This is a genomic window from Psychroserpens sp. (assembly GCF_036960315.1).
In the GTDB taxonomy this organism is placed as follows: Bacteria; Bacteroidota; Bacteroidia; order Flavobacteriales; family Flavobacteriaceae; genus Psychroserpens.
The window spans coordinates 1-115,343 of the sequence record NZ_JBALVR010000009.1 but is presented as its reverse complement, the minus strand read 5'-3'; the positions used below and the strand labels follow the sequence as shown (position 1 = coordinate 115,343).

102 protein-coding genes (1 of these 102 running past the window's edge) are annotated in these 115,343 nt (G+C 34.0%); 46 read left to right on the top strand and 56 right to left on the bottom strand.

Going from position 1 to position 115,343, the window contains the following annotated elements; genetic code table 11:
• Positions 1-907 carry the 3' portion of an aldo/keto reductase gene (locus tag V7719_RS14770; RefSeq protein WP_335730705.1) on the top strand. Its footprint begins 32 nt before the window's first position, so the window shows 907 of its 939 coding nt (coding positions 33-939); the start codon falls outside the window, past its left edge; it ends in the stop codon at positions 905-907.
• Here the strand turns inward: V7719_RS14770 and V7719_RS14765 are convergent, their stop codons facing one another.
• The 5 genes from V7719_RS14765 to V7719_RS14745 all read right to left on the bottom strand — a co-directional run bounded on the left by V7719_RS14765 (position 908) and on the right by V7719_RS14745 (position 5,575).
• A complete protein-coding gene (locus V7719_RS14765; protein ID WP_335730704.1) occupies positions 908-3,304 on the bottom strand; it encodes a protein-disulfide reductase DsbD family protein in 2,397 nt (798 codons plus the stop codon).
• Between the two features lie 202 nt (positions 3,305-3,506).
• A complete protein-coding gene (locus tag V7719_RS14760) occupies positions 3,507-3,905 on the bottom strand; it encodes a rhodanese-like domain-containing protein (RefSeq protein ID WP_335730703.1) in 399 nt (132 codons plus the stop codon).
• Between the two features lie 12 nt (positions 3,906-3,917).
• On the bottom strand, positions 3,918-4,232 hold the full coding sequence (locus tag V7719_RS14755) for a rhodanese-like domain-containing protein (protein WP_335730702.1): 315 nt from the start codon (positions 4,230-4,232) through the stop codon (positions 3,918-3,920).
• 119 nt (positions 4,233-4,351) lie between these two features.
• The gene (locus V7719_RS14750; RefSeq protein ID WP_335730701.1) at positions 4,352-4,960 is read right to left on the bottom strand and encodes a thioredoxin family protein; all 609 of its coding nucleotides are present in this window, start codon (positions 4,958-4,960) and stop codon (positions 4,352-4,354) included.
• 81 nt (positions 4,961-5,041) lie between these two features.
• Entirely contained in the window at positions 5,042-5,575 is a 534-nt protein-coding gene (locus V7719_RS14745) for a TlpA disulfide reductase family protein (RefSeq protein WP_335730700.1), read from the bottom strand.
• Between the two features lie 102 nt (positions 5,576-5,677).
• Between V7719_RS14745 and V7719_RS14740 the strand changes: the two genes are divergently transcribed.
• The 15 genes from V7719_RS14740 to V7719_RS14670 all read left to right on the top strand — a co-directional run bounded on the left by V7719_RS14740 (position 5,678) and on the right by V7719_RS14670 (position 17,417).
• Complete coding sequence (locus V7719_RS14740; RefSeq protein WP_335730699.1) at positions 5,678-6,130, top strand: MarR family winged helix-turn-helix transcriptional regulator; 453 nt, start codon at positions 5,678-5,680, stop codon at positions 6,128-6,130.
• Positions 6,131-6,158: 28 nt separating this feature from the next.
• The gene (locus V7719_RS14735; protein WP_335730698.1) at positions 6,159-6,731 is read left to right on the top strand and encodes a YceI family protein; all 573 of its coding nucleotides are present in this window, start codon (positions 6,159-6,161) and stop codon (positions 6,729-6,731) included.
• A gap of 262 nt (positions 6,732-6,993) precedes the next feature.
• Positions 6,994-8,394, top strand: coding sequence for an anthranilate synthase component I family protein (locus V7719_RS14730; RefSeq protein WP_335730697.1), 1,401 nt, complete (start codon positions 6,994-6,996; stop codon positions 8,392-8,394).
• A gap of 242 nt (positions 8,395-8,636) precedes the next feature.
• The gene (locus V7719_RS14725) at positions 8,637-9,200 is read left to right on the top strand and encodes an anthranilate synthase component II (protein WP_335730696.1); all 564 of its coding nucleotides are present in this window, start codon (positions 8,637-8,639) and stop codon (positions 9,198-9,200) included.
• Between the two features lie 105 nt (positions 9,201-9,305).
• Positions 9,306-10,298, top strand: coding sequence for an anthranilate phosphoribosyltransferase (gene trpD, locus V7719_RS14720; RefSeq protein ID WP_335730746.1), 993 nt, complete (start codon positions 9,306-9,308; stop codon positions 10,296-10,298).
• A complete protein-coding gene (gene trpC / locus V7719_RS14715) occupies positions 10,298-11,080 on the top strand; it encodes an indole-3-glycerol phosphate synthase TrpC (RefSeq protein WP_335730695.1) in 783 nt (260 codons plus the stop codon). Before trpD ends, trpC begins: the two co-directional genes overlap by 1 nt.
• Positions 11,080-11,760 carry a phosphoribosylanthranilate isomerase gene (locus V7719_RS14710; RefSeq protein ID WP_335730694.1) on the top strand — a complete coding sequence of 227 codons (681 nt, stop codon included), beginning with the start codon at positions 11,080-11,082 and terminating at the stop codon, positions 11,758-11,760. Before trpC ends, V7719_RS14710 begins: the two co-directional genes overlap by 1 nt.
• A complete protein-coding gene (trpB, locus tag V7719_RS14705) occupies positions 11,744-12,925 on the top strand; it encodes a tryptophan synthase subunit beta (RefSeq protein ID WP_335730693.1) in 1,182 nt (393 codons plus the stop codon). The genes V7719_RS14710 and trpB overlap by 17 nt, the downstream gene beginning before the upstream one ends.
• Complete coding sequence (locus tag V7719_RS14700) at positions 12,926-14,026, top strand: carbohydrate-binding family 9-like protein (protein WP_335730692.1); 1,101 nt, start codon at positions 12,926-12,928, stop codon at positions 14,024-14,026. It abuts the gene before it with no gap.
• Positions 14,023-15,111 carry a family 10 glycosylhydrolase gene (locus tag V7719_RS14695; RefSeq protein WP_335730691.1) on the top strand — a complete coding sequence of 363 codons (1,089 nt, stop codon included), beginning with the start codon at positions 14,023-14,025 and terminating at the stop codon, positions 15,109-15,111. The genes V7719_RS14700 and V7719_RS14695 overlap by 4 nt, the downstream gene beginning before the upstream one ends.
• Complete coding sequence (trpA, locus tag V7719_RS14690; RefSeq protein WP_335730690.1) at positions 15,104-15,868, top strand: tryptophan synthase subunit alpha; 765 nt, start codon at positions 15,104-15,106, stop codon at positions 15,866-15,868. Before V7719_RS14695 ends, trpA begins: the two co-directional genes overlap by 8 nt.
• 6 nt (positions 15,869-15,874) lie before the next feature.
• Positions 15,875-16,282: a DUF805 domain-containing protein gene (locus V7719_RS14685; RefSeq protein ID WP_335730689.1), complete on the top strand. Its 408-nt coding sequence runs from the start codon at positions 15,875-15,877 to the stop codon at positions 16,280-16,282.
• Between the two features lie 16 nt (positions 16,283-16,298).
• Positions 16,299-16,757 carry a tRNA (cytidine(34)-2'-O)-methyltransferase gene (locus V7719_RS14680; protein WP_335730688.1) on the top strand — a complete coding sequence of 153 codons (459 nt, stop codon included), beginning with the start codon at positions 16,299-16,301 and terminating at the stop codon, positions 16,755-16,757.
• A gap of 25 nt (positions 16,758-16,782) precedes the next feature.
• On the top strand, positions 16,783-17,157 hold the full coding sequence (locus V7719_RS14675; RefSeq protein WP_335730687.1) for a hypothetical protein: 375 nt from the start codon (positions 16,783-16,785) through the stop codon (positions 17,155-17,157).
• 83 nt (positions 17,158-17,240) lie between these two features.
• On the top strand, positions 17,241-17,417 hold the full coding sequence (locus tag V7719_RS14670; RefSeq protein ID WP_335730686.1) for a hypothetical protein: 177 nt from the start codon (positions 17,241-17,243) through the stop codon (positions 17,415-17,417).
• On the opposite strand, the gene V7719_RS14665 is transcribed toward V7719_RS14670, so the two are convergent.
• From V7719_RS14665 to V7719_RS14630, 8 genes are all read right to left on the bottom strand, one after another.
• Positions 17,407-17,640 (bottom strand): VF530 family protein, encoded by a 234-nt coding sequence (locus V7719_RS14665; protein ID WP_335730685.1) that lies wholly within the window; start codon positions 17,638-17,640, stop codon positions 17,407-17,409. The two genes, V7719_RS14670 and V7719_RS14665, sit on opposite strands and share 11 nt — an antisense overlap.
• Positions 17,640-17,855 carry a DUF6500 family protein gene (locus tag V7719_RS14660; protein WP_335730684.1) on the bottom strand — a complete coding sequence of 72 codons (216 nt, stop codon included), beginning with the start codon at positions 17,853-17,855 and terminating at the stop codon, positions 17,640-17,642. The genes V7719_RS14665 and V7719_RS14660 overlap by 1 nt, the downstream gene beginning before the upstream one ends.
• 58 nt (positions 17,856-17,913) lie before the next feature.
• Positions 17,914-19,206: a DEAD/DEAH box helicase gene (locus tag V7719_RS14655; protein ID WP_335730683.1), complete on the bottom strand. Its 1,293-nt coding sequence runs from the start codon at positions 19,204-19,206 to the stop codon at positions 17,914-17,916.
• A gap of 115 nt (positions 19,207-19,321) precedes the next feature.
• Positions 19,322-19,975, bottom strand: coding sequence for a uracil-DNA glycosylase family protein (locus tag V7719_RS14650; protein ID WP_335730682.1), 654 nt, complete (start codon positions 19,973-19,975; stop codon positions 19,322-19,324).
• The gene (locus V7719_RS14645; protein WP_335730681.1) at positions 19,976-20,602 is read right to left on the bottom strand and encodes a tetratricopeptide repeat protein; all 627 of its coding nucleotides are present in this window, start codon (positions 20,600-20,602) and stop codon (positions 19,976-19,978) included. It lies immediately after the preceding gene.
• Between the two features lie 227 nt (positions 20,603-20,829).
• Positions 20,830-21,588, bottom strand: coding sequence for a peroxide stress protein YaaA (yaaA, locus tag V7719_RS14640; RefSeq protein ID WP_335730680.1), 759 nt, complete (start codon positions 21,586-21,588; stop codon positions 20,830-20,832).
• A gap of 211 nt (positions 21,589-21,799) precedes the next feature.
• Complete coding sequence (locus V7719_RS14635) at positions 21,800-22,834, bottom strand: RluA family pseudouridine synthase (protein ID WP_335730679.1); 1,035 nt, start codon at positions 22,832-22,834, stop codon at positions 21,800-21,802.
• 3 nt (positions 22,835-22,837) lie between these two features.
• Positions 22,838-23,398, bottom strand: a complete 561-nt coding sequence (locus V7719_RS14630; RefSeq protein WP_335730678.1) for a PASTA domain-containing protein — start codon at positions 23,396-23,398, stop codon at positions 22,838-22,840.
• A gap of 197 nt (positions 23,399-23,595) precedes the next feature.
• Between V7719_RS14630 and V7719_RS14625 the strand changes: the two genes are divergently transcribed.
• Both V7719_RS14625 and coaD read left to right on the top strand, forming a co-directional pair.
• The gene (locus V7719_RS14625; protein ID WP_335730677.1) at positions 23,596-24,570 is read left to right on the top strand and encodes a D-alanine--D-alanine ligase; all 975 of its coding nucleotides are present in this window, start codon (positions 23,596-23,598) and stop codon (positions 24,568-24,570) included.
• A gap of 45 nt (positions 24,571-24,615) precedes the next feature.
• The gene (gene coaD, locus V7719_RS14620; RefSeq protein ID WP_335730676.1) at positions 24,616-25,071 is read left to right on the top strand and encodes a pantetheine-phosphate adenylyltransferase; all 456 of its coding nucleotides are present in this window, start codon (positions 24,616-24,618) and stop codon (positions 25,069-25,071) included.
• A gap of 410 nt (positions 25,072-25,481) precedes the next feature.
• Here the strand turns inward: coaD and V7719_RS14615 are convergent, their stop codons facing one another.
• Together V7719_RS14615 and alaS are read right to left on the bottom strand one after the other, a co-directional pair.
• On the bottom strand, positions 25,482-26,432 hold the full coding sequence (locus V7719_RS14615) for a GSCFA domain-containing protein (RefSeq protein WP_335730675.1): 951 nt from the start codon (positions 26,430-26,432) through the stop codon (positions 25,482-25,484).
• 85 nt (positions 26,433-26,517) lie between these two features.
• Positions 26,518-29,133, bottom strand: coding sequence for an alanine--tRNA ligase (gene alaS, locus V7719_RS14610; RefSeq protein WP_335730674.1), 2,616 nt, complete (start codon positions 29,131-29,133; stop codon positions 26,518-26,520).
• Positions 29,134-29,327: 194 nt separating this feature from the next.
• On the opposite strand from alaS, the gene V7719_RS14605 reads away from it, so the two are divergent.
• From V7719_RS14605 to V7719_RS14585, 5 genes are read left to right on the top strand one after another with little or no spacing between them, the layout of a single operon-like run.
• Positions 29,328-30,299, top strand: coding sequence for a M23 family metallopeptidase (locus V7719_RS14605; protein WP_335730673.1), 972 nt, complete (start codon positions 29,328-29,330; stop codon positions 30,297-30,299).
• Positions 30,300-30,303: 4 nt separating this feature from the next.
• The gene (locus tag V7719_RS14600) at positions 30,304-30,633 is read left to right on the top strand and encodes a MerR family transcriptional regulator (RefSeq protein WP_335730672.1); all 330 of its coding nucleotides are present in this window, start codon (positions 30,304-30,306) and stop codon (positions 30,631-30,633) included.
• 12 nt (positions 30,634-30,645) lie between these two features.
• Complete coding sequence (locus V7719_RS14595) at positions 30,646-31,245, top strand: LemA family protein (RefSeq protein ID WP_335730671.1); 600 nt, start codon at positions 30,646-30,648, stop codon at positions 31,243-31,245.
• 3 nt (positions 31,246-31,248) lie between these two features.
• Positions 31,249-31,686 (top strand): TPM domain-containing protein, encoded by a 438-nt coding sequence (locus V7719_RS14590; protein WP_335730670.1) that lies wholly within the window; start codon positions 31,249-31,251, stop codon positions 31,684-31,686.
• Complete coding sequence (locus tag V7719_RS14585; RefSeq protein ID WP_335730669.1) at positions 31,687-32,514, top strand: TPM domain-containing protein; 828 nt, start codon at positions 31,687-31,689, stop codon at positions 32,512-32,514.
• A 124-nt stretch (positions 32,515-32,638) separates the two neighbouring features.
• Here V7719_RS14585 and V7719_RS14580 read toward each other — a convergent pair whose 3' ends face one another.
• The 4 genes from V7719_RS14580 to der all read right to left on the bottom strand — a co-directional run bounded on the left by V7719_RS14580 (position 32,639) and on the right by der (position 37,179).
• On the bottom strand, positions 32,639-32,839 hold the full coding sequence (locus V7719_RS14580; protein ID WP_335730668.1) for a helix-turn-helix transcriptional regulator: 201 nt from the start codon (positions 32,837-32,839) through the stop codon (positions 32,639-32,641).
• 2 nt (positions 32,840-32,841) lie between these two features.
• Positions 32,842-33,306 carry a hypothetical protein gene (locus V7719_RS14575; protein ID WP_335730667.1) on the bottom strand — a complete coding sequence of 155 codons (465 nt, stop codon included), beginning with the start codon at positions 33,304-33,306 and terminating at the stop codon, positions 32,842-32,844.
• Between the two features lie 137 nt (positions 33,307-33,443).
• Entirely contained in the window at positions 33,444-35,858 is a 2,415-nt protein-coding gene (locus V7719_RS14570) for a T9SS type B sorting domain-containing protein (RefSeq protein WP_335730666.1), read from the bottom strand.
• Between the two features lie 13 nt (positions 35,859-35,871).
• Positions 35,872-37,179 carry a ribosome biogenesis GTPase Der gene (gene der, locus V7719_RS14565; protein ID WP_335730665.1) on the bottom strand — a complete coding sequence of 436 codons (1,308 nt, stop codon included), beginning with the start codon at positions 37,177-37,179 and terminating at the stop codon, positions 35,872-35,874.
• Between the two features lie 150 nt (positions 37,180-37,329).
• On the opposite strand from der, the gene V7719_RS14560 reads away from it, so the two are divergent.
• Positions 37,330-37,851: a GTP-binding protein gene (locus V7719_RS14560; RefSeq protein WP_335730664.1), complete on the top strand. Its 522-nt coding sequence runs from the start codon at positions 37,330-37,332 to the stop codon at positions 37,849-37,851.
• A 1-nt stretch (position 37,852) separates the two neighbouring features.
• Here V7719_RS14560 and era read toward each other — a convergent pair whose 3' ends face one another.
• Complete coding sequence (era, locus tag V7719_RS14555) at positions 37,853-38,731, bottom strand: GTPase Era (RefSeq protein ID WP_335730663.1); 879 nt, start codon at positions 38,729-38,731, stop codon at positions 37,853-37,855.
• Between the two features lie 121 nt (positions 38,732-38,852).
• Between era and V7719_RS14550 the strand changes: the two genes are divergently transcribed.
• From V7719_RS14550 to V7719_RS14530, 5 genes are all read left to right on the top strand, one after another.
• Positions 38,853-42,119 (top strand): S41 family peptidase, encoded by a 3,267-nt coding sequence (locus V7719_RS14550; protein ID WP_335730662.1) that lies wholly within the window; start codon positions 38,853-38,855, stop codon positions 42,117-42,119.
• Between the two features lie 254 nt (positions 42,120-42,373).
• The gene (locus V7719_RS14545; protein WP_335730661.1) at positions 42,374-44,101 is read left to right on the top strand and encodes an amidohydrolase; all 1,728 of its coding nucleotides are present in this window, start codon (positions 42,374-42,376) and stop codon (positions 44,099-44,101) included.
• 835 nt (positions 44,102-44,936) lie between these two features.
• Positions 44,937-45,791, top strand: a complete 855-nt coding sequence (locus tag V7719_RS14540; RefSeq protein ID WP_335730660.1) for a CPBP family intramembrane glutamic endopeptidase — start codon at positions 44,937-44,939, stop codon at positions 45,789-45,791.
• An 18-nt stretch (positions 45,792-45,809) separates the two neighbouring features.
• Positions 45,810-46,541 (top strand): NAD(P)-dependent oxidoreductase, encoded by a 732-nt coding sequence (locus V7719_RS14535; protein ID WP_335730659.1) that lies wholly within the window; start codon positions 45,810-45,812, stop codon positions 46,539-46,541.
• A 196-nt stretch (positions 46,542-46,737) separates the two neighbouring features.
• A complete protein-coding gene (locus V7719_RS14530) occupies positions 46,738-47,946 on the top strand; it encodes a DUF3500 domain-containing protein (protein WP_335730658.1) in 1,209 nt (402 codons plus the stop codon).
• Positions 47,947-48,124: 178 nt separating this feature from the next.
• On the opposite strand, the gene V7719_RS14525 is transcribed toward V7719_RS14530, so the two are convergent.
• Positions 48,125-48,862: a LytR/AlgR family response regulator transcription factor gene (locus tag V7719_RS14525; RefSeq protein ID WP_335730657.1), complete on the bottom strand. Its 738-nt coding sequence runs from the start codon at positions 48,860-48,862 to the stop codon at positions 48,125-48,127.
• 7 nt (positions 48,863-48,869) lie between these two features.
• Positions 48,870-49,901, bottom strand: a complete 1,032-nt coding sequence (locus V7719_RS14520) for a sensor histidine kinase (RefSeq protein ID WP_335730656.1) — start codon at positions 49,899-49,901, stop codon at positions 48,870-48,872.
• A gap of 225 nt (positions 49,902-50,126) precedes the next feature.
• On the opposite strand from V7719_RS14520, the gene V7719_RS14515 reads away from it, so the two are divergent.
• Entirely contained in the window at positions 50,127-51,938 is a 1,812-nt protein-coding gene (locus V7719_RS14515) for a serine hydrolase (RefSeq protein ID WP_335730655.1), read from the top strand.
• Positions 51,939-52,429: 491 nt separating this feature from the next.
• Here V7719_RS14515 and V7719_RS14510 read toward each other — a convergent pair whose 3' ends face one another.
• The 3 genes from V7719_RS14510 to V7719_RS14500 are packed head-to-tail and all read right to left on the bottom strand — an operon-like array spanning position 52,430 to position 56,816.
• Positions 52,430-54,835 carry an FtsX-like permease family protein gene (locus tag V7719_RS14510; protein ID WP_335730654.1) on the bottom strand — a complete coding sequence of 802 codons (2,406 nt, stop codon included), beginning with the start codon at positions 54,833-54,835 and terminating at the stop codon, positions 52,430-52,432.
• Between the two features lie 19 nt (positions 54,836-54,854).
• The gene (locus V7719_RS14505; RefSeq protein ID WP_335730653.1) at positions 54,855-55,550 is read right to left on the bottom strand and encodes an ABC transporter ATP-binding protein; all 696 of its coding nucleotides are present in this window, start codon (positions 55,548-55,550) and stop codon (positions 54,855-54,857) included.
• A gap of 6 nt (positions 55,551-55,556) precedes the next feature.
• Positions 55,557-56,816: an efflux RND transporter periplasmic adaptor subunit gene (locus V7719_RS14500; protein WP_335730652.1), complete on the bottom strand. Its 1,260-nt coding sequence runs from the start codon at positions 56,814-56,816 to the stop codon at positions 55,557-55,559.
• 548 nt (positions 56,817-57,364) lie between these two features.
• Here V7719_RS14500 and V7719_RS14495 point away from each other — a divergent pair.
• The 3 genes from V7719_RS14495 (at position 57,365) to V7719_RS14485 (ending at position 61,013) form a co-directional block, all read left to right on the top strand.
• The gene (locus tag V7719_RS14495) at positions 57,365-58,747 is read left to right on the top strand and encodes a sigma-54-dependent transcriptional regulator (protein ID WP_335730651.1); all 1,383 of its coding nucleotides are present in this window, start codon (positions 57,365-57,367) and stop codon (positions 58,745-58,747) included.
• Between the two features lie 11 nt (positions 58,748-58,758).
• On the top strand, positions 58,759-60,135 hold the full coding sequence (locus V7719_RS14490; RefSeq protein ID WP_335730650.1) for a sensor histidine kinase: 1,377 nt from the start codon (positions 58,759-58,761) through the stop codon (positions 60,133-60,135).
• A gap of 209 nt (positions 60,136-60,344) precedes the next feature.
• Positions 60,345-61,013: an RluA family pseudouridine synthase gene (locus V7719_RS14485; protein ID WP_335730649.1), complete on the top strand. Its 669-nt coding sequence runs from the start codon at positions 60,345-60,347 to the stop codon at positions 61,011-61,013.
• Between the two features lie 60 nt (positions 61,014-61,073).
• Here V7719_RS14485 and V7719_RS14480 read toward each other — a convergent pair whose 3' ends face one another.
• From V7719_RS14480 to V7719_RS14470, 3 genes are read right to left on the bottom strand one after another with little or no spacing between them, the layout of a single operon-like run.
• Entirely contained in the window at positions 61,074-61,811 is a 738-nt protein-coding gene (locus V7719_RS14480) for an SOS response-associated peptidase (RefSeq protein WP_335730648.1), read from the bottom strand.
• Positions 61,812-61,842: 31 nt separating this feature from the next.
• Positions 61,843-64,800, bottom strand: coding sequence for a DNA polymerase III subunit alpha (locus V7719_RS14475; protein ID WP_335730647.1), 2,958 nt, complete (start codon positions 64,798-64,800; stop codon positions 61,843-61,845).
• Positions 64,800-66,014 (bottom strand): DNA polymerase Y family protein, encoded by a 1,215-nt coding sequence (locus tag V7719_RS14470; protein WP_335730646.1) that lies wholly within the window; start codon positions 66,012-66,014, stop codon positions 64,800-64,802. The genes V7719_RS14475 and V7719_RS14470 overlap by 1 nt, the downstream gene beginning before the upstream one ends.
• A gap of 52 nt (positions 66,015-66,066) precedes the next feature.
• Between V7719_RS14470 and V7719_RS14465 the strand changes: the two genes are divergently transcribed.
• From V7719_RS14465 to V7719_RS14455, 3 genes are all read left to right on the top strand, one after another.
• Positions 66,067-66,840, top strand: coding sequence for an XRE family transcriptional regulator (locus V7719_RS14465; RefSeq protein WP_335730645.1), 774 nt, complete (start codon positions 66,067-66,069; stop codon positions 66,838-66,840).
• On the top strand, positions 66,837-68,165 hold the full coding sequence (locus V7719_RS14460) for an exonuclease domain-containing protein (protein ID WP_335730644.1): 1,329 nt from the start codon (positions 66,837-66,839) through the stop codon (positions 68,163-68,165). Before V7719_RS14465 ends, V7719_RS14460 begins: the two co-directional genes overlap by 4 nt.
• A gap of 342 nt (positions 68,166-68,507) precedes the next feature.
• Positions 68,508-69,503: a nucleoside hydrolase gene (locus tag V7719_RS14455; RefSeq protein ID WP_335730643.1), complete on the top strand. Its 996-nt coding sequence runs from the start codon at positions 68,508-68,510 to the stop codon at positions 69,501-69,503.
• Positions 69,504-69,610: 107 nt separating this feature from the next.
• Here the strand turns inward: V7719_RS14455 and V7719_RS14450 are convergent, their stop codons facing one another.
• Entirely contained in the window at positions 69,611-70,654 is a 1,044-nt protein-coding gene (locus V7719_RS14450; protein WP_335730642.1) for a flavin-containing monooxygenase, read from the bottom strand.
• Between the two features lie 583 nt (positions 70,655-71,237).
• Here V7719_RS14450 and V7719_RS14445 point away from each other — a divergent pair.
• Positions 71,238-73,502, top strand: coding sequence for a CocE/NonD family hydrolase (locus V7719_RS14445; protein ID WP_335730641.1), 2,265 nt, complete (start codon positions 71,238-71,240; stop codon positions 73,500-73,502).
• A 199-nt stretch (positions 73,503-73,701) separates the two neighbouring features.
• Here the strand turns inward: V7719_RS14445 and V7719_RS14440 are convergent, their stop codons facing one another.
• Positions 73,702-74,460 carry a DUF481 domain-containing protein gene (locus tag V7719_RS14440; protein WP_335730640.1) on the bottom strand — a complete coding sequence of 253 codons (759 nt, stop codon included), beginning with the start codon at positions 74,458-74,460 and terminating at the stop codon, positions 73,702-73,704.
• Between the two features lie 380 nt (positions 74,461-74,840).
• On the opposite strand from V7719_RS14440, the gene V7719_RS14435 reads away from it, so the two are divergent.
• The 7 genes from V7719_RS14435 (at position 74,841) to V7719_RS14405 (ending at position 83,813) form a co-directional block, all read left to right on the top strand.
• Complete coding sequence (locus V7719_RS14435; protein ID WP_335730639.1) at positions 74,841-75,572, top strand: DUF6090 family protein; 732 nt, start codon at positions 74,841-74,843, stop codon at positions 75,570-75,572.
• An 821-nt stretch (positions 75,573-76,393) separates the two neighbouring features.
• Entirely contained in the window at positions 76,394-76,816 is a 423-nt protein-coding gene (locus V7719_RS14430) for a helix-turn-helix domain-containing protein (protein ID WP_335730638.1), read from the top strand.
• Between the two features lie 118 nt (positions 76,817-76,934).
• A complete protein-coding gene (locus V7719_RS14425) occupies positions 76,935-78,512 on the top strand; it encodes an amidohydrolase family protein (RefSeq protein WP_335730637.1) in 1,578 nt (525 codons plus the stop codon).
• Positions 78,513-78,751: 239 nt separating this feature from the next.
• Positions 78,752-79,381 carry a hypothetical protein gene (locus V7719_RS14420; RefSeq protein ID WP_335730636.1) on the top strand — a complete coding sequence of 210 codons (630 nt, stop codon included), beginning with the start codon at positions 78,752-78,754 and terminating at the stop codon, positions 79,379-79,381.
• 141 nt (positions 79,382-79,522) lie between these two features.
• Positions 79,523-81,883 (top strand): adenylate/guanylate cyclase domain-containing protein, encoded by a 2,361-nt coding sequence (locus V7719_RS14415; RefSeq protein WP_335730635.1) that lies wholly within the window; start codon positions 79,523-79,525, stop codon positions 81,881-81,883.
• Between the two features lie 129 nt (positions 81,884-82,012).
• Positions 82,013-82,720, top strand: a complete 708-nt coding sequence (locus V7719_RS14410) for a DUF4386 domain-containing protein (RefSeq protein ID WP_335730634.1) — start codon at positions 82,013-82,015, stop codon at positions 82,718-82,720.
• Between the two features lie 97 nt (positions 82,721-82,817).
• On the top strand, positions 82,818-83,813 hold the full coding sequence (locus V7719_RS14405) for a hypothetical protein (protein ID WP_335730633.1): 996 nt from the start codon (positions 82,818-82,820) through the stop codon (positions 83,811-83,813).
• A gap of 46 nt (positions 83,814-83,859) precedes the next feature.
• Here the strand turns inward: V7719_RS14405 and V7719_RS14400 are convergent, their stop codons facing one another.
• The 26 genes from V7719_RS14400 to V7719_RS14275 form a co-directional block, all read right to left on the bottom strand.
• Entirely contained in the window at positions 83,860-84,213 is a 354-nt protein-coding gene (locus V7719_RS14400; RefSeq protein ID WP_335730632.1) for a YqhA family protein, read from the bottom strand.
• 18 nt (positions 84,214-84,231) lie between these two features.
• On the bottom strand, positions 84,232-85,242 hold the full coding sequence (locus V7719_RS14395) for a DUF481 domain-containing protein (protein ID WP_335730631.1): 1,011 nt from the start codon (positions 85,240-85,242) through the stop codon (positions 84,232-84,234).
• 23 nt (positions 85,243-85,265) lie between these two features.
• Positions 85,266-85,997, bottom strand: a complete 732-nt coding sequence (locus tag V7719_RS14390; protein WP_335730630.1) for a DUF3575 domain-containing protein — start codon at positions 85,995-85,997, stop codon at positions 85,266-85,268.
• 92 nt (positions 85,998-86,089) lie between these two features.
• Positions 86,090-88,198, bottom strand: a complete 2,109-nt coding sequence (locus V7719_RS14385) for a hypothetical protein (protein ID WP_335730629.1) — start codon at positions 88,196-88,198, stop codon at positions 86,090-86,092.
• 43 nt (positions 88,199-88,241) lie between these two features.
• Positions 88,242-89,180 carry a transporter gene (locus V7719_RS14380; RefSeq protein ID WP_335730628.1) on the bottom strand — a complete coding sequence of 313 codons (939 nt, stop codon included), beginning with the start codon at positions 89,178-89,180 and terminating at the stop codon, positions 88,242-88,244.
• An 11-nt stretch (positions 89,181-89,191) separates the two neighbouring features.
• On the bottom strand, positions 89,192-90,253 hold the full coding sequence (locus tag V7719_RS14375; RefSeq protein WP_335730627.1) for an AI-2E family transporter: 1,062 nt from the start codon (positions 90,251-90,253) through the stop codon (positions 89,192-89,194).
• 8 nt (positions 90,254-90,261) lie between these two features.
• A complete protein-coding gene (locus V7719_RS14370; RefSeq protein ID WP_335730626.1) occupies positions 90,262-90,966 on the bottom strand; it encodes a hypothetical protein in 705 nt (234 codons plus the stop codon).
• A 21-nt stretch (positions 90,967-90,987) separates the two neighbouring features.
• Positions 90,988-92,097, bottom strand: coding sequence for a BamA/TamA family outer membrane protein (locus V7719_RS14365; RefSeq protein WP_335730625.1), 1,110 nt, complete (start codon positions 92,095-92,097; stop codon positions 90,988-90,990).
• Between the two features lie 64 nt (positions 92,098-92,161).
• Positions 92,162-92,965 (bottom strand): hypothetical protein, encoded by an 804-nt coding sequence (locus tag V7719_RS14360; protein WP_335730624.1) that lies wholly within the window; start codon positions 92,963-92,965, stop codon positions 92,162-92,164.
• Between the two features lie 2 nt (positions 92,966-92,967).
• A complete protein-coding gene (locus V7719_RS14355) occupies positions 92,968-93,495 on the bottom strand; it encodes a lipid-binding SYLF domain-containing protein (protein ID WP_335730623.1) in 528 nt (175 codons plus the stop codon).
• Positions 93,496-93,549: 54 nt separating this feature from the next.
• The gene (locus tag V7719_RS14350) at positions 93,550-94,395 is read right to left on the bottom strand and encodes a phosphatase PAP2 family protein (protein ID WP_335730622.1); all 846 of its coding nucleotides are present in this window, start codon (positions 94,393-94,395) and stop codon (positions 93,550-93,552) included.
• 24 nt (positions 94,396-94,419) lie between these two features.
• Entirely contained in the window at positions 94,420-95,481 is a 1,062-nt protein-coding gene (locus V7719_RS14345) for a formylglycine-generating enzyme family protein (RefSeq protein WP_335730621.1), read from the bottom strand.
• 108 nt (positions 95,482-95,589) lie between these two features.
• On the bottom strand, positions 95,590-97,092 hold the full coding sequence (locus V7719_RS14340) for an arylsulfatase (protein ID WP_335730620.1): 1,503 nt from the start codon (positions 97,090-97,092) through the stop codon (positions 95,590-95,592).
• Between the two features lie 116 nt (positions 97,093-97,208).
• Complete coding sequence (locus V7719_RS14335; protein WP_335730619.1) at positions 97,209-98,189, bottom strand: HupE/UreJ family protein; 981 nt, start codon at positions 98,187-98,189, stop codon at positions 97,209-97,211.
• Positions 98,176-99,015, bottom strand: a complete 840-nt coding sequence (locus V7719_RS14330) for a peptidyl-prolyl cis-trans isomerase (RefSeq protein ID WP_335730618.1) — start codon at positions 99,013-99,015, stop codon at positions 98,176-98,178. The genes V7719_RS14335 and V7719_RS14330 overlap by 14 nt, the downstream gene beginning before the upstream one ends.
• A 6-nt stretch (positions 99,016-99,021) precedes the next feature.
• Entirely contained in the window at positions 99,022-99,675 is a 654-nt protein-coding gene (locus V7719_RS14325) for a hypothetical protein (protein ID WP_335730617.1), read from the bottom strand.
• An 8-nt stretch (positions 99,676-99,683) separates the two neighbouring features.
• Positions 99,684-101,567, bottom strand: a complete 1,884-nt coding sequence (locus V7719_RS14320) for a DUF3604 domain-containing protein (RefSeq protein WP_335730616.1) — start codon at positions 101,565-101,567, stop codon at positions 99,684-99,686.
• Between the two features lie 18 nt (positions 101,568-101,585).
• A complete protein-coding gene (locus V7719_RS14315) occupies positions 101,586-103,487 on the bottom strand; it encodes a DUF3604 domain-containing protein (RefSeq protein WP_335730615.1) in 1,902 nt (633 codons plus the stop codon).
• A 138-nt stretch (positions 103,488-103,625) separates the two neighbouring features.
• The gene (locus V7719_RS14310) at positions 103,626-105,161 is read right to left on the bottom strand and encodes an arylsulfatase (protein WP_335730614.1); all 1,536 of its coding nucleotides are present in this window, start codon (positions 105,159-105,161) and stop codon (positions 103,626-103,628) included.
• Positions 105,162-105,211: 50 nt separating this feature from the next.
• Positions 105,212-107,083 (bottom strand): DUF3604 domain-containing protein, encoded by a 1,872-nt coding sequence (locus V7719_RS14305; protein ID WP_335730613.1) that lies wholly within the window; start codon positions 107,081-107,083, stop codon positions 105,212-105,214.
• Between the two features lie 41 nt (positions 107,084-107,124).
• On the bottom strand, positions 107,125-108,252 hold the full coding sequence (locus tag V7719_RS14300; RefSeq protein ID WP_335730612.1) for a DUF1214 domain-containing protein: 1,128 nt from the start codon (positions 108,250-108,252) through the stop codon (positions 107,125-107,127).
• A gap of 18 nt (positions 108,253-108,270) precedes the next feature.
• A complete protein-coding gene (locus V7719_RS14295) occupies positions 108,271-110,208 on the bottom strand; it encodes a DUF3604 domain-containing protein (RefSeq protein WP_335730611.1) in 1,938 nt (645 codons plus the stop codon).
• Positions 110,209-110,245: 37 nt separating this feature from the next.
• Positions 110,246-110,833, bottom strand: coding sequence for a hypothetical protein (locus tag V7719_RS14290; RefSeq protein ID WP_335730610.1), 588 nt, complete (start codon positions 110,831-110,833; stop codon positions 110,246-110,248).
• Between the two features lie 42 nt (positions 110,834-110,875).
• A complete protein-coding gene (locus V7719_RS14285; RefSeq protein WP_335730609.1) occupies positions 110,876-111,547 on the bottom strand; it encodes a hypothetical protein in 672 nt (223 codons plus the stop codon).
• Positions 111,548-111,622: 75 nt separating this feature from the next.
• Positions 111,623-112,369 carry a hypothetical protein gene (locus V7719_RS14280; RefSeq protein ID WP_335730608.1) on the bottom strand — a complete coding sequence of 249 codons (747 nt, stop codon included), beginning with the start codon at positions 112,367-112,369 and terminating at the stop codon, positions 111,623-111,625.
• Positions 112,370-113,030: 661 nt separating this feature from the next.
• Positions 113,031-113,426, bottom strand: a complete 396-nt coding sequence (locus V7719_RS14275) for a hypothetical protein (protein ID WP_335730607.1) — start codon at positions 113,424-113,426, stop codon at positions 113,031-113,033.
• A gap of 88 nt (positions 113,427-113,514) precedes the next feature.
• On the opposite strand from V7719_RS14275, the gene xerA reads away from it, so the two are divergent.
• Positions 113,515-114,642, top strand: coding sequence for a site-specific tyrosine recombinase/integron integrase (gene xerA / locus V7719_RS14270; RefSeq protein ID WP_335730606.1), 1,128 nt, complete (start codon positions 113,515-113,517; stop codon positions 114,640-114,642).
• 55 nt (positions 114,643-114,697) lie between these two features.
• Positions 114,698-115,285 carry a hypothetical protein gene (locus V7719_RS14265; protein ID WP_335730605.1) on the top strand — a complete coding sequence of 196 codons (588 nt, stop codon included), beginning with the start codon at positions 114,698-114,700 and terminating at the stop codon, positions 115,283-115,285.
• Positions 115,286-115,343 lie beyond the last annotated feature (58 nt).

Below are 115,343 nucleotides of genomic sequence, written 5' to 3'. Positions count from 1 at the left end.
TGCATTAGGAAGACCTGACTACATCAATGTTAGACAAAATTCCAATATTGACAAATCGAAAATTGCGTTTAAAAACAATGCGTTTGACGTGATGGATTTTGCCTATAAAAATGGTGTGCGTTATTTTGACACAGCTCCTTCTTATGGTTTAGGAGAACAGTTTTTATTAGACTGGAAAAATACCAGACAACACAAAGACATTCAATTGTCTACAAAATGGGGTTACACTTATGTTGCCAACTGGGAAATAGGTTTTGATGGAAAACATGAAATTAAAGAGCATTCCTTATCAAAACTTAACGAACAATGGAAAATCTCCAAACAACTACTTCCTCAATTAAAAATCTATCAAGTACATTCTGCAACATTAGACAGTGGCATATTAAACGATGGAACCATCCACGAACGTCTATTTCAGTTAAAAAAAGAACACGGATTACAAATTGGGATTACAACGAGTGGTTCTAACCAATCAGACATCATCAATATCGCCAAAACGATTGCTGTAAATGGTGAAGGGCTTTTTGACAGTTATCAAGTCACCTATAATATTTTTGAGCAATCCACTTTTGAAACATTACAAGAACTTAAGACTTTAGGAAAAACAATAATCATCAAAGAAGCTTTAGCCAACGGAAGAGTATTTGCTAACAAAAACGTAAAAAAACATTTAGAAACACTTTCAAAAATCTACAATACTGGTATTGATGCTATTGCAATGAGATATGTGATAGACACGATAGACCCAACTATTGTATTGAGCGGCGCTTCAACTACAAATCATCTCGCTCAAAATTTAAAAGCACTTGAATTCGAATTGTCGACAGAAGACCTTAATCTTTTGACGTCTTTAAAAATGGATTCTAAGGCGTATTGGAATGAGAGAAATGATCTTACTTGGAACTAGCTATTTTTTAAAATTATTGATTCCTTTAGTTAGCCAATCATGATATTCAACAGCATCTGGTGTATAGCTAACTGGCTTTATGAGATTGTTCTCATCATGATCCATTAAGACATAAAACGGCTGTGTATTCGTCTTGTATTTTATCGTTTGTAGTTCACTCCATTTCTGACCGATATACTTGAGTTTTTTACCAGGTCTTAGTTTTGAATCTACAACTTCGCCTTCAGGTAGTTTTCTCTTATCATCAACATAGAGAGAGATTAGCACTACGTCATTTTTAAGTTTAGCTAAAACATCTGGTTTCACCCAAACATTCTGTTCCATCTTACGACAATTCACACAAGCCCAACCCGTAAAATCAATCATCACAGGTTTTCCAACTTGTTTAGCATAAGCCAATCCTTTATCATAATCATTAAAAGCCAAAATATCGTGAGGCGCCAATAAATGCGCTCCTTCAGGCAAATCTGAATGACTAGCAGAACCGCCTCCTCCTTTTGAGTTTCCAACACCATAAGGCGACTCACTATAATCTAATGGTGGCGGAAACGCACTAATTAAATTTAATGGTGCTCCCCAAAGCCCAGGAATCATATAAACGGTAAACGACAAAGTCAAAAGACCTAACATGAGTCTTCCTACGGAAATGTGCTTTAATGGCGAATCGTGAGGCAATTGGATTTTTCCAAGGAGATATAATGACAAGGCTCCAAAAATGGCAATCCAAATTGAGATAAATACTTCACGTTCTAATATGTGCCATTGTGATACTAAATCTGCATTAGATAAGAATTTAAATGCTAAAGCAAGCTCTAAAAATCCTAAGACTACTTTTACAGTATTTAACCATCCACCAGATTTCGGTAACGAATTTAACCATCCTGGAAATGCTGCGAATAAAGCAAATGGTAAAGCAATAGCCAATGAAAATCCTAACATTCCAACTATTGGACCTATTTGGCTTCCACCTGCTGCAGCTTCTACTAGTAATGTTCCAACAATGGGACCTGTACATGAAAAGGACACAATTGCTAATGCTAAGGCCATAAAAAAGATGCCAATGAATCCTCCTCTGTCTGCTTGAGAATCGACTTTATTAGCCCATGAATTAGGTAACATGATTTCAAATGCTCCTAAGAATGATATTGCAAAAATTAATAGTAATGCAAAGAATATCAAATTAAACCAAACATTAGTTGATAAGGCATTTAGAGCTGCTGGTCCAAAAACAAGACTTACAACAACGCCCAACAAAACATAGATAACAATTATTGACAATCCGTAAATAATGGCATTTTTAATTCCTGCTGCTTTTGATTTACTTTGCTTCGTAAAAAAGCTCACTGTCATAGGAATCATTGGGAACACACATGGTGTCAATAATGCGGCAAAACCTGAGAAAAAAGCAATTATAAAGATAGACCACAAACTTTTACCATCGTCTTCATCGTCAGTAGTGCCTTTATCTGTTGCTTTTACTGCTTTAGTGACATCATAATCCAAATCTAAAAAGGTAGGAGCTGTACATTTCGAATCATCACAAGCCATAAAAAGGACTTCTGCTTTAATAACTTTTAAGTCTTTATTTAAAAGGTTTATACGTTGTCTAAATTCGGCTTCACCTTCAAAATATTTAATTTTCATATCAAAAACTAAATCTTGAATCTCGACACCTTCTTCTTCTGAAGTAATGCCTAATACTTCATAATCACTAGTTGTAGTATATGTGAATTCCGTTGGGATTGGGGTAATCTCTTGCTCATCTGAAATATTTTGAGAATACAAATGCCAACCTTTATCAATAGAAGCTTTAGACACCAATATATATTCGGTATCAGATATTTTTTCTACAGAAGTTGCCCATTTTACAGGTTCAAATATTTGTGAGTTATCATTAGTTGCACCAAAAGGTGATGCCTCTGAGCTTCCCTCGGAAGCACTATTTTTTTTTAAATTGAATTTTAAATCAATATAGTCTGGTGGCAAGCATTTTTCGTCATCACAAGCCATGTATTCGACTTCGCCTTCAACGATGGATAGTTCCTGATTTAAAACTTTAATACGTTGTCTAAATTCGGCTTTATCTTCGAAAAACTTAATTCTCATTTGAAAAACAGGATCATCAACTGTATGTCCTTCTTCTTCAGAAGTTGTTCCGCTTAACTCATAATCTCCATTAGCACTATATAAAAATGTAGTTGGAATTGGACCATCTTCGGGTACATTCTGTGAATACAAATGCCAACCACTATCTATAGTCGCTGTTGAAATTAAATCGTATTCAGTATCTGAAATTTTCTCGACAGAAGTCTCCCATTTTACAGGTTCAAATACTTGAGCTTTAACAGTGATTGAAAACACCAACAAGCTACTTAGCGTAATAATTAAATTCTTCATTAGAAATAATTAGGTTAGTTATGCACCTATTGTACTTAAACGTAAAAACTACGTATTACTTACAATATCACATAAAATAATTTGGCTATTGAAAGATGTAAAATTAAAAAAAACAATCAGATTAAACGAGAGCATTGGGACTTGATTGACAAATATCAATTTAAGACATAAAAAAACCGAACTAAAGTTCGGCTTATATTTATTATTCGAAGGTTTTAATTTGGTTGCCCTTAAACTTCCATTGGGTTATACCTCCTTTTAAATCGTAAATTTTTATAAAACCTGCAGCTTTAAGTTTTTTTGTACACTTACCACTCCTTACTCCAGATTTACAATACACAATTACAGGCTTTGTTTTATCTAGTTTTGTGATATCCTCTTCAAAAGTTGATGATCTAAAATCTATGTTTTGAGAATTCTCAATGTATCCATTTTTATATTCACCTTCTGTTCTTACATCGACTAATTGAATATCGTCTTGTTCAATAAGTGATTTCACTTCTTCTGGCGAAACCATTATTACCTCACTTTGCGGTTCTTGTTTACAACTAAATGCCAGAGCAAAAAGCGCAAAACAATAAATTAATACTTTGTTTTTCATTTGGATTGATTTTTAGATTGAAGCGACTTCACCTGACCATTCGTTGAAGCCTCCAATAAGATTATATGCGTTTTCGAAACCTAACTGATTCATCACACTACAGGCTTGAGCACTTCGTGCACCCGATCGACAATACACATAATAGGTTTTGGATGTATCAAGTTCTTCTATCTCATCGAGGAATCCTTGACCCTTATAAATGTCAATAACCATAGCATTGGGGATAATCCCAAGTGCTACTTCTTCTTGTGTTCTCACATCTAAAACCACTGCATTTTCGTCTGCAGATAATTGCGATGTCCATTCTTCTTGTGTTAAATCAGCCATAGTTTTTTTATACATCAATAATCATGCAAATTTAACGTTTCGTTAGGATATTTTATGTAAAGACGAAAAAAAATCCGAAGTGTTACACTTCGGATCCTTAAATTTTTAAAAAAATGTTACTACACTTTGATAGAACAACCAATCGCTCTTGTTTTTGTTTCTGGAACATCTTTACCCTCTAGCAAGGCATTTACAGCATCTTCAACATACGTTTTTGTTACTGCACTTGCATCTTGATAGTTATTATCAATAGCTCCAATATATTTCACTTGAGGTCCTTTTTTAGTTTTTTCTAACACATAAACATGAGGTGTTTTTGTTGCACCATATTGCGGATAAATTTTTTGACCTTTATCCATTAAATACGGAAATGTAAACCCTTTGGCCTTTGCTCTCGCTTCCATAGCCTTCAAATTATCACCAGGTTTAACATCTGTATTATTTGGCATAATGGCAATTACGGGATACCCTTTATCTGCATATTTCTTGTTTAAGGCCTCTACTCTATCCTCATATGCAACTGCATAAGGACATGTATTACAGGTAAAAACGACGATAAACCCTTTAGCATCCTTAAAATCTGCCATAGAGACCATCTTGCCATCTATATTTTCTAATTTGAAATCGGTGGCGATATCTCCAATATCATAACCTGTTCCAATTGTTGTAAAACCTGTTGTTGCTACAAATACAACTAATGCCAAAAGTGTTTTGATTGTATGCTTCATCTGTTTATTGTTTTAATATTAATATTCTGTTTTGTCTATGGTTTGAAATGATCATCATGTTTAAAATGCTCATTATAGATTTCATGATTTATACTTAATAAATTGTTTTAACTCAGTTTCTAGTTCTTTATAAGTAAAGGAGCGTTCGTAAAACGTGGTCTTGTCTTTATTGTATATTATTGTTGCAGGAATAGCGCCAGACCAATCTTTATTCACTTTAGGGATCCATGCATTAGAATCAACATCATCTAGAAGTAGTACTTCGCTTTGTAAGCCTTTCTTTTTAAGAAATGGTTTGAGCTTTGTTTCTATGTGCTTCGGAAAATCTAGACTGACTAAAATAACTTCAACCTTTTTGTTAGAATAATTAGCATTCAATTGTTCAAAATAGGGTAACTCTTTAACGCAAGGCGCACACCAAGTTGCCCAGAAATTGACGACATAAGTTTTGTTGTTATCTTTTGATGCAAGATATGCCTGAAGTTCTTCAAAGTTGAACACTTTTAGATCATCATCAATGGTATCGATGTTATTTTGTTGAGATGAATTAAGCTGTTCGGTTACATTTCCGAAGAGAAAAAGAATAAAAAATAGAATAGCTGCTGCAAATTTCATGATATAAATCTATGAATCAAAAAACGGGCAATGATAAATTTAACAAAATATTAAAATAAACATTAAATATTAATACTACATTTGTATATACAATAGTTGTATATGGAAGAATTAAATTTCAAATTAAAAACTAAGACTAAACTACCTATTTCTAGGCAAACAGTAATTACTATTTTCTTGACGAATAATGCAATTAAAACTGAATTATTAAATGTTTTAAAGCCTCACGGATTATCAATTGAGCAATTTAATGTACTGCGAATTTTACGTGGCCAAAATGGAAACCCGCTCAATTTACAAGACATCCAAGAGCGTATGGTTAATAAAATGAGTAATACAACACGATTAGTAGATAAACTTATTTTGAAAGATTTTGTAAATCGAACAGAATGCAAAAAAAACAGACGAAAAATAGAGATTTACATCACTAGAACGGGATTAGAAAAACTACAGGAGATTGATGATATCGTAACTAAAACCGAAGAAAAAATAACCTCCAACCTTACACATACAGAATTAATAGAATTAAATAGACTTATAAATAAAATACAATAACCAAAACACAAACACTAAATTAAAAACAATGAAAACAAACATTTTGAAATCAGCAGCAATCGTAGTCTTAGCAATATCATTTGCCTCTTTTACTACCATATTTAAGAAAGATGTAAAAGTTAAAGAATCAACAATCACATGGGTAGGTCATAAAGTAACAGGATCTCATGAAGGCATCATTAACTTAAATGATGGAACCCTTATGTTTGAAGACAAACAACTTGTTGGAGGAAACTTCTCCATTGATATGACAAGTATTACTGTAACCGATTTGAAAGCAGGAAAAGGAAAAGAAAAATTAGAAGGTCATTTAAAATCTGATGATTTCTTCGGAATAGACAACCATAAAACAGCAAGTTTCAAAATCACAAGTGTTGATGGCAAAGGCGGAAACTTTAAAGTGACTGGTGATTTAACGATCAAAGGCAAGACCCATCCAACAACATTTAATATGTCCGTAACAGATGATACAGCAACAGCTAACTTAAAAGTAGACAGAACAAAATATGATATTAAGTATGGTTCTGCTAGCTTCTTTGATGGTTTAAAAGACAAAGCGATTTACGATGAATTTGACCTAAATGTAACATTGAAGTTTTAAATAAGTTTTTTGATTAATAGCAAGCATTTAGTAATTAAGATTCCCATTAACGTGGGAATCTTTTCTTTTTTATGAAATTAAGTTTGAAAACTAAGATTTGATTTCTATATTTGAACTTTACAAAAACAATGAACACAAAATTAAATCATACTTGGTGGTGGCTATCTGAAACTCAAATTTCGTGAACTAACCCCTATCATATATTTAAACAAAATATCAAAAAGGCTTGTCATTCACGACAAGCCTTTTTTAATAACATCAAATGAAAACTTTTAGCTTATACACGCATTACAAGAAAATATTAGCTGATACCATTACACCTGTTAGTATTTATTTAAAAATTAGAGACAAATTCCCTAATAGTATCCTATTAGAGAGTAGTGATTATCATGCTAATGACAACAGCTTCTCTTATATCTGCTTTAATCCTATTGCTTCAATAAAAGTTGATAACGGTGTTATTAAGCAAACCTATCCTGATGGAAGTTCAAAAACTAGCAACTCAAAAAACATTTCAGTAACAGAAGAAATTCACAAGTTCACAAAGCGATTTAAAGTAAATTCTGAAGAAGATTTCAAATTCATCAATAATGGCATTTTTGGTTATACGGCTTATGATGCCGTTAAATATTTTGAAGACATCGAAATTAGCGAAAAACCAGATTCACTGGATATTCCAGATATTTATTATGCAGTATATCAAAATATTATTGCTATTAATCACTTTAAAAATGAAGCCTATATTTTTGCACATTGTTTTGAAGCCGAAAACAATATAGATGAAGTTTTGCAACTCATAAGCTCTAAAAATTTCACCTCTTATAACTTTAAAACAGATTCTGATATTTCATCAAATCTAACCGATGACGAATATAAAGATCATGTTGAATTAGCAAAAAAACACTGTGCTCGTGGTGATGTATTTCAATTGGTGTTATCAAAAAAATTCTCACAAGCGTTTAAAGGCGATGAGTTCAATGTGTATAGAGCATTGCGCAGTATCAATCCGTCACCTTACCTATTCTATTTTGACTACGGAGATTTTAAAATCTTCGGAAGTTCCCCTGAAGCACAATTAGTGGTCAACAATGGGCAAGCCGAAATACATCCAATTGCAGGAACATTTAAAAGAACAGGAAACGATGAAGAAGACCAAAAATTAGCGAAGCAACTCGCTACAGACGTTAAAGAAAATGCAGAACACGTGATGTTGGTTGACTTAGCCAGAAATGACTTAAGCAGACATGGAAGTCAGGTAAAAGTCGAAACCTATAGAGAAGCACAATTCTTTTCTCATGTCATTCACTTGGTAAGTAAAGTTACAGGAAAAGTGCATGATAACACGGCTACTATGCAAGTTGTTGCCGACACCTTTCCGGCAGGAACCCTAAGTGGTGCGCCAAAACACAGAGCTATGCAGCTCATTGAGAAATATGAAAAAACCAGCAGAGCTTTTTATGGTGGAGCGATTGGTTTTATGGATTTTAATGGTAATTATAATCATGCCATTATGATTAGAACGTTTATGAGTAAAAATCACAAACTGCATTGGCAAGCTGGAGCAGGATTAGTGTCAAAATCAAATCCAGAAAATGAATTACAAGAGGTATATAATAAACTAGGTGCTTTAACAAATGCGATTGAAATGGCTGAGGATATTTAAAATAATGGCGTTACAACCAGAGTCAGGCTTTCGGCAGTCGGCTCTCTGCGAGGAGCTTCAACAAATGCCTCAAATACGAAGTATTCACGAATACTTATATTTAAAATAGCAATAAATGAGTAATCCTTAACGCAAATAAAAATAAAGTAAAAACTAATTGTCATTCCGCTCGCGATGCGGCATCCATTAGAAATTGAAATAACATAAAAAAAGATTCCTGTCTTCGCAGGAATGACAGAGATATGAAAGTATTAGTAATCGATAACTACGACAGTTTTACATATAACTTAGTTCACTATTTAGAAGATTTAAATTGTGAAGTCACAGTAAAACGAAACGACAAACTCTCGCTTGAAGAGGTCGATGCGTTTCAAAAAATTGTACTGTCACCTGGCCCCGGAATTCCAGACGAAGCCGGATTATTAAAGGCTATCATTAAAACCTATGCACCAACAAAAAGCATTTTAGGTGTTTGTCTAGGGCAACAAGCGATTGGTGAAGTTTTTGGTGGCTCTCTTATTAATTTAGACGAAGTATATCATGGTGTAGCAACTCAAGTTGAAATCACTGTCGATGATGAAACTTTGTTTAATAACATGGATAAAACCATCGAAGTTGGTCGATACCATTCATGGGTTGTAAACGCCAACTTACCTGAAGAATTAGAAGCGACTTCTTTTGATGAAAACGGACAAGTGATGTCATTAAGGCATAGAGTTTATGATGTAAAAGGCGTGCAATACCATCCCGAATCGGTATTAACTCCTAACGGAAAACAGATATTGGAGAACTGGGTGAATGCTTAGCCCTGTCATTCCGAACTTGATACGGAATCCATTATAAATTGAAGTTGAATTAAAATGATTCCTGCCTTCGCAGGAAATCAAAGATTCGAAGAAGACAATGACAATATGAAACATATTTTAAACAGATTAATCAACCACGAAAGCATCTCAACTAAAGAAGCAAAAAATGTATTGGTTAATATTTCCGAAGGCAAATACAACCAAAGTCAAATTGCATCCTTTCTCACCATCTATATGATGCGTAGTATTACATTAGGAGAATTGCAAGGTTTTCGAGATGCCTTATTAGAGCTATGTATTCCTGTAGATTTATCAGATTTTAATGCGATTGATCTATGCGGAACAGGTGGTGACGGAAAAGACACATTTAACATCTCAACCTTATCCTCTTTTGTTACAGCAGGTGCCGGCGTAAAAGTTGCTAAGCATGGGAATTATGGCGTCTCATCGGCTTCCGGATCATCTAATGTCCTAGAAGCTTTAGGTGTCAAATTCACTAATAACGTCGATAAATTAAAACATGCTATTGATGAAGCAGGCATTTGTGTGATGCATGCGCCATTATTTCATCCAGCGATGAAAAACGTTGCGCCAATTCGTAGAGAATTGGGTGTTAAAACCTTTTTTAACATGTTAGGACCAATGGTAAATCCATCATTTCCTAAAAATCAAATGGTCGGTGTTTTTAACCTAGAGTTACAGCGTATCTATAGCTACCTCTATCAAAGTACAGATAAAAATTATAGCATTGTACATGCCTTGGATGGTTATGATGAAATTTCTTTAACCGGAAACACTAAAATCATTTCTAATACGTCTGAGACGATATTATGTCCCTCAGATTTGAGGGTAAAACAAATAGAGCAATCTGAAATATTTGGAGGCGCAACAGTAAAAGCTGCTGCCAAAATTTTCAAAAAAATCATAAACGGAATAGGGACAGAAGCTCAAAATAATGTGGTTTGTGCCAATGCTGGATTAGCCATTGCAACTGTAAATGGAATTTCACATCTAAACGGGTTTCAATTGGCAAAAGAGAGCCTGGAAAGCGGAAAAGCAAAAGCAAGTTTAGAGCGATTAATAGAATTGAGTAAGTAATGGATATTTTAACCAAAATAGTAAACGACAAACGCATAGAAGTTAATCTTCGAAAGCAACTCATTCCAACTAAACAATTAGAACAATCGGTTTTGTTTGAACGTGATACGATTTCATTAGCCAAAAGACTACGTGAAAGCCATACAGGGATTATCGCTGAACACAAACGTCGTTCTCCTTCAAAGCAAGTCATCAATCACGCCTTAAATGTTTTTGATGTCGCCAAAGGTTATGAAAATGCAGGTGTTTGCGGAATGTCTGTCTTAACCGATGGAAAATATTTTGGAGGTAGTCTAGACGATTTATTGACAGCTCGCTCTAGTTGTAATTTACCATTGCTTCGCAAAGAATTCATTATTGATGACTATCAAATATTAGAAGCTAAAGCCTATGGAGCTGATGTGATTTTATTGATAGCAGCTATTTTAACTAAAGTAGAAATCAAGCAATTTTCAGAATTAGCAAAACAATTGAATTTAGATGTATTACTTGAAGTACATAATGAAGAAGAATTACATAAGTCAATTATGCCAAGTTTAGATATGTTAGGCGTCAACAATAGAAATCTAAAAACTTTTAAAGTCAGTTTAGATACCAGTAAACAACTTAGTGAATTGATTCCAAACGATTTCGTCAAAGTCTCAGAAAGTGGTATTAGCAGTATTGATGCCATCAAAACATTACAACCTTACGGCTACAGAGGATTTTTAATTGGAGAGAATTTTATGAAAACGGATAATGCAGGAGAGAGTGCTAAACTATTTATTGAAGACTTGAAATAATGAAACTGAAAATCTGCGGAATGAAATATAAAGACAATATAAGCGAGGTAGCAGAATTGCAACCCGATTATTTAGGCTTTATATTCTATGAAAAATCAAGTCGGTTTTTCGAAGGAAACATTCCAGATTTACCAGAATCTATCAAGAAAGTTGGTGTGTTCGTAGACGCCTCTTTAGAATTTGTAACAGAAAAAATTCAAGCTCACAATTTGCAAGCTGTTCAGTTACATGGGAAAGAATCTCCTGAGTTTTGTGAAACATTGCGTCAAGTTTATCATTCCGCACTCGATGCGGAATCCATAAAAAACAATGAGGTATCTGCCTCCGCAGGAGTGACAGATATCATCAAAGTATTCAGCATCAAAGATGATTTTGATTTTTCAGTAATAAAACCATTTGAAAATGTTTGTGACTACTTTCTATTTGACACCAAAGGAAAATTATCTGGCGGAAATGGATACACCTTCAATTGGGATGTACTGAAAAATTACACATCCACCAAGCCTTTCTTTTTGAGTGGAGGCATAGGATTAGATGAAGTTGAAAAGTTGAAGGCATTTAAAAATACCAATGCTTCAAAATATTGCTACGTGATTGATGTGAATAGCAAATTTGAAATTAAACCTGGATTGAAAAACAGTATAGAATTAGAAACATTTAAAAATGAGCTACAACATTAACAACAAAGGCTACTACGGAGAATTTGGAGGCGCATACATTCCAGAAATGCTTTATCCAAACGTGGAAGAGTTACGACAAAATTATCTCAAAATAATGGCAGAACCTTCTTTTAAAAAGGAATTTGACGAATTATTAAAAAATTATGTGGGACGCCCTTCACCACTCTATTTTGCTAAGCGACTGAGTGAAAAATACAACACTAAAATCTATCTGAAACGAGAAGATTTAAACCACACTGGCGCACACAAAGTCAACAATACTGTTGGGCAAATCTTAATAGCACAGCGTTTAGGCAAAACCAGAATTATTGCCGAAACTGGAGCTGGACAACATGGTGTAGCCACTGCAACTGTTTGTGCACTTATGGGAATGGAGTGTATCGTCTACATGGGAGAAATTGATATTGCGCGTCAAGCACCAAATGTAGCTCGTATGAAAATGCTAGGCGCCAAAGTAAGACCAGCACTTTCTGGAAGTAGAACCTTAAAAGATGCTACGAACGAAGCTATTCGTGATTGGATTAACAATCCGGTAGACACACATTACATTATTGGAAGTGTTGTCGGACCGCATCCTTATCCAGATATGGTAGCCCGTTTTCAAGCGATCGTTTCCGAAGAAATACAATGGCAACTCAAAGACAAAGAAGGCACAACAAAACCTGATTATGTTGTCGCTTGCGTTGGAGGCGGAAGTAACGCAGCAGGTGCTTTTTACCATTATCTAGATGATACAGATATTAAACTCATTGCAGTTGAAGCCGCTGGAAAAGGAATTCATAGTGGCGAGAGTGCTGCGACTTCAGTTTTAGGTCGTGAAGGTATTATTCATGGGAGTAAGACCTTGTTAATGCAAACTGACGACGGACAAATAACCGAGCCATACTCTATTTCGGCAGGACTAGACTATCCAGGTGTCGGACCAATGCATGCCCATTTATATACATCTGGTCGTGCAGAATTTATTTCGATTACAGATGACGAAGCCATGATAGCTGGCTTACAATTAAGTCAGCTGGAAGGTATTATTCCGGCCATAGAAAGCTCACATGCATTGGCTATTCTTAATCAAAAGACATTTAAAACAGATGACATTGTAGTTATCAACCTTTCCGGCCGTGGCGATAAAGATTTACAAAATTATATTGATTATTTTAAACTTTAAATGAAACAACTCTGGGTATTCGTACTATTTGTAATTATAATTTCTTGTGAAACAAATAAGAAAGAGTATACAGTGATCGATACTGTTGACGTTACGCAAAATATTGTAGAACCACAGTATTACATTGTCACAAAAACAAATTCCAAATTGACAATAGACGGTATTGCTGATGAAAGCGAATGGAAGAATGCCTCATTTACTAGTAATTTCATTGATATCGAAGGTGTTATAAGTCCGAAATTCAATACGACAGTTAAAATGCTTTGGGATAGGGACTATTTATATGTTTATGCGTTAATGGAAGAGCCTCATATTTGGGGAAATATTACAGAAAGAGATGCAATCATTTATCTAAATAATGACTTTGAAGTATTTCTAGACCCAACACAAACTGGTTTTGGTTACGGTGAAATTGAGATTAATGCTTTAAATACGGTTTGGGATTTATATTTAGATAAACCGTATCGTGTTGGAGGAAAAGCCAATTTTCAATGGGATCTAAAAAATTTAAAATCAGCAGTATTCATAAATGGTTCTCTCAATAAACATGATGATATAGACAAGTACTGGTCTTTAGAAATAGCCATTCCTTTACAACCTTTTGTCAGTTTAAAAAACAAGCCAAAAACACGACCAAAAGAAGGCGAACAATGGAAGTTAAATTTCTCTAGAGTTGAATGGGATTTTGATATTGTAGATGGCGAATACCAACGTAAAAGAGAAAATGATACGTATTTAAAAGAATATAACTGGGTATGGAGTAATCAGAAGGTCATTAACATGCATGAACCTGAAAAATGGGGAGTTCTCCAATTTACAGAACAAGAAACAACAGAAGGATTAATATTTAAGGAAGATCCTGATATAGCTGTAAAACAAGTTGCCTATGCCCTCTTCAGAAATACGAGATATAAGAATTTAAAAGAATTATTAAAAACCAAACTAGGAACGACAAAAGAACTGAACGTCAAATATTCAGAAAGTGACTCTTTAGTTGCCACATTTTTTAAAACCCATTTTGGTTTTGAATATCAAATAAAGAGTCCTATTTCAAAAAATACATACATCATTAATGAACAAGGTCTATTAAAAAAAATATGAAAAACATCTCTTTTTATATAACCGCACTACTTCTATTTTCTTGTCAAAACAAAACGACGACGGAGGATGCGTTGTCAATCACAAATGAGCCGTTTGTTTTTGCGACTTGGACTAATGCTGGTAATACATTTGATAAATCTCAATGGGAAGCTAAAATTACATATTATGATTCTCTAGGAATTTCAGAAGCATTAGTTGGAGGTAGCCCAAAGGTTTTAGAGCAACTCATACCACTTGCTGCTAAGAAAAACATTAAAATTCATGCTTGGATATGGACACTTAACAGACCTGGAGATACAATTGCTAATAAACATCCTGAGTGGTACGCCGTTAATAGAGCAGGCAAAAATTCTCTAGAATATAGAGCCTATGTAGATTATTACCAATGGCTCAGCCCATTTCATCCCGAAGCTCGAGAGCATATTAAAAACAACGTAAGAAAGCTCACAAAAATTGAAGGCCTAGCCTCTATTCACTTAGATTATATACGTTATGTAGATGTTATATTAGGTAAGGATTTACAACCTAAATATAATTTGGTACAAACTACAGAAATGCCAGAGTATGATTATGGTTATCACCCAATAGCTAGAGAAGGATTCAAAAATATTTTTGGTAAAGACCCTATAGACATGGAACATCCAGAATTAAGCACAGAATGGCGCCAATATCGGTTAAACGCAGTTACCTCATTAGTGAATGAACTCGTAGAAATAGCACATAACAGCAATAACAAAATGACAGCAGCAGTCTTTCCTTTTCCAGAAATGTCGCGACAAATGGTAAGACAAGCTTGGGATGATTGGAATTTAGATGCAGCTTATCCTATGGTTTATAATAATTTTTATCGTGAAAACATCAATTGGATTGGCTTTGCTACAGAACAAGGTGTTAATGATGTTGATTTCCCTATATTTTCAGGATTATATAGTCCTGCTCTACAAGATCCTCAGGATTTAGAAAAAGCTATCCGTCTAGTTAAAGAAAAAGGAGCTAAAGGTTTTTCAATATTTACAGCAGACAATCTTAATGAAGAGCAAAAAGAAGTGTTTATCAAATTGAAAGAAGAATATCAAAATGAATAGAATAAATCAAAAACTAAAAGAAGACAAAAAACTGCTTTCTATATATTTTTCAGCAGGCTATCCTCGACTAGAAGACACAAAAACCATCATTCAAAACCTTGAAGAAAGTGGTGTAGATATGATAGAAATCGGATTGCCTTTTAGCGACCCTTTAGCCGATGGACCTACCATACAAGCGAGTTCCACGCAAGCTTTGAAAAATGGAATAACCACAGAAGTGCTATTTAATCAATTAAAAGACATCCGTCAAACTGTATCTATCCCGTTGATTATCATGGGTTATTTTAATCCAATACTCCAGTATGGGGTGGAAGCATTTTGTAAAAATTGTCAAGAGATTGGAATTGACGGACTCATCATTCCAGATTTACCTGTTGATGTTTACAATGAACAGTACAAAGCGACTTTTGAGCAGTATGGTTTAATCAATGTGTTTTTAATTACACCTCAAACGTCTATTGAACGCATCAATTTTATTGATTCAATTTCCAACGGATTTATTTATATGGTAAGTAGCGCTAGTGTCACAGGAAGTAGTTCTTGTTTTGGTGATGAGCAAACCGCTTACTTTAAACGCATCGCCGATATGAATCTTAAAAATCCGCAAATTGTAGGTTTTGGGATTTCAAATAACGAAACGTTCACCCAAGCTACGCAATATGCAAAAGGTGCTATTATTGGTAGCGCGTTTATTAAGTTTTTATCTAGCAATGCTGTTGATGAGATTAAAAATTTCACAAATTCAATCTTAAACTAGAAATTAATGTATTGGTACTTACAAGTCATCAAACACAATTACGCGAATTTCTCAGGTAGAGCAAGACGCAAAGAATATTGGATGTTTGTATTAGTTCAATTAGTCATTCTAGGATTAGTATTGTCATATGCTTCTCTTGTGGATGATGTATTTGGTTCACCGGTAGTTGGTTCTATTTTAGGGATCTATTGTCTAGGAACTTTAATCCCTTGGTTAGCACTTAATGTTAGAAGACTTCACGATACTGGAAAAAGTGGAGGGTATATATTTATTAATATGATTCCATTAATTGGTCGTATTTGGTATATTATACTTGTTGCTACCGAAGGAGAATATGGACAAAATCAATATGGACCAGATCCAAAAGGAGAGGATTTTAACGAAATAGAAGAAATAGGTAGCTTAAATGAATAATAAAAACCCTTTATAAATGTCAATTAACATCGTTTTATTCGAACCCGAAATCCCAAACAATACAGGAAATATTGGCCGATTAGCTTTAGCTACTGGATCTAAGCTCCATTTAGTAAAACCATTTGGTTTTGAGCTAAGTGATAAGAGATTAAAGCGTGCTGGATTGGATTATTGGCAACATTTGGATGTGGTCATCTATGAGTCTATTGCCGATTTTTTCAAAACTAATAAAGAAGCAAAATTCGCTTTTTTATCCAGTCATGCACATAAATCACATTGGGATATTCCGTTTGAGGATAACCTTTTTCTTGTCTTCGGAAAAGAATCGGTTGGTCTACCAAAATCTTTAATAGAAAAGTATAAAGAACAACTTTATAAAATTCCGCTATTCAGCGAACATATTAGAAGCCTAAATCTAGCCAATGCAGTTGCCATTGCAGTTTATGAAGGATTAAAACAAATAGATCACAGCTAAGGTTTAAAACGATATATTTTTATCTATGAGTATCAGACCTTTGAAAAACATTAACATCTTGTTTTACGGACTAACACTTATATTAAGTTTAGTCTCCTTCTCTGTGCTTACAAATCCTACACCTAACGAAGCCGTTAAAACAGTTTTACTTGTTGATGAATACCACCCAGAAACTAGGTTTTCAATTCGTTTTCTGAAGGTTGAAAACATAGTATTTGTTGCGTTTTCCAACTATTTCAATCATTCATTCCTTACATTTAAAAATATACAGGATTTAAAAGACAATACGTCATTCGAATTTTATTCAAACAAAACGATTTGTATTGAAACGAAAAAACTTCAAACAAAGCTCTACACTTCTTTTAATACCAAAATTCTTTACGAAGATTTCATAGCGTAATTATCTGCATAGTCTTTTCTGGCTATACCATTACCTATTATTAATAGCATCACATTCCAGTAGATGCCATACTTAATTATACTATGAAGATTAAAAAAACGTTGAGGTTACTCGCCTTAATTTTTATGATTTTTTTGGCTTGTATTGTACCTTTTCCGATGAAATTCACCAAAAAGGACAACTTACCAAAAGACTTAATTGAACACTTAGAAATAAAAGAGGAAGATAGCAATGAAGACGAGCTAGAAGTTATTTTTTAGACGCATTATTTTGGAGCATCTTTAAATACATTTCCTCAACTTTAGTGCGAGCCCAAGGTGTACGTCTTAAAAATCTTAAACTGGATTTCACTGATGGATTATCAGTAAAACATCTAATCTTGATTTGGTAACCCATATATTCCCATCCATAATGCGCTTGTAAATCGGTAACGATTTGCTCAAGTTTTATACCATGTAAAGGATTGTTCTTTTGGGTTTCCATTAAAGTTGCTGAGCTAATTTTTTGATTTTTACTGCTTTTTCAAAGTGATCTAATGTATTAGTCTTAATCCACCAAGTAGCAGCTTCCATAAGCAACTCTGGATTATCATTTTTGTTTTTAAAAAAAGCATAAAAAGAAACACCAACACCATCTCCTTTTTGTGCAATCTTTTTATCGCAAACTTCCAATACTTTATGCTTTAAAGCTTCTGTCATAATGATATAAACTTAGACCTTGCTACGTCGCAAAAATCGACTCGCAATGACAACTACATTAGTTCCTCCTATCGTTACGTCGTCTAGAGTTGTTGCTTTTACTTCTATTCCCACTAGTTCTGTTTCCTCCAGAACTATTAGAATTTCTAGAGCCGGAATTACGAGAATTTCGTGGTTGTCTATTTTGACCCTGTTTGATAGGCTCAGTAGACGCATTTGGATCTGGTTCAAAACCTTGAACAATTTCTACCTCTATTTTCTGTCTGATTAACTTTTCAATATCTTTTAAATAGGTGGTTTCATCTGCACTAACTAAAGATACAGCTTGACCATTAGCTCCTGCTCTACCTGTTCTCCCTATTCGGTGTACATAATCTTCAGAAATATTAGGCAATTCAAAATTGACTACATGCGGCAATAACGGAATATCTAATCCACGAGCTGCAATATCAGTAGCAACCATCACACGAACACTTCCATTTTTAAAACCTGATAAAGCTTTCGTTCTTGCGCCTTGACTCTTATTCCCATGAATTGCTGCAGCACTAATGCCAGCTGAAATCAGTTTTTTAGTCAATTTGTTCGCACCATGCTTTGTGCGATTAAACACAAGTACTTGCTTCCAGTTTCCTTCGGAAATGAGCTTAATAAGTAAATCTGGCTTTTTGCCTTTTGCAACACGATATACTTTTTGAGAAATGGCATCTACAGTTGTGTTTTCTGGAGTCGCTTCAACCTGAACAGGGTTATTTAAAATACTGTTCGCTAGCTTTCTAATTTCTTTTGAAAACGTTGCCGAAAACATCAAATTTTGACGTTTGTCTGGCATGGATTGCATTACACGTTCTATATCTCTAAGAAATCCCATATCGAGCATTCGATCGGCTTCATCTAATACAAATACCTCTACACGCTTTAAGGACAAGTGGTTTTGATTTTGTAAATCTAATAATCGTCCTGGAGTCGCCACCAACACATCAATACCACGTCTTATTGTGGCAACTTGTGGTTTTTGATTTACACCTCCAAAAATGACTGCACTTTTAATATTTGTAAACTCACTATATTCTCTAACACTCTCATAAACTTGAGCTGCAAGTTCACGAGTTGGCGTTAAAATTAAAGCGCGAATAGGTCTGAATTTCTCCTTAGGGTTTTCAGATAAATAATGCAAAAGTGGCAAGGTGAAACCTGCTGTTTTTCCAGTTCCAGTTTGTGCAGATGCTAATACATCTCTACCTGCTAATACAGGTGGAATGGCTTTTTCTTGAATTGGACTGGGAGTTTCGTATCCTTTTTTGCTAATTGCTTTTAACAAGGCATCAGATAAGCCTAAAGATTGAAATGACATAAATTTTTTTTGGTCAAATGACCTTCTAATTTTTAGCGTCATTTTTTTATTAGTGGCAAAGATACTGCTAATTTATTCGTTAGCTCTTATCAAATTGAGCTAATTGAAAAATGACTTAAAAAAACTCCCGATACTGCATAACCCGAAAATCGAAGGTATTGAATTTAGGGTTCTTAGCTTTAAACTGCTTATATAAAGGAAGTCTGCTTATTGAGATATTTGCAGCGCCAGACCCAGAAGTCAGTGACACGGTTTTAATTAAGCGCTCATCTAAATCAAATTGATGTATTCTTGGAACTTCATTATATACTAACTCCAGTTTTTTACTATAATCCTTTAAATGCCTTCGGAAGAAATATTCTGGTCCGTTTTTACTGTTTCCGCCAGTAAATAAAAGCGTATCTATTTTAGGAGACTGTTTTAGATAGCCAATAACATCTCGCAATTTAATGTTCTTCATACCTAAATCTGAAGCATCAATTTTCTCACGCTCTGCGCTTTCAACAATATCACAAACGCCAATTTTCTGTTTGATTAAAAACTGTTTGCGCTCATTAATCGCTTCACGACTATTATCATACCGCAAACCCAATTGATGAATCTCATCAATAAACAACCAGAGGGAGTTATAATAGCTTCCGTAGCAAAAATCAACATCCTTTTCGAGTAATTCTCCAGTACTAAATCTTGGAGGCGGCAAGGTTCCTACGATAAGTTTGGTGGTACCGTCTTTAATAAAAGGCGCGTAAGGATGTTTATGAAAAAACAATTAGGTCGTGCTTAAAAGTTGTTCGACTTGCCTAATTGTTGATCTGTATTTTCGTTTATTAGGTGGTGTCATATTCTGAGATTCAGTATAAATTTCGTCTAGGAGCTCCTTAGCTTCTGATGTTTTATTTTGATCCAATAAAAACTGAGCTAAAATCAAACGCTCTTCATAATTCGAATACCGCTGATCAATTGCTCTTAAGTGGGTTTCAGCCAAATCTATTTGCCCAAGTTTAGCCAATGACATCCCGTAAAAAAATTGAGCTTGTGACCCTTTAAAATCTGTTTCGCTTTTAATCGTTTCCGCATAAAAAACAACCTTATCATAATCCTCAATATGGTAATAACATTCTATCAATTGAAATAGGGCATGCTTGTCATTATGGAAATCTTTAGCGATAGCTTCTTCATAGTGCTTGATAGCATTATTATAGTCTTTTATCCCAAGATAAGCATCGGCAAGATTAATTCGATTTTGAAAGGTTTCTGAAAACTCCAAAATCCTTTCAAGGTCTCTTACCTTTTTTGTAGGATTTATAATCGTCGTTAACTCTTCTTGAATCTTATTGACATCACGCTTATTATATACTTGGGTAATAAGATAAATAACGCATCCTAGAATTGGCAAAAAAATAATTAAGAACACCCAGTAATAGTTGTTTTTGTTCTTAAACCAATGATAAATACAAAATGCCTGGAGGGCAATTACCAAATAATAATGCATATGTTAAATATAAGATTAAAGCTTAAAAATACTAAAGTATAGTTTCTAATTTCAATTAACTTAAAGGATATTCTATTAAACCGAAACGAATTTAGAACAAGGCGATAAGAAATCTAAATAAAAAGGCCTAATTACCTTGTGAATACTAATTCTGTATCACTAGACAAATTCTCAGTGTAACGATAATTATCATGATCAAACCCCTTCACATCAGCAATTGTTTTGGCATTGGTATCAATGATATATCTTGTCATTAAACCTCTGGCTAATTTCGAGAAAATAGCAATAGTCTTGTACTTACCTTCTTTAAGTTCTTGAAATTTAATATCAATAACTGGCACTTTTAAGGCTTTGGTGTCAATTGCTTTAAAATACTCATTACTTGCTAGGTTTAGAAATAATTCATCGTCTTGCAACTCATCATTTAAAGCTTGTGTGACTTGCTTTTTCCAGAACTCATATAAATTTTTGTTCTTTCCCACAGGAAATTTAGTTCCCATTTCTAATCGGTAAGCTTGCATGAGATCTAATGGTTTTAGTAATCCGTATAATCCAGAAATAATACGAACCGTATCTTGAAGCTTGTCTAGTTTTTTAGTATCAATAGTGTAAGCATCAAGACCTCTGTACACATCACCATTAAACGCATAAACGGCTGGTCTTGCATTATCTTTAGTAAACGGCAAACTCCACTCCTGATTACGCTCATAGTTTAATCGTCCTAAATTATCAGAAATATGCATGAGCTTAGATAAGCTTCTAGCTGATTTCTTTTTAAGGAGTTTATTTAAGCGTTCCGATTCATTTAAAAAACAAGCTTCTGTAGTTTTAGTGGTCGGAAGTTTACTATCGTAGTCTAAAGATTTTGCTGGAGATAATACGAGTTTCATAGATTGCAATTTTACAGTCAAATTTACAACTCTATTGAAGATTTTTCAACTCAATTATTTAAAATATTTCTATACAACGATAACCAAAATTAATTTTGAAGCAATGCGTTCGCGTTAAGGATGGAGCACTTGTTGGAGCTCCTCACAGAGAGCGACTTGCGAGAGCCTGACCTTTTAATACCATGAAGTATTAAAAGGTAACGCCCAACTGCTACTGCATATGCGTCGCGTAATGTCTCCACTTATCGATACACTGTTGCATATCTTCTGGAACAGGTGAATCGAAACTTAATTGCTCTCCTGTTTTGGGATGTATAAATCCTAAAGTCTTGGCATGAAGCGCTTGTCTTGGTAAGATCTTAAAACAGTTATCTACAAACTGCTTATATTTTGTGAACGTTGTTCCTTTTAAAATGCGTTCGCCTCCATAGCGCTCATCGTTAAAAAGCGTATGACCAATATACTTCATATGCACACGAATTTGGTGTGTACGACCTGTCTCTAGTTTACAAGACACTAAAGTCACATAACCTAATCGTTCAATAACTTTGTAATGTGTTACGGCAGCTTTCCCTTTCTCTTCATCATCGCCTTCAAAAACGGTGTTTTGTAATCTGTTTTTTGGATGACGACCAATATGACCTTCGATAGTCCCCTCGTCATCTTCCATATTTCCCCAAACAATTGCTACATATTCACGTTGACTCGTTTTATTAAAAAACTGTTTCGACAAATGTGTCATTGCCTGTTCGGTTTTTGCGACCACAAGTAATCCGCTAGTATCCTTATCGATGCGATGTACCAATCCTGGACGATCACTCGAATTGTTTGGTAGATTTTCAAAATGAAATATTAGAGCGTTGATTAATGTTCCCGAATAGTTACCATGTCCTGGATGGACAACCATTCCTGGTGGTTTATTAATCACCAACAACTCATCATCCTCATAAACGATATCCAACGGAATATCCTCAGGAGTTAACAAATACTCATATGGAGGATGCTCAAACAACACTCTGATTTTATCAAATGGCTTGACCTTATAATTTTGCTTGACCTGAACATCGTTGACATAAATACTGCCTTCTTTAGCAGCTGTTTGAATCTTATTTCGAGTGGCATTTTCAATACGATTCATTAAATATTTATCGATACGAAGTGGTGCCTGACCTTTATCTGCTGTAAAAGCATGATGCTCGAATAACTCGTCGTTGTTCTGTTCTGCTGCTGTATGTTCTGTAGTCATGTTTTAGTTAGATCCTCGTTTTCCGTTTCCTAAAACGACATCGATTTTTGAAGTTAGTGGCAGTAATTCTCCTGCCTTTATGGTTTCGCCTTTATATTTTATTGCAATAACTTCGTCCTTACCAATATCATCTACGTAACTTACATTTCCGACTTCAAAACCTAAAGTTTCTAAAGTAGGTTTTGCTTGACGAAACGTACGACGAACAATATTAGGAACGGGAACTTTACGATATCCGGACGGATTTAAAGTGAGATATATTTTTCTGTCTTCTTTTACCTGAGCTCCAGCCTTTGGGTATTGCTCAATAACAGAAAACTTAGGGTACTTAGGATTATAATTCGCAGAATCTTGAATCTCCATGACTAAGTCCTTATCATCGAGTTCAATTTTCACGGTCTCCAAGGTTTTCCCTTTTAAATTTGGCACTTTAATAAACTCTCCATGATTAGTTGTACTCTTTAACCATTGCATGGTTAAAAATAAAACCACCAACAAAGCTATGATAGCCAATCCTAAATGCTTAAAAAACGTCTTACTCTTAAGAAACTGTATTAGACTCATGAACTTAATTTAGATGTTGACAAATATATAAAAACGAAAGCGTTTTTATTATGGGTTTATTTGGTATTTTAGCTTAACTAATAATAGATACGTTTTATTGTTAGTTTAAGATTACGAATACATGAGATTCTTAAAAAGTTTTGGTTTCTCATCTAATAGATACTGAAATAAATACAGCACAAGTAAGTTCAGCATACATGAAAAAAAATATTGCCATTATCATGGGAGGTTTTTCTAGTGAATATGACATCTCTCTTAAAAGCGGGCAAGTCGTCTATGACACGCTCGATACCTCTAAATACAATGCTTATCGCATTCATATTTTTAAAGACAAATGGGTGTTTGTAAATGATTTAAACGAAGAATTCCCAATGGACAGAAATGATTTCTCGGTCTTGGTCAATGAGACAAAAATCAACTTTGATTGTGTATTTAATGCTATTCACGGCTCTCCTGGAGAAGATGGCTATATGCAAGGCTATTTTGAATTACTAGATATTCCGCATACAAGTTGTAATATGTATCAAGCAGCTTTAACATTCAATAAGCGTGATTGCTTAAGTGCTTTAAAACCTTACGGAATTAAAACTGCAGAATCTTATTTTGTCAACTTAGGTGATGTTATAAATGAAAATGCTATCGTAAATAAAGTGGGTTTACCGTGTTTTGTAAAGGCAAATAAAGCAGGAAGCAGTTTTGGTATTTCAAAAGTCTACAAAAAAGAGCAGCTTAAAACCGCAATTAATGATTCTTTCAAAGAAGATGACGAAGTGATTATAGAATCGTTTTTAGATGGAACCGAAGTTTCTGCTGGTGTTATTACCTACAAAGGACGTCTCACGGTATTACCTCTGACTGAAATCGTCTCAGATAACGACTTCTTTGATTACAAAGCAAAGTATTTAGGTGAATCTCAAGAAATTACTCCTGCTCGTATTGATGATGATCTTGCCGAAAAGGTAAGAGTTGTTGCAAAAAAAGTATATGAAGTTTTGAAACTTAAAGGGTTTAGTAGAAGCGAGTATATTTTCAAGGATGGTGAACCTCATCTTTTAGAAGTAAATACAGTTCCTGGTTTAACAGCAGCGAGCATTTTACCTCAGCAAGCTGCCGAAGCTGGCATAAGCATGAGCGAATTGTTTGAGAATGCTATTGAAGAAGCTCTCAATTAATTATTAAGTATCTTTGAATGTGTAATTAGCAACATTGTTTTAACTATGAAACGAGCCATCTTTCCTGGGTCTTTTGATCCATTAACTCTAGGTCACTACGATATTATCCAACGTAGTGTTAAACTTTTTGATGAAGTCATTGTCGCTATTGGTATCAATGCCGAAAAAAAATACATGTTTTCGCTTGAAGAACGTCAACAATTTATTGAAGATGCCTTTAAAGACGAACCTAAAGTTTCTGTGGTCACTTACAAAGGTTTAACCGTAGATTTCTGCGAGAAAAATGATGTAGAATTTATTTTAAGAGGCTTACGTAATCCAGCCGATTTTGAATTTGAAAAAGCCATAGCGCATACCAATAGAGATCTTGCGCCTATTGAAACTGTTTTCTTACTAACTGCAGCTAGCACTTCTTACATTTCGTCTTCAATTGTGAGAGATGTGATTAGAAACGATGGAGACTATACTAAACTCGTTCCAAATAGTGTTCGGGTTAAATAAGATTGTTTCGTTTTGCTTTTTGAACAGCTTCCGGTTTATTATGCACTTATAATTTACGGTAGATTTTTTCAATGTACTTTCTTAATACTCCTCTTGATAAAATCAAATTAAGACACAAAAAAAAGCATCAGAATTAATAGGTCTTTTGGGACAACTAAAATAACTGACGCTCTTTTAAAAATTGATTAATAGCAAGGCGAATATATAACTTATTCAAAGTTGGGTGTGATTTTTTCGATGAGAAGCAATTAAAAAAGATTAAGCGTAATCCTACAAAAAAGCATACCCAATCACAATCTCAACATCCAGATTTAATTAATTAAATCTTTTAGAACAATAGCTATACTATTCACTTTATAATGGGCCAAAGTTGCAATATAATGCAAGACAAGACTATAAATGTCGTGTTTTTAGAAAGTCATATGCGGAAACTTAGATTGCATAAAGATCTCTTTAGTTTTTAATTGCTGAAGAAAGGTTTGATGTGCATCCGATTCTGAATTAAAAGGCCGATGCGCTAATCCCTTTTGGATATCATCAACAGTTTTCATTGTACTTTGAGTGTTTTCTGAAATCCAAACCTCTAGAAAGCGTTCCCAAATGTAATTTATGGCCGTTGCATTAGGATGCAACATATCATCAGTATAGAATCTGTAGTCGCGAAGCTCATCCATCATAATTTCATACGACGGAAAATAATAACTGTGATATCTAGGCTCTACTATTTCATGAATGGCGGAAATTAAATGTGATTTACTCTGTGTGTTTTCAATAAAACCATCTTTAATATGTCGAACAGGTGAGACTGTAAACATGAATGACATTTTAGGGTTTATCGTTTTAATCAAACTCATTATGGCATCCAGTGATTCGGAAATTTGCGATACGGAAAGTAATTCTTTCAAAAACTTTTTCTGCGGAAGCTTATGGCAGTTTGCTACAAGATTATCTGTTTCAATACATCGGTATGCCCAGGCCGTTCCTAAGGTGACAATCACATGAGAGGCTTCTTTTAAAAATTGATGAGTTCGAGTAATACTATCATTTAAAACATGAAGTAATTGATCTTCGGAAGGATGACTTAACCGAGAATGTGCATCAAAACAATGCCATTGTTCGTTATGAAAAAAGATATCGTCCTTGGTGTATTCTTTTTCATTCACAGCATTAGTAATTGCCCTTTCAATAGCTAAGGGATGAAATAAAATACCAATCGGATTTTGAAGTTGCTGAAACTTAAAATACTCAAACTTCTCGCCTATGTTCTCAGAAAAACAAGACCCCAATAACAGCACTTTTGAGTTGTAATCGACTTGATTAAACTGTTGTGTTTGTAAGGGTATTTTGGTTTGAAGGTTCATTTTTCATGAGATTTTGAAATCGAAGATTAATGAATACCTATTTTTAAAATAAATATCTATGAATAATCAAGTTCAGGATGACAGATTATTTTAAATAGTTTTCAGCAGCTTTCAAAGCCTCCTCAATCCCTTGAGGGTTCTTTCCACCTGCAGTTGCAAAAAATGGTTGTCCGCCACCGCCACCTTGGATGTGCTTTCCTAATTCTCTAACTATGGTTCCTGCATTTAAGTCTTTACTTGCCACCAATTCTTTTGAAATGTAACAAGACAAGATCGCTTTTCCATCATTCTCAGCTCCAAACAACAAGAACAAGTTATCAAACTGACTTCCCAATTCGAAACATACATCTTTTATTCCAGCTGCATCTAAATCTAGTTTTTTGGCTAAGAACTTTATGTCGTTTACATCTGTCAATTCGTTTTTAAGATCCCCTTTAATTGACTTCGCCTTTTCTTTGAGTAAGGTATCTATTTGCTTTTTAAGATTCGTGGTTTCATCTTGAAGATTTTGTAATGCTTTTACAGGCTCTTTAGCATTATTAAGTAAATTCTTCATCTCATAATAGGCTCTGTTATTATCAAAATAAAAATCTTTAACAGCATCGCTTGTTATCCCTTCAATACGACGAATACCAGAAGCAACCGCACCTTCGGAAACAATTTTAAAATGCCAGATATCTCCAGTATTTTTCACATGTGTTCCACCACATAATTCTATAGATTGCCCAAAACGAACGGCACGAACAGTATCACCATACTTTTCACCAAACAGTGCCATTGCGCCATCATCTATAGCTTGTTGCATTGGGATATTTCGTTTTTCTTGTAATGGTAATTTTCCTTCGATACGGCTATTCACAAAATTTTCAACATCACGTAATTCGTCAACAGTTAGCTTTGAAAAATGCGAAAAATCGAAGCGCAAATATTTTGAGTGTACTGCAGATCCTTTTTGCTCAACATGTATTCCTAAAACCTCTCGAAGTGCTTGATGTAATAAATGGGTAGCGGTATGGTTACATTCTGTTCTAGTACGCTGTTTAGCATCTACCGATGCTTTAAATGTTTCATCTATATGTTTAGGTAAACTTTTTGCAAAATGAATCACTACATTATTTTCCCTTTTGGTATCAATGATATAAACGACATCACCATGTGCATCTTCCAAATACCCTTTATCACCAACTTGTCCTCCACCTTCAGCATAGAAAGGTGTCATATTAAATACTAATTGGTAAAGCTCACCATCTTTTTTAGAAATGACTTTTCTGTATTTTGTGATTTTAACCTGTGCTTCTAAGGCATCATAACCTATAAACTCTTGTTCATCATCTTCAATAAGAACTGTCCAATCATCAGATTTTAATTCTGAAGCTTGCTTCCCTCTTTCTTGCTGTTCTTTAAGTTTCTTTTCAAAATCTTCAGCATTGTAAGTGAAGCCTTTTTCGCGAAGAATTAAATCGGTTAAATCTTCTGGGAAACCATAAGTGTCTTTAAGTTCAAAAACCTTAGCCCCAGAAATTTCTTTAGTATTAGCATTTTCAACAATACGATCTAGGAGTATTAAGCCTTGATCTAAGGTTCTTAAAAATGAGGTTTCTTCCTCTCTAATTACATTTTCTATAAGCTGTCGTTCGACCTTAAGCTCTGGGAAAGCTTTACCCATTTTTTTAACCAACACATCAACCAATCTATAAATGAAGGGTTCTTTCTTATCTAAGAATGTAAATCCGTAACGTACAGCACGACGTAAAATTCTACGAATCACATAACCTGCACCTGTGTTACTTGGTAATTGCCCATCAGCAATGGAAAAAGCTACAGCGCGTACATGATCTGAAATTACACGAATTGCAACATCAACCTTTTCATTTTCTCCATAGTTTTTATCCGTTATCGTTTCAATCTCCCGAATGATTGGTGTAAACACATCAGTATCATAATTGGATTGCACACCCTGTAATACCATACACAAACGTTCAAATCCCATTCCCGTATCAATGTGTTTATTTGGAAGGTTCTCTAACGAACCATTTGCTTTACGGTTGTATTGCATAAATACAAGGTTCCAAATTTCAACCACTTGAGGATGATCCATATTGACCAAAGTTTTTCCATCAACTTTAGCTTTGTCATCAGCTGAACGAATATCTACATGAATTTCACTACAAGGCCCGCAAGGTCCTTGATCTCCCATTTCCCAGAAGTTATCATCTTTGTTTCCCATGAGGATACGGTCTTCAGAAATATAGTTTTTCCATATATCATAAGCCTCTTCATCCATTTTTAAATTATCAGCATCATCACTACCTTCAAAAACAGTAATATAAAGCATGTCTTTATCGATTCCGAATCTATCAGTCAACAACTCCCAAGCCCAAGCAATCGCTTCTTTTTTAAAGTAATCTCCAAAACTCCAGTTGCCGAGCATTTCGAAAAGCGTGTGGTGATAGGTATCAATCCCAACTTCTTCTAAATCATTTTGTTTACCAGAAACACGAAGACATTTTTGTGAATCTGCAAGACGATTGTTCTTAGGCTTCGCATTTCCGAGGAAAAACTCTTTAAAAGGTGCCATCCCAGAATTGACAAACATCAAAGTAGGATCATCTTTTAAAACCATTGGAGCCGATGGCACAATGCTATGCTTTTTTTCTTCAAAGAAGTTTAAAAAGGTATTTCGAATGTCTGGAGACTTCATTTGCTGGGTGTTATTTTTTTATTGGTCTTACAAAACATCCAATAATGTAACAAAACTATGACTTTAAATCATTGCTTGATGTTTCATAATCAGTTATTAAAAACCTTGTTTCTATTTAATTCCTTTAAATAAGAAACAATTTATATATTTGTGTTACGTTCTATTATTCTTGCAAAAATAGAACTTTTTAAGATATGTCTAAAGTAAAATATCATTACGATCCCGAAACACTTTCTTACCGCAAAATAGTGCGTAAGAAAGGTAAGACTATTAAGTACGGATTCATATTCTTACTAGCTTCAGCCCTATTTGGGTTTTTATTTATCTTTATTGCAAGCCAATTTATCGAATCTCCTAGAGAACGTGCATTAAAACATGAATTGACCAATTTGCAATTACAATTCGATTTATTTAACAAAAATATTGATAATGCCTTTGCTGCTCTTGAAAGCGTAGAAGAACGTGATAATTCTATTTACAGATTATATTTCGAGGCCAACCCAATTCCAGAAGAACAGCGACGTGCTGGTTTTGGAGGAGTGAATCGTTATAAAAAATATGAAGGCTACGATAATTCTAAACTTATAATAGAGAGCAAAAAACGTCTAGAACTCTTACAAAAAGCAATTGATGTTCAATCTCGATCTTTAGATGAAATTGCTGTTTTGGCAGAGGACAAAGAAAATTTTTTATTGTCTATTCCTGCAATACAACCTGTAAGAAATAAAGATTTGAAACACATGGCTTCAGGTTATGGTTATAGAACCGATCCATTTACTAAAGTGCGAAAATTTCATTTTGGAATGGATTTCACTGCACCAAGAGGCACACCTATTTACGCCTCAGGCGATGGTGTTATTAAGCGTGCAGACAGTAATTCATCTGGGTATGGAAAACACATTAGAATAGATCATGGCTATGGCTATGTATCGCTTTATGCTCATCTTTACAAATACAATGTAAAAGCCAACCAAAAGGTAAAGCGTGGTGATTTAATAGGCTATGTAGGGAGTACAGGACGATCTGAAGCACCTCATTTACATTACGAAGTCTTTAAGGATGGCAAACGTATCAACCCGATTAATTTTTACTACGGAAATTTATCTGCGGAAGAATATGCGCGATTACTTGAAAAAGCATCATTAGAAAATCAATCTTTAGACTAAGACTATGCATATTGAACTTCCTGAAAAACGTTACTATGGAATTGGCGAAGTCGCCAAGGCTTTCAATGTTAATACCTCATTAATACGATTTTGGGAAAAAGAATTTGATGTCTTAAAACCAAAAAAAAATGCCAAAGGTAACCGTAAGTTTACACCAGAAGACATTAAGAATCTTAAGTTTATCTATCATTTGGTAAAAGAGCGTGGTTTCACTCTTGAAGGTGCAAAAACACATCTTAAGGAAGGCAAAAAACAATCGCTCGACAAATTTGATATTATCGAAAAACTCGAAGGTGTTAAAGCACAACTTATCAAAATAAAATCACAACTTTAAAACTATATCATTATGAAAAAATGGCTACCATGGATTATTATAGCAATTCTAGCAGTAGGATTATATTCTTGGGGAAAAGGATTTAACAATACCGCTGTTAAACTTAACGAAAAAGTAGAAAAAGCTTGGGGTAACGTAGAAACCTCATATCAACGTCGTTATGATTTGATAGACAACCTAGTAAGTACAGTACAAGGCGCAGCCGATTTTGAGAAATCAACTCTTGAGTCTGTAATTAATGCAAGAGCAAAAGCAACATCTATTAATATAGACCCATCAAATGTCACTCCTGAACAATTGGCTAAGTTTAATGAAGTTCAAGGTGGTTTAAGTGGTGCACTGAAAAGCCTTTTAGTAACTGTTGAGCGTTATCCAGATTTAAAAGCAAATCAAAACTTCTTGAAGCTTATAGATGAATTGACAAGTACTGAAAATGAAGTGAGAACTGCTCGAGTTCGTTTTAATGAAGCTATTGAACCCTATAACAACCATGTCAAGATTTTTCCAAATACACTCTTAGCTGGTTTATTAGATTTTGATTCCAAACCATATTTTGATTCAGAAGTAGGTGCAGAAAAACCTGTAGATGTAGAATTTGACTTCAATAAATAAGACATGTCCAAAGTTGAAGCCTTTCTAAGCAAATCTGAAGAGCAAGAAATTATCGATGCCATTCGTGATGCCGAAAAAAACACCTCTGGTGAAATAAGAGTTCATATCGAACGTGATTCTAATAGTGATGCTTTTGAGCGTGCTATGGAAGTATTTCATTATTTAAAAATGGACAACACTAAACTTCAAAATGGGGTGCTCATTTATGTTGCTATTGATGCTAAAACCTTTGTGATTTATGGCGATAAAGGTATTAATGATGTCGTGCCAACTAATTTTTGGGATAGCACTAAGAATATCATGCAATCTCATTTTAAAGCTAACCGATATAAACAAGGACTTATTGAAGGTGTTTTGATAGCTGGCGAACAATTAGAAAAACACTTTCCATGGATTCATGGTGACGCTAACGAATTACCTAACGAAATATCAAAAGGATAAATGTCAAAGCTAAAACACATCATTTTATTTGTACTCATTAGCTTTATAAGTAGTTTTATAATTACGGCAAATGCGCAATTTGAAATTCCTCCAATTCCCGAAAAACAGACAAGTGTTTATGATTATGTCGGACTCCTATCTTCTTCAGAAAAAAGTAGTTTAGAACAAAAATTGATTCGCTATTCTGATACAACTTCAACCCAAATTGTAGTCGCTATAATAGCAACTACGAAAGGAGAAAACATTGGACTTTTAACTCCAAAATGGGCTCATGAATGGGGAATTGGTCAAGCTGAAGAAGATAATGGTGTTTTCATTCTTTTAGCTCGAGACGATCGGAAAATATGGATTTCACCAGGTTATGGCGTTGACGATAGACTTACGGCAGGAATTACTGGAGAACTCACTAGGAATGTAATTATCCCTGAGTTTAAACGTGGTGATTACTATGAAGGGCTTAATAAAGGTTGCGATGCAATCTTTGAGGTGCTTAGTGGAAAATACCAGGGGACCAGACAAGCAGACGGTAATTCTGACGATTTGTTTCCAGTATTGTTTGTTCTCTTTATGATCGTATTTTTTATCATTTTTGTTATTGCCATTACCAAAAACAGAAAAGGCGGAGGCAATGGAAGTGGTGGAACACGAACCAACGGTACAAGTATTCTAGATGCTATCATCTTGAGCAATATGGGTCGTGGTAGTTATCGCGGCGGACGTAGTTCTAGTGGCGGCATTTTTGGTGGTGGAAGTAGTTCTGGTGGTGGCTTTGGTGGCGGCTTTGGTGGCGGAGGCTTCTCGGGAGGAGGCGCAGGCGGTAGCTGGTAATTACCACAAAACAATCAAGATAAGGTTGTACTTGACTTATCACACGTTCTTAGTAAATCACAATTTGGAGAAAACGAATATAACACCGTTTTCGTATAAATTTTCTTGATATTATTATAAAAAATTATTCTCCTTCTTCCAAAAAGAAGAGTTCTTCAACAGGAAGTTTAAATAGTTGAGCAATCTTGATGGCCAATAATGCTGATGGCACATACTTCCCTTTCTCTATAGCATTAATAGATTGTCTGCTTACTCCTATTTTTTCAGCTAAATCGCCCTGAGTCAAATCGTATCTTGCGCGTTCTATTTTGATGTTATTCTTCATAGTTAGGCTTTGACTTTTAAGAAATTAAATCTAATGATAAAAAACAGCAATGGTGTAAACATATTGTAGACTAACACATTAAAAAATGTAAAGTCATAGATAAACACAATTGCAAACATCAAAACGATATAGTTGAAAATGATGGCCCAAACCAAAGAATCTTTTCTAAGCTTATAAATAAACTCATCCTCAACTTTTTCTTTAGAAAAACCAACCAAAAGGCCACCAATTATGATGGCTAAGGCAATGATTTCATCTAAGATGTTATTTTCGATAATTTTAAAAAAACCTACATCTTCTTCATTTGAGATTATAGAATCACCATTATATATGGCTAAAACTTTGATTTCTAACAGATCTGATTCAAATTCAGAAAGCATTAAAAACACACCAGCAATGAGACCTAAGATTAATAATATCCATCCTGGAATTTTGTATTTGTTCGATAATAAATAGTTTGATTTCATAAGACTGAAATTTTATAATTACAATTCAAAAGTAAACAAAAATTTACAAAAAGTAAACTTTACTTTACTTTTTGTATAAAATAATTGCTTTTACTTCTATAAAGCATTGAAAACAAACGCCTTATAAATCCTAAAAATTATCGTTTTAACGTGAAATGATTTCTAAAGGTTCTACCGTCTTCTAGTGTCGCAGAAAACCAGTAATCACTTGTTGGTAGAGGTTTTCCATTAAAGGTTCCGTTCCAAGAATCAGAATGCGAGTTGAGTGTATATAGCAATTTTCCGAAGCGATCAAAAATATAAACTTTACTATTCGGTTGAAATTGCTCTGAAATTCCTTTTAGTTGCCATGTATCGTTAAATCCGTCACTATTTGGTGTGAAAAATTTAGAATACCCAATAACTGAAACATCTTCGGAAACAATACCACAATCGTTTTTTATATCTCTTATAAAAACAGTGTAGATTCCTGGTTGTAAATTATTGAATGTATTAGATTCTTGATAAGGTCCATTACTGCCAATAATAGAATAGTCATAATCGCCTTCACCAGACACTAAGATTGTAATCGAATTACTAGATGATATATCTTCAACCACAACAGTCTCTATGGTTGCAATATTAGAAGGCAATACATTTATAGTCTTGGTCTTTGAACAACCATCAACAAATGACACTTCTACTGTATAGGTTCCTATTTCATTAACTTCAATGTCAATAGTCGTTTCTCCTGTAGACCAGTTATAATAATAATTATTTGGAATATCCCCGATAACACCTCCACTTAAAGTAATCGTTTCAAGAGATGAATTCAAGCAATAGAATAGGGTTTCTTCGGTTAAAATATTTGGAATCAGATTTACTACCAAATTCAATTGACCAATACCATAACACGCATTTTCTACTTCAACTCTGGTATAAATAGTATGGTTATAAGGCTCTAGATTAAAAAAGTTATTTGGTAATTCATTAATTTCTAACAAAGCATCGTTATAAGTTTCGTAGTAAAAAACCTCAGAATCTATAGGTAATCCTAGTAATACCAATTCATCTGCCATTGATAAATCCCATGTAACCTGTCCAGTTGATTCTATACTATCACAGGCTTCAAGTGTCACTGTAAGAATAGCTTGAGTACTAACTTGTAATTCAATTTCTGAAACCATGGCGCAACCTGAACTTGTATCTGTCACCTCAGCATAAATGACTTGTGGATTGGATATATTATTATATGTATCGTCAACAATCTCAATAGTTAAACTAACATCTTCAAAAAACCGAACGTCTCGATTTTGGGTAACGCCATTGGTTATATCTAGTAAATAAACCTCAAAATCAAAGACTGTAAGGCCATCTAACATCTCATCATCGCATTGACTTATGGTGATATCTTCTGCATCTGGACTTGCTTGAAAGTCAACTGTAAATGGAATTCGATTTCCTTCTGTACAACCATTAAATAAAGGTAAGATCCAAAATGTAGTAGCTTGCATCAAAGACACGTCATATGTGAATCCTGAATTTAGAACACCTGTTGATGTTGGTGAATCAAACCATAATACGGTTGGTGTATTAGACGTCAAACTCAAGGCAGATAATCCGTCTCCACAAGCAATATCAGATTCGAAAGTAAGCTTTGGTGTTACGATTATTGTACTTGCCGACAAATTAAGAACGGGATCATTGGGCATTCCGCCAAATTCAACCAAATACCCTTTAGGATGATATGGACTTGTAGGATTAAGATCTCCTGTATTAGCCAAATCATTCCATGAGCCAAGAATACCAATGGACGGGTCTGTAATGTGTGCATAATCTTCGCCATTAACATCATTGGGCTCACCAGAATTCCAATAAGAAAATTGATTATTTACTGGAGCTCCATTCCAAAATGCAGTACCATTCTCGGGACCAGTTACCCACTGCCAAACGCCTTCGGTTTGTTCATCACTAGCACCAATCCATCCAACACCCGGACTTTGCTCTCCAGCAAATTGTGCCTCTTCTAACGACGTTAATGTTGCAAGATAACCTTGCAATCCAAAATAATCAAGACCTTCGGAAGCTGTTCTAGCATCTGTCCAAGTTATTCCAAGGTTAGAAACATATATATAGTAATGATCCGTTGATGGCAAATAATTGGCATCACCTAAATTGATTGAGAACGATTTATTTTCGATAAAATTAGCTTGAACTGTACTAAATACCACATTGCTTATAGCGTCTTCAAACTCCGTAAAAGTAGCTGGTCCAATTAGTGTCAATTTACCTTCTGCAAGTGACCAAGTTGACGTTATATTAGGATAGGTTCCATTCAAAACCAAGACATCTTGACCAAGAGTATAGCCTTCGGAAATTTGAACAAATACGTTAACTAATGTGTCATCACCAGCATCAGGATCGGTTATATCGACGTTGGTAACTATATTCATTGGAGCACTTCCGCAGAATTCTTGATTACCTTCAACTGAAATTGATGGAGGAGATTGTGCGTAGCCATATTCAGTAATTCCGAATATAAAAGCAAGCACAAAAACACTCTTCAATTTCATAGGCTAAGTAATTTTACTTTTTACGCATATACACACTTACTGGAACACCATTAAAATTGAAATGTTCACGTAAACTATTTTCCAGAAAACGTTTATAAGGTTCTCTTACATACTGAGGTAAATTACAGAAAAACGCAAACTGTGGTTGTGGTGTAGGCAATTGCATGATGTATTTAATTTTCACGAATTTACCTTTATAAGCTGGAGGCGGATAGTTTTCAATGATAGGTAACATCACTTCATTAAGCTTACTCGTCTTTATTTTTTTTGTTCTGTTTTGATAGACCTCAACAGCTGTTTCTATTGCCTTATAAATACGTTGTTTATTCAATACTGAAATAAACACAATTGGCACATCTGTAAAAGGTGCGATTTCTTTTCTAATGACCTTTTCAAACTCCTTCATCGTCTTAGTTTCTTTTTCAACTAAGTCCCATTTATTCACAAGAATAACAACTCCTTTACGGTTACGTTCTGCCAACCAGAATATGTTTTGAACTTGTCCGTCAAAGCCTCGAGTTGCATCTAAAACCACTAGACATACATCGCAATGCTCGATAGCTCTTACACTTCGCATTACAGAATAAAATTCTAGATCTTCTTTAACTTTTGATTTTCGTCTAATTCCGGCCGTATCAACTAAGTTGAATTCAAATCCGAAACGATTATATTTTGTATCTATGGAGTCTCTTGTTGTTCCCGCGACATCAGTAACGATATAACGATCTTCGCCGATAAGTGTATTAATAAAAGAGGACTTTCCTGCATTAGGACGACCAACTACAGCGAATCTTGGCAGTTCATCTTCTTCAACTGCTTCTTCTATTTCTGGTAATGCTTTAACTAAAGCATCTAACAAATCACCTGTTCCGCTACCATTAATACTTGCAATGGTGAAATATTCACCTAATCCAAGTGAGTAGAAGTCAACGGCATCTTCTGAACGTTTGTTATTATCAACTTTATTAACCGCTAAAAACACGGGTTTATTAACTTTACGAAGTAATCTTGCTACATCTTCATCCATTCCAGTCACGCCAGATTCGACATCGACCATAAAAATGATGGCATCTGCTTCATCGATAGCCAATTCTACTTGTTTATCAATTTCCGCTTCAAAAACATCATCACTTCCTTTTACATAACCACCTGTATCAATTAAAGAAAATTCTTTCCCGTTCCAATCACTTTTCCCGTAATGTCTATCACGTGTTACGCCACTCACGGCATCAACAATAGCTTCTCGACGCTGTATCAAGCGATTAAAAAAGGTAGACTTCCCTACATTTGGTCTTCCAACAATAGCAACTATATTACTCATAATTCAAATTTTTATCTGCATTACATATCCTGTAAGCGGCTGCAAAGATACTAAATAAGTAATGATGCATAGTTAAATTAACATTAAACATTATCTACCTCTTCTAGTTTGAATAAAAAATAGTAATTTGAAGCACTATTTTAAAATAAAATGTCTGCAACAGCCAATAATATCATTTTAAGACCTCGGTTTAAATTCCATATCAAGCATGATAATGAAATGCTATTAAAACTATTTGAAGACACTAAAGAGATCCAATCGGATTTTATCGTATCACGAATTGACGATCATGTGTTTGTAAAAATCCCTAAAGCTAAACAACATTTTTGGTCACCTCAATTACACTTAGAAATCAATAAAGACGATACTGATAACCAAAGTATTATTTATGGTTTATTTGGACCAAACCCAACTGTCTGGACGATGTTTATGTTTTTCCATTTTGTAGCCGCTGCATTGCTTATTGGTTTTGGTATTTGGGCTTATGTGAATTGGTCGTTAGACAACGACTACGCCATACAATTATTTATCACCTTATTAATGATGGTGATATGGTTTGCACTTTATTTTGGTGGTCGTTTAGGTAAAAGAACCGGAATGGATCAAATGTATGAACTGCATCATTTTATGAGAGATACGTTGAGAAATGAGGGAATACATGCAGAAGAATAAATTAATTATTATACCCAAAACGTTTCAATTGGCGTTGGTTACTTCTCCAATTTTTATTCACTTTTACATATAATTCTAGATGCACTTGCTTTCCAAAGAATTTTTCTAAATCCTTTCTAGACTCGATTCCAACACGTTTTAGTGCGCTTCCTTTATGACCAATAATAATGCCTTTTTGAGTCTCGCGCTCTACCATAATTACAGATCGCATCCTTATGATTGTGTCTTCTTCAAAAAACTCTTCCGTATCAATTTCTACAGCATAAGGAATTTCCTTTTTGTAGTGCATTAAGATTTTTTCACGGATGGTTTCATTAACAAAAAATCGTTCTGGTTTATCTGTTAATTGATCTTTAGGATAGAATGCTGGAGACATTGGGAGTAATTCAATAATTCTACTGAATACTTCTTTAACGTTAAATCCTTCTAATGCGGAAATTGGAAAAATCTCGGCATTTGGCACTTTACTGGACCAAAGCGCTACTTGAGATTCTAATTGTGCTTGATCTGATTTATCTATTTTATTTAAAAGAAGTAATACCGGGATTTTAGAGCTTGTGATTTTCTTAAAAAAAGCTTCATCCTTTAATTCCTGCTCACCAATTTCTACCATATAAATGAGAACATCTGCATCATCAAAAGCCGATTTAACAAAATCCATCATAGATTCTTGTAACTCATAAGCTGGTTTGATGATTCCTGGAGTATCACTTAAAATAACTTGAAAATCCTCGCCATTTACAATGCCTAGAATCCGATGCCTTGTCGTCTGTGCTTTAGATGTTATAATTGATAATTTCTCACCAATAAAGGCATTCATTAAGGTAGACTTTCCAACGTTAGGATTACCAATAATATTTACAAAACCTGCTTTATGCATAGCTATACTTTTTTGCAAAGTTAAGATTAATAATGATGAGATTACCAAATGGGATATTAAAAATATAAGCTCAAAGAAATTTAGTATCTTCAATCCTTCTAATCAATCAAAATTATTTACAATGAAAAAAACAATTAGTTTATTGGTCTGCATTATATGTGTTTTTGCAGCTTCTGCTCAGGTTAGCGGAAAATTAATGCAATATCCAGACGTTTCCGACACACATATTACATTCACCTATGGAGATGATGTTTGGATAGCTTCTAAAACAGGTGGTGTCGCAAACCGTTTGAGTTCGCCTATTGGCGCTGAAAGTTTCCCAAGATTCTCTCCAGACGGGACAATGATTGCTTATACAGCAAACTACAATGGAAATAATGATGTCTATATCATTAACAGCAGTGGGGGCATTCCGAAACGATTAACCTTTCACGGTATGAATGATAGAGTTCTTGGCTGGACACCTGATGGTAATTCGGTATTATTTGCCTCGTCAAGAGAAAGTGGCAGACAACGTTATAACCAGTTTTATACGGTATCTATAACAGGAGGACCACCAGTTAAGCTTGACGTTCCTTATGGGGAATATGCTTCATTCTCTAAGAATGGTAAAAAAATAGCTTACACCGATCGCTCTAGAGTACAACGTAATTGGAAACGTTATCGTGGAGGAACAGCGCCAGACATTCATATTTTTGATTTGAATTCTTATCAAACCGAAAATATAACGACTAATTCTGCAAATGATGAACTTCCAATGTGGATTGGAGAATCTATCTATTATATGTCTGACAATGGTCCTAATAAAAGGAATAACCTATGGACTTATGACATGGCTTCAAAACAGAATTCGCAGTTGACTAATTTTAAAGATTACGATATTACATTTCCTGAGAGCAGTTCAAGTGACATTATATTTGAAGCTGGAGGCAAACTATATCTCTATAATATAGCGTCTAAATCAACTAAAGAAGTTGATATTCAAATTATTTCAGATCAAAAGGAATTAATTCCAGAGATAAAAAATGTATCGGATTACCTGCAAGATGGTACCCTAAGTCCAGATGGCAAACGTGTTATCGTTCAAGCTAGAGGAGAATTATTCAACCTACCGGCTACAGAAGGCTATGTTACAAATATATCGAATACTTCAGGGGCAGCAGAACGGAGTCCTGCATGGTCTCCAGACGGAAAACAGTTAGCGTGTTGGAGTGATGTAGATGGTGAATATCAATTACTGGTTTACGACTTGGAAAATAACAACAAGCCAAAAACCATCACAAAAAACAAAAGTGGTTTTTTCTACTCTATTCATTGGTCACCAGACAGTAAAAAAATCGCCTATATTGATCAAGCAATGAAAATAAAGTGCTTAGATATTGCTACTGGTAAAGATACCACTGCTGATCAAGGAAAATATATGTTTCATGGCGACTTAAATAATTTTTCGGTCACTTGGTCTCCAGATAGTAATTGGTTTGCCTATTCTAAAGGATCTGAAACTACTGCTACCAATGCCCTTTTTGTTTATAATGTAAGTCAGAATAAAACATCACAGCTCACATCTGGTTATTATTCGGATAACTCGCCTACATTTAGTAAAGATGGAAAACATCTTTTCTTTACAACTAATAGAACATTTCAACCTGTCTATTCAGATGTAGATAATACATTTGTTTATCCAAACTCTACGAATATTGCAGTAGCAACTCTGGACAAATCAGAAAAATCATTGATAAGTGTTAAAAATGATGCTTCCGAAATAAAAAAGGATGATACTGACGATGAAAAAGATAACAAAAAAGGTGATGATGATGATGATGATGATGACGCTTCTAAAGAAAAGGATGAAGCTACAGCTATAGATATTAATGGATTTGAAAGTCGTATTGAATTGCTAGACATTCCTTCTGGAAATTATGGAAACTTGACTGCGGTTAAAGGAAAATTGTTATTTGTAAAGTTTCCTAATTCGGGTGCTGGCCAAGACAGTTCAGTAGCACTGAATTATTATGATTTTGAAGGTAGAGAGGTCAAGAAGGTCATCTCAAAAGTCGCTAACTATCAGGTCTCGGCTAATGGAGAAAAATTATTAGTGATGCAAGGTTCAAAATTAGCTGTCATTGATATTAAAGAAAATCAAAAAATTGATAAAACGGTTCCTACGAAAGATATGATGATGACTGTTGTTCCAGTTGAAGAGTGGAAACAAATATTTAGCGATGTATGGCGACTTGAACGCGATTTTTTCTACGATCCAAATATGCATGGTGTGAATTGGAATCTAATGAGAGAACGTTATGGTAAATTAATAGCACAATCCAACACTCGAAACGACGTGAACATCATTATAGGTGATTTGATAGCCGAACTGAATGCTTCTCACACGTATACTGGCGGTGGTGACATTGATAGATCACAACGAATGAATGTTGGATATCTTGGTGCAGATATTGAACTTAATAATGGCGCCTACCAAATCAAAACGATTCTAAAAGGCGCCGCTTGGGATGCAGAAGTGAGATCTCCATTAGCTAAGCCAGGAATTGAAGTCAATGAAGGCGACTATATTTTGGCGGTTAATGGTACTCCAGTAGACACAAACAAACCTATTTCTGCTGCTTTTCAAGGATTGGCGAATACACCTGTCCAATTAATGATAAGCAGTTCCAAAGACATGAAGGATACGAAACAGGCAACAGTCAAACCTATGCGTTCTGAAACACGTTTAAGACATTTAGCTTGGATTGAAAGTAACCGAAAACGAGTTGATGAAGCAACTAATGGGAAAGTAGGTTATATATATGTTAGAAGTACAGGTGTTGATGGACAAAATGAATTAGTAAGACAATTCTATGCCCAAATGAATAAGGAAGGCATGATCATAGACGAGCGTTTTAATAGTGGTGGACAAATTCCAGATCGATTCATCGAATTACTAGACAGAAAACCATTAGCGTTTTGGGCTGTAAGAGATGGTAAAGATTGGGCTTGGCCTCCATCTGGAAACTTTGGCGTTAAAGTGATGCTAATAAACGGATTTAGTGGTTCTGGTGGAGATGCATTTCCTGATTTTTTTAGAAAAAGAGGACTTGGACCACTTATTGGAACACGGACTTGGGGTGGATTAATAGGAATATCCGGAGCGCCTAACTTACTTGATAATGGCAGAGTTACGGTTCCAACCTTTAGAATGTATGATCCTAATGGAGATTGGTTTAAAGAAGGACATGGTGTAGATCCAGATATTGAAGTCATTGAAAATTTTGAAAGCCTAGCAAAAGGTATAGATGCGCAACTGGAAGCAGGAATAAAGGAAGCATTAAAACTTTTAAATTCCAATTCATTTAAAGCACCTAATAGACCAGCATACGAAGATAGAAATTAGAGCTATTCACATATAAATTTGTAAAGGAGGATGTTTCTAAACATCCTCCTTTTTACACATAGATAATCTAAAGTCTATGTTACTTTAATTGATCCCTTGTGTTGTGAGTCCGTGATCTTAGGCTCCCAATAAATACACACACCGTCTTGGATAATGAAAAGGTTCCAAAGTTGTCTATCATACTGCAAAATTAAAAATTCAAACTTATTGAATTTATTTAATTATTGTAACTTGAAAGTCTAAATCCTTCCACAATGAAGTCACAATTTTCCTTCTTATTTAGCATATCATTGGCCTTATTTTTATTAATGTCTTGTACTAATCCTGAAAAGGACTTTGCTACTATGATTATTCATGGTGGAACAATTTATACTGTAGACTCAACTCATACAACTGTAGAAGCCTTAGCTACAAAAAACAACATTATCCTTTTTGCTGGAAGCTTTGCAGCAGCACAAGAATTTAAAAATGACCAGACTCAGCTTATTGATTTAATAGGCAAGACAATGACTCCTGGTTTAATTGAAGGACATGGTCATTTTATGGGATTAGGCTACAATGAATTAAGACTTGATCTTATGAATACAAACAGTTACCAAGATATTGTGGATGCTGTGGCTGAACGGGTTAAAACAGCTAAGCCAGGAGAATGGATACTAGGTAGAGGATGGCACCAAAGTAAATGGGACAGTATGCCAGCCGAAATAGTTAAGGGGTTTCAAACCCATCACATGCTAAGTGAAGTATCACCTGATAATCCAGTCTATTTAAGCCATGCCAGTGGTCATGCAGGATTTGCCAATGCCAAAGCAATGGACATTGCAGGTTTACAAGGATTAAGTAAAGAAGGGGTTAAAACGTTTGAAATTGAAGGTGGAGAAGTTATTGTGGATGAATTTGGTAGACCGACAGGAATTTTCAACGAACGCGCCCAATCCTTAATTAGAAGGCATATTCCTAAAAACACCCCTGAGACAAATGCCCAGGCTTTTAACCTTGCCATTGAAGCATGTTATAAAAATGGTATTACGAGTTTTCATGACGCTGGAATTTCAAGAGAAACGATAGCGTTTTATGATAAAATGAAAGCGGAAGATAAAATGACTATTAGAATATATGCAATGCTTACTGGATGGGATGAAGAATTATTAAATGAATGGTACGAAAAAGGACCTTCGGTAGATCCAGATCATCTTTTTACTATACGCTCAGTAAAATTAAATTGCGATGGTGCATTAGGATCGCGAGGCGCTTGGCTTTTAGAATCCTACTCAGATCGACCAGACCACTTTGGGCATGAAACACTTCCAATGAATTTTGTAAAAGAAACAGCCTTAAATGGACTTAAAAATGGTTTCCAAGTATGCTCACATGCTATTGGTGATCGCGCGAATAGAGAAATTCTAGATCGGTATGAGTCTGCATTTAAAGAATTACCAGAATTAAGTACTAACCACAGATTCCGTATAGAACATGCTCAACATTTACATCCAGATGATATTCCTCGATTTGCAGAACTAAATGTGATTCCAGCAATGCAAGCGGTACACATGTCTTCAGATAGACCATGGGCAATTGATCGTTTAGGGGAAAAACGAATTAAGGAAGGAGCATATATGTGGCAAGACTTATTGCAAAGTGGCGTTCCTATTGTTAATGGGACTGATGTCCCTGTTGAACCTTTAAACCCAATAGCCAGTTTCTATGCTAGCGTAAGTCGTAAAACCCTAAAAGGCACTCCAGAAGAAGGATATGAACCAGACCAAAAAATGACCAGAGCGCAAGCTTTAAAATCATATACATTAGATGCTGCTTATGGCGCCTTTGAAGAAGACATTAAAGGGTCTATCAGCATAGGTAAACTAGCTGATTTCACAATTTACAATCAAGATTTAATGACGGTAGCCGAAGATGAAATTTTAAATACCGAAATAGTTATGACTATTTTTAATGGTAAGATAGTTTATGACATAAATGAATGAGTCCATATAAAATTTGGATAAGAAAAAGCTATTAATATGGATCAAAAAAACCTCATTGCTAAAATGAAGCTTCTTGTTTAGTAGCAGAAACTGGATTAACTCGCTTTGCTTGTTCTGTGTGTACTCATAAATTTCTAAGGATTTCCTCTGGTTCGTTTTCTTTTGCAAAATTAGTTTCTAAACCAAAACAATCTGTCATAAACAAGCACGTTAGGAGCAAATCAACCACAAAAAAAAACGGAATGATGACTGCTATGAAATTATTAAATAAGATAACATTAATGGTATTGCCTATACTTTTTTTGGATTGCACCGATAAAATTAAAAAAAGAGCAACAAACTCAAGAACAGCAGAATGTAATGAAAGGCTTATTTGGTCAACTTAATAGTCAAAAATAAGTCAGTCTTCTTGTAACAAAGTATAAAAACAATAGCGGAATTATTGCTGAAACTAAGGCAATAGAATATAAAAGGACTTGTGTTTTAGCCGAAAGTTAGCATTTTAAAATTCGCTATTATCTCATCCTAAACCTTGTACACAAGCTGAAAGAAATCACGAACGGAATGGTCAAATCAATTATGTAATCCTTGTTGGTTGTGAAGGAAATATAAATAATATTGATTTCACTAGTTTATAGAAGAGTATTAAGGTGAGTCCAGCGACAGAATTCAATATTCCTATGAAAACTGTAGTAACAATTCCTATTAGCAAAAACTAATGCCAACGACAAAAATAGCCAGACACGAACACGTTGTAAGCAATTAACATTGTTAGGTTCTATGTAACATAACCTATATCTTGTCGTCTTCCAGAAAACCAATCTAAAAGAATGAAATGCTGAAAAATAAATCTGAACGTAGAGAAGCTTGGAAGGTGATTTTTATTTTTTTGACTATTGTTACAATTACAAGTACCCTATTTCATTATGCAATAGTTAATTTATATCCTTCAAGAATATACATTGGCGGACTTATGTGGTGTCCAGCAGTAGCCGCAATAATCACACTAAAATTGAAAGGACGGTCTATTTCTTCTCTAAATTGGAACTGGGGAAATTGGAAATATATTCGGTTGTCATATTTTATTCCTGCTTTATATGTCTTAATCACCTATATACTCATCTGGCTTTTTGGATTAGGTGGCTTACCCAATGAAGAAATAGTTTTAAATTGGGCTACAGAAATCGGATTAGTTGGAATAGGAACATTAAATCCAACATTTGCAGTAATTGTAGCCATTACTTTGTTAGGAACAGTAGGAGTTATAAGAGCAATGGCAACGACTTTAGGAGAAGAAATCGGATGGCGAGGGTTTTTTATCTATGAATTAAGAAAGGTTCTTTCGTTTACAGGTGTTTCTCTTTTTAGTGGAATTATTTGGGCTTCATGGCATTGGCCATTAATAGTGTACTATGGTGGAAATGTCTCTTTGGAATTGATGACTTTTTTCATCGTTATCATTTCGATGTCATTTATTATGACCTACTACACCTTTAAGTCAAAAAGTTTATGGCCAGCAGTAATCTTTCATGCTGTAAGTAATGTATATATTCAGAAAATATTTCCCCCATTAACATCAAAAGTTAAAGGAACCGAACATTGGCTTGGTGAAAATGGAATTATGTTTGCCATAGTCACCTTTTTATTTGGAATATATTTTTGGAGAAAAGCTGTGAAAGAAAATTTATAAAATAAAAATTCAATAAGTATGACAACTCTAGTAGTAGGCGCAAGTGGCGCGACAGGAATAAATTTAGTAGAGCAACTTCTTAATCGAGGACAAAAAGTTAAAGTGATTGTAAGATCCCCTGAAAAGCTGCCAAAATCATGGATAAATAATGACCTTTTACAAATTATTTCAGCAAGCGTTTTAGAGTTAAGTGACAAAGAAATGAGTGAACATGTCTTTGATTGCCATTCAATTGCATCATGCCTTGGTCATAATATGAATTGGAAAGGTATCTATGGACAACCAAGAAAACTTGTGACAGATACTACGCGAAGACTATGCAATGCGATAAAAACTAATAATCCAGAAAGTCCAGTTAGATATGTTTTAATGAATACTACTGGAAATCGAAATCGTGACTTAAACGAACCGATTTCCTTTGGTCAAAAAATCATTATTGGGCTTCTTCGTTTGCTATTACCACCACACGTGGATAACGAAAAAGCCGCAGACTATTTACGAACTCAAATCGGTCAAAACAATGATTTCATTGAGTGGGTTGCTGTTCGACCAGACGGTTTAACTATTGAGGAAGAAGTAACCGATTATGAAATACATCCTTCACCAACCAGAAGCGCTATTTTTAATGCTGGTAAAACCAGTCGTATAAATGTTGGTCACTTCATGACTAATTTAATAAGTGATGATGATTTATGGAATAAGTGGAAAGGCCAAATGCCTGTAATCTATAATAAATCGTCTCTAGATTAAATCTAATAGGTTCGAACATTGAATTAACACTAGTAACGTATTCACTCAACTACTTATAACAAGGGATATCGGTAATAGTGTCTAAGAACTATATCGGTAATCCTGTCTAATTCCCTAAACGTCTGTCTCTTTTTGTTATCTTAGTAATCACACTACAAACCAGACACAAACCGTTGGCTGCATTTAAATTAGAATTATGAAAAGAATTGTATTAATAATCTTACTAACCCTTTTTATAGGGTGTAAACAAAAGACTAACAAAGAAGTAAATGCTGGTGATGGTGATGATCTTAAAATTAATAAAGTAAAAAAGCGCTTTGCAGATATGGAAAGTAATGCATTAAAAGAGCCGTACAAAGGTGTTTTTACTGAAGAAGGAAATTATGACAATTTATTTCCCATTAGTTCTACGGGTGTTTCGACAAAACCTATAGTTAATTCTGCCAAGTTATTCTTAAACAGTTTAGAAACTAATCAATATAACCGAACCACTTTTGATATTAATGATAAAGAATGGCGAAAATGGTGTAACGTAGATAACGGCATATATGACCGTCAAGGAGTTAGTTTAAAGGAAATGAATAAGGCTCAAAAAGAAGCTGCATTCAGTCTGATGCAAGTATCTTTAAGTGCCAAAGGCTTGCAGTTGAGCAAAGACATAATGAAGACAGACCAAACTCTAAAGGAACTCAACAATGAATCTACTGACTATGATGAAGAACTTTATTTCTTTACCGTAATGGGAGAACCATCTGAAAAAGAGCCTTGGGGTTGGCAAATAGATGGACATCATTTAATAATCAATTATTTTGTCCTTGGTGACCAGGTGGTAATGTCTCCTGTTTTTATGGGAGCAGAACCAATAATAACAACTACTGGTAAGTATAAAGGGAATACATTATTTCAGGATGAACAGAACTCGGGATTAGCTTTTATGAAATCTTTATCTATTGATCAACAAAATCAGGCAACAATTTTAAAATCAAAAACTAAAAACAGTAACGTAGCTAGTGCTAATAAGGACAATTTAACGCTAAATTATGAAGGCCTTAATGTCTCCAATCTTTCAGATTCACAAAAGAAGAATGTATTGGATTTAATGTACAAATATATCAGTAATATGAGAGATGGCCATCAACAAATTAAGATGGAGGAAGTGACACGTCAAATAAATGACACCTATTTTGCATGGATAGGTGATACATCCGATGAAGCTGTGTTTTACTATCGGATTCATAGCCCGGTTGTTTTAATTGAATTTGATCACCAAAGAGTAGTTGGAGTTCCAAATACAGATGATGGCAAACCTTCAAGAAATCACATCCATACTGTAGTAAGAACACCAAATGGCAATGATTATGGTAAAGATTTATTGAGACAACATTTAGAAAAACAGCAGCATTAAAAAACAGCAGATAACAACGTATATAAAGAATAGCGGAGGATATTTATGAGAATTAAACTCCTACAAAAAAACCGCAATTTGTCCATCCAAATAATACATAGCGCAAAAACCACTACATTTCATATACAAACACCTTAGTGGTTAGCGTCAACAAACTATCTCATAAATTTAGTTGTCTTTAGGTTTCATTATTAATCTTCTTACTTAAATCATCTATAATGCTTAAAAAGCTTTCTCTATAAATTTTGCTTATAGGAATCTCATTGCCATCTATGACCACGTAATGCTTTTTGACCGTTTCTATATGTTTTATTGCAACAATGAAGGAGCGATGTATTCTTATAAAGAACTGCTGAGGCAGTAATTCTTTTACTTCTGATATTTTATAACGCGCTAGAATAGAACGTTTGGCAGTATGGAACGTCACATAATTACCATCACTTTCTATATATTTTATATTTTGAATAGGTAATTGGTGAAATTCCGAACCGCTTTTAATAAAAACGGTTTGTTCAGATACATCATGAGAAGCTTCAGGCTTTGTTGTTACACCTCCTTTATTTTGATTCAATACTTGTTTTGCTTTCATTACTGCTTGAAGTAATCGATCAAATTCAATAGGTTTTAATAGATAGTCCACCGCTTTAAGTTCATAACTTTCTAAAGCATATTCTGAATAAGCTGTTGTAAAAATAATAAGTGGCGGTTTTTGTAAAAACTTCGGAAAGCTAATTCCAGATAATTTAGGCATATTGATATCTAAGAAAAGAAGGTCAACCGTATGCTTTTGAAGATATTCAAGAGCGTCCAAGGGATCTCTAAATGTCGCTTTTAATTCCATAAAAGGAATATTATTTAAATGAAATTTAAGGACATCAATAGCATCTGGTTCATCATCAATTATTATATAATCCATAAAGCATTTAATCAATTTGCAGTTTAAGTAAAGATATAAAATATCCTTTTTCCACTTTTGTTTCTAATGTATATGAGTTGGGATACAGAATAGACAGTCTTTTTTTCAAATTATCAAGACCAAAGCCAGAGGCACTATCCTTCAAACCATAAACGGCTTGATGCATGGTATTGGTTACTTTATAGGATAATTCATTTTGAGTTACCTCCAAAGATATATCTATGATGGATTTAGCCTTGGTATCTATTCCATGTTTAATGGCATTTTCAACAAATGGAATAAGTAGCATAGGACTTATTTTCACGTTTTCAACAGCTCCTTTTATAGCGAAATTTATAAACACGTCATCATCTTCAGCAATGCGTAACTGATATACCTGAATAAATTTCTTAAGATGATGAATTTCTTTTTCCAATGCCACTTTCTCTTCATTAGTTTCATACACCATATAGCGCATCAATTCTGCTAATTTCGCAATGCCATCGGCCAATTCGGGGACGTCGTTCTTTAATGCCTTAGCATAAAAACTATTGAGCACATTAAACAAAAAGTGAGGGTTTATCTGGGCCTTCAGAAAAGCCATTTCTGTCGTTAGTTTCTCTTCATATAAAACTCGCTTGAGTTTTTCACTTTGAATCCAATATTTAATTAAGGCATATGATAAACCAAGTAAGAGTATAAAAAAACTACTTATGGAGTTATAGCTAAAATAGCTCAGATATGACTCACTTTCACTAGAGAAAAAACCAACCAGCCAATAATAATCAATAACGCTTTCAAACAAATTAATGAGAACAAAAGCACTTATTAGGGTAATGATTAAAAGTGGTATCTTTTTTAGGCGTAAAAATCCTGGAACGATAAAAAAAGCGGTCGCATAAAATATAATCTGGTTCATTAGCATTCCAAAGAATATAGCAAGCCAAAACGGACCTTCATCTTTCCTGAAATCAGATATCGTATTTACATAATTTAAAATCAAAAAATAGGCAAATCCCCAAATCAAAACATGTATTATCGCTTCTAAATACTTTTTCATTCTAACTGTTTATATATCAAAAATAGGCTTTTAATCGCTTTCCAAACCAGTAAAGGGATAAAGCAAGTCCCTAAAGTGACCAAATTCAATATTCATGTGAAGTTTGCATTATTTCACATAGTTATAAGTGTCTGTCACATTAAAGGGGCAAACAATCACATTCATTTTATTTTATAATATGAACGCATTACTATTGCTTCATATTAATCATAAAACATTCAAAAAATGAAGAAATCAATAGTAGTCGTAATTGTATTAATCTTTGGGTTTAATTCATTTGGACAGACAAGTTCTAATAAAAAATTAGAAGAAAACATCAACGAAGTATTTGAAAGTTATGCGCATTATAACCGTTTTATAGGTAGGGTATTAATAAGCCAAAACGATAAAATTATTTATGAAAAAAGCTTTGGCTATGCCGATATAGATAATCACAGAAAGAATACTGAAAATTCCATATTTAGTATTGCTTCTGTTACTAAACCATTGACCGCTGTAGGAATAATGAAATTAGTTGACGAGGGCAAGCTTACATTAGAAACGCCAATTAGCACTTATTTCCCCAATTTTATACCTGATTTTTCAAAAAAAATTACAATTCGTCATTTGTTAAACCACAGTTCTGGTATGCAAGCTAATATAGGTAGAATAGACGACCAAGGTAATGGTTTAATGCCCGGAAAAAATCCGATTACATTAAATGAGCTTTTTGAAAAATTTAAAGAATCAAAACTGAATTTTGAACCAGGTACAAGCTATGAATATAATAATTTTGGATATTCCCTTTTAGCATATATTATTGAAAAGGTAACTAAACAGTCTTATGCGGACTATATGGAAGATGCTGTTTTTAAACCTGCTAACATGAAAAATACGGCTGTTAACACCTATAAAGCCTTAAACCAAAGAGCTTTTCCGCATACTGGTTTAGGTATGAATGCCTTTAAAAAATTGAGTAACTCCATTCACTCATCTTGGATCATTGGTGCTGGAAATATTAATTCTACTACAGGTGATTTATATAACTTTATGGAGGCTTTAGAAAACGGAATATTATTAAAACCCGCATCTGTAGATAAACTATACAGCTATACACAATCTAGAGGCGTTAATAATTCGGAATACGGATTAGGTTGGAGAATTGAAAATAAAGGAGGGGAAAAATGGATTAACCATACCGGTTTACTTCCAGGTGTTACTTCCATAATAGGATCATTACCACAAAAAAATATTAAAATCATCATATTATCCAATGCAACTTCTACTGATCTAATCACAGAAAACACTTTTCAAGGAAAGAATCAGTTTGTAGATGGAGAAATAATTGACACTATTATTGCTGTAATACAAGGTGAAAATCCAGAATTGCTTCCAGTAGCGGTTAAGATTAATAACCAAAATACTACAGACTTTAGTAGAACGTATATGCTGGATAGCGACCATTCATTACTTCTAAAAAAACAAGGTGATGGGTATTCACTTGAAACAATAGGTAAAGAATCTTGGTCCGTTTTTACATATCAATTTTCAAGAAATGCCAAAGAAGACAATAAACCTAGTGAAACTGCTGTATTTTTTGCAAATGCAATGAGCACTCAAAATTTCGAAGGTCTATCTGATTATGCTAATGATGACATGAAAGGTTTTTTAGGTTCAGAAGAAGGTATAAATCAGTTAAAAGGAATGTGGGCTTATTTTATAAAACAGTCTGGGGAATTCAAATCTTACAATATTTATAAAATTGAAGGAGAAAACAATAAAACGGTAAACATAAGATTTCATTTTGAAAAAGAAGATGTAGGTTTTGTGATAGGAATTAACTCAGCGAATCAAATTCAAGGGATGTTTAATGATGATGACATTAGAACAAGCGCTATTCAAAAAGTAAAATTAACACCTATAAATGAAAATGAATTTTTTATTAATGGTCACCAAAATGATGGTATGCAGGATTTAAAAATAAAAATATCTGAAAAAGAGTTGGTCTTAATAGACGGTAATATGAATTTTAAAGCAGCGCTTAAACCTTCCTTTTAAACAAGAGATAGCCAACCGCTAGCAATGAGTATAAATAATAAGACCTAAAAGTTAACATGACTAACAGACTAAAAAATCAATATGGAGTCATAGGGAATAATCAGTCCCCTCAAAAAATATTATATTATGTCATATAAATAGTCAGGTATTATCGTTCCTGTACTAACTTTCTCATTATCCTATGTCTTAAAATAAAAGAAACAAAAATTCTAGGCTACATATACTTTTGAAAACAATGTACGGTTCGTTTCACTATATTTCAGAAATCATTAGAACCCTTTAAGCCGCTATAGATTTTCAATTAAAAAGCGAGAACTAATAATAATTAGTTCTCGCTCTCTAAAATATGAACCTTCTACTCACCTATTGTTTTAACCAAAACTCTATAAGGCCGTTTTGTAAAAAACCTTCCTTTATTTCAGGTTCTATAGAAGTTACTTCTCTATGCTATAAGTTTTATGAGTCGATTATTTAATTTAAGTACTAATTGGTTATTCATATTTTAAGGCATATACAGGATCTGATGTAGCAGCTTGATATGCTTGGAAACTTACTGTAATTAATGCTATAACTAACGCTAATAATGTAGCAAATATATATGGCATTATTGGCATATCAATTTGATATGAAAAGTTTGATAGCCAATTTTTTGCAAGTAAGTAAGTAATAGGCCAAGCAAATAAATTTGCAATCAGTACTAATTTGATAAAATCCTTTGTTAGCATTTTCATGACATTAGGAACAGATGCACCTAATACTTTTCGGATACCAATTTCCTTAGTACGTTGAGCAGCTGTATAAGAAGCAAGACCATATAGTCCCATTGCTGAAATTATAATAGCTAGTATAGTCAAAAACAAAAACATAGTTGCAAAATTATCTTGTTGACGCAACAAAGCTCCAAACTTTTGATCTAAATAGGTATACCTAAATGGATGTGATGGTTCTAGCTTATTCCATTCAGCTTCAACAAAATCTATAGTGGCATTCATATCTGAACTAGTGATTTTAAACGCTGCATGCCAGACTTGATTCGATACCGAAAGAACCATTGGTTTTATTGATTGATTAAAGCCTGAGATATGAAAATCTTTGACAATACCTATAATGTTACCATACTGTAAATCACCATTATTACCAGTAAATCTACCTAGGCGTCTTCCTACAGCATTTTCAATGTTCAAATTTTTTACAGCAGTTTCATTAAGAATATAATAAGGTATTGAGTCTGATTCTTTTTCTCTATCAAATTTTCGTCCTTCTACTAAATTAATATCCAATGTTTTAAAGAAATCGTAGTCAACTTCCATATTCCATAGCGGTAGTTGTTCTTCACTTCCTTCTAAGGCAAATACATTTTGATTTGCATTATCACCAGGAAAATAGGATGCTCTGGTTACACTCAATACATTACTGTTTTTTAAGAAAATTTCTTTATAATTTCTAAAATTTTCATTCATCACATCAGTTTGCAGGGGTACAACAATTACCTGATCGCCATTAAAACCCTTGTCTTTATTGTGTAAAAATGAGACTTGGCTAAAGATAATTATCATCCCAATAATCAAAACAATAGAAGCGGTAAACTGCGTAATTACCAAGCCCTTTCTTAATAAAGCTCCTCCTTTGGTCTTAGTAAGATCGCCTTTAAGTACAGCTATAGGTTGGAATGCCGATAAGAAAAATGCTGGATAGCTACCTGCAAACAAGCCATAACATAAGGTTACTAAAAGTGAGAACAAAACGGTCTTTCCAAAATAATCATTAAAGAGACTAATTTCTGTTTCCATAATATTATTAAACCCTGGCAAAAATAGTTCTACTAATATAAAGGCTAAAAACAGGGCTATAAAACTTTGAATAACAGACTCTGTTAAAAACTGTGTAATTAACATCTTTCTTGAGGCACCGGTTACTTTTCTAACACCAACTTCTTTGGCTCTTTTTCCTGATCTAGCGGTTGATAAATTCATGAAATTGATTCCAGCAATAATTATGACCAGCAAGGCAATACCAATAAACACATAAATGTACATAACATTGCCATTTTGTTGAATCTCACCTTCTTTATGAGAGTATAAATGTATATCCTCAATAGGCATTATCTGATATTCGAAAGCATTACCCTGTGCCAAAAATTCTTCAACCGTGATTTTGAGAAATCGCTCGACATCTGGCGCAATTTTTTTCATGAAATTACGATTCATTTCTGTTACAAAAGTGGTGAAATTTGCGCCTTCCTTTAACTTAACATATGTTTGCCAACTATTATTCATCCAAACATTCCGAATAGAGTGATCTGCCAAAAACATATCAAATTGGAAGTGCGCATGGCCCTTAGGCTCTTTTACAATACCCGTAACTATGAAATCTTGTCGGTTGTCATAATTAACAATTTTGCCCATGGCACTTTTATCTCCAAACAGTTTACGTTCGGTTTCCTCAGTTAATACTATAGTATTAATTTCTTTTAATGCCGTGGCTGGATCTCCATTTACAAACTCATAATCAAAAATCTTAAAAAAAGTGCTATCAACTCTTACTCCATTTTGGATGTAAACTTTGGTTTGCTCATGACGCATTAAAATTTCTTGGTTTACTGGATTAATACGTGTTGCAGTTTCTACATCTGTAAACTCTGTCCTGAACGCATTTGCCATTGGACTAGGAGAAGTTGTTGCGTCTATTTTTTGCCCCATCATATCTGCCGCAATACCCATTCTGTAAATACGTTCATAACCATCCCAATGCTTTTCATAACTGGTTTCGTCTTTAACAAATAAAAAGACAAGAATTGTCACAGCTAATCCTAGTGCAAGTCCTAAAATGTTTATGACTGCATATACTCTATTTTTATTGAGGCTTCTAAAAGCTACTTTTATATAATTCTTAAACATAGTTTCTAATTTTTAAAAATTATACAGCAAATTGCGCCATTTTGTTTTTCTTTTCAGATACAATTTGACCATCTAGTAAATTGATAATACGTCCAGAATAACTCGCATCGTGAGAGGAGTGTGTCACCATTACAATCGTAGTTCCAGCTTCGTGTAATTCGCACATTAATTCCATAACTTCATTACCATGTGAACTATCTAAGTTACCTGTTGGCTCATCTGCTAAAATTAATGGTGGCTTTGTTATTAAAGCTCTTGCTACAGCAACACGTTGTTGTTGTCCACCAGATAGTTGTTGAGGGAAGTGAGACGCTCTATGAGCAATACCAATTTTTTCCATAAGTTCATTTACACGTTGTTTTCTTTCAGCTGAAGGCACTTTATTGTATAGTAAAGGCAGTTCAATGTTTTCAAATACGGTAAGCTCATCGATAAGGTTAAAGTTTTGAAATATAAAACCTATGTTTTTTTTACGAACATCAGAACGTCCTTTTTCATTTAGATGTGCTACTTCATTCCCTAGAAATTTATAGCTTCCACTTTCGGGTTTATCTAGCATCCCTAAAATGTTCAATAATGTAGATTTCCCACAACCTGAAGGCCCCATTATTGACACAAATTCTCCTTGATTAATTTCAAAAGAAACAGCATTTAAAGCTGTTGATTCGATTTCATCTGTGCGATACACTTTTGTTAATTCGTTTAATTTGATCATGATTTATTAGTTTATTTTGATTGATTCGTAATTTTTAAATTCATCATAAGATGATGTAATAATTTTTTCTCCTTTTTCTAAACCTTCTAATACCTGATAATAGCTAGGATTTTGACTTCCAAGTTTTATAAAACGTTTATAGGCTTCATCTTCACCATTAATAACATATACAAATTGACCTCCTGAAGATTGAAAATAACTACCTCTTGGAATTAATATTGATTTTTGAGCTTTTGAAAGTTCTAAACGGACTTGTAATGATTGTCCATTAGTTATAGATTTCGGAGGGTCATTTACAAATACTAACTCGATTTCGAAACGTCGGTTAACCACCTCAGAAAGGACCTTTTTCACTTTAAGGTCTATAAGTCCTCCATCGAAAGAGAAACGTGCTAATTGTCCCCGTTTCACCATACTTAAGTAGTACTCGTCTACTTGCCCTCTAATTTTAAAACCAGATTGAACATCTATTTTAGCAACCGTTTGATTACTTGAGTAAGATTCTCCAATTACAGGATCAAAGGAAGATAGCATACCAGAAGCTGGAGCACGAACTAACATTTTATCCATGCTCTCATGAATAAACTCTAAGTTTCTATGCATTAAAGATATTGATCTATTAATTTGCTGAATCTGTGTTAGGTTATTGCGCTTACTATTGGTTACATTCTTATCAGTAAAATCGCGCTTCTTTTGCTGGTATTTATAAGATTCTTTAGAGTTTGTATAATTATTTCTAGCTAAAATTTGCTTGTCGTATAAAACGGAATCTATTTTATATGCGCGCTCTACATCTGCTAAACTATTCTCACTGTCGATTAAAGATTCTGATAAATCTCTTTGATCTTTTTCTAACGATAATTTTAAGCTTCTTAAATTATTTATTTGCTCTATTATGGCAGTTTCCTGATTCATATAACTCAAAGTGGCTGCTGGGTTATTTAATTTCACTAATGGCGTTCCTTTTTCTACCAAGATTCCATCTTCAACAAAAATTTCATCAACGGTTCCACCTTCCATCGTATTTACTAATACCAGATTTATAGGTTGTACGTCACCATCAATTAAAATTACATCTTGAAAATCTCCTTCTGTAACAGTTTTCACTGCAATTCTAGAGCCATCTACTTTATATATTTTTTTATTTATTGCGCCTATACCAAAACCAGAAAGTATTAAAAAAGCGATAACACCTATCACATATAGTGTTTTAGTTTGGTTCCACTTTTTCTTCTCTATACGTTTATCCATTCCTATTTGTTTCATTGTGACATTTATTTTTTTCTAATGCTATGTGTTTAGAATAAGTAGAGTACTACAACATCTACTATAAAATCTGCAATTTTAATTAATACTGAAATCATTGTTTAAAGATTTAAATGTTATAGAATTGTCTATTAAGTTCTGAAAAACGGATTTTTTCACTACTCATTAAAAGCAACATTTTATTTTGCTTTTGTTCAAGTCCTGTTCGGTTTATGATTGCTATTTTCATACTGTTTGTTTTTATAGATTGATGATGATGTTTTATGAATTCGTTACTTATCTGTAACGTCTTTTACTATTCCAAGCATGGCTTTTTGTATACTTAATAGTTTCTGATAATTGATTGTTGCTTAATGTTCTCATAATGATATGTTTTTATTTTGACTAGCTAAGGGCAATCAATGTGCCAGAAAAAGCACAAAAGTTAAAACACTGTAGATAAGGTGTTTATGTTTTTATGGATTATTTTAAAGTGTTCATTATCGAACATTTTATTGTTCGTTATCGAACATTTTGTACATTAGTGAAAAATAAATAGATCCTATAATATGACAAAAGCTAAGGCTTCAATTTTAATTATTGATGATGATGAAGATATTTTGTTGTCGGCAAAATTGGTATTAAAAAAGCACTTTGATAATGTCATTACACGTAACAATCCAAAAGAGATAAATCAAATCCTTTCCAAAGAACAAATCGATGTTATTGTTTTGGACATGAACTATCGTATTGGTTTTAACGATGGTAAAGAAGGTTTATATTGGCTTAAACATATATTGAAAATTAATCCTAAAATGGTCGTTATTTTAATGACAGCTTATGGAGAAGTGGAGTTAGCTGTTAATGCTATAAAATTAGGCGCTTTCGATTTTATACTAAAACCTTGGACTAATGAAAAGCTTTTGGCAACAGTTCATGCAGGACTCACATTGAGTAGATCAAATCATAAAATCTCTATTCTTAAGCATACTAATGAAACTTTATTAAAAAATAATGAGCAGCAATTCGGACCAATTATTGGTGATTCTGATGCAATGCAAGATGTTATGAATACCATAGATAAGGTAAGTGTGACTGAGGCAAATATTATTATTTTAGGAGAAAATGGAACAGGAAAACAGCATTTAGCGAGAGAAATTCATAAAAAATCTTTACAAAACAATGGCCCCTTTATTCATGTTGATTTAGGTTCTTTGTCTGAAAGCCTTTTTGAAAGTGAACTTTTCGGACATAAAAAAGGTGCTTTTACGGATGCTTTAGAAGACAAGCCAGGTCGATTTGAAATGGCTGAAGATGGTACACTCTTCTTAGATGAAATAGGAAACTTACCCTTGAATTTGCAGTCAAAATTATTAACAGTACTTCAAGACAAAAAGACATCGAGACTAGGAGAAGGTATTGAAAGACCGTTTAATGCGAGACTTTTGTTTGCCACAAATGTCCCAATTCACGAATGGGTTGCTCACGGTAAGTTTAGGCAAGATTTATTATTTAGAATTAATACAGTAGAAATTACCATTCCTCCACTTAGAGATAGACCAAACGATATCACCGATTTCATAAATCATTACTTGCATTTATATAGCGAAAAATACCAGAAGTCTCATTTAAAAATAACTAAAGAAGCCTTGAAAGTGCTTCAAAATCATAAATGGCCTGGAAATGTTAGAGAAATTCAGCATACTATAGAACGTGGTGTAATTATGGCTGATAGTAATGAAATTTTGCCTACAGATTTTAATCTAACTATTATCCCTAAAGGAAATGAAGTTCAAAGCAATGAATTTGATAATTTAAACTTGCAAGACATCGAAAAGTTATTAGTTCAAAAAGCAATGGATAAATATAATGGTAATATTTCTAAGGCTGCTAAAGAATTAGGTTTAACCAGAGCTGCGCTTTATCGCCGATTAGAAAAGTTTAATTTATAACATTCACTATTTTGATTAAAAGATTCACATTACAAGTCGTTATTCGTATTATACTCATACTCGCTAGTTGTGTGCTTTTTTCTTATTTTGCATTAAACAGCTTGTGGTTTAGCACGTTAGGTGTAGGACTTGTGATATTTCTTCAAGTCATGCTCTTAATTCACTATGTAAACAATACTAATTATTCCTTGGTAAAATTTCTAGATGCTTTAAAGAATGAAGACTATTCCGTTTATTTTTCGCCATCAAAAAAGGGAGATTCCTTTGCAAAGGTGTTTGATGACTTTAATTTAATTATTAAAATTTTTAAACGTAATAAAATTGAAAAAGAAGCCCAATACAAATACTTCAAATATGTACTAGAGCATGTTAATTTAGGGATCATATCTATAAAAAAAGAAGATTTATATACCAATGAATCTAAAGAAGAAATATTATTTTTAAATAAAGCAGCTTGCGATATTCTTCAGCAACCAAAACACAAATATTGGCATCGTTTTGCTAATAATGTACCATGGTTGGTTAGTGAAATTAAAAAAACAGCAGAAGGCGGTAAAACTTTGGTTGACTTTGGTGACGAAACCGAAAAGAAACAGTTGTCGCTTGAAACCATTGAAATACAACTCTTAGGTAAGACGTATCTCATTATTACATTTCAGGATATTCGTTCTGAAATTGAGCAAAAAGAGATTGAAGCTTGGCATAATGTGATTAGAATTTTAGCTCATGAAATGTTGAATTCTTTCACACCTGTAAGCTCTTTGGCATCCACTGTGAAATCAACAACTGAAGACATTGAAGGAAACTTATTAAAAGTTGAAGCTTTGGATGACGAAGATATTCAGGATATTAATATGGCTGTAACGACCATTAAGAAAAGATCTGATGGCTTATTAGCTTTTGTTAAGGACTATCGAACGATATCTAATGTTCCAATTCCTATATTGAATAAAACTAATGTTAAGAAATTTTTATTATCAATTGAATTATTGATGAAACCATCAATTCAAGAGGCTAATGTTTCGATGAAGTTGTCACATATTCCAGCTAATGCAACTATTATGGCAGACACAAAATTGATTGAACAAGTCTTAATTAATTTGATAAATAATAGTATTCATGCGCTTGTTGGTGTCGAAAATCCAATGATAAAAATTAATTGTGCTATTGAGTCTGATAAAACTGTGATTAGTATTGATGATAATGGAAAAGGGATTGAAGAGAAAATTAAGAATCAAATTTTTATTCCTTTTTATACGACAAAGAAAAACGGATCAGGAATAGGGTTGAGTTTGTCTAAAAATATTATGAAAAAGCATGGAGGAAATTTATTAGTCAATTCCGAAGTTGGTGTTTATTCTTCATTTTCACTTGTGTTTAAACAATAACAAAATCTAACATCGTGCATAATTAATTGCTTATTGATGGAAGCATAGTGGTCGAGAGTACATACAATAAATCATTCCATAAAAAGAAAGTGGAATGACTAGTGTCAGTTTTCCTGACCAACAATTAATTTAAATGACTAAAATTTGGATAATCAGATGGCAATTGTACGTATTAATACTATTTTGAAATTTGAAAAAGAAAACTGCTAATGTCGAACCTTGAAGTAGTCCATGAAAACAACGATTATATAGTCGTAAACAAAATGGCTGGACTTATAAGTGAAAAAAGTCCTTACGAAGATTGTACTGTTGAGAGTCAAGTCCTTAATCTCCTTTTAAAAAATAAACGGAAGCCCTATATTGGAATAATACATAGATTGGATCGCGTGACAAGTGGCGTATTGATTCTCGCCAAGAAAAAAAGCATTCTTGTGGAATTTAATAATCTATTTAGTAGCCGGAAAGTTCAAAAAACTTATTTGGCAATTGTTAAAAACAAGCCACAAAAGAACAAAGAAAACTTAATTAATTTTCTCGTAAAAAATAACCTAGAGAAAAGAGCAGATATAGTTCCGTCAAGATCAAAAGACTCCCTAGAATGCAACCTTTCTTATCAAGTTATAGACAAAAACGATTTTGGTTATCTTTTAGAAATAAAACCAAAAACTGGTCGATTCCATCAAATAAGAGCCCAATTAGCAAATATAGGACTCCCTATTATTGGAGATGAAAAATATGGTTCAGATCAAAAATACTTCCCGCTATCTATTTGCCTTCATGCATGGAAATTAACTTATCAAGTCTCTGGTTCTAAAGAATTCAAAACCTTCGAAGCGCCCTTGCCAAAAAACGCTTTCTGGACATTCAAATCAATATAAACTTTGCAGCTAAAACAGAGGTCATTACAGTAAGAATCAAAAAGAATCACCAAACTCAAATCATACTATTTTTGGTAACTCTGGATATTCAATTTTTTCAATAATAGTTTCAACATCACTATTAACCCTAGGACTGAACAAATCTTTGCTCACAGAATAAGCAATTAAGTCATCTTCTTGATAATCCATATGAATCAATTCCTTTATCCCATTTTCGTTTAAATCATCTTTCAACCAATCTTGTTCGAAGTCATTTTGCAAAATAATTGGTTGCCTGTTTTTCTTATTGTGAATTTTAGCAAATAGTGGTGACGCCTTTTTTGTAAGGATGGTGAAAGTAACTACCTTATCAATAATTGTATACAAACCAGCTAAAGATAATACGTCATCATCTTTATGCTTGAAATGAAATGGATACTTTTTACTCTTATGTTCATGAGGTTCAAAAAAACCAGAAACTGGCACAATACAACGTCTTGTAAACACAGAATTTTTATATATAAAATGATCGAATAATTTTTCTGATTGAGCGTTTAAACCTCCACCATACCTTACCGCTTCTTTGTAATAATCTCGTATTTGCTCTTGTTTTTTATTCTTTGGTATTATTCCCCATAAAGCAGGTGCTAAAGCTGTAGGTCCTTCTTGCGGTATAATTAGCATATCAGGATGAGCAAATCCATTTAGATGATATCGAGGTATATCATATGCATCTCTTGCATCACTTTTAGTGAGTTCGGCATCATATCTCTTTTCAAGGAACTTGACTTTTTTTGTTTGTGAAGTATGAAAGCACATGGTTGTTTTTTATTAAAAATAATAAAAAGTATTAACTATTTCTTGGATCAGGAATAATAGGCAACTTCTTACTCCAAACGATATTCATACTATAAAAATCAAATCGATCTGTAATTCTTCCATAACAGGCATAAACTCCTAAACCATTGATCGGGTATTTATCTACAACATCAGTAAAATGGACTGCATCAAAATAGTCGCCATTAGAATCTATAAATGTACTAAGACGCATTAACTTACCCTTTGATGTCGTGTTAAAGCGTGTCGTAACCAAACTACCATAAATCAGAATTTGTTTGTTAATGAAATCTTTCATTTGAATTGCCAAAACACCATCCTTCATATCTGTATTAACCAAGCTAAAATAATTACATATTGGAAAACCTAAAAGTTCCATTTCATCATATGCATTTTCAATCCAATTATTATCCAACTTTGGCAACTTAAATTCCTTATGTTGAATCTTAAACAACTTTGACTGGCGACTCTTAACTCCATTTGCATTCAGTTTAAAAATAGCCTGCCATTGCAATTCTGTCTTTGTCAATTTTGCAAACCTAAAAGCATCCACTCTTATCAAAATGGTTAGTTGCTCAATGCTTATTGCAACTCTATCTATAAAGTCATCTAAGGAATTATAACTACCATGCAATTGTCGTTCTGTAAGCAATCTTTGGACGGTATAGGTTTCCAAATTTTTCAAGTAACCAAAACCTAAGTAAATTGATTTTCCAATCAATCGGTTTGGATGGTCGCTATTATTAACACATGGCAAACAAATTATAGCACCTTGTTTTTGTGCCTCATGTAAATAGTGCTCAGCACTATAAAACCCGCCTCCATTGTTTAATACAGCAGTCATGAACTCCAATGGATAATAGCATTTTAAAAACAAACTTTGATAGCTTTCTACAGCATAAGATGCAGAATGCCCTTTAGCAAAAGCATAACCAGCAAAACTTTTAATCTGATTCCAGACTTCAAATATCAAGTCGTCACTAAACCCTTTTGTTTTACAATTCGAAATGAACTTTTGTTCAACAGCGACAAACTCTTCCCTTGAACGAAATTTTCCACTCATACCACGTCTTAATACATCAGCTTCCCCAAGCGTTAAATCTGCAAATTGATTAGCCACTTTTAAGACATCCTCTTGATACACCATAACGCCATAAGTATCAGGCATAATTTTTAATAAAATAGGGTGTGCATTTTTTCTGTTTTCAGGATAACGATGACGTTTAATGAATTCGTCTTTCATACCTGAACCTGAAACGCCTGGTCTTATGATTGAGCTGGCAGCTACCAAACCTAAATAGTCTTGTGTTTGTAACTTTTGCATTAAGCCTCGCATAGCTGGAGATTCAACATAATATGCACCAATGGCTCCACCCGTTTTTAAAAGGTTATTTATCTTTTTATCTTTTTTAAAGGCTTCAACGTTTGTGATATCAATTGGTGGTTCATCAGGTCTGTTTTCTGCTATAATTTCTAAAGCCTCTTTGATTTTAGCCAAGCCTCTCTGACCTAAAATATCAAACTTGAAGACGCCTACATCTTCTGCTATAATCATATCAAACTGAACTGTTGGAAATCCTTTAGGTGGTAAATCGGTTGCTGAATAACAATGAATCGGTTTATCTAAAATCAATATACCAGCAGAATGCACACTCAAATGATTTGGAAATCCCTCGATTAACTTTCCATAGCGTAATACTAACTTTGAAATATCATCTAAATTAGAAACAGAATAATTGCCCTTACTTAACTTATCCATTTCTTCTTTAGGTAACCCAAAAACCTTACCTAATTCTCTAACGACAGCTCGATACTTGAAGGTATTATAGGTTGCTAATAATGCTGTATTTGAAAATCTTTTGAAAATATATGCAGTCACATCATCTCTGTCTTTCCAAGAGAAATCAATATCAAAATCAGGTGGAGATGCTCTAAACGGATTTATGAAACGCTCAAAATACAAGTCCAATTCAATTGGATCAACATCTGTAATACCAATTATATAGGCAACAATACTATTTGCTCCACTACCTCTGCCAACGTGAAAATAGCCTCTACTTTTAGCATAGGACACAATATCATAATTGATAAGAAAAAATGAAACGAAGTCTAAATCCTTAATCGTTTTTAATTCCGTTTTTAATCGCTTTAACACTTTATCATTTGGGTTAGAATACCGTTTATTTAAACCGCCATAACAAAGTTTTTCTAAAAGCTCATAATCGTTTTCAACTGAAGTGGTATATAGTTTTAAGTTTTGTGATTCACGATTATTTCCAAAGCCAAAATCTATATGACAAGTGTCTAAGATATTATTAGTGTTTTTAATAATATTTGGGAAGTCTATAAATGCCTTACTAATGTCTTCTAAAGCAAGCATTTTATCTGTTACCCTACATTCCTCTGACTTATCAAGCTTACTTAATAACGTGTTTTTATCAATAGCTCTTAGTAAGCGATGCGCATTGAAATCTTTTTTGGTTCTTATGGTTACTGTTTGTTGAATAACTAACTTATCATTATAATTATTCAGGTTAGAAAATCTCAGTTTTCTCAATTCTTCAATAGACACACCGATAAACTCATTATCTAAAAATTCGTCTTTTTCTAACTTTAAAACCTGCTCAAAAGGATATATAAGATAGCAATTATTAAAAGCTGGAGCGACCTCTGGTAACGCTATTTTATTTTCAGAATGATGTGATAAAAACACATTAAGCTCTTTAAAACCTTTATTGTTTTTAGCAAGACCAACATACAATTGTTTAGATCCATTTCTGAAATCAATACCGACAATAGGTTTTATATTGAACTCCTTAGCTTTTCTGATAAAATTTAAACATGCTGAAGTATTATTTATGTCAGTAAGCGCTAATGAGTTGATATTATTTTTTTTTGCCAGCTCTAATAAATCAACTTCAGAAAACGTACCGTAACGTAAGGAATAATATGTATGACAATTGATATACATTACTGTTTTCTATGTGCTAATAAAGTTGGTGGTTCTCCACTAAATGGATTTTGAAATCTTCCAATAGTCTTTGCTCCCATTGAAGATGCTCGCATAATACTCAATTCACCATAACGATCTCTAATGGTATCCATAGCATTATAAAGGCTCAACATTTCTACTGTGTCATCAAATAAATTAATTTGATAATTACCCGTTACAATATCACTAATCTTGACACCAACTAAGCGTATCAATAAACGACGTTGATATAATTTTTCAAAAAGTTCTAAGACCTTTGGAATAATTACATGATCTGCACTTGAATACGATATTTTGATTTGTTTGTTGTAAGTATTAAAATCAGAATAGCGAATTTTCACACTAATGGTACCCGCCAATTTATTGCCTCTTCTTAATTGAAATGCTAAGTTTTCAGCCATTGCAAAAATGGTGGTCCTTAGCTTCACCATATCAATAGTATCTTTATTAAATGTACGTTCTGTTGAAATAGATTTTCGTTCATGAAAAGGTATTAATGGTGAATTATCAATACCATTCGCTCTTTTCCAAATGGTTCTTCCATTGACGCCTAATGCACTTACCATCATTTCCAATGGCATCTGTTGTATCACTCTTACTTTATCAACTCCCAAATTGCGTAGCACTTGATATGTTTTTTCTCCAACTGAAGGTATTTTCCGAATAGATAATGGCGCTAAAAAATCCTTTTCAAAACCTGAATCTATTTTTAGCTGATTATTTGGTTTCGCTTCACCTGTAGCCACCTTAGAAACGATTTTATTTCCTGACAAGCCAAATGAAATGGGCAGTCCACATTCCCTAATTATTTTCTGTCTGAGTTCCGAAGCATATTTATAGCATCCATGAAATTTATCCATACCTGATAAATCGGCATAAAACTCATCAACACTAGCCTTTTCAAAAACGGGTACTTTTTCTTTAACTATTTCCGTCACCAAATGTGAATACTTAGTATAAATTGATGAGTTACCACGTATTACAATTGCTTCTGGACATAAACGCCTTGCAACTTTCATAGACATACCAGAATGCACGCCAAATAGTCGTGTTTCATAACTACATGCTGCAACTACACCACGATCACCAGTACCACCAACTAATAATGGTCTGTTTTGCAAACGACTATCAATTAAGCGCTCACAAGACACAAAAAAGGTATCCAAATCAAGATGTAATATGTTTTTTTCCATGTTACAAAATTAGCTACATATTCTAGTAATTATTGCTTACATTTGTAGTATTATGATAATAATAGCAAAAAACATAAAACATTTAAGATCACTTAAAAAGCTATCACAAGAAGCTCTTGCTGAAGAATTAAGTATAACGCGCTCAAGAATTGGATCTTATGAAGAGAACCGTTCTGCTCCTACTATTGAAGTATTAATCAAGCTTTCTGATTATTTTAAGATTCCCATTGATATTCTTTTAAGGAATGATTTAACGAAATCTAAGGATTCATCATTTATTGAAATAGGCAATCAACGTGTTTTGTTCCCTATTACAGTTGATGATAATAATGATAATTTAATAGAAGTTGTACCTGTGAAAGCCTCTGCTGGATATTTAGCAGGTTACGATGATCCAGAATACATTGAGCAACTTCAAAAAATTAAACTACCTTTTTTACCTACTGGAAAACATCGTGCATTTCCAATTAAAGGAGACTCTATGCTCCCAATGAAAGATGGATCATTTGTTATTGGTCGTTTTATTGAAGACAGACAAGAAATCAAGACAGGCAAAACGTATGTGCTTGTTACTTTGAATGATGGTATGGTTTATAAGCGTGTCATGAACAATATTGATTTGAATGGCTCTTTATTATTAATATCCGACAATAAGCTATATCATGGATACAGTGTTCCAATTAATGAAGTCTTAGAGTTATGGGAGTTTACTTGTAGTATAAACACACAAGAGTACAGCGAAGAAGAATTAAAGATAAGTAGCATTTTGTCTATGTTCAATGATTTAGGCGTAGAGTTGAAAGCCTTAGAAAAACATTTAAAATGATGTACACCATTATTGATGTTGAAACCACTGGTCACAGTAATAAAATTACTGAAATATCCATTTTCAAATATGATGGTACTCAAATCATAGATGAATATACGACCTTAGTCAATCCGCAAATGCTAATTCCTGATTTCATAACAGCTCTAACAGGTATAGATAATCTTATGGTTGCCAACTCGCCAACTTTTGAAGAGGTTGCAAATGAGATTCTAACAATAACACAGGACAGCATTTTTGTTGCTCACAATGTTAACTTTGACTACAATGTGATAAGAAATGAATTTAAAGCAATAGACATAGATTTCCGCAGAAAAAAACTATGTACAATTAGACTTTCAAGAAAATTGTTACAAGGTCACAGATCCTATAGTTTAGGAAAACTTTGTAATGATTTAAATATTAAAATCACAGACAGACATAGAGCCAAAGGTGATGCACAAGCCACGGTTGTATTATTTGAAATGCTATTGAATCAAGAAGGTTCAGAATCTGTATTCAATGACTTTTTAAAAAAATCATCCAAAGAGGGAACGCTTCCTTCACACCTTCCTTCTTCGGTTTTTAATGCTATCCCAAATGCTGCTGGAGTCTATTATTTTAAAGATAAAAAAGGCAAAATTATTTATGTAGGAAAAGCAAAAGACTTAAAAAAAAGAGTGTTAAATCACTTCTATAGTAAAACCAAGAAGTCACTTGATATGTGTAGAGAAACCAGGGATATTGACTATGAATTATCAGGTAGTGAACTCATCGCACTTCTCATGGAAGATGCAGCTATTAAGCATCACTTCCCTAAATTCAATCAATTAGCAAAACGTAAGCCTAAGACTTATGGAATATTCAGTTATGAAGATAGAAATGGTATAATACATTTAGCTTATAATACTTTAAAGTCAAGTCCAAATTCTATAAAAATTCTCCAAAGTATAAGAGAGTGTAGAGCCTTTTTAGAAACCATTTGTCTACAGCATAATTTATGCCCTAAGTACTGCCATTTACAAGAGGGTGTTACGCACTGTTCCCATCATAGTATAAAAACGTGTAAAGGTATTTGTAAAGACATCGAATCACATACAAATTATAATACACGTGTCTCGGATGCTATCAAATCCATAAAGAATGATTCCGAATCGAAAGTTATAAAAGAAAAAGGGCGTACACTTAACGAAGATGCCTTCATTCTCATAAAAGATGGTACTTACTTAGGTTATGGATTTATAGATAATTCTGAAACCATTAATTCTGAAGATGAGTTGGAGCATTTTTTAATTCCTCAAAAGGATAATTTAGATGTACAAAAAATACTACGAACGAAAATTTAAAGCACAACGAGTTTAAAAAAAACAATTTTATCCAGGATTATTTCTGAATCTATAATCATTCTCCTACGTGTTTTCTTCTATTTTTATTAACGGGTATTTATACCTGAAGCAGCTTGTAACAGCTTAATTATCTTAGATTTGAAATAGACCTAATCATTAGGTGTATTTTCGATTTATAATAAAGCTTATAATTAGATATTCAAAGAATAATGAAAATGAAAACTAATTATAAAATAACCATAATTGTGTTTATCCAATTGTTATAGGCAATCCTACAACAGACTATGGATGAATTAAGGAAGATTCTACAAATCACGATTAGAAAAAAAATACAGAGATAATATGATTCAAACAAAAAATATAATTATTATTCATGACGGAGCTACTGACGAATTAATGTCAATTCTATTTGCGGCCTCGATGCCCAATGTCAGTATTAAAGGAATCATGGTAATTAATGCTGACTGTCAAGGCTATCCAACCGCAAAGGTCAGTAGTAAACTTCTTGACCTAATCGACACGAAGGATGTCCATGTAGCCGTGTCAGGCTCAAGAGCCTGGAATCCTTTTCCCTGGACGTATCGTCAATACTCATTAATGGTTGATCTTTTTCCGGTAGTGAATCAATACAAAGAGAATGTAGTAGTTCCTGAACCTCAAATGGATTTTCCCTTGGAGAGCATGGTTGATAAAGTTTATCGTGAGAATAATAATTCACCTGTAACCTTGCTTTGCCTTTCTCCAGTAACCGATATCGCAAATGCAATTAAAAATGATCCTAATTTTGCACGTAAAGTTTCTGAAATAGTATGGATGGGAGGAGTTTACATTACTGAAGAAACGCCCTTTGGAAATATTGATACAGGAATAGCTCCAGGAGCAAATCCTAATGCAGAATGGAATGTATACTGGGATCCACAAGCAACTCAAGAAGTTTTAAACTCAGGTATTAAAATCAAAATATTCCCCCTCAATGTCACAAATAGCGTTACGTTGTCAAGAGAAATTATTCGAAAGTATTTTTTACCAGAGAGCAACAAGTATCCTGCTTTAGCACTTGCAGCACAAATGTATTCATTAGTAGCCTTTCAATATGGATTTAGCTTTTGGGATACGGCCGCAACATCTTTTCTTGGCAAGCCAGACCTGTTCACCTTTAAAAGTGCTTTTGTTGAAGTAGATACATCCCCTGATCCAGTAAAGCAAGGGACCATGAAGGTCGAGTTTATTTCAAAGATTGAACCAATTGAATCAACTATCGAGATCGCATCAAGTATTAATGTAAAGATGTTTTATGATTATTACGTGGAACAACTTAAAACGCTAAACTTTAAATAGCCCATAACACGGTGTAAAATAAATTAAAACGTATTTTACACTCATCGTTCTATGTCATTTTGAAAAAAAAAAGAAAACCGAACAACTTATACAAACCTGTATTAAAATTAATTCTTGTTACTTATTATGTTAGCTAAATAACTAGCATCTTTTGATACGCCGCCTAAAGTAGCCGATCCTCGAGTGTACATCCATGGCAGGCCAATAAAATACAACCCCTCTATGTTACATACCCCTCTGTAATTATTAGGATAGCTATCTGCATCCAGTTCCAATCCTTCTATCCATTTAAAATTTGGACGATAACCTGTCGCCCAAATAACATTTTTAATCGTAGAAATTTTTTCCTTTTCAAAAATGATCTCGTCATTTAATGCATCTTTTGTTCTCCCGGCAGATATCACATTCTCTCTAGAAAGGATTTCATTAACATCAGTACCTATAATCGGCTGGGTAAAAGAACTAATTTTCTTTCCTATCCAACTATACTTATTATAACTTAAAAAACCGGTCAATGTAAACCACCACCATAGTGTTTTACCCAAAATTTTATTTGGTATTGATCTCACTTTGGTATCACCAGAAAAATAAACAGTTCTAGATTTATCTTTAGAAATTTCGTCTAGGATTTGATATCCAGAATCTCCCCCACCAACTACCAATGTATCACCTCCCTGCAACTGATGCACACCCTTATAATAGTTGCTATGCATTTGAAGGATACTTTCTGATAGTTTAGTATGACATGGAGGCGTATACGGGATGTGGAATGGCCCTGTAGCAACAATTATATTTTTAGCCTCAATTTCACCATCTTTATACGTAACATAAAAACCTTTTTCTGTTTTACGTACCGATGTAACTAATGTGTTAATTTGCACAGGAATCTCAAATTTCTTTACATATAATTTAAAATAGTTAGCAACTTCAAATTTAGTGGGATAATGCCCCTTGAGAGCTTCAAATTTCAAACCTGGTAAATGATTGTATTCAGTTGGTGTAAATAACGTTAAAGAGTCCCATCTATTCAGCCATGAAGCACCAACTTCTTTTTCTCCATCAAGAACTATAAACTTTTTTCCCATTATTTTCAAATGGTAAGCCATAGACAATCCTGCTTGCGCCCCTCCAATCACTACATAATCTAACATCTATTGCTTATTATTATATTCTGCAAAAATAGACACAAAAGCAACAACTATTGAATAAATTTTAATTATAATCTTGGCAATGCAAGTAGCACCTTTTTTTATTTTAAAACGTTCATCCTTATAAATCTGCGTTCCTGTACTTTTTCTTTTGGCAACGAAATATATTTCGTTGCTTTGTCACAGATATAAAAAAACTATAGCAACTGAAAAGCCAACTTTAAATGAGTATGAAATTGGAGAGAAATGGACTTGAAAATGGAAATTTAAGGAAAACTGGGAAAGTGGTGACGGCACCAAAGGGATTACAAGTCAAGATGTAGAAATTATTTCAATTGAAGAGGTGACTGTGGCAGCCGGAAAATATATGGCCATAAAATTGAATACAAAGGCAGGACCACAAATTCAAGAGGATTCGATGGTAAAATGGAAGACATTTGGTGGTATTCACCTAAAAATAGAATCATACTCAGGATGACGGGACTGGGATCTAAGTAAAAGAATTAATCAACTATACAAATCCTCAATAAGGAAGATCTTCTCATTTCCTCTTCCGTTTTTGTTGCAGATTTAAAAAAAGGAAAACATGAAAAAATTACTAATAGTATTATTTCTAATCTTAATTAATTTAAAATCTTTTGGACAAGATATAACATTTGAAAAAGTAGCATTATCAGATTCAATAGGACTTGCTAAACAAATGCAGGAACTAGCAAAAGATTGTTTAAAAAAGAGAGACATTGAGAACCTTACAATTGAACCAAATGATCTTTATAAGATTGAGATATTGGCCGGTAATTATAAAGCTTCAATTAATGCCATTCAATCCCTTAGAGGCAATTCTGAAAATCTAATAAAAGTGCACCAACGCTATATTCAATTTGAACTCTTTTCAAAAGCGAAATTGAAACAATTACAATTGGGTATATCTTTTAATGAAGCCTATCAGTCCATCTTTAAAGAGTATTTAATAGGTTGCAGTGATGAGAAAGCCTATTTAGCAATTATTTTTTTCACCACTCATGATGCTGTAGCTCAATTCACTCATAGGTTTCGTAATAATCATAATGCTATTTCCAAACAATTTATCACCACTGAAGAAGCTATTAATCTATTAAAGTCATATTTCCTTTATCATGTGTACACCATTACTGAACCCATTGTTTTTAAAGAAATTAACCAAGATAATAGCAGTAGATATATCATTAAAGAAGAGCTAATCATTTCATCTATAGATGGGGCAGAATTATCTCTGACTACCGTTCGAAAAAAGAATTCTAAACCCATGCCAGCTATTTTAGAATTTACAATTTATGCAGATGTGTTGAGTAATACCAATGACGCTATATTAGCAGCATCCAAAGGATATGTAGGGGTCGTTGCAACCTCCAGAGGCAAAAGACAAAGCTCAAATGCTATCGAGCCGTATAAGCATGAATATAAAGATGTTTATGCGGTTATTGATTGGATAAGTAAGCAAGAATGGAGCAATGCCAAAGTAGGCATGTTCGGGGGAAGCTATAACGGCTTTTCTCAATGGGCATCTATGAAAGAAAAGGTACACCCCGCTTTAAAAACAATCGTACCTTCTGTTTCTGTTGCACCAGGAATTGATGCACCTATGGGTAATAATATCTTTTTTAATTTTCCTTATAAATGGATACCCTACGTGATGAATAACAAGTATTTAGACAATGCCGCCAATTATGATCGAGACCGGTGGAATAATCTTGAAAACACATGGTTCAGCTCTGGTAAATCATTTAATAAAATGGATAGTATAGATGGTACTCCTAATCCAGTTTTTCAGGAATGGATTAGTCACCCATCCTATGATTCCTACTGGCAAAATATGATTCCGTATAAGGATGAATTTTCTCATATCAACATCCCTATCCTTAGCACAACCGGATATTATGACGATGGACAACGTGGCGCTATGCATTATTACTTAGAGCACCTCAAATACAACCCAAAAGCAGAACATTATTTATTAATTGGTCCTTACGATCATTTTGGAGCACAATTTGGGTCGAGTGATGATTTACGTGGTTATCAAATTGATGATGTAGCTCGCATTAACATAAAACAACAGCTTATTTTTGAATGGTTTGATTACATCATGAAAGGGAAAGAAAAACCAGCGATTCTTAAAAACAAGGTAAACTTTCAGGTAATGGGTGCCAACAAATGGCTTAATAAGTCGTCACTGTCAGAAATGAGTAATGATTCGCTTACTTTCTATTTGAGTACTAATAAAATTGATAGAAACTATACTTTCATCAACACTAAACCTCCGAAAAGTGGCTCTGTAGAACTTAAGGCTAATTTTGCAGACAGAACAAAAATGAACAATGCTGATTACTATCCTTGGCCAATTATAAAAGACAGCATTAATTTAAATGATGGGCTCGTTTTTATTAGTGAGAAATTAAAGAATGAGATGATAATTAGTGGTTCGTTTACTGGTGAATTACAAATTACAATCAATAAAAAAGACTTTGATTTTGCTGTTAATTTGTATGAATTAACGCCCGAAGGAAAATATTTCCACCTCAGCAATTATATTGGTAGAGCAAGCTATGCAAAAAACAGAGAAAAAAGAGAATTGCTAACACCTAACAGACTAACAACAATCAGCTTTGACAATACAAGTATCATTTGTAAGAAAATTGCTAAAGAAAGCCAAATAGTGATTGTCATCAATGTAAATAAAAATTCATATGGCCAAATTAATTATGGCACTGGAAGAGATGTAAGTAGCGAGTCAATAAGAGATGCATCAATTCCTTTGGAATTGAAAGTAAATGCCAGAAGCAAGATTAAATTACCTTTGTGGTTCGACAATTAACGAACGTACAACAACGTGTATAATTAATTGCTTTTGCTGGCTAAGCACAGCATCTTTTCTTACAATTTACTATATTGTATGGCGGAAAACTAATCGCGTACTTTTTCGCAACTAATCATACAAAAATACGTTGTACGTAAGCTAGACAAAACCTTTTGAATTTTGAAAATACAGCTTAAAGTTGGCTGTATTAATCAGGTCAATAGCTTTTTAAGGTAAAACCAAATGTCAAAAATCTATCTTCCTGTTTTTGGTTTTCTATCACTATACTTTCAAATGTATGACGGTAGTTTATTTTAAAGTTTAAAAACTTCCAAATGGGTAGTTCTAAACCAACATCTGCTTGCCAACGAAAATTATTACCTTGCTCAAGAGAAGGCTGAAAATAAATTTCATGATTTAGAATTACTTTCTTTTTTAACAAATTATATTTACCATTTACCCAAATGGTACCACGAAACGTATTTATAGATTGGTTTCCATCATACTCTGAATAGTTAAAGTTAGTTTTAGAAAATTCTGTCTGTTCGTATTCACTTGAAATCGAAAATTTGAGCCAATGATTTTTTTTGTTCAGAATTTGAAAAGTAGCTCCTGCACCTAACAGATAGCGCAAATCAATTTCCCTTCGGAAATTGGTGCTAACAAAACCCAATACAAACGGATATATTTTTCGCTCAGGATTAAGATATAACAAGTTGAGACTTAATATATCCTCATCTGCCTTTTCCTTGCCAAACTCTTGATAGACATAGGAATTTTGGTTTTTGAAAACCCAATTTTTCCAAGGTTTAAAACTCAAATCTGTTTTTGTTCTAAAAATCAAGGTTTCTACATTTCCTCCTTGATAAAATCCAGTTATAGAAAGACTTACTTTCACGTTAAGTGTATCACTTTCGTTGATTTGGGCTGAAAGAAAGATGGGGGAAATTAAGAAATAATATAGTATTTTTTTCATTCTATTTATTCGTTAAATAACTCTTTTGTATAATGCTCGAAATATAATTATTTATGAAATACTAACTACAAGTTTATTAAAGATTTTCTCCAGCGTAGGTTCAAGATACAAGCACATCATTATGTAATTAATTTACATTTAAAGACAATAGTAAATTTGAAAAACAAATAAATAATTTTAAATTGGAAATATATAACTGGAATTGAACTAAATGAAAATGCCTACGCACAACAACGTGTACAATTAATGCTACACTCCTACTTCAATTAAAATTTATATATTTAAACAACTGATTTGCTACAACTGAAAATCCTGCGGATTCTAAGTCCCACAAATCATACACGAACACGTTGTGCTTCATTATAACAAACCACTAACTAATGATAAAATTCTTTCGGAAAATTCGCTACGACCTTATGGAAAAAAATAAAACTGGAATGTACTTTAAGTATGCAATTGGAGAAATTATACTTGTCGTAATTGGAATTCTTATTGCGTTATCTATAAATAATTGGAATGAAAGCAAAAAAGAATCTATAATTAGAAATAATTACTACGAACAAATACTTCAAGATTTAACAAAAGACATTATATACATTAATAGACAAATAGAGCATTTAAATTCTAGTATTTCCTCATATACCAATTATACAGAAACCTTAAAGAATAAAGAAAGTATTGATGAAATTATTAATGAATTTATGAAACTTGATTGGGAGTTCGCATATCTTAATTTTAATACCAATACAATCGAGTCTTTAATATCTACTGGAGATATTAAACTTATGCCAGATGTTATTAGAAATAGACTTTTAGATTTAAAAAACACACAAAACAACCTCATAAAAGTCACATCTGGTAATGATGCAGTCTATTTAAATAGCAACAGAAAGGCATTAGGTTTGGGAGGCATTAATTATATTCTAGAATTGCATCCAAATTTGACTAATAGTTTATATAGAACTGAAGACAAAATTGATGTCTTAAATCTTTTGAATGAATCTTTTCAATTAAAAAACTATACGGAATTAGGACTATCGATAAGTTTGAAATCAATACTGGAATCGATAGATAAATTATCTGAATTAATAAACGAGGAAATAAAAAAATAACGAAAGTACAACAACGTGTATAATCAATTGCTTTTGTTGGCTAAAACGAGGGTCTTTTCATACAATTCACTATATTGTATGGCGGAAAATCATAGCTGATTTTCCGCAACAAGCCATACACAAACACGTTGTAAAACATTTGAACTGAAAAAGAATGAAAAATTTAAAGAAGTAAAAAATTGTACAATATTATAAACTTCGTCATTTCATTTGGTGCCATGCAAGGTCTTATTATTGGTGTTTTTCTTTTAATAAAAGGGTTTAAATTAAAACAAGAAATATTTTATTTAGCCCTAATTCTAATGGGTTTTGCAGCCATGTTAGGAAGAGTTGTATTAATAGGTGTGTATGAAAACCAATCGTGGTTCTTTAATAATCTCAACTTCATTTTATTGATTTCTCCCGCTTTCTACTTTTATGCAAAAGAATCTTCAAGAGCTACTAAGAATCCTCTGAAATTTAACTACCAACATTTCTTACCATTTCTGATTATAAATTTAGGATACATATTATTTTATTTTTCTTTAAAAAATTCAATCTATTACAAGACAAATCTAATTAACATCATAAAAGTTAACGATGGTTTTAGTATCATCTATTTTTCAATATACCTTTATCTAACTTATAAAATTATTAGACAACATAAGTCTTCATATCGTAAAGAACTTAACCAAGTATTAAACAAATTGACATCCATTTTTTTTGTTTTTTTTATCATTTGGTTAATCTACGTATTGGCAGAATTAGTATACTTTCATTATAGTATGGAGCTCATTTATTATTATCCAATGATGCTAATATTAGCCGTGATTCTTTATTACATGAGTTTACAAGTTATTATAGGTGATCAATTTATCTTTGGTATTAAGGCTATTACAAAAAGGAAAACTTTTATTTTAGAAGAGGCAGACAGCAAAAATTTATTGAATCAATTAACTCTTTTTATGACTGAAGAAAAACCCTTTTTAGATGGCGATATTTCTCTAATTACTCTTGCTGGTTCATTAGGTGTAAATCCAAAAGCCTTATCTTTTGTAATCAATGAACACATTCATAAGAATTTTAACAATTATATTAATGATTGGCGAATCGAAGAAGTAAAGAAAAGGTTAAACGACAAGGAATATAATCACTACAAAATGCTAACAATGGCCTTTGATTGCGGTTTTAATTCTAAATCAACTTTTAATCTTGCTTTCAAAAAAGCTACAGGATTATCGCCTTCGGAGTATAGAAAACTTTAACAATCATTCAGTCTTAAATCTTTTAAGACCATTTTTCTTTAATATTTCGAGTCCTAAATCATCTTTTGAGGCATTTAATCCTTTTCTCTGTTGTTATTTTGTCAATAAAATATAACAGATGAATCCAACACGACTAATTATTTTTATTGCCTTAATAGTAATAACAGGATGCAAAAATGACAATTACTCATTTAAGGTAAACAACGGTTTACTGGTAGAAAATGTCACTATTATATCTGCTAACAAAGACGGCATAATTGAAAAGTATAATGGACATGTATTAATCGATAATGAGACTATCCTTTATAGCGGAATACAAAAACCAATAGCAACAGGCAACCTAAAAAACATTAATGGAAAAGGGAAATTTATTATTCCAGGGTTAATTGATAGTCATGTTCATTTAGCAAATGTGGCAGGTATGACTTGGCGAAACCAAAGGAATCATCCCAAATTAGCCAAAAGTTATTTTACGCAGCTGCCTAAAAGCTATCTTTATTATGGATATACCACCTTAATCGATGTCAATAACTATGCGCCAGACATTTTAGATGAAATCAAAAATCATTCTATCAGACCTGATATTTATACTTGTGGGCAACAAATTCAAGTGATGAATGATTTCATGATGGAAATGGAAGAATTACCACTTAAAGACAGACTGGAATATCCTTTTCTATTTGATAAATACAATAAAAATATTTACATCCCTGACTCAATCAACCTTGACTTACATTCACCTCAAGCAATTGTAACAAATATTTTAAGAGAACAACAAAGTATTGGAGTCAAAATAGTTTACGAAGATGAATCATCTGGATTTCCACAAAGCTGGGAGTTACCAAGCTTAAATTTAATGAGGGATTTGGTTGAACAAACACAGAAAAAAGGAATCCCTGTTTTAATGCATGCGACTTCCTATGACGCACAAAAAATTGGACTTGAAGCCGGAATAGACATTTTTGCGCATCCTATGTGGAATTGGTATAAGCAGCCTGAGCGGTTTTTAGATACAGAATTCACTCAAGATCATCAAGATGTATTGAAAGAAATCGCAACTAGAAAGATTGGGAATCAACTAACATTTAGAACTATTTATGGTGAAGTAGATTTATTTGAAGATAATTTTAACGCTGACCTAGCACTCATAGATATATATCCTGGAGCTTATTTAAACTGGCTAAATACTGAAGAAGGGAATTGGGGAAAACAAAAAATATTAAACCGAGCCAAAATTATAAAAGCAATTAATCCAACACTCTATAATTATCTAAGACCTCAATTTGAAAGTGATGAAGCAATGTTCAGAGGAATTCAACAAGTGTTTATAGTAAGAATGAATACCGTAGCTAAATTTCTTTCGGACAATGATGCTACGTTACTTTTTGGAACTGATGGAGTAGCTATGAACATGTCTACCAATCCTCCAGGTTATAATGGTTTTTTAGAAATGCAACATTGGGTTAATGCCGGTATTTCATTAGAAAAGATATTTATTGCTGCTACATTTAACAATGCTAGTGCTTTTCATATAGAAGACAAATACGGAACGATCGAAAAAGGTAAAACCGCAAACTTATTATTGTTAGATGAAGACCCATTACTAAATATTTCAGCCTATGACCAGATAAATTCTGTTATCATACGAGGTAAAAATCATCCTAGAAATACACTTTCAGCAAATCAAAATAATTAAAGTAATCTGAATATGTGAATTAAAAACAAGTAATCAAAAAACGTTTGCTAACACCGTGTATAATTAATTGCTTTGGCTAGTGCTTATTTGGAAAATTCCTTCGGAATTTTCTCTGGTTCGTTTTTGTTTATTAAATTGGTTACCTAAACACGCAACTAAGCATACATGAACACGTTACCATGCATTTGCGAGAAAGACTTGCGATTACTATTGTAAAAATTATTGGATAATAAAAAATTATGACTGTAATAAATCAACTTTCATCATCATTAGGACATAAAGGGAATGATGCCAATATATATTTAGCTAAGGAAATTGCTGAAACTGAAAATAATGATGCTATTAAAGAACTTGTTGAGAATCTAAAAAACAAGGATAAAAAAATACAAGCTGATTGTATAAAAACACTTTATGAAATCGCTTATATAAAACCCGATTTGATTGCGAGTTATTTTTCAGAATTTTTGGGACTATTATCAAACAAAAATAATAGACTGGTTTGGGGTGGAATGATTGCCTTAATGACAATTACAGATTTGAAAAGCAAGGAATTATTTGTATCATTAGATTTGATTTCAGATACGGTAAATAAAGGTTCCACCATAACGATTGATTCAGGAATTGAGATATACGCAAAACTTAATAAATACTCGGAATATCAGGACAAAGTAGAAAATCTGTTAATTGAACAACTATGGAAATGCCCAATAAAACAATTACCTAAGTATATGGAAAAATCAATTATTTCGATAACTAAATGGAATAGAGAGATTTATAAAAAAATAATAAATGAACGAAAACCAGAATGTGAAAAAGACTCTCAAGTAAAAAGACTTAATAAAGTGTTGAAACAGATTGATAAGAAATAAAAAACGCATGATAACAACGTGAATAATCAATTGCTAAGTCTGTGTGTACTCGGAAAATCCTTCGGAATTTCCTCTGGCTCGTTTTCTTTTACTAATTTAGTTGCTTAACCTTAAGCCACCTGCCATACACAAGCAGGTTCTATGCAATTAAAAGACAAGAGACTAAGCTTAAAACAAACAATGAAAGAAAGGAAAGAACGGCAACTTGCAGCAATTATGTTTACCGATATCGTTGAGTACACGGCTTTGATGCAAGGAAATGAAAAAGTTGCAGCAAGTGCTAGGGCTAGGCATCGCGAGGTCTTCCAAAAACTACACGATTTTTACCAAGGAGAGATTATTCAATATTATGGAGACGGAACTTTAAGTGTTTTTAAAAGTGCCATAGAAGCAGTGAACTGTGCTGTTGAAATTCAAAATCTTTTACAAGAAGGAGACCCGGTTCCTTTAAGAATAGGTCTACACCTAGGAGATATTGTTTTTGATAATACAGAAGTTTACGGAGATGGGGTGAATTTTGCTTCTCGGATTGAAAGTTTAGGCTCAGCGGGTACCATCCTTCTGTCTGAAAAAATAAATGATGAACTAAAAAATCATACTACTATTTCAACAACATCCTTAGGACATTTTGAGCTAAAAAACATAGATAGACCTGCTGAAGTATTCGCAATTACAAATAAAGGGATTAAGCTTCCTCGTTCCTCAGATTTAAAGAACAAACAGAAAACGGTAAACAATACAATTGCGGTATTACCCTTTGTGAATTTTAGTGACAGTAAAGACAATGAATATTTTAGTGATGGCATAACCGAAGAAATCATCAACGCTCTAGCCAAAATTCGAAATTTAAAAGTAACATCTCGCACCTCCTCTTTCTTTTTCAAAGGCAAGAACTTGCCAATTACTGAAATTGGAGAAAAACTTGGCGTTTCTGCTATTCTAGAAGGAAGTGTTCGATTGACTGATAATTCTCTTAGGATTACAGCTCAACTAATTCAAGTTAAGGAAGACTACCATTTTTGGTCAGAAACCTGGGATAGGAAGCTGGAAAACGTTTTCGAAATACAAGATGAAATAAGTCTATTAATAGCTGATAAACTAAGAGAGCATTTTGGACATTTAGAAATCAATGAAACACTCGTAACAAAACAGACGGAGAATATTAATGCCTATGAACATTGTTTAAAGGCAAAATTTCATGAAAACAAATGGAATCCGGAAGATATGAAGATAGCTATTTCCTACTATGAAAAAGCCTTAGGCCTTGATTCAAATTATGCTGAAGCACATTTAGGATTAGCCGGCTGTTATAGTTTTCTAGGTACAACCGCATTTATACCATTCGATGAGGCATGGAAAAAGACAAATAAACATACGACTCAAGCTTTGCAACTAAATGGTCAGTCTTCTGGCGTTCATTATCAATTATCAAATCAAGCTTTTTTTATTGAATGTGATTATAGTAAGTCACTAAGAGAAATAAAAAAAGCAATTAAGATTAATCCCAATAATGCTGAAGCTCAACAATTTATTTCTTTTCTATATATTCTAGCAGGACAGCATGAAAAATCACACATTCATCTTGAAATCGCACTGAGTATAAATCCGCTGTCGGAAGAAACTCGTTTTTTCAAGGCTTATTTCCATTACATGACCGAAGATTATCTCCAATCGTTAGAATTGTTGGACCAATGTTTAGCCGTTAATGATAAAAATATACCTGCTCATTCTGTTAAATCAATATGCCTCCTTAAACTATGCAGATACGATGAAGCCATTAATTATTTTGACAACATTCCAGCTGAGGTGGTCATCCAAGGAGAAAAAACCGGAGCTATTGGATTGGCTTATGCTTTAAAGAAGGATACGGTTAACGCTTCCATCTATTTAGAAAAACTAATCGCACAGTCAAAAGAGGAAAATGGTTTTACCGCAGATTCCTACCTTTTTATGATGTATGCAGTGAATGGGGACCATGACAAAGCTTTTAATTGGGTAGCACAAGCAATAGAAAATAATTCTTCTTTACTACTACTGCGATATGCCGACCCCTTGGTTAATCCTATAAAAAATGATCCTAGGTATGATGCGTTTCAGAAAAAGCTATTTCAAACAGATCAATCAGAAGGAGTAGTTAAACAAAAGACTGCGTTACTTAATGCGGAGAAATCGGCTGAATATTCAACGCGATTGCTAGGACACCTTTCAGAAAACGAGTCTTTTTTAAATCCTGATTTATCGTTACGTGATTTGGCGAATCAGATTGAAATTCACCCTAACCACCTTTCTTGGTTACTCAATAATAGTTTCGGTAAAAACTATAATGAATTTATCAATACATACAGGATTGAAGCCTTTAAAGTGAATGCTAAAGCCCAAAAAAACGCACACCTCACCATAGAAGGCTTAGCGTATGAAAGTGGTTTTAATTCTAAAACGGTCTTTAACACTTATTTTAAGAAAGAAACCGGACTAACGCCTAAACAGTTCCTAAAGCTATAAAAAAGAGTCATCATCTTCTATCCTTTCCAAATTTGTACGGAATTATAATTCCGTACTTCCTTCATGCAATTCAGAACGATATCTCACGCTTTGTAAAATACATTTGCCTCATAATTAATCATAATAACTATGAAAACGAAAGAGCTAAATGAAAATACAACCGTTGGTTTAGATAATAAAATAGCAAAACTATCAGGCATTCTTTATCTGTCATTAATTCCTTTGGGAGTATTTGGAATTATATACGTTCCATCAAGTCTAATTGTGCCTGAAAATATTACAACAACAATCAGTAATATCATTGAAAACGAAACGCTGTTTAGATGGAGTATTATAAGTGCATTAGTCGTTCAGCTCGTAAACATTATTTTAGTGATACTATTATTTAAAATATTTAAGCCTGTTCATAAAGGTATGGCTTCTCTAATGGTCATATTCTCATTATTAGCTGTACCGATTGCTTTCTTGAATGAGGTTAACAATTTAGCTTTATTGCACTTGTTAGATCAGTCAAACGAATCACAACATCTTATTTCATTATTTCTCAACTTACATCATCAAGGAATTATAATCGCTCAGGTATTTTGGGGACTTTGGCTTTTTCCATTGGGCTATTTAGTCTATCATTCTGGTTATATGCCTAAGTTTATTGGGGTTCTTCTAATCATAGGATGCGTAGGTTATGTTGTCGATTCTTTCACTCTGATTCTTCTACCTGAATTTAAGATCACATTTAGTGAATTTACATTCTTAGGAGAAGTGATTTTTCCTCTTTGGTTGTTGATTAAAGGAATTAAAAAAAAGCACTTATCGCCAGCAATAAATAGCAGAAATTAAACAGCAAGTCATTGACTTTAAGTACAATAAAATAAAACATATTTAAACGGTAACATATATCGTTAGTAAACGTCTAGTCTCTAAATTATACAACAACATGAAAAGAATAACCTCAATAGTCCTATTAGCTCTAGTTTCAACCTTTGCCATAGCACAAAAGTCTCAAGATTCATTGCGCGAAAAGGCAGTACTGAGTATCAAAGAAAAATTTCCAGAAACCAGAATTTTCAATTTTGAATACAACCAAAGTCTGGATAGAAGTTTCAGTTCAGAATTGCTCGACCAAGAATTCCAAGAAGGTGACATTAAAAGTCAGCGAAACTTTAAAGCCTCAGCGAATATCCCAGTTTATAAAACACAGAAATGGAGTTTTACAGCGTCAATGTTTTATCAATTTAGAGAGTTTGAGTTCGAAAATATTGAAAACCCATCATCCATGCCCCTTTTTGAACGCAATGGTATTGTCAATTTTCATAATTTTTCAGCAGCTTTGAGTTCCACATACTTTTCAATTTTATTTAAAAAACCTGTGATTTTTAACGCATCAATTATTGCAGATGCTAATGAAGTAAACTTTGGACGTTTTAAAGGACTACTTGGTTTTACTTTTATTTTGAAGCAGACCGAACGCACTACAATAACCTTAGGAGCTATTGGGTTTATTGACCCATCTAGCCAAATCCCATTTACCCCAACATTTAGCTATAATCATCGCTTTAAAAATTCGACATGGGAATTGGACTTTATCTTACCACAACGGTTATTATTCCGCAGACCGGTTGGAGACAATGGTAGATTATCATTGGGAAGTAGGATTGGGGCCTCAGAATTTTATATTGATGTAAATGATCAAGCCTATGGAAATGTCTTTGCGTACAGCCAGATAGAACTAAAAACAGGAATTATGTACGAACACCGTATTAATGATTATCTCATTACAACGTTTCAAGGAGGACTTCAAAATTTCATAAGTAACCGTGCCACAGAAAAGGGTGAGCCCACACAAGATTTTATATACGAAAACAAACAAGACGCAACGGGATATTTTCAAATAGGAATTTCCATAGATCCTTTTTCTAAAAATAAAAATTAACGCTAGTTAGCGATAAAATTTATTCGCTTAGGCACATAGCTAGGGTTCACTCCTTTGTTAAGATCACTAGTGGCATCGTAGATTTTTGGAGTTGAAAAAAGATTTCTATCCTTAACCATGGCGGAGTAATACTGTCCACAATACGCATTAATTTTGATGGTTTTGGAATAAAAAGTTGCCCAAACCCTATTAAAAACACCATAAAAAGAAATCCTACCAGAAAAAGATCTAAGGACTTTACAAGCTTTATTCCTGGAGCAGCAACTGTATGGACTTCCCCTTTAATGATTCCTTCAATGCCAAGACCTGTTTGATAAATACCTAATCCCAAAAATATAATGGCAATGAAGAATGAACAAATAACCGGAATTCCAATAATAAATTTAAAAAATGTTTTCACTATATTCTGTGTTTTATATTAATCAAATTCCCATCCAAAACCACTTGTAAATATATAATCAAAATCATTACCTCCAATTGCAGGTTGATTATCAAAATTGATTGTAAATCCTAATTTAATATATAAATCTAGTGGTAAATCATATTTTAAATTTAAGTCGTAATCAGTTCTAATTCTACCTTTTTCTGATAAACTTGGATAAAAATTAATAGTTGTATCTAAATCAATATCTTCAAAATCAAACATATTGAATGAGGCCGTTACGAATGCTTCAGAAGATGTTTTATTTAAAGAGGTATCTATATAGTTTTCAATATTATAAGTATATCCTAAACTCAAGCCTAAATGTAATTTATTGGTGCTAATTAAAAATTTTCCAATTCCTACACTTGGTATAACCCTTCCTTCTAGGGCTTGTTCTGTATTGGCTAGAAATGAAACATTACCTAACAAAAACCATTCTCTTGGTAAAAGGCGGTAGAATTCTAATTCGGCATCTGTACGTTTCGTTTTTTCAACGTTATCTTGAGTAGAATTTAAAACACTTACATTTCCATTAACTAACCATAGTTCGTCTATATAATTCAAATCTCCACCAAGAATAAACTGAGTATAAGAATTTGCTTTAGAAAGACTAAATCCTAAATCGATAGATCCTGTAAAACGATTCCAAAATTGATCATCGACTTCTTCTAAGGTAACAAGTTCTTCAAATTTAAAGCGTTCCTTGGTACCATCTTCTAAAGTAATAACAACCAGACCATTGGTATCTGTACTAATATTTCCAAAACGACGTCTCCCTTTTGTTAAAATTACCAGGCATTTTCGCTGAATAACAAGCGATTTTAACTTATTATACTCAATATTAAAGTCTTTATCACTGTATGTTGTCTCCATAATCAAAACACCTTTTGAAAATGATTTTATTTCACCTTTAAGGATAGTACTATCTTTTAATATAATGATGTCATTTTGAGAATTACATACAGAACCTATTAGAAGAAAAGCCAACAATAAATATTTAATCATAAAATAAATAATGAGTTAAACGGTTAAAATGAATATCCCACAGAAATACCATATCTAAATGAAGGGAGTACAAAGTCTGCCTTTTCATTAGTTGCTGAAAACCTGAAATCACCATCTAATATATCGTACAAACTGTATTGTTCTAAAGCTTCATTTAAATCGGTATAAAACTCATCTGGCAAATCTCTTTTATTTATTAATGAGTACTTATGAAATCCTGCTCCTGGACCTGCAATTAAAAAATCTATAGAAAAGCGCTTTCCTATAGGCAATTTATACCCAACCATAAATCCTATAGATGTAATATTTATTTCTGCATCAAATTCTATTATAAAAGATTCATCAGCATCATTAATATAGGTTCCGTCTAAATCCGATTTAAAATTGGTATATTTTAAGTAGGCGCCAAAGTAAAACCCATCCATAGCATATTGCTGTGTTTTGTTGATGTAATATCTCACTTCAGGAATAATTTTAAATCCAGAATAGGTAATATCACTTGTTTTCACTTGATCTGTGTTAAGTCCAGATAAACGAATAATACCATTTTTTCCTTTTAATCCAATCCCTAATCCAACCGATAAATGTTTACCTATTAAGCGTTCATATTTTAATTGCATTGCACCATTAAGAAGATCTGAAACTTCTAATCCTACTTCATTTTTAAAATAGTTTTCTTGTTTGTCAATTTCTTGAGCATATCCTTTTAAAAATAACAGCACTATTATAGCTGTAAATACATTTTTTGAATTCATCTTAAGTTTATTTTTAGTGGTTATATACAAAATCTATGTCTAATTACATTTGCGTTCTAGTTTTATTCAAGTAACTTCAATTTATACTGCGCTTATCCTCTACGCCTAGGAACAGACCGTCTTGATACTTGACTAGACCTGTTATTATTATAGCTTCTTTTATTGGTATTGCTTCTTGTTCTATTTTTATATTGATTTTCTAATTGAGAGCGTTGCTGACTTCTATTTACACTGGGTTTTGTCTCTCTACTTACTTTAGTTTTTTGGCTATTATTTCTACTTGTACCTGCCTTATTTCGTTTTTCTCGCCATTTCCCATTAGCATCTCTTTGATGAATATTACCAGCCTTATCAGCATAAATGTCATTTCGAGTCCTATTGGTGTTATTTGGTCTTGTTGTTAAATTGTTTCTTGAAGTTACACTATTTTTTCGTGTAGATACACCTCTTCGAGTATTTCCATTATTATTTCGGTATATATTGTTTGAATCGTATCGACCACGTGCATAACCTGCTGCATACCCATTATTATAGCCATGATGGTAGCCATGATGATATCCATGTCTATACCCATGACGGTAACCTGCAGGCCCCCAATACCCATGAGAATGAATAGAAACGGTCATCCAACCATAACTTACACCAACCGAAAATCCCCATCCTGTATAAGGATTATAATGAACGCCAAAACCATAAGTTACTGGTCTTGGATAATAATAAGAACCATACCAAGGGTTATAATAATAGCCTGTACCATATACCACGACACCTCCATAAACATAAGAATGGTAATAGCCTGGTGTATAACCAACATATACTACGTTTGGTGTAGAATCGTAGATATAAACGTATTTAACGTTGTAAACAGGTGAGCTTGGCGGAATATCATCTACCGAATCTGGTCTCTTATCTGAAACTTTCCATGGCCCAATAGCAGCATTAGATTCGAACCAAACACCATTATCAATTGCGTAAAATATATTGTCAATTTTTAAAACGGTACTTTGTGTATTCAATGCATATTGCATGGTAGTACCTTCAATTTCTTGAAATTTCGGATTTCCATCATATTCAACTTTTGTTGAAGCCGTTTTCTTATCTACTACAGCGGTTTGAGGAATATACTGCTCGTACATAGCTTCTTTCGCTTCTTCGGTACCAGGTATACTGGAGCGTACAGACGAAATACTCTCTCCATCGGCAGGGATAGAATTAAATGAACGTGGCAGTTTCTCTGGCTCTACAAATTGCCAATCGTTGTCATTCAATGTTTTTGAAGCATACCAACGGCCATTTAACAATACAAAATGTGTTTGGGTTTCAATTTCCAAAATAATATCACTTTCGGTATTATCAACATAGAGCAAAGATGTAGTGCCTATTGGTTTATATTCTAAATCTCCTTCAGTAACTATAAGTTCTGCTGGTGTGGTGACAACAATAATATCTGGGATACTATCATCCTCATCTTCAGTCTTTGGTTTTTCTTGATTATCGAAACTTTTATCGGCAAGTTTTATAACATCTTTAGGAATGGATGTTGTTACTTTCCAATCGTTAGCAACAAGTACATCTGAAGTATACCAAGTTTTCTCACCTTTTAAATAGAATTTGTTTTTCTTTTTTACAATAAAAAAAGGTGTGTTCACAACATATTCTATAGACTCATTCTCTTCTTTTTTTAATATCGGTTCACCATCAATACTCACTAAAACTGTTGGTTTTTGCCTAAAGAAAAGGCTTGGTGCCTGATTAGACAACGTTTCATCAACGACATTGTTGGCTTCTATAGATTCTATATTGGTGATAATATCATCAATAGACATTTCAATTTCAGCGGCACTCAAATCTTTAATAATTACAGATTTTAATAAAGCAATATTGTCTTCATTCTCGATATCTGGAAACTTAATTTTTGGTATGTCTAAAGCTTCTAAAACGGCTAAACGTGTTTCTAAATCGGTAGACAAACGTGCTTCAAACCATAAAGCCCCAAAAATAATTTTATCACTTTTGTCCTTTATAGAAAGTGCTAAACGCCCATTTAATTTATTCCCTTTTAAGGTTTCCAATTGTGGTTGGTATAAGGTAATAATATAATTATCACCTGCTTTAATTGCTCTAGGCCATTCAATTGAGTTGTTTTGAGCAAAACCAATAGATCCTATTAGAAGTGCAATTAACATAATTTTGTTTTTCATTTTCATAATTTTATTACGTATATAAATTTACTAATTATATTTTCTAAAATAAGGTAGACCAACTCATAATAATGGAATTTAAATCCGCTCCAATATCTTTTGTAGTTTCTGTGCGGATGTAACTCAGCTTTACAGTTTGTTTTTTAGTTAATACGAATCCCAATGAAAATGCACCCAAAACATCTATCCGATCATCATTATTAGGTTGACTATTAACAATAGACTGTCCTGACAGTCCGTATCCTAAACTTAAAGAAGCCCAAGCTCTTGACTTAAACTGTCTTATTAAGTGTGTTTGTGCCGCGAATACAACATTTTGTTTTCGGGTCTTACCATTTGAAAAATTATTATTATTCGTATAAATTAAAGCTGATCCGGTTAATTCATAAGACCATTTACCCCAATGATGTACCATTCCTACTTGAGGACGAAAAATGAATCGGTTTTGCCCTAAATTAAGTAAATTTTCATCAAAATATTGACCTAACGGAAGTGTAACTGCAATAGAAACTCCAAAAGATGTCCGTTTAGGGTTAGCCATTAAATATTCTTGCATTTCATTAGGGTTCATGGCGGACATCCCTATAAAGTTTAGGGAAAGTCTTATGCGAGGATCAGCAAATCCATTACGGTTAACAGTCGTCGCAACACCGCCTAATAACCCCTCCCATTGTGTAATACTAAAAGGAACGAATACATCCAGACGTGCCAATTTATTTCCTAATTTAAAAGAATGTATATATTGAAGTGCGAAGACGTCATTATTAAATGTACCATCCTCAACTTGTAGTAAGGGGTCAAAAAATATCTTTCCATTTGTGCGGGCATACCCAACTCCTAAAATATTGGTTCCTAATGGTAAAGCTGTCCATCGTCTTGGTTCAATATCTTGCGCAACGCTTTTAGTTACAGGAAATAGAAGGAATGCAATAACTACAATTAATGTTTTACTTGACCATATAGTTAGACTACTTTCTTTCAATTATTTTACTGTTATATATTAATTTTTTTTTCTGAAGAATTCACCCAATATTCATACATTCTGTACATTACTGCTAAAACTATAGCTCCTAAAAAAAGACCAATAATCCCATGCAATAACATACCTCCAATAGTTCCAATTAAAATTATAATCATTGGTGTATGGAGTCCTTTACCTAGAAGCATAGGTTTTAAAATATTATCCGATATTCCAACCAGAACACAATAGATCGTAAAAATTATTGCTGGTGTTGTATCAGCAATTGAAAACGCAAGTATAATAGCTGGTATCATAGTAAGAATTGCCGGAATTTGAACAATTGAAGTCACTAATATTATAAAAGCAAAAACGCCTGCAGCTGGCAACCCAATGACTTTAAAGCCTATAAATGCCAATCCTGATTGTATAAGTGCTACAAGCAGAATTCCCTTTACAACACTCCTAATAACATCGCGAGACATATTAATTATTTCATCACTATCATTCCCTATAAGTTTATTGAATAATTTTAATGCTGCTTTATTGGTATATTCAGAATGATACATAAAAACTAAAGCAATAATAAATGCAAAGAAAAACGTAACAAATGCTCCTATAAACCCTTTAAATCCACTTAATAAATTTGAACCTTGATCTAAAATAAAATCTTTATGAACTATTGAGTAATGCTTTATGTCTTTAGATGCCTCTGTCCAATTGCTATATAATTTATCTCCTATTAAAGGCCATTCTTTTACGTTTTCGTTTGGTGCAGGAATTTCAAAGGAATTGTTTTTGATATTACTAACCGTTTCCATTGTAGTATTAGCAACAGAACTTGTAATAAAATATGCCGGAACCATTAAAAGTGTAGTAACTACAAGCCCAAAAATTATTGTAACAAGTTTCTTTTTAGATGCACCAATCTTTTTAACTAAATAACTATAAGGAGGGAACAAAGCCACACCAAGTATTATAGCCCATAATACAATCAAAATAAAGGGTTGCATTATAAGAAAACACCAAGCAACTAGTATTAATAATAATGTGACTTTTAGCACATTGGTGATTATGTTATTACTTTGATTCTGCATAATACTTATTATTTTTTCTCAAGACTCTGCATCATTTCCCTCACAAAATTTTCGGCCGTTTTATAGGCTTCTTTGGGGTCTTTAAGACTTGTAGAAACTACAGCTACAAGTTGATTATCACCTGCTTCCTCTAAATTATATACTACTGTTTCTAATACGTAATTCGTTGTGGTATGTGTAGAACTACCCGTTGGAATATAGCCTCCAAAAGAATCATAATAGGACCCATAGGCATAAGGATAAGAGAAATAATCATAAAACCCACCATAATAGCCTGGATAATAATTGCCATAAGTTGCACCAACATAAATACCACTATAAGATGTTGTAGTTGTTTGTTTTTTATCTTTTATTACGGTTAAAACAACAGCTGTATATCCTTCGCTTTCCATAAGACTTTTTATAAAAGCTACACGTTCTTCAGACATTTCGCGTTCTGGATGAATTTTTGGTGCTTTAGTATAACTTTCAGTTGCTTTTATACCTTTATTTCGAAGTTCATCGGCCATAGCACGCTCAAATGCGTATCGTGCGTAATCATTGGCGGTTCGAGCAATTACTAAAACATTTTTTGTTTTAAATTTACTAATGACATCGTCTTCTGCTTTCCAAGCATTTAAGACTTTGGTACTTGAGCAGTTTTGCAATGTAAATGCAGCAAATAAGATTAATAGCGTTAAATGTTTTAGTTTCATGTTTGTTTTATTTCTCATTATTGTTATTTTTTGTCGTTTTTAAAAAGCCTCCTCAATTCCGAAATAAATACCGGTATTACCATCTCTGCCTATACCAATATCCATTCTTAGATTAACATTTTCTTTCTTATTAAATAAATACCGTAAACCTCCTCCAAAACTGTACTTTAAATCTTTTAAATTTAAATCTGTTATTTCTTCGCCAACATCACCAAATCCGGCAAAGGCAACAAACCCTAATTTCTTAGAAATATACTGTCGTAATTCAGACTGAAAAGCAACATAATTTCGATCGCGATATCGACCCTGAAAATAACCTCGCATACGATTTTGCCCACCTAAAGCTGGTAATTCATAAAACGGAGCATTACTTCCAACACTCATTAAATAGAGGTTTGTTGCTAACACTTGATTTTTTAATAATTTTTTATAATATCTGACATCTAATTCAAAGGTAGAAAAAACATAGTCACTTGGCTCTGGATATACTATAAATTTAATGTACTGATAATGACCTTCGGTAGGATAAAATAAATTGTCTCGTCTATCCCAAACCAAATTAATACCGAGTCCAAAAATATCGCCACCTTCAAATCCATTAACTGATTCGTTTAGTAAAAATGAATTTTCTCTTGGGTCATCAATTACTGTGTTCTTATAATCTAAAATAAAACCAGTCCGATCGGCAAAAAAAAGAACTGGCGGAACTTGAACTTCTAATTGTAAACTAAAATCTTGCCTAAAATAGCCCTCATTTCCAATGTCCTCAGTTGTATTACCCACACCCCAAAACTTATCTAAGGTGTAACCATATGAGACAGGCATATTAACAACAAGATTATTTTCATTAAAATAAACACTAGAGTTCATAGTAAATTTATACTGCTTATTAGTCGTATAATGCGCACCAAATCCGACTTTAGATGGTCGTAATTTTTCATTTTTTTTAGTATAGAACAAAAAGATACCACCTCCGCCAATTGCTGCTTGCGTCTCGGGAGTATAAAACACATATGGATACCCATTAAATGTAATTTTCTTTATACTTGAGCTGTCTTTAGAACGTACAATTAAAGAATCGATTACGCCTATATTTTGTTGCGCAAAGCATAACTGTGAAATGCAACATAAGACAAGGATTCTATACATATTAAGCGATTCAATCATATTTAATGTTAACTAGTTATTTATCAACTATTAACAATTGAACTCATTATTTAGGAAACAATAAGATGATGTTGGCTCTAATTCCCCAATCGGGATTAAACGGGTTATTGCCATAAAACACTTTCGGACCACCTCCTATTTGTATCATTTGCTTTCCAATTTTTGTGACTTTGGCGTAGTATGCTCCAACAAACCCTCCAAATATTTCATTATCCCAACTTTGTGTGTTTTCAGAAGCAAGGCTAAAAGACGATCCTGTTTTGGTGGCATAAGTCATAAATGGTTGAAAAAAAGTTGCATTTATGTCGTTGTTTCCACTTCCTCCAACAGACCAAACGTGGTTTACTAACGCTCCATAAGTCCACGGTCCATTTAGTTTTAAGACCACTGCATTGGGACCAATGCCCCACTTATCAGCTCCCAAAAAATTATTGGTTGCAGTTGGTAAAAGAAATATGGGTCCAAGACCCCAAACCATTCCGTTTTTGACTTCTTTAGGTGAAAAGAAAATGCTCTGTGCGATATCACCAAGTCCAAATTCGCTGTTCCCTTTTCCAGTAACATCGCTTTGCGATATTATAGGTATGATGGTTCGGCTAATCATATTCCACTTTTCATTTAGTGATATAGGAATGACGGGTTGAATATTTAAATTGTATCTAAAACCATCAAATGGTCCAACTCCAAAATCAAAATTATTTTGAATAGGAACACTAATTAAAGATGCCACCGGATTTGCAAGTTTTTTTGCTAAATCTTCAGCAGAAGTTTCTTCGGTTTCTTGAGAATAACTTAAATTCCCAATTAAGGTAAAAAACAGTAATAATGTACATAATTTGTAATTTTTCATTTTCATTTTTTTCTTTTATATGTAAAATGCTGACCTCCAATTGAAGCTTCAAACATTAACCCACCTTTAGCACGCGTAAAAACAGCAACCCCATTTTTATATGCCACATCTATTGATGCGCCTTCTGTAATAACCACGGCCGATGCTTGGGCATCGAATTTTAAATTGCCATTGGTAAAATGCTCAAAAGCTTTTTTGTTCTCAAAAAAGATAACTTCACTGTATTGTTGGCCACCTAATTGAAGTCCTATGGACGCTTGTTTTAACTTGGATGAACCTACTAAGTTATCGTTTTGATAAACCACACCATTTCCTGCCGCTGCTCCTATACCAATGCCTGCTTTTGTAATCTTAGGAAACACAGCATACCCATAGGCCTTAGTTTTGAATGTTTCTAATTTTGGGGTTTCTTCTATCATTAAAGTTAAAGCCGTATTGGCCTCTTCTTCGAGTTTTGGATTCCAGCCACCTATTTGGGCAATTACGGAAACACAAAATAGCATCGTTACTACTGTGATTATTGATTTCATAATTTAATTATTTATGGTTATTTATTGTTATTCTATAGATGATATTTTATTTATTTAAAATTTATAAGCCAATCGAAGTCCATGATATTCGCCTGTAACTGGATAAAGGCTCAATTTTTCATTCTTAAATAATTTATTTTTATGAAAGAATGGCACTAATATTCCTATTGCAGTTCCAACAGTACCGCCAATGATGACATCTGTAGGAAAATGTTGCCCAGCTTTTACACGAAAATATCCTGTAAAAAATGTGGCCAATCCAGCTCCGCCATAAAAAACATATTTATAGGGAGATTCTGGGTGGTAATCATGATAAACCCTTGCTAGGAAAAATGTTGATGTAGCCACAAGAGCTGTATGCCCAGAATAAAAGGAGTTTTTTGCACCTCCTTTAGTTCTACTAGACAATTCTAGGTCTTGGTTATAGGTAAATGGTCTAAGTCTATTATTGAGTTGTTGCGATGTACTATACGCCACACCAGTAATTGACATGGTTTCCAAATACAATAATGTCAATCTTAAATAGTCTTGTCTCATAGCATCATCGAATGCAAATACAATCAAAGGAAGTGGAATAGCTGCATTAAAGAAAAAATCACTAGTGGTTTTTGCTTTCTCATTATAATTCCCAGCTGCTCCGCGATCAAATTTATTCACATCATTGACATCGAGCGCTAAAATGGATGTTTCAGAAGAACGATCTTTCGAATAAATCTGCGTAAAATTGAAAATTGAAATAGCTGCAGCCGCACTTGTTAAGGGAATATCAAATTTTTTATTATAATTATAGACCTGTTGTTTTTCATTCTTTACATGAAGTGAATCCTTCTGAGCAAACAAATTCAAAGCACAGAATACGAAAGCGATATTAATTGTAAATTTTATTCTATTCTTTTTCATAAAGCTTTCTATTTAAAAATATGGTTAATTCTTCACACATCTAAAACCTAAGTGAGACATTCCTGTATCGATAGATGACCCTTCTCTAGCACTTGGCCGATAATTATAACAATAGGACACGTGGCATAAAAAAGAACCTCCTTTTGTAACTCGTTCAGTCGCATAAGGATTCCTAGGATTATACGCTTTTTTAGATCCCGTTGGATTTTTGCAAATGGTCCCTGCAATCTCTTTGTAATAATTTTCATCAAACAAATCGGAACACCATTCCCAAACATTCCCTGACATATCATATAATTGATATCCGTTTGGTTTAAATTGCATCACTGGAGCAGTACCAACATGGCTGTCTAAGGCCGTATTATTATATGGGAAATCACCATGGTAAATGTTGGCAAGGTCACCTCTATTTTTTGCATCATCGTCACCCCAAGTATATTTTTTTTTGACTAACCCTCCCTTTGCGGCAAACTCCCATTCGGCCTCTGTTGGCAATCGTTTGCCAGCCCATTTACAATAAGCAAGAGCATCTTCGTAAGCCATATGTACTACAGGGTGATCCATTTTATCTGAAATTGAACTATCGGGCCCTTGAGGCTGTCTCCAATTGGCACCAATGGTCCAATACCACCAGTTAGAAATATCATTTAAATTTACTGGTCCATTAGAAGCTTTAAATACTAAAGATCCAGGTTGTAATATACTATCATGTGGTTTAGGCGTATTTGGAGGAAGCTCCTTTTTTAAGTCTTCCCAATCAATAACACGTTCAGCAACGGTTATATAATTTGTAGCATCAACAAATGCCTTATATTGTGCATTGGTCACTTCGTGTTTATCCATCCAAAACCCATCAAGTTCTACTTGATGCGCAGGATATTCTCTACCATAATAGCCTTTAATATGTGCTCCCATCTGAAAAGACCCACCATCAATCCAAACCATATCAGTTACGGGTTTTATGGCTGATGTAATTTCAGTTTTTGGAGCATGAGAATCGTGAGCAACTTTATCTTTTACTGCATCATTGTTTTTGCAACTTAGTACACTTAATAAAACAACTACTATGCCTATTAACTTTCTCATTTTATATATTTCAAAGACGAATTATTAAATTATAAAAGGACCAAAATTAGTAAGATTTAAAATCGAATTTAATCATGGTCCTCAAAATGTTAATTTAACAGACTTTTATTAATTTTGAGGCCTTTTCCCGAGAGACTTCACTACTTTATCAACCCCCAAAGACCCACCTGCTACTGGTGGAAAATCTTTAAATGTTGCTAAAAAATTGCCAACGTATTGTTGTGCTGGAACAAACATCCACATATTATCACCATACCATCTGGTGTATAGGGCAGATTTATAAGATACTTCAAAAGGATCGGCTCTTAAATTAATTACCAATGGCCATGATGGCGTTTTGCGGAACCCTTCATTAATAGAGCCTTCCATAATAGTAAAGTGAATTTTCCAGTCTTGATAGCGTAAGGCATTCAGATTACCTCCTGCATCAAAATAAAATATTTCGTTTCGCGGTGATTCTGTTCCATTTTTCCAAGAATCCATCATATTATACCCATCCAAATGCACTTTGAAATTTTTGCCTGCTGAAGAGTATCCTGTTAATAATCTTTCTTTGACGTCAGGAACACCAGCCGCTGCAAGTAATGTTGGCAACATATCTTCATGTGAATGAATACCATTATTAATGGTCCCAGGTTTAATTACCCCTGGCCATCTAATAACTGCAGGCGCTCTAAAACCACCTTCCCAGGTAGATCCTTTCTCACCGGCAAATGGTGTATTACCACCATCAGGCCATGTAAATTTTTCGGCACCGTTGTCTGTTGAATACATGATAATGGTATTATCAATAATTCCTAATTCATCCAATTTAGCTAAAACAGTTCCTATTGATTTATCATGCTCTACCATACCATCAGCATATAGGCTTATTCCTGTAACACCAATACTCTCTTCTTTAAGATGCGTCCAAACGTGCATACGTGTAGCACTCAACCAAACAAAGAAGGGTTTCTTAGAAGCATGTGCTTTTTCAATAAAGGAAATTGCAGCAGAGGTAAATTCATCATCGGCAGTTTCCATACGCTTACGTGTCATTGGTCCTGTATCTTCAATTCTACCATCAGCATAAGAATGAATTACTCCTCGTGGACCAAATTTTTCGTGAAATTCAGGATCTTTAGGGTAATAATAAGTTTCTGGTTCCTCTTCAGCATTTAAGTGATATAAATTGCCAAAAAACTCATCAAAGCCATGATTAGTTGGCAACATGTGATCGAGGTCACCAAGGTGGTTTTTCCCAAATTGACCAGATGTATATCCTTGTCCTTTTAATAATTCGGCAATAGTTGCTTGATTTGCTTTTATGCCTTGATCTGCACCAGGCATTCCTATAGTTAGTAATCCAGTTCTAAAAGGATGCTGCCCCGTAATGAAAGCCGCACGACCCGCAGTACATGATTGCTGCGAATACCAATCTGTAAAAACAGCACCTTCTTTACCAATACGGTCAATATTAGGTGTTTGGTAACCCATCATCCCTTGGTTGTTGATACTGATATTAGAATAGCCAATGTCATCTCCCCAAATTACAAGGATATTTGGTTTGTCTTGTGCTTGAGAAAAACAAAAGACAGTAATAAATAATAAAGTCAAATAGCGAATTTTCATAAAAAGGTTGGATTAATTAATAGCTTATAACATCTAAGATATAAAAATTATATTTAATAATTATCAATCCGTTAAAGGTCATACTGTTAAAGGTATTAAATAAGTGAAAAATCAATTTAGAAAAAATTGTTAATGCGCTCAATCAACCAAAATGCAGCTAAGCTACCAATAGCATAAGGAGGTACTCTTACGAACCATTTTGTCCACTTAATTTTTATTTTACTTAGTAACCAAATAAACCCAAGAGCTGCTATAACAAAAGCAATCTGCCCTAGTTCAACGCCAACATTAAAGAAAAGTAATGCCCAAGGTATATCTGTTTGAGGTAAGCCTAAATCTACTAATGCACCAGCAAATCCGAAGCCATGTAATAACCCAAACGCAAAAGCAACAACCCATGGATAACGTACTGTTAATCCTTTTCGTCCGTTTAAATAATGTATTAATTCCACAGCTAGAAAAACAATACTCAAAGCAATAACAGCTTCAACAGGAGCTCCAGGAAGACCTACAAATCCAAGTGTAGCTAATGATAGCGTTATACTATGGGCAATTGTAAAAGCAGTAATTGTTTTAACAAGCTTTCTAAATCCTTTGGTTAATAACAGTAATGCTAAAACAAATAATAGATGATCTATGCCTAAAAGAATATGTTCAACACCAAAAACCAAATAGGTTTTGATGACACTAAATCTATTAGGTTTTAATGGGATTTTATAATGAGGATTTGATGGCTTAAGCATAGCCGAATATTGTATGCCATCTCTTTTTTTTATTGAAACTAAAATGTCAATCAACGTTTTTTCTTGCCCCTCAAAATATAGCTCATTCCCTTCTATATTCTTATCTACTCTAATGGTATAGGTTCTTCTTAGATTACCAGGAAGTAAATTTGCCTGTTCATCGGTTATGATCCAGTTTTCAGGTAATACAGGATAAATTTTAGGTATGGCATTTCCCATTGCTGGAATTTTCCATACGACTTGATAGGTTGAGTCGGTCAATTGTGTGACACTAAAATATGCAGGCCTAACTTCATGAGCAGATACCGCAAAGGTTGTCAATACAAAAATAAAAAGGAGACTAATATTTTTCATCTAAACTCTTTTTCAATGTAGCATCAGAAACATCAACAAGGATGCTATAATTTTTAAGGAATGTGTTGATTAATTCAGTTTTAAAGGTATTACTTGCATCAAAATTATAATCAATAGTTACTTTTTCTAACACTTCTTTAAAAGTATAATAACCAGCTGCTTTCTTCTCTTGGACATTGACAATATGAACACCAAACCCAGAAGTGATAGGACCAGACCATTTACCAGTTTCTAAAGCATCTAAACTATTAGCAAAAGCAGATCCATAATCTCTAGCTATTAGAAAAGCACTAGCATCAGTATATTGGTTGGGTAAGGATATATTATCCCCTAAGCTTTCAGGTGACTCAGCAACTAAAGCGTTGGTTGCATCTGCAACAGCATCAGTTCTTTTATCGTTACTAAAATAAACGTGTTGCAAGGTGTAAATAGGATCTTTCTGAAAGTTCTCCTTATGTTTTTCATAATAGTCCTTCAAAACTTCTTCTGTAGGCTGAAGTGATTCTGCTAAACCATCAGAAATAAACTCCATTTTTTGAGCCAATCTTCTTTTAACGATTTCATCGTTATGGTCAAGATTCATAGCGAGTGCTTCTCTATATAAAATCTCTTGCTCTATATATTTTTCAACCATCCCATTAATTTCGGCTAAAGTGGGTTGCCTGCTTCGCTTCAACTCCCATTTAGCAGCTAACTCATTAATTAAGTTATCATCAATAGCAATTTCCGTTTCATCTTTCTCTGTATTTACCATTCCGTAAACCAGAAAAAGAAGTGCGCCTATCAATAAAAAGTGGACTAATGGCTCTTTGAGTAATTTTTTCATTCCTATTTATTTTCTGCCGATTAAATTGATGATATACCCAACTGTACAAAAGGCAAATGCCACAAGGCTGATGGGTGGTAATCCTCCATGCCAGTCAGAAGGTTCCATCCAACCTTTATATCCCATAAAAAAGATATGTGCTATGGCAAATAGCATCGCGACCAGCAAAAATTTGCGAGAAGTTATAAACTTGATAAACGTTTTATCTTCTTTGAGATCTGTTTTAAATGACAAATTGATAACCCATAATACCACGAAGGATATGATTCCTCCCAACATGCTTAACCCTGCAAAGAGAGTCAGGTGTCCGTTATCCTCATAAAATTTCCCAAAGATTTGAGGGTTAAAGAGCATAAAGCTAATGAGCGCATGAATAAGCACTAACAGAAAACCAGTCATCCCGAGAGCCTGACGAGCATTTAGCCACTTTTCTGAAACTTTGACCCCTAAATTCTTTAATGGACCTAAAGCGAAATTGAAAGTGAGCAGTATGAACGCAGACAGTGCTATGCCTTTGTTCAGAATAAAAAACGGGAATTCACTCCACGATACAGGACCTAGGATATGGTATCGTAAGATGGCGTAGCCAAGAGAAAGCAAGCAGGTAACCATAATGATTCCACCGGCTGCATTTTTATGGATTGATTCTGAATTTGTCATTGCTCCTTTTATTTAGGCGTATACCAAATTGGAGAACTGTAAGCTCTTTCTGTTGTTGTCAATTTTATTTCGGGTCCTAATTCAGCACCAAACCTTACTTTATCATAAAGTGTCCATCGAGGTGTAGGAATTTCAATGACTCTAACATAATAAAATGCTTCTTGTGTAGCATCAAAATTAGGATCCGTCCAAATTTTGCTTAACTCAACAGCTCCAATATCATTAGACCATGTTGCATCTTCTAAGTTTACGTTATTTCCAACTGAAGGTACTTTCCCGTTTTTATCCATTTTTCTATCTCCACTCCAAGCTACATCATATACTTTTTCTCCTAAGCTTCCATCAGCATTTACCCAACCTTTTACAATTTGAACTCTGTCTAAACTTCCTGACTCTGGATCCATAATTGCATGAACCATAAATGAAGGAGCATCTGCTGTTGCACTTTTCAAATCTCCACCCATAGGTACTCCTTTATCGTAACCAGCTTGAGCGTTATTTTCATTAAGATCAGCTTCATTAAAATCCCATCCACCAAAAAATCGCAATTTAATTCTTGAACCTGTTGTGCCATAAGTTTCTTTTCTGGCCATGGCATCATAAAGATCTTCACGCGTATTTGATTTTGCCCATACAGCAGCATAACCAGAAGCAAGCGTTTCATAGTTATGAATAGTACCTAATTTAGATTTTATAAAAGGATGGTGAGCCCTATCTTTTGATGGTTCTACCCCTGAGGTTTTACCAAAAAAGTTATTGTCATCAGCAGTAGCTAAAGACGTATGAGAATCTGTACTACCGATCATTCCAAACTTATAAGGATTAACTCCCATTTCTTTTTGATACTTAATCCCATTTTTAAGTGCCGATCGAGCATACTCATATTGAAGCATGTCCTTTGTTTTTACCTGAGAATAATCTAAATTCGTTCTATCCCAATTTTCAAAATCAGCAAACTCATCATTTGGTGATAGGTAAGGGTGTGCTTCACCATCTCCTTTAATTTGAGTTACTTCGTAAAGAGGTTCTCTTTTAAACCTTTCCTTAGCATAAGATTCATCAACGGGCTCTCCATTAATTCTGGTTTCGGCAAACATTAATCCATTACTCAAGTTACCGTTATGTGGTATAGCCAATACTTGTCCTCCAGTATTTTCTTCATACATGGCCATGTTTTCCCATAAATATTCCGGATCAGGACTATCCTCTTTGGTATATGGTAAATGTCCCTTTGTTTTATCTCCATTGTCTCTATAAATTACAACTCGATGTAAATTATTCCCTTTAATAAAAGAGGTCCATTCATAACCTATGAAAGCAGTAAACTTACCTGGATTATTGTATTTTTCTGCGGCTTCTACTACTTTTTCCCATACTGGTCTCATCATTTCCTTATCGTTGGTCTTAAATGATAATGTTCCGGCTCCGAAATTGGTTATTATGTCCATTGTAGCTTCAGCTGCATTTCCCTCATCAATCATTTTTTTCCATCGTTTCCCCTCTGGTGTAGTCATGATAAATCCACTACCGGTTAATAATCCTGGAAATAATCCCATCCCATCTGAATGGTCTGCAATAACTAAGAAATCAAGTGGTCTCGATAATTTCGCTTTTATTCCAGTGGAAGCAGTTACTTCTTGACCTAAGGCAAAACGATACGCTTCATCCATTCCTATTCTATTACCAAAAGCTCCTGCATCTAAAGAAAGATCAGTATGCAAATGTGTATCTCCCCAATACACATTGTTTAGTGGGTTAGACTTTACTTTGTTTTCAGAAACCTTTTCTTGAGTATTCTCAGTGGCTTCTTCTTTCTCCTTTTTCGTTTCGCCACAATTTACAAATGTAAATAGTACGACTACGAGCGACAAAGTGTTAATTAGTGATTTCATATTTTTCATTTATTTCTATTATTTAGGCGTATACCAAATTGGGGAACTGTAAGCTCTTTCGGTAGTAGTCAAGGGCACTTCCTTATCCACTTCAACTCCAAATCTTATTTTATCAAAAAGTGTCCATCTTGGTGTTGGAATTTCAATGACTCTAACATAATAAAATGCTGCTTGGGAGGCATCAAAATTTGGATCAGTCCACACTTGATTTAACTCCGCTGAGCCAATTTCATTCGACCAAGTCGCATCTTTGAGGTTTACATTATTTCCAACAGATGGTACTTTACCATTCTTATCCATTTTTCTATCTCCACTCCATACTACATCGTACACTTTTTCGTCTAAACTTCCATCAGTATTTAACCAGCCTTTTACAATTTGAACTCTGTCTAAACTTCCTGACTCTGGATCCATCATGGTATAAACCATAAATGAGGGAGCATCTGCGGTTGCACTTTTCAAATCTCCACCCATAGGTACACCTTTATCGTAACCAGCTTGTGCATGATTATCCTTTAAGTCAGCATCGTTAAAGTCCCATCCACCAAAAAACCGCAATTTAATTCTTGATCCTGTAGTCGCATAAACTTCCTTTTTTTCCATAGCTTCAAAGATCGCTTCTCGTGTGTTTGACTTCGCCCAAACAGCCGCTAGACCACCAGATACCATTTCCCATCCCATATATTTTTTATCCCCAAATTGTAACATAGGATGATCCATACGATGATCGGAAGGCTCCATATGAGGAAGCTTTCCGAAAAAGTTGTTTTCTGCAACTGCGGCAATACCAGTATGAGCATCTGTAGCACCAATCATCCCAAACTTAAACGGATTAACTCCTAAATCTGATTCTACCTTTAATCCATTTAACAATCCATTACGAGCATATTCATACTGAAGCATATCATCCGTTTTGTCTACGGATAAATCAAGATTCCCTTTATCCCAAGTATCATAGTCAGCAAATTCGTCATTTGGCGAAAGCTTAGGATGTGCTTCACTGTCTCCCTTTATTTGAACCGCCTCATAAAGTGGTTCATACGTATTACGCATAGTAACATATTCCTTAGTAATAGGTTTATCCGTTACAGGGTTTATCAAAGGAAACATCGTTCCATTACTTAAATTTCCATTATGTGGAATTGCCAATACATTTCCTTGAGTTTTCGTTTCATATGCTTCAAGCGCTTTCCAAAGATCCTCTGGGTTATCACTTTCTAAAGACGAAAATGGTAGCATTTGATTAGCACGCTCTTTTCCATCTTTATAGATTACAACCCTGTGCAAGTTATTTCCACCAGTGTTAGAAGACCACTCATAGCCGATAAAAGCAGTAAAATTACCTGGATCATTATATTTTTCTGCCGCATCTATATTTTTTTTCCAAATTGAACTCATTATCTCTAAATTGGTCAATTCATCAGGTAAGGGAGTGCCTGCCGGAGTTTGACTCGCCATAATTTCTCGATATACATCCATGGCTTTTACTTTATCACCAGTATTTAACCATTTGTTCCATTTCTTGAGAGTTTCATTACCCATAATCAATGGATTACCTTCTTTTATCTCACCCATTACACCCATCGCTTCAGCATGGTCCGCTACAACTAAAAAATCCAGTGGTCGAGATAGTTTAGCTGGTACACCAGTAGACGAGGTTATCTCTTCCCCAATTGCAAAACGGTAAGCCTCTTCCGGCCCTACAATAGTTCCGAAGGCAATAGCATCAAACGATTGAGAAGTATGCAAATGCGTATCTCCCCAATACACATCATTTAATGGGTTTGAAGCTACTTCTTTTTCGACTATTGTGTCTTTAGAATCTTCAGTTGCTTCTTCTTTTTCCTTTTTTGTTTCGTTACAACCGACAATTGTAAATAGTACGACTGCAAGTGATAATGTGTTAATTAGTGTTTTCATATATTTCTATTATTTAGGTGTATACCAAATTGGAGAGGTATATGCGCGGTCTTGCACTACCAACTGCTTACCATTATCTTCACGTAACTAAAGCCGGCTGCCTTTGAAGCCGCCGGCCTTTGTTTAACATTTGAAGAATTATTGCTTGCCCGGGTTTTCCTTAAGTTTTTTCATCACATTATCGAGGTTGAAACTACCAGGCTCTTGACGAGGTGGAAACTCACGGAAACTTTGTAGCCATCGTCCAACATATGCTCCTGCTGGAGCAATCGCGAACATATGCTCCAGGTACCAGCGTTGGTAACCCATGGCATTCTCATGTCTGGCCCGCTCAAAAGGATCCATGCGCAAGTTGGTGAGTACAGGAGCACGGACAGGAGTGAATGGGTTTATCCAAACTTCTAATCCCTCTGCCTCTTGCTCAAGGAATGTCACCTTCCAGTCATTGTATCGCAGAGCTGCAACACTACCATCGTCCGTCCAGTAAAGGAATTCATGACGAGGCCATTCAGCCTTACCAGTAAGTGCAGGAAGCAGATTGTACCCATCCAGATGTACTTTGTAGGTTCTGTCATCCACTTTTTGACCTTTCAATAAGTCTTCCTTAACAGTTGTGTTTCCGGCTGCGGCCAACAGTGTTGGGAGCATATCTTCGTGCGCCCCGATGTCATTGATTATGGTTCCGGGTTCAATAACGCCAGGCCAGCTTATGAGCGTTGGGACTCTATAGCCGCCTTCCCATTGCGTATTTTTCTCACCACGAAGCATTGTTGTTCCTCCGTCAGGCCAAGTAAAGGACTCAGCGCCATTGTCGCTAGAATACATGATGATCGTATTCTCGTCTAGGCCCAACTCCTTGAGTTTATCCAGAATCTCTCCTACATGTCCGTCATGCTCAACCATGCCATCGGCATAGATACCTTGGCCGGTTTTGCCTACTGACTCCTCTTTCAAGTGGGTGAAGATGTGCATGCGAGTGGAGTTCCACCAGAGGAAGAAGGGCTTGTCCGCTTCCGCAGCGCGTTCCATGAAATCCACTGCTTTGGCGTTAACTTCCATATCAATGGTTTCCATACGCTTTTTGGTCAATGGACCTGTATCCGTTATACGGCCGTCAGCATAGCTATGTATCACTCCGCGTGGACCAAAGTTTTTCTTGAACTCCTCACTCTTTGGGTAATCTGGATGCTCCGGCTCTTCTTCGGCATTCAGATGGTATAGATTACCAAAAAATTCATCGAACCCGTGATTCGTAGGAAGCATCTCATCTAGATCACCAAGGTGATTTTTTCCGAATTGGCCGGTCATGTAACCTTCGGCCTTAAGCATGGTGGCAAGCGTAGGGTCTTCTTTTTGCATTCCTTCGGGTGCACCGGGTAGGCCGACCTTTGTAAGGCCGGTGCGTATAGGTGACTGGCCTGTAATGAAGGCCGCGCGACCAGCGGTACAACTTTGTTGGCCATACCAGTCCGTGAACAGCGCCCCTTCCTTTGCAATTCGATCGATGTTGGGTGTTTGGTAACCCATCATCCCCATATTGTATGCACTGAGGTTAAAGCCACCAATGTCGTCTCCCCATATAATTAGGATATTAGGCTGATCACTTTTTTGCGCATGTACTGCAGTTGCCATTATAATGGTGAACAGTAGCAATAGATAGTTTGATCTTTTCATGTCTTGAGTTTTTTAATTCGATTAAATTTCAATATTTATTTTAATGCCTTCTACTTCGATTTAGGCGTATACCAAATTGGACTTGACCAAGCTCTTTCTTGTATGCTACTTGGGATATCTGTACGAACTGGAATTCCTAATTTTACAGCATCGTAAGTTGACCATCTAGGTGTTGGAATTTCGATTACTCTTACATAATAAAAAGCATGTTGTTTAGCATCAAATTCAGCATCTGACCAAGTCGCTAAAAATTCAACATCTCCAATGTTATTGCTATACTTTGCAGTTTTTAAGTCAACAGTATTCCCAACAGGTATTGAGCCATCTTTTCTGTTATCTGACAAAGCAACATTATAAATCTTCTCATGTGTTTCGCCATTCGTATCTACCCAACCTTTGATGATTTGTACTCTATCCAAATTTGCTCCATTAGCTTCTTTTATAGCATGAACAATAAACATGGGCGCCTTTCCATTTGAGTTTTTCAAATCTCTTCCCATAGGTACTCCATCAGCATAGGCAGTAGTTAACCAGTTTTTATCAGAAGTAATATTTTGATTATAATTAAAACTGGCAAAAAAGCGCACCTTCATTCTAGTACCAGAAGTACCAAAAGTTTCTTTATTGAGTAGTGCATTATAGATTGCATCTCTGGTATTTTCTTTAGCCCAAACACCACCTAAACCACCAGACCCAAACTCTCTAAGTTGAAGATTGTTTGCTTCAGGAAATCCAGGCAAACCATTTAATCGGTGTTCTGGATTGTTTTCCATGCCAAATTTTCCGGTGTAATTATCTTCTTCAACTGAAGCCGCTGAATTATGTGAGTCAGAGTCTCCTATTACACCGTACTTGAAAGGATTTCCAACTCCTTCTGATTTAAATTTCAATCCATCGCGATATGCCTGACGTAAAAAACTTCCTTTTCTATTAGTTGGCCTTTCTGTCAATGCAGATAAGGTGTAATCCCATTGTTCAAAATCAGCAAATTCATCATTAGGAGATAAATCTGGGTGGGTTTCTGAAGCCCCTTTTATTTGGCTAATTTCATATATAGGTTCATTTAACATTCGGGTATCACTATAACTTTTGGTAATCGGGTTACCATAAGAGTCCGTGAGCGAAAACATCATTCCATCACTCGCATTTCCATTGTGTGGCACAGCTAAAAGTGTTGCACCATTTTTTCTTGCTTCGTTCATATACTTCCAAAGATCTTCGGGCTTATCTGAATCTAAAGTAGTGAAAGGTAGGGCTGGGATTCCTTTGTTATCTTTAAAAAGAACAACTCTGTGCAAATTTCTATTGTTAGGTGCTGAAGTCCATTCATATGCAGGGAAAGTCGTAAATTTTCCTGGCGTATTATAATCATCAGCAGTGTTAATAATGTCTTGCCACATTGTTTTAGCCAATTCGGGTTTAGACAATTCCGGATCAGAAATCCCTTTGTTCATACCATCAAGTACTCTCGCAAAAGCAGCAAAGGCAATAGCCTGATCGTCAGAAGTTATCTCTTTTGCAATATCTAATTTACTAAGTGGGCTATTCGGGTTTTCCATATTTTTAAATACACCCATATACTCTGCGTGGTCTGACACTGCATACCAATCTAAAGGAACTTTAATTTGCATATCGCCACCAACACCACCACCAGGAATAGCTTCACCCAATGCCCACCTATAAGCATCATCTGGATTTGTTACACTTCCGTTGGTGTATCCATCAAATGACCAAGAAGTATGTATATGTAAATTTCCGAAATAAGCATTTTTAGTTTCGCTATATCCCTCTGTGCGTGTAGCATCTTCAATAGTAATCTTTTCTTTTGTTGATTTTTCAACAGCTTTATCCTTTGACTCACCGCAAGAATTTAAAAAAATTGCTGCTGTAATAATTGCTGTTACTTTAAGTGTATGTTTCATTTTTATTTAGGTGCTAATATTATTGGTAAATTGTTATTCTTTTATTGAACAATTTCAACATTTGGCATTTTATATTTTTTGAATCCTTCAACGTCTGCCTTATAAGCTCGCATCAAGAAATTCCACCCATCTACAATATCAAGTCTGTTTGCAACATCTCCACATTGTTCTTTGCTTCCAAAATAAACAGTAAATGTTCCATCCTCATTAAATTTTACATTGTATTTGTTTATAATATTCTTGTCATTACTTACTAAATATTTATCTGAATCATACATCGTAATTGACCAAAAACCATCTTGAGGGGGTACTTGGTAAGTCGCTTTATAACATTTGTCAGCACTTAAACCAGGGGCGTAGATAGCGTACATGGCGTGTTCGTTTTCTGATAAACCCCATGCTCCAGCAGTACAAAGTTGTCGAAACCATTCATCTGTAACTTCCGAAGCGTTTTTTGTCATACCACCGAAGGAGTTTGGTAGTTTTTCATAATAAGGGACTAATGCTTTGCGCAATTTTACCATTTCTTCCTTATTAATTTTCGGAATATGATTCTTTGCAGATTTGGCAATAATTTTCATTTTTGGTTGAACATTATTTACTACATAATCAATATCTTTTGGGTCAGTTCCATTTACTTCTACTCTAATGCCTATTCCAATTTGTGGTGTGTTAAAAGTTCCTTTTGGAAATGTATACTCCCCTGCACCGTAAAAATGTTTTGGTGTAAAATGGTCCGCATCAATAATTTGAACTGACATCACTCTATCTCCTTTAACTGCGGGCACAATTAATGTAAAATCATCGCTCGCATCAACAATGGCTAAGGAGTATAAAACATCATTATTTGGTGAAACAACCCAATGATCTTCACTTTTTGATAATGTTTTAAATGAGAAAAATTTATTAACACCGGCTCTGTCAATAAAGTCCTCCATAAAAGAATAGGACTCTGCTTGCGCATACGTTTTAGGTGTAAATCCATAATCGGAAAATTTAACAGGCCATTCTTCGGGATTGTTTACATCAAAAGATGAGGTCCCATTTGCTATTTCATCAATTTGGTTATCGGTTAAAGTAGACTCTTTAACTTTTTTAGTTGTATTGCCACAACTTACAATCATTAACAATAATGTTGCAATTGATAGTGTATTTATTAATCTTTTCATCTATTATTATTATTATTATTATTTAGGTGTATACCAAATTGGAGAGGTATACGCTCTTTCTTGAATGCTTACAGGAGCTCCTTTAGGTATTTCCACTCCAAAATATTTAGCATCAAATGTTGTCCATCGTGGTGTAGGAATTTCTAAAACTCTTACATAATAAAAAGCACGTTGAGCAGGATCGAATGCTGGATCTTGCCAATACGCTTCCAGACTAACAGCCCCTATACTATTATCAAAAGTGGCTTCTTTTCCATTTACTGTGTTTCCAACGGGTGTTTTACATCTACCATCAGCAGCAACTACTCTACCATCAGACATGGCTACATCATATATTTTCTCTTGTGTATTTCCTTCTTTATCCAACCATCCTTTAATTACTTGTACACGATCTAAGTTAGCCCAGTCAGGATCTTTTAATGCTTTAATTAATAAAACAGGTGCTGTAGTTTCTGCTTTACCAGTTAAATCTGCTCCCATAGGAACTCCATTTTTATAACCGTATTTTGCAAAATCTGGTCGTTTTAAGTCTACCTTTTTAAAATCATATCCAGCAAATACTCTAACTTTCATTCTTGTACCTGTAGTTGCATAAACCTCTTTTCTTTTCATGGCATCCCATAAACCTTCTCTTGTGTTTTCTGTTGCCCAAACTGCAGCCAAACCAGATGCACTCGTTTGCCATGCTCGCACTTTAATATCTGAACCATCCGTACTCGGAATCCTACCCGTAATGAGCTCATGAAAACGATCTTCCTCATTAGATGGATAAAGTGGTTCCACTTTACCAAAGGCATTATTCTCTGTAGTAGTTGCTAAAGATGTGTGAGAATCTGTTGATCCAACCATCCCAAATTTAAAAGGGTTAACTCCTAATTGTTCCTCGTACTTTAACCCTCTTTTGTATGCTGCTCTTGCATACTCTTTAGGAAGCATTGCTGGAGTTTTAGGATCTGGTCCAAAACTACCTTTGTCCCATGTTTCAAAATCGGCAAATTCATCATTAGGCGAAAGGTCAGGATTTGCTTCGCCATCCCCCTTCATTTGAGTTACCTCATATATAGGTTCCCAACGCATACGTCTTTCTGCATAATCTTTATCAATTGCCTTTTTATCAGTTAATGTTACATCATCAAACATTAACCCATTAGAAATATTTCCGTTATGAGCTAGTGCTAATAAGTGTCCATTCGTTTTCTTCTCATAGGCCGCCATCCAATCCCAAAGGTCTTCTGGATCTTCACCGTCATAAGCAGAAAAAGGAACAATTTGATCTGCTTTGTCTTTACCATCTCTAAAAATGATGTTACGGTGCAAATTATTCCCACCTGGCATAGATGTCCATTCATAACCAATAAAAGCTGTAAATTTTCCAGGTGAATTGTATTTTTCTGCTGCAGCAGTTATATCAGCCCACATTGCACTTGCAAATTGAGACCCTTTCAAAGGGTCCTTTCTAGCTCTCATAACATCCATCCATGCATCGTAAGCAGCAATTCCTTCTCCTGACTTTACCAGATCATAAACCTTCCTTCCCCATTCGTTTTTTAATAACTCTGGATTTGATGCTTCTATAGCTGGAGATAAACCAAGATTTTCAGCATGATCTGAAATGACTAAGAAATCTAGAGGTCTCTGAAGTTTTGCCTTTAAACCATGGCTTTGGGTCACCTCTTGCCCCATCGCAAATCGATACGCTTCATCTGGTCCAAGGGTGTTACCAACCATACCTGCATCGGTAGAATAAGAAGTGTGTAAGTGCGTATCTCCGAAATAAACATCTTGAGGATAATTATCACCCACATAAGGAGAATAGTTATCTTGTTTTTCACCGACAAGAGTTGTTGCTGTTGCTTCTTCTGAAGTTGCTCCTTTTTCGTCAGTAGTTTTTTCTCCTGAACCACCACAAGCACTAAGTACTAATGCTGGGAGGATTAAGAGATATCTATATTTCATTTTTATCATTTTAGTGCTCATAATGTTGCTAGTTATTTTATAACCAATCTACTTTTAAAGGCAGTGCTAACTGAAAGGTAGCTTCAGTTCCTGCTGGAAATTGAATGCTTTGACCTGGTCTCAATAAGCCTAATGCTCCACCAACAGCAGCACCTTTTCCGGCACCACTACTTCCACCAAATGCGGCACCTACTCCTGCACCAATAGCTGCCTTTTTTACTGTTCCACCAGCCATATCTTCGGTGGTTACTATTTTAGTCTCGGTTTTAACTTGTTGTAAGTAATTGTCGATGATAAATCCACCTACGGTTACCCCAAATGTGCTCGATCTACGTTTTTTGTTTTCAGATACCAGTACTTCCATTTGTACCATGGTTCCTTTCGGGATAAGAACTTCACCCTTTGATGTCACATCTTTATCCAACTCTACAAAAAAGTGATCTCCCGCTCTAAAATTCTTGGCAGTTATAACCTTTGTGGATTTTAGAAATAAAATGGTGCCTACTGGTAATGTTGGAGGTTCTTGAATGGTCTTTGGAGTTGTTTCAGTTTTTACTGCTTGACTAGTAAATGGATTTGTAAAACCCATTATCCCTATGCTTAATATTATTATTAAAGTTTTCATTTTTTTGTATTTATGATTACTATTTTTTCATTTTAATAATTATTATTTTTTATCAAAGCTTTTTGAAATTGCTTTAACATACTGTTTTGAAGCTGTAGCAGCATTTTCTGGCTCTTCAATTTTAGAGGTTATTACTGCAACCAATTGATCTTCACCTGTTTTATCTAGATCATAAATTACCGTTTCTAAAATATAATTGTTTGCGGTATAGGTTGTAGAGGTTGGCTCTACATAGTTTCCATAGGTAGAATAGGACATTGGATGAAAATAATATCCACCAAATCCACCATAATACCTTGGGTAATAGCCGTAATAGTTGCCGCCAGCATAATAACCACCATCTGTAACTGTCTTAGAGAGCTCTTGGGTGTCTTTTATGACTGTTAAAACAACACCATTAAAACCTTGCGCTTTTAGCATTGTTTTTATTTCTTCTGCTTTCTCCTCAGATATTTTTTCATCTGGATTTAATTTTGGGAATTTTGTAAAACTTGCGGTTGCTTTCATTCCTCTAGCTTCTAGCTGATCTACTATTTCATTCTCAAAAGCTATACGTGCAGATTTATTATCTGTTCTAGCAATAACAAGAAGGTTATTGTCTTTTACAGCACTTGCATCATCTGCTTTCCAAGAATTTAAGACTTTAACACTTGAGCAACTGGTTAATACCAGAATGACTAATAAACTTGCTACTAAATTGATTGATTTTTTCATTTTTAAATTAATATTTGAGTACGGGTTAATAGTTTTTTATTACGGGAATGTTTTTTGTTATGAGGTTTAATTAGTTTAAAAATGAAAATTTAGGCCTGTGGCAAAACCAGAACTAACGAGATCTAATCTAAAGGTGTCTTTTTCATAATCAATGCTGTAAACTTGATAGCCTATTGATAGCGACAGCAGCTCTGAAAATTGATAATCAACAAGAAAATTTGCTTTCCAGCTTAAATTAGAGCCAATACCAAAACCGCCCACATCAAATCGAGCACCATTAGTCCATTTATCTGAAACCGTTCTAAAACGAATACCAATAAAAGGGTCTGTTACATTAATAGTCCTATCTAATAATTGTTGCTGTCCAACATTTACTAGATTGTCAATTTCAAAATAACGAAGTCCTGCTAAGCCATCGATAAATAACCACTTATCGAGTGTAGTAATTAGATTATAACCACCTCCAATTTCGGCAACAGTTTGCTTTAATTCAATATTGGTCGCTGTATTGGTTAATTCTATATTTCCGGTTTTTTCTACTTTTATATACATGAGGTCTCCAAAGACAATCCATTTTCCTTTTTTGGCTTCTGCATGCAAAAACATACCAAATTTTAAGTTTTCTAGTACATCCTTAAACTTGGCATCTACATTAGCGCTTTGGTTTAAAAACGAAATAGTACCACTAGAACCTGCTAACCAAACATATGGTGCTACGTCAAACTCCCATTTGGATGTCGTTGATGTATCGCTAGAAATGTCTTGAGCCGTTAATTGAAATGATACTGTAAATAGTAAAACGTAACAAATAATATTTTTCATTTTTTTGTTTTTGATTTTGATTGAACTCTTAAAACTAATAAAAATATCTTGTAAAAATTGTTTTTAGAAAGAATTTCAGATTTATTAATTCTCAAAAAATCAATTGTTTACATTATTTAGACCTGATTTAAGCGAAATTATAAATGAACAGCTTTACATAGGAACTAGCTGTACATAGGTTCAATATATTCATAGCTTTTTTGAGAGAAAAGTTTTATGAAATTGTCTTTGTATTATAAGTAAACAACATTTATTTCAATAAAACGGTGTTACTCGCTTTAATTTGCTGCTTTTTTGGTCTCGAAAAGAAAAATAGACATACCAACGCTTACTAATGTCGCCTTTGGCTGTGTGAATTTTTGGATTGGAAAACTTTGCTTTCAATGAAAAATCGTATGCACTTTCGTATTCATTTTTGCATTCTAGGGTAATTAATTCGTGAATACTTTGCATAAAAAAAACGGCTTAGCGTGAACTAAACCGTTGATTTTGAAAGAATTTAATCTAGTAGCGGGAACTGGACTCGAACCAGTGACCTTCGGGTTATGAGCCCGACCTTGACCGCTTTTTCAACACAAACACTGGGTGTTTGAGCTGCTATTTATATGAAACCGTGTTCAAAACCATGTTCATGATTTTGTTTACTGGATTAAACAATATATTAGCCCAAAGGTAGATTTTTTAGCATATAATCCTGCCATTTTACGAGAATATATTTACCGATATTATGCTCTTCTCTTTTTAGAAATCCGTATTCATATACAAATAAATAAACATCACCTTTTTGATTTTTCCAATAGTGCGTGAAATAATTGGGATCAAATCCTTTTTCTTCTAAAATTTCAGCTCTTAATGTTACCTTACCTCCTTTATTATATTCCTTTAATATTTTACGATTAAGCTTTAGTTGGTTATCAACTTTATTATAAAATCGCTCTGGTTGTTCCTTTGCTTGTTGGTATTGATAGGCACTTTTACATTGCGGGTCGCAAAATTTCTTGTCAGTTCTACCTACTAATTGATTCTTACAATGCAAACATTCTTTGTGAAACCTCATAAATTTTAAATTAAGTGTATTCTATACGAATCCTATTCGAATAAGATACGCTTAAATCATTTATATCAATTAATTTGGTAAAAAAATCATGGAACTACAGAAAAGTATAACATTAAAGCATTTACTTATTAATCAAAAAAAATGCATCGGACTTCAATTTAGCACAAATAAGGTTATACAGGCACTTATTGACTCACTGCCAGATATATCTTGGAGTCAAAAATTTGGAATGTTCTATGTTTCAAACAATAAAAGCAACTTAGAATTAATATTTAAAACTTTTCATGGTGTTGCTTGGGTGAATGGCAACTACTTCTTTTCCGAAAAAATCATAAATATTGATAATCCTAAACTCAATCTGGAACGCTATAGAAACAGAAAACCTAAAGATGGTTTTAAGCCTTGCCCTGAAGAGTACTTACTAAAGCTTGAACTTAAAAGATATTCGGATAATACGGTTCGTAACTACGTGTCTTGCTTTGAGACTTTCATTAATTATTATTATAACGAAGATCCAATCACTCTAAATGAAATAGACGTTAGAAACTATTTACAAAAGCTTATACAGGAAGAAAAATCGAACTCTTATGTGAATATGGCAGTTAATAGTATAAAATTCTTTTATGAAATTGTCCACGGAATGCCCAATAGATTTTATTCAATTGAAAGACCAAGAAAAGAAAAAAAACTGCCTGAGGTTTTATCTAAAGAAGAAATTATAAAAATCATCAATAGCACCAATAACATTAAACACAAGTGTATTATGGGGCTACTTTATTCGTCTGGACTTCGAAGAGGGGAGTTATTGAGCCTCAATGTTACTGATATAGATAGTAAAAGGATGGTTGTGAAAGTCAAGAATGCAAAAGGAAATAAAGACCGTATTACAATATTAAGTCCCAGTATTTTAAAAGACCTGCAACTATATTATAAAGAATATCGACCTAAAAAATATCTTTTTGAAGGTCAAAAAGGAGATAGATATAGTGTTACTAGTGTTTTAAACATTATTTCAGTGGCAGGAAAAAAAGCAGGCATCCTTAAAAAAGTTACACCTCACATGTTTAGACATAGCTTTGCCACCCATCTATTAGAAAATGGAACTGATATTAGACATATTCAACTTTTGTTAGGACATAGTTCTACTAAAACAACAGAAATATATACTCATGTAGCCAATAGATCGTTCATGGAAATTAAAGATTTACTATCTTAGCGCTATAATGCGGATATAGACAATTGTCTATACCCAATTGTTGCCAAACATTTGAATGAAAATAGTCGGAACAAATACAAATTTCGTTTTACTCGCCATAAAGGACGACAAAGAAAATAATGGATTAAGTCTGACTTTGAGTAATGTCAGTTATTTGCCGAGAGAATTAAAGCCAAATGAATATAAAAAATTCAAACTGACAGTTTATGGAATAGAAAATCTGGAATTGGCAAAAGAATCGATTTCCAAATTTCTAAATGACTACTTCGATATAGAACAGACCGAAAACAAAACTCTAGAATTCTGGAGTGACCAACACAAAATTGGAGAATTTGGTTTTGAAAAATTTACGGAAGAAGTTGCGGAATTGGACAAAGCAGATTGGATAGAAAACTATAAACAAGCATTGAAAATATATTATCGAGATTATGACCAACAAACAAAATTATCTCGACTGGAAAATGAATTCTTAAATAAGTTAGAAAATCTGATAAAAGACGAGATAAAAAAATCGGACAAAAAGTTGGAATTTTTTAAAGAAAACAATTCGAAATCCGAATCCGTAACTGACAAACTGAATCTCTTAAAAAGATTGGAAAATATTAAAATGGACTATCTGACAAAATGTAAAAACGTGGAATAAAAAAACGTTTGGCAACAACGTGTATAATTAATGCTAACCTCCTACTTCAATTAAAATT

What these genes read in the sequence shown, in the direction of transcription:
- V7719_RS14710 (WP_335730694.1), top strand. Translation starts at nt 11,080, where the DNA reads ATGAAACTGAAAATCTGCGGAATGAAATATAAAGACAATATAAGCGAG.
- V7719_RS14615 (WP_335730675.1), bottom strand. Translation starts at nt 26,432, where the DNA reads ATGAACCTTCAAACCAAAATACCCTTACAAACACAACAGTTTAATCAA.
- trpC (WP_335730695.1), top strand. Translation starts at nt 10,298, where the DNA reads ATGGATATTTTAACCAAAATAGTAAACGACAAACGCATAGAAGTTAAT.
- V7719_RS14580 (WP_335730668.1), bottom strand. Translation starts at nt 32,839, where the DNA reads ATGAAGAATAACATCAAAATAGAACGCGCAAGATACGATTTGACTCAG.
- V7719_RS14700 (WP_335730692.1), top strand. Translation starts at nt 12,926, where the DNA reads ATGAAACAACTCTGGGTATTCGTACTATTTGTAATTATAATTTCTTGT.
- trpD (WP_335730746.1), top strand. Translation starts at nt 9,306, where the DNA reads ATGAAACATATTTTAAACAGATTAATCAACCACGAAAGCATCTCAACT.
- V7719_RS14335 (WP_335730619.1), bottom strand. Translation starts at nt 98,189, where the DNA reads ATGAAAAATATTAGTCTCCTTTTTATTTTTGTATTGACAACCTTTGCG.
- V7719_RS14530 (WP_335730658.1), top strand. Translation starts at nt 46,738, where the DNA reads ATGAAAAGAATTGTATTAATAATCTTACTAACCCTTTTTATAGGGTGT.
- V7719_RS14745 (WP_335730700.1), bottom strand. Translation starts at nt 5,575, where the DNA reads ATGAAATTTGCAGCAGCTATTCTATTTTTTATTCTTTTTCTCTTCGGA.
- V7719_RS14410 (WP_335730634.1), top strand. Translation starts at nt 82,013, where the DNA reads ATGAAAACGAAAGAGCTAAATGAAAATACAACCGTTGGTTTAGATAAT.
- V7719_RS14730 (WP_335730697.1), top strand. Translation starts at nt 6,994, where the DNA reads ATGAAAACTTTTAGCTTATACACGCATTACAAGAAAATATTAGCTGAT.
- V7719_RS14545 (WP_335730661.1), top strand. Translation starts at nt 42,374, where the DNA reads ATGAAGTCACAATTTTCCTTCTTATTTAGCATATCATTGGCCTTATTT.
- V7719_RS14695 (WP_335730691.1), top strand. Translation starts at nt 14,023, where the DNA reads ATGAAAAACATCTCTTTTTATATAACCGCACTACTTCTATTTTCTTGT.
- V7719_RS14760 (WP_335730703.1), bottom strand. Translation starts at nt 3,905, where the DNA reads ATGAAAAACAAAGTATTAATTTATTGTTTTGCGCTTTTTGCTCTGGCA.
- V7719_RS14345 (WP_335730621.1), bottom strand. Translation starts at nt 95,481, where the DNA reads ATGAGAAAGTTAATAGGCATAGTAGTTGTTTTATTAAGTGTACTAAGT.
- V7719_RS14415 (WP_335730635.1), top strand. Translation starts at nt 79,523, where the DNA reads ATGCAATTAAAAGACAAGAGACTAAGCTTAAAACAAACAATGAAAGAA.
- der (WP_335730665.1), bottom strand. Translation starts at nt 37,179, where the DNA reads ATGAGTAATATAGTTGCTATTGTTGGAAGACCAAATGTAGGGAAGTCT.
- V7719_RS14480 (WP_335730648.1), bottom strand. Translation starts at nt 61,811, where the DNA reads ATGTGCTTTCATACTTCACAAACAAAAAAAGTCAAGTTCCTTGAAAAG.
- V7719_RS14275 (WP_335730607.1), bottom strand. Translation starts at nt 113,426, where the DNA reads ATGAGGTTTCACAAAGAATGTTTGCATTGTAAGAATCAATTAGTAGGT.
- V7719_RS14765 (WP_335730704.1), bottom strand. Translation starts at nt 3,304, where the DNA reads ATGAAGAATTTAATTATTACGCTAAGTAGCTTGTTGGTGTTTTCAATC.
- V7719_RS14370 (WP_335730626.1), bottom strand. Translation starts at nt 90,966, where the DNA reads ATGAGAAATAAAACAAACATGAAACTAAAACATTTAACGCTATTAATC.
- V7719_RS14420 (WP_335730636.1), top strand. Translation starts at nt 78,752, where the DNA reads ATGACTGTAATAAATCAACTTTCATCATCATTAGGACATAAAGGGAAT.
- V7719_RS14635 (WP_335730679.1), bottom strand. Translation starts at nt 22,834, where the DNA reads ATGACTACAGAACATACAGCAGCAGAACAGAACAACGACGAGTTATTC.
- V7719_RS14500 (WP_335730652.1), bottom strand. Translation starts at nt 56,816, where the DNA reads ATGAAACAAATAGGAATGGATAAACGTATAGAGAAGAAAAAGTGGAAC.
- V7719_RS14675 (WP_335730687.1), top strand. Translation starts at nt 16,783, where the DNA reads ATGAGTATCAGACCTTTGAAAAACATTAACATCTTGTTTTACGGACTA.
- V7719_RS14670 (WP_335730686.1), top strand. Translation starts at nt 17,241, where the DNA reads ATGAAGATTAAAAAAACGTTGAGGTTACTCGCCTTAATTTTTATGATT.
- V7719_RS14330 (WP_335730618.1), bottom strand. Translation starts at nt 99,015, where the DNA reads ATGAAAAAATTACTCAAAGAGCCATTAGTCCACTTTTTATTGATAGGC.
- V7719_RS14440 (WP_335730640.1), bottom strand. Translation starts at nt 74,460, where the DNA reads ATGAAAAAAATACTATATTATTTCTTAATTTCCCCCATCTTTCTTTCA.
- V7719_RS14605 (WP_335730673.1), top strand. Translation starts at nt 29,328, where the DNA reads ATGTCTAAAGTAAAATATCATTACGATCCCGAAACACTTTCTTACCGC.
- V7719_RS14655 (WP_335730683.1), bottom strand. Translation starts at nt 19,206, where the DNA reads ATGTCATTTCAATCTTTAGGCTTATCTGATGCCTTGTTAAAAGCAATT.
- V7719_RS14735 (WP_335730698.1), top strand. Translation starts at nt 6,159, where the DNA reads ATGAAAACAAACATTTTGAAATCAGCAGCAATCGTAGTCTTAGCAATA.
- era (WP_335730663.1), bottom strand. Translation starts at nt 38,731, where the DNA reads ATGCATAAAGCAGGTTTTGTAAATATTATTGGTAATCCTAACGTTGGA.
- coaD (WP_335730676.1), top strand. Translation starts at nt 24,616, where the DNA reads ATGAAACGAGCCATCTTTCCTGGGTCTTTTGATCCATTAACTCTAGGT.
- V7719_RS14600 (WP_335730672.1), top strand. Translation starts at nt 30,304, where the DNA reads ATGCATATTGAACTTCCTGAAAAACGTTACTATGGAATTGGCGAAGTC.
- xerA (WP_335730606.1), top strand. Translation starts at nt 113,515, where the DNA reads ATGGAACTACAGAAAAGTATAACATTAAAGCATTTACTTATTAATCAA.
- V7719_RS14625 (WP_335730677.1), top strand. Translation starts at nt 23,596, where the DNA reads ATGAAAAAAAATATTGCCATTATCATGGGAGGTTTTTCTAGTGAATAT.
- V7719_RS14595 (WP_335730671.1), top strand. Translation starts at nt 30,646, where the DNA reads ATGAAAAAATGGCTACCATGGATTATTATAGCAATTCTAGCAGTAGGA.
- V7719_RS14470 (WP_335730646.1), bottom strand. Translation starts at nt 66,014, where the DNA reads ATGGAAAAAAACATATTACATCTTGATTTGGATACCTTTTTTGTGTCT.
- V7719_RS14525 (WP_335730657.1), bottom strand. Translation starts at nt 48,862, where the DNA reads ATGGATTATATAATAATTGATGATGAACCAGATGCTATTGATGTCCTT.
- V7719_RS14630 (WP_335730678.1), bottom strand. Translation starts at nt 23,398, where the DNA reads ATGAGTCTAATACAGTTTCTTAAGAGTAAGACGTTTTTTAAGCATTTA.
- V7719_RS14350 (WP_335730622.1), bottom strand. Translation starts at nt 94,395, where the DNA reads ATGAAAAAGAATAGAATAAAATTTACAATTAATATCGCTTTCGTATTC.
- V7719_RS14445 (WP_335730641.1), top strand. Translation starts at nt 71,238, where the DNA reads ATGAAAAAATTACTAATAGTATTATTTCTAATCTTAATTAATTTAAAA.
- V7719_RS14455 (WP_335730643.1), top strand. Translation starts at nt 68,508, where the DNA reads ATGATTCAAACAAAAAATATAATTATTATTCATGACGGAGCTACTGAC.
- V7719_RS14585 (WP_335730669.1), top strand. Translation starts at nt 31,687, where the DNA reads ATGTCAAAGCTAAAACACATCATTTTATTTGTACTCATTAGCTTTATA.
- yaaA (WP_335730680.1), bottom strand. Translation starts at nt 21,588, where the DNA reads ATGAAACTCGTATTATCTCCAGCAAAATCTTTAGACTACGATAGTAAA.
- V7719_RS14520 (WP_335730656.1), bottom strand. Translation starts at nt 49,901, where the DNA reads ATGAAAAAGTATTTAGAAGCGATAATACATGTTTTGATTTGGGGATTT.
- V7719_RS14665 (WP_335730685.1), bottom strand. Translation starts at nt 17,640, where the DNA reads ATGGAAACCCAAAAGAACAATCCTTTACATGGTATAAAACTTGAGCAA.
- V7719_RS14285 (WP_335730609.1), bottom strand. Translation starts at nt 111,547, where the DNA reads ATGAAAAAATCAATCAATTTAGTAGCAAGTTTATTAGTCATTCTGGTA.
- V7719_RS14460 (WP_335730644.1), top strand. Translation starts at nt 66,837, where the DNA reads ATGATGTACACCATTATTGATGTTGAAACCACTGGTCACAGTAATAAA.
- V7719_RS14310 (WP_335730614.1), bottom strand. Translation starts at nt 105,161, where the DNA reads ATGAAAAGATCAAACTATCTATTGCTACTGTTCACCATTATAATGGCA.
- V7719_RS14435 (WP_335730639.1), top strand. Translation starts at nt 74,841, where the DNA reads ATGATAAAATTCTTTCGGAAAATTCGCTACGACCTTATGGAAAAAAAT.
- V7719_RS14535 (WP_335730659.1), top strand. Translation starts at nt 45,810, where the DNA reads ATGACAACTCTAGTAGTAGGCGCAAGTGGCGCGACAGGAATAAATTTA.
- V7719_RS14315 (WP_335730615.1), bottom strand. Translation starts at nt 103,487, where the DNA reads ATGAAAACACTAATTAACACATTATCACTTGCAGTCGTACTATTTACA.
- V7719_RS14385 (WP_335730629.1), bottom strand. Translation starts at nt 88,198, where the DNA reads ATGAAAAACAAAATTATGTTAATTGCACTTCTAATAGGATCTATTGGT.
- V7719_RS14680 (WP_335730688.1), top strand. Translation starts at nt 16,299, where the DNA reads ATGTCAATTAACATCGTTTTATTCGAACCCGAAATCCCAAACAATACA.
- V7719_RS14725 (WP_335730696.1), top strand. Translation starts at nt 8,637, where the DNA reads ATGAAAGTATTAGTAATCGATAACTACGACAGTTTTACATATAACTTA.
- V7719_RS14280 (WP_335730608.1), bottom strand. Translation starts at nt 112,369, where the DNA reads ATGAAAAATATTATTTGTTACGTTTTACTATTTACAGTATCATTTCAA.
- V7719_RS14325 (WP_335730617.1), bottom strand. Translation starts at nt 99,675, where the DNA reads ATGACAAATTCAGAATCAATCCATAAAAATGCAGCCGGTGGAATCATT.
- V7719_RS14450 (WP_335730642.1), bottom strand. Translation starts at nt 70,654, where the DNA reads ATGTTAGATTATGTAGTGATTGGAGGGGCGCAAGCAGGATTGTCTATG.
- V7719_RS14265 (WP_335730605.1), top strand. Translation starts at nt 114,698, where the DNA reads ATGAAAATAGTCGGAACAAATACAAATTTCGTTTTACTCGCCATAAAG.
- V7719_RS14495 (WP_335730651.1), top strand. Translation starts at nt 57,365, where the DNA reads ATGACAAAAGCTAAGGCTTCAATTTTAATTATTGATGATGATGAAGAT.
- V7719_RS14425 (WP_335730637.1), top strand. Translation starts at nt 76,935, where the DNA reads ATGAATCCAACACGACTAATTATTTTTATTGCCTTAATAGTAATAACA.
- V7719_RS14305 (WP_335730613.1), bottom strand. Translation starts at nt 107,083, where the DNA reads ATGAAACATACACTTAAAGTAACAGCAATTATTACAGCAGCAATTTTT.
- V7719_RS14355 (WP_335730623.1), bottom strand. Translation starts at nt 93,495, where the DNA reads ATGAAATCAATAATCACAGTAGTAACGATGCTATTTTGTGTTTCCGTA.
- V7719_RS14290 (WP_335730610.1), bottom strand. Translation starts at nt 110,833, where the DNA reads ATGAAAACTTTAATAATAATATTAAGCATAGGGATAATGGGTTTTACA.
- V7719_RS14390 (WP_335730630.1), bottom strand. Translation starts at nt 85,997, where the DNA reads ATGAATTCAAAAAATGTATTTACAGCTATAATAGTGCTGTTATTTTTA.
- V7719_RS14405 (WP_335730633.1), top strand. Translation starts at nt 82,818, where the DNA reads ATGAAAAGAATAACCTCAATAGTCCTATTAGCTCTAGTTTCAACCTTT.
- V7719_RS14515 (WP_335730655.1), top strand. Translation starts at nt 50,127, where the DNA reads ATGAAGAAATCAATAGTAGTCGTAATTGTATTAATCTTTGGGTTTAAT.
- V7719_RS14300 (WP_335730612.1), bottom strand. Translation starts at nt 108,252, where the DNA reads ATGAAAAGATTAATAAATACACTATCAATTGCAACATTATTGTTAATG.
- V7719_RS14375 (WP_335730627.1), bottom strand. Translation starts at nt 90,253, where the DNA reads ATGCAGAATCAAAGTAATAACATAATCACCAATGTGCTAAAAGTCACA.
- V7719_RS14430 (WP_335730638.1), top strand. Translation starts at nt 76,394, where the DNA reads ATGAGTTTACAAGTTATTATAGGTGATCAATTTATCTTTGGTATTAAG.
- V7719_RS14395 (WP_335730631.1), bottom strand. Translation starts at nt 85,242, where the DNA reads ATGATTAAATATTTATTGTTGGCTTTTCTTCTAATAGGTTCTGTATGT.
- V7719_RS14485 (WP_335730649.1), top strand. Translation starts at nt 60,345, where the DNA reads ATGTCGAACCTTGAAGTAGTCCATGAAAACAACGATTATATAGTCGTA.
- V7719_RS14740 (WP_335730699.1), top strand. Translation starts at nt 5,678, where the DNA reads ATGGAAGAATTAAATTTCAAATTAAAAACTAAGACTAAACTACCTATT.
- V7719_RS14360 (WP_335730624.1), bottom strand. Translation starts at nt 92,965, where the DNA reads ATGAAAAATTACAAATTATGTACATTATTACTGTTTTTTACCTTAATT.
- V7719_RS14560 (WP_335730664.1), top strand. Translation starts at nt 37,330, where the DNA reads ATGTCTGCAACAGCCAATAATATCATTTTAAGACCTCGGTTTAAATTC.
- V7719_RS14590 (WP_335730670.1), top strand. Translation starts at nt 31,249, where the DNA reads ATGTCCAAAGTTGAAGCCTTTCTAAGCAAATCTGAAGAGCAAGAAATT.
- V7719_RS14540 (WP_335730660.1), top strand. Translation starts at nt 44,937, where the DNA reads ATGCTGAAAAATAAATCTGAACGTAGAGAAGCTTGGAAGGTGATTTTT.
- trpB (WP_335730693.1), top strand. Translation starts at nt 11,744, where the DNA reads ATGAGCTACAACATTAACAACAAAGGCTACTACGGAGAATTTGGAGGC.
- V7719_RS14750 (WP_335730701.1), bottom strand. Translation starts at nt 4,960, where the DNA reads ATGAAGCATACAATCAAAACACTTTTGGCATTAGTTGTATTTGTAGCA.
- V7719_RS14755 (WP_335730702.1), bottom strand. Translation starts at nt 4,232, where the DNA reads ATGGCTGATTTAACACAAGAAGAATGGACATCGCAATTATCTGCAGAC.
- V7719_RS14340 (WP_335730620.1), bottom strand. Translation starts at nt 97,092, where the DNA reads ATGAAAATTCGCTATTTGACTTTATTATTTATTACTGTCTTTTGTTTT.
- V7719_RS14660 (WP_335730684.1), bottom strand. Translation starts at nt 17,855, where the DNA reads ATGACAGAAGCTTTAAAGCATAAAGTATTGGAAGTTTGCGATAAAAAG.
- V7719_RS14550 (WP_335730662.1), top strand. Translation starts at nt 38,853, where the DNA reads ATGAAAAAAACAATTAGTTTATTGGTCTGCATTATATGTGTTTTTGCA.
- V7719_RS14475 (WP_335730647.1), bottom strand. Translation starts at nt 64,800, where the DNA reads ATGTATATCAATTGTCATACATATTATTCCTTACGTTACGGTACGTTT.
- V7719_RS14685 (WP_335730689.1), top strand. Translation starts at nt 15,875, where the DNA reads ATGTATTGGTACTTACAAGTCATCAAACACAATTACGCGAATTTCTCA.
- alaS (WP_335730674.1), bottom strand. Translation starts at nt 29,133, where the DNA reads ATGAAGTCTCCAGACATTCGAAATACCTTTTTAAACTTCTTTGAAGAA.
- V7719_RS14505 (WP_335730653.1), bottom strand. Translation starts at nt 55,550, where the DNA reads ATGATCAAATTAAACGAATTAACAAAAGTGTATCGCACAGATGAAATC.
- V7719_RS14575 (WP_335730667.1), bottom strand. Translation starts at nt 33,306, where the DNA reads ATGAAATCAAACTATTTATTATCGAACAAATACAAAATTCCAGGATGG.
- V7719_RS14295 (WP_335730611.1), bottom strand. Translation starts at nt 110,208, where the DNA reads ATGAAATATAGATATCTCTTAATCCTCCCAGCATTAGTACTTAGTGCT.
- V7719_RS14320 (WP_335730616.1), bottom strand. Translation starts at nt 101,567, where the DNA reads ATGAAATCACTAATTAACACTTTGTCGCTCGTAGTCGTACTATTTACA.
- trpA (WP_335730690.1), top strand. Translation starts at nt 15,104, where the DNA reads ATGAATAGAATAAATCAAAAACTAAAAGAAGACAAAAAACTGCTTTCT.
- V7719_RS14365 (WP_335730625.1), bottom strand. Translation starts at nt 92,097, where the DNA reads ATGTATAGAATCCTTGTCTTATGTTGCATTTCACAGTTATGCTTTGCG.
- V7719_RS14510 (WP_335730654.1), bottom strand. Translation starts at nt 54,835, where the DNA reads ATGTTTAAGAATTATATAAAAGTAGCTTTTAGAAGCCTCAATAAAAAT.
- V7719_RS14570 (WP_335730666.1), bottom strand. Translation starts at nt 35,858, where the DNA reads ATGAAATTGAAGAGTGTTTTTGTGCTTGCTTTTATATTCGGAATTACT.
- V7719_RS14465 (WP_335730645.1), top strand. Translation starts at nt 66,067, where the DNA reads ATGATAATAATAGCAAAAAACATAAAACATTTAAGATCACTTAAAAAG.